The 107708-nt window shown below is 45.4% G+C and carries 89 protein-coding genes and 1 tRNA gene; 46 read left to right on the top strand and 44 right to left on the bottom strand.

Annotated elements, in window-relative coordinates:
• Positions 1-116: 116 nt before the first annotated feature.
• The gene (locus JFC06_RS08455; RefSeq protein ID WP_198334693.1) at positions 117-803 is read right to left on the bottom strand and encodes a macro domain-containing protein; all 687 of its coding nucleotides are present in this window, start codon (positions 801-803) and stop codon (positions 117-119) included.
• Positions 804-980: 177 nt separating this feature from the next.
• Here JFC06_RS08455 and JFC06_RS08450 point away from each other — a divergent pair, with 177 nt between their 5' ends.
• Positions 981-1490 carry a hypothetical protein gene (locus tag JFC06_RS08450; protein WP_198334692.1) on the top strand — a complete coding sequence of 170 codons (510 nt, stop codon included), beginning with the start codon at positions 981-983 and terminating at the stop codon, positions 1488-1490.
• Positions 1491-1610: 120 nt separating this feature from the next.
• Positions 1611-2321, top strand: coding sequence for a hypothetical protein (locus JFC06_RS08445; RefSeq protein WP_198334691.1), 711 nt, complete (start codon positions 1611-1613; stop codon positions 2319-2321).
• Positions 2322-2959: 638 nt separating this feature from the next.
• Here JFC06_RS08445 and JFC06_RS08440 read toward each other — a convergent pair.
• Positions 2960-4087: a M14 family metallopeptidase gene (locus JFC06_RS08440; RefSeq protein ID WP_198334690.1), complete on the bottom strand. Its 1128-nt coding sequence runs from the start codon at positions 4085-4087 to the stop codon at positions 2960-2962.
• Between the two features lie 446 nt (positions 4088-4533).
• Here JFC06_RS08440 and JFC06_RS08435 point away from each other — a divergent pair, with 446 nt between their 5' ends.
• The 4 genes from JFC06_RS08435 (at position 4534) to JFC06_RS08420 (ending at position 10995) form a co-directional block, all read left to right on the top strand.
• Positions 4534-5298: an ABC transporter ATP-binding protein gene (locus JFC06_RS08435; RefSeq protein ID WP_198334689.1), complete on the top strand. Its 765-nt coding sequence runs from the start codon at positions 4534-4536 to the stop codon at positions 5296-5298.
• Positions 5295-6272, top strand: a complete 978-nt coding sequence (locus JFC06_RS08430) for an ABC transporter substrate-binding protein (RefSeq protein ID WP_198334688.1) — start codon at positions 5295-5297, stop codon at positions 6270-6272. The genes JFC06_RS08435 and JFC06_RS08430 overlap by 4 nt, the downstream gene beginning before the upstream one ends.
• On the top strand, positions 6269-8242 hold the full coding sequence (gene fhuB / locus JFC06_RS08425; protein WP_198334687.1) for a Fe(3+)-hydroxamate ABC transporter permease FhuB: 1974 nt from the start codon (positions 6269-6271) through the stop codon (positions 8240-8242). Before JFC06_RS08430 ends, fhuB begins: the two co-directional genes overlap by 4 nt.
• Positions 8243-8832: 590 nt before the next feature.
• The gene (locus JFC06_RS08420; RefSeq protein ID WP_227685582.1) at positions 8833-10995 is read left to right on the top strand and encodes a TonB-dependent siderophore receptor; all 2163 of its coding nucleotides are present in this window, start codon (positions 8833-8835) and stop codon (positions 10993-10995) included.
• A 93-nt stretch (positions 10996-11088) separates the two neighbouring features.
• Here the strand turns inward: JFC06_RS08420 and JFC06_RS08415 are convergent, their stop codons facing one another.
• From JFC06_RS08415 to JFC06_RS08405, 3 genes are all read right to left on the bottom strand, one after another.
• The gene (locus JFC06_RS08415) at positions 11089-11955 is read right to left on the bottom strand and encodes a DODA-type extradiol aromatic ring-opening family dioxygenase (protein ID WP_230708385.1); all 867 of its coding nucleotides are present in this window, start codon (positions 11953-11955) and stop codon (positions 11089-11091) included.
• A gap of 97 nt (positions 11956-12052) precedes the next feature.
• Positions 12053-13003 carry a glutathione S-transferase family protein gene (locus JFC06_RS08410; protein WP_198334685.1) on the bottom strand — a complete coding sequence of 317 codons (951 nt, stop codon included), beginning with the start codon at positions 13001-13003 and terminating at the stop codon, positions 12053-12055.
• 50 nt (positions 13004-13053) lie between these two features.
• Positions 13054-13506, bottom strand: a complete 453-nt coding sequence (locus tag JFC06_RS08405; RefSeq protein ID WP_198334684.1) for a DoxX family protein — start codon at positions 13504-13506, stop codon at positions 13054-13056.
• 150 nt (positions 13507-13656) lie between these two features.
• Here JFC06_RS08405 and JFC06_RS08400 point away from each other — a divergent pair, with 150 nt between their 5' ends.
• On the top strand, positions 13657-14574 hold the full coding sequence (locus JFC06_RS08400) for a LysR family transcriptional regulator (protein WP_198334683.1): 918 nt from the start codon (positions 13657-13659) through the stop codon (positions 14572-14574).
• A gap of 208 nt (positions 14575-14782) precedes the next feature.
• Here JFC06_RS08400 and JFC06_RS08395 read toward each other — a convergent pair whose 3' ends face one another.
• A complete protein-coding gene (locus JFC06_RS08395; RefSeq protein WP_198334682.1) occupies positions 14783-15700 on the bottom strand; it encodes a LysR family transcriptional regulator in 918 nt (305 codons plus the stop codon).
• Positions 15701-15958: 258 nt separating this feature from the next.
• Here JFC06_RS08395 and JFC06_RS08390 point away from each other — a divergent pair, with 258 nt between their 5' ends.
• From JFC06_RS08390 to JFC06_RS08330, 13 genes are all read left to right on the top strand, one after another.
• On the top strand, positions 15959-17080 hold the full coding sequence (locus tag JFC06_RS08390) for a muconate/chloromuconate family cycloisomerase (protein WP_193006988.1): 1122 nt from the start codon (positions 15959-15961) through the stop codon (positions 17078-17080).
• A 165-nt stretch (positions 17081-17245) separates the two neighbouring features.
• Positions 17246-17536, top strand: a complete 291-nt coding sequence (gene catC, locus JFC06_RS08385) for a muconolactone Delta-isomerase (RefSeq protein ID WP_198334681.1) — start codon at positions 17246-17248, stop codon at positions 17534-17536.
• A 231-nt stretch (positions 17537-17767) separates the two neighbouring features.
• On the top strand, positions 17768-18691 hold the full coding sequence (catA, locus tag JFC06_RS08380; RefSeq protein ID WP_198334680.1) for a catechol 1,2-dioxygenase: 924 nt from the start codon (positions 17768-17770) through the stop codon (positions 18689-18691).
• A 128-nt stretch (positions 18692-18819) separates the two neighbouring features.
• Positions 18820-20199 carry a benzoate 1,2-dioxygenase large subunit gene (gene benA, locus JFC06_RS08375; RefSeq protein WP_193006991.1) on the top strand — a complete coding sequence of 460 codons (1380 nt, stop codon included), beginning with the start codon at positions 18820-18822 and terminating at the stop codon, positions 20197-20199.
• 84 nt (positions 20200-20283) lie between these two features.
• Positions 20284-20781: a benzoate 1,2-dioxygenase small subunit gene (gene benB, locus JFC06_RS08370; RefSeq protein ID WP_193006992.1), complete on the top strand. Its 498-nt coding sequence runs from the start codon at positions 20284-20286 to the stop codon at positions 20779-20781.
• A 65-nt stretch (positions 20782-20846) separates the two neighbouring features.
• Complete coding sequence (benC, locus tag JFC06_RS08365) at positions 20847-21863, top strand: benzoate 1,2-dioxygenase electron transfer component BenC (RefSeq protein ID WP_198334679.1); 1017 nt, start codon at positions 20847-20849, stop codon at positions 21861-21863.
• 47 nt (positions 21864-21910) lie between these two features.
• Positions 21911-22690, top strand: a complete 780-nt coding sequence (locus tag JFC06_RS08360; protein ID WP_198334678.1) for a 1,6-dihydroxycyclohexa-2,4-diene-1-carboxylate dehydrogenase — start codon at positions 21911-21913, stop codon at positions 22688-22690.
• A 78-nt stretch (positions 22691-22768) separates the two neighbouring features.
• Entirely contained in the window at positions 22769-23965 is a 1197-nt protein-coding gene (benE, locus tag JFC06_RS08355) for a benzoate/H(+) symporter BenE (protein ID WP_198334677.1), read from the top strand.
• A 140-nt stretch (positions 23966-24105) separates the two neighbouring features.
• Positions 24106-24798: a 3-oxoacid CoA-transferase subunit A gene (locus JFC06_RS08350; RefSeq protein WP_198334676.1), complete on the top strand. Its 693-nt coding sequence runs from the start codon at positions 24106-24108 to the stop codon at positions 24796-24798.
• A 37-nt stretch (positions 24799-24835) separates the two neighbouring features.
• Positions 24836-25489, top strand: a complete 654-nt coding sequence (locus tag JFC06_RS08345; RefSeq protein ID WP_198334675.1) for a 3-oxoacid CoA-transferase subunit B — start codon at positions 24836-24838, stop codon at positions 25487-25489.
• Positions 25490-25534: 45 nt separating this feature from the next.
• A complete protein-coding gene (gene pcaF, locus JFC06_RS08340; protein ID WP_198334674.1) occupies positions 25535-26773 on the top strand; it encodes a 3-oxoadipyl-CoA thiolase in 1239 nt (412 codons plus the stop codon).
• An 85-nt stretch (positions 26774-26858) separates the two neighbouring features.
• Positions 26859-27641, top strand: coding sequence for a 3-oxoadipate enol-lactonase (gene pcaD / locus JFC06_RS08335; RefSeq protein ID WP_198334673.1), 783 nt, complete (start codon positions 26859-26861; stop codon positions 27639-27641).
• 337 nt (positions 27642-27978) lie between these two features.
• The gene (locus JFC06_RS08330) at positions 27979-29343 is read left to right on the top strand and encodes an MFS transporter (RefSeq protein ID WP_198334672.1); all 1365 of its coding nucleotides are present in this window, start codon (positions 27979-27981) and stop codon (positions 29341-29343) included.
• Positions 29344-29503: 160 nt separating this feature from the next.
• Here JFC06_RS08330 and JFC06_RS08325 read toward each other — a convergent pair whose 3' ends face one another.
• From JFC06_RS08325 to JFC06_RS08305, 5 genes are all read right to left on the bottom strand, one after another.
• Entirely contained in the window at positions 29504-30151 is a 648-nt protein-coding gene (locus tag JFC06_RS08325) for a glutathione S-transferase (protein WP_198334671.1), read from the bottom strand.
• Positions 30152-30234: 83 nt separating this feature from the next.
• Positions 30235-31026 carry an SDR family oxidoreductase gene (locus JFC06_RS08320; RefSeq protein ID WP_198334670.1) on the bottom strand — a complete coding sequence of 264 codons (792 nt, stop codon included), beginning with the start codon at positions 31024-31026 and terminating at the stop codon, positions 30235-30237.
• A gap of 17 nt (positions 31027-31043) precedes the next feature.
• Positions 31044-31976 (bottom strand): SDR family oxidoreductase, encoded by a 933-nt coding sequence (locus JFC06_RS08315; RefSeq protein WP_198334669.1) that lies wholly within the window; start codon positions 31974-31976, stop codon positions 31044-31046.
• Positions 31969-32856, bottom strand: a complete 888-nt coding sequence (locus tag JFC06_RS08310; protein ID WP_198334668.1) for a bile acid:sodium symporter family protein — start codon at positions 32854-32856, stop codon at positions 31969-31971. The genes JFC06_RS08315 and JFC06_RS08310 overlap by 8 nt, the downstream gene beginning before the upstream one ends.
• Positions 32853-34169: a flavin-containing monooxygenase gene (locus tag JFC06_RS08305; RefSeq protein ID WP_198334667.1), complete on the bottom strand. Its 1317-nt coding sequence runs from the start codon at positions 34167-34169 to the stop codon at positions 32853-32855. Before JFC06_RS08305 ends, JFC06_RS08310 begins: the two co-directional genes overlap by 4 nt.
• Positions 34170-34661: 492 nt before the next feature.
• On the opposite strand from JFC06_RS08305, the gene JFC06_RS08300 reads away from it, so the two are divergent.
• The 3 genes from JFC06_RS08300 to JFC06_RS08290 all read left to right on the top strand — a co-directional run bounded on the left by JFC06_RS08300 (position 34662) and on the right by JFC06_RS08290 (position 40249).
• Positions 34662-35861, top strand: a complete 1200-nt coding sequence (locus JFC06_RS08300; RefSeq protein ID WP_198334666.1) for a siderophore-interacting protein — start codon at positions 34662-34664, stop codon at positions 35859-35861.
• A gap of 275 nt (positions 35862-36136) precedes the next feature.
• A complete protein-coding gene (locus JFC06_RS08295) occupies positions 36137-38425 on the top strand; it encodes a TonB-dependent receptor (RefSeq protein WP_198334665.1) in 2289 nt (762 codons plus the stop codon).
• A gap of 111 nt (positions 38426-38536) precedes the next feature.
• Positions 38537-40249, top strand: coding sequence for a multidrug ABC transporter permease/ATP-binding protein (locus tag JFC06_RS08290; RefSeq protein WP_198334664.1), 1713 nt, complete (start codon positions 38537-38539; stop codon positions 40247-40249).
• A 133-nt stretch (positions 40250-40382) separates the two neighbouring features.
• Here the strand turns inward: JFC06_RS08290 and JFC06_RS08285 are convergent, their stop codons facing one another.
• Positions 40383-41879, bottom strand: coding sequence for a PepSY-associated TM helix domain-containing protein (locus JFC06_RS08285; RefSeq protein ID WP_198334663.1), 1497 nt, complete (start codon positions 41877-41879; stop codon positions 40383-40385).
• A 393-nt stretch (positions 41880-42272) separates the two neighbouring features.
• Here JFC06_RS08285 and JFC06_RS08280 point away from each other — a divergent pair, with 393 nt between their 5' ends.
• Complete coding sequence (locus tag JFC06_RS08280; protein ID WP_227670160.1) at positions 42273-44447, top strand: TonB-dependent siderophore receptor; 2175 nt, start codon at positions 42273-42275, stop codon at positions 44445-44447.
• A gap of 50 nt (positions 44448-44497) precedes the next feature.
• The gene (locus JFC06_RS08275; RefSeq protein WP_198334662.1) at positions 44498-45241 is read left to right on the top strand and encodes a siderophore-interacting protein; all 744 of its coding nucleotides are present in this window, start codon (positions 44498-44500) and stop codon (positions 45239-45241) included.
• 195 nt (positions 45242-45436) lie between these two features.
• Here JFC06_RS08275 and JFC06_RS08270 read toward each other — a convergent pair whose 3' ends face one another.
• Positions 45437-46300 carry a universal stress protein gene (locus tag JFC06_RS08270; protein WP_198334661.1) on the bottom strand — a complete coding sequence of 288 codons (864 nt, stop codon included), beginning with the start codon at positions 46298-46300 and terminating at the stop codon, positions 45437-45439.
• A gap of 255 nt (positions 46301-46555) precedes the next feature.
• On the opposite strand from JFC06_RS08270, the gene JFC06_RS08265 reads away from it, so the two are divergent.
• Positions 46556-47089, top strand: coding sequence for a DUF2058 domain-containing protein (locus JFC06_RS08265; RefSeq protein ID WP_198334660.1), 534 nt, complete (start codon positions 46556-46558; stop codon positions 47087-47089).
• 181 nt (positions 47090-47270) lie between these two features.
• Here JFC06_RS08265 and JFC06_RS08260 read toward each other — a convergent pair whose 3' ends face one another.
• The 3 genes from JFC06_RS08260 to JFC06_RS08250 form a co-directional block, all read right to left on the bottom strand.
• Positions 47271-49061: a potassium/proton antiporter gene (locus tag JFC06_RS08260; protein WP_198334659.1), complete on the bottom strand. Its 1791-nt coding sequence runs from the start codon at positions 49059-49061 to the stop codon at positions 47271-47273.
• 79 nt (positions 49062-49140) lie between these two features.
• Positions 49141-49476 (bottom strand): GlpM family protein, encoded by a 336-nt coding sequence (locus JFC06_RS08255; protein WP_227670159.1) that lies wholly within the window; start codon positions 49474-49476, stop codon positions 49141-49143.
• A 190-nt stretch (positions 49477-49666) separates the two neighbouring features.
• Positions 49667-51337, bottom strand: a complete 1671-nt coding sequence (locus tag JFC06_RS08250) for an alpha-keto acid decarboxylase family protein (protein WP_198334658.1) — start codon at positions 51335-51337, stop codon at positions 49667-49669.
• A gap of 266 nt (positions 51338-51603) precedes the next feature.
• Between JFC06_RS08250 and JFC06_RS08245 the strand changes: the two genes are divergently transcribed.
• Positions 51604-51678, top strand: a tRNA-Gly gene (locus tag JFC06_RS08245).
• 302 nt (positions 51679-51980) lie between these two features.
• Here JFC06_RS08245 and JFC06_RS08240 read toward each other — a convergent pair.
• The 3 genes from JFC06_RS08240 to JFC06_RS08230 form a co-directional block, all read right to left on the bottom strand.
• Positions 51981-52685, bottom strand: a complete 705-nt coding sequence (locus JFC06_RS08240; RefSeq protein ID WP_198334657.1) for a hypothetical protein — start codon at positions 52683-52685, stop codon at positions 51981-51983.
• Between the two features lie 263 nt (positions 52686-52948).
• Positions 52949-53662, bottom strand: coding sequence for a DarT1-associated NADAR antitoxin family protein (locus JFC06_RS08235; protein WP_198334698.1), 714 nt, complete (start codon positions 53660-53662; stop codon positions 52949-52951).
• 351 nt (positions 53663-54013) lie between these two features.
• Positions 54014-55264 carry a YeeE/YedE family protein gene (locus tag JFC06_RS08230; protein ID WP_198334656.1) on the bottom strand — a complete coding sequence of 417 codons (1251 nt, stop codon included), beginning with the start codon at positions 55262-55264 and terminating at the stop codon, positions 54014-54016.
• A gap of 568 nt (positions 55265-55832) precedes the next feature.
• Here JFC06_RS08230 and otsB point away from each other — a divergent pair.
• The 6 genes from otsB to JFC06_RS08200 are packed head-to-tail and all read left to right on the top strand — an operon-like array spanning position 55833 to position 61890.
• Entirely contained in the window at positions 55833-56774 is a 942-nt protein-coding gene (gene otsB, locus JFC06_RS08225; RefSeq protein WP_198334655.1) for a trehalose-phosphatase, read from the top strand.
• On the top strand, positions 56771-58405 hold the full coding sequence (locus tag JFC06_RS08220) for an alpha,alpha-trehalose-phosphate synthase (UDP-forming) (RefSeq protein ID WP_198334654.1): 1635 nt from the start codon (positions 56771-56773) through the stop codon (positions 58403-58405). Before otsB ends, JFC06_RS08220 begins: the two co-directional genes overlap by 4 nt.
• A gap of 34 nt (positions 58406-58439) precedes the next feature.
• Positions 58440-59528, top strand: coding sequence for an acyl-CoA/acyl-ACP dehydrogenase (locus tag JFC06_RS08215; protein WP_198334653.1), 1089 nt, complete (start codon positions 58440-58442; stop codon positions 59526-59528).
• Positions 59516-60415, top strand: a complete 900-nt coding sequence (locus tag JFC06_RS08210; protein ID WP_198334652.1) for a PIG-L deacetylase family protein — start codon at positions 59516-59518, stop codon at positions 60413-60415. The genes JFC06_RS08215 and JFC06_RS08210 overlap by 13 nt, the downstream gene beginning before the upstream one ends.
• Before the next feature lie 13 nt (positions 60416-60428).
• Positions 60429-61169, top strand: coding sequence for a class I SAM-dependent DNA methyltransferase (locus JFC06_RS08205; RefSeq protein WP_198334697.1), 741 nt, complete (start codon positions 60429-60431; stop codon positions 61167-61169).
• A gap of 43 nt (positions 61170-61212) precedes the next feature.
• On the top strand, positions 61213-61890 hold the full coding sequence (locus tag JFC06_RS08200; protein WP_198334696.1) for a glycosyltransferase: 678 nt from the start codon (positions 61213-61215) through the stop codon (positions 61888-61890).
• A gap of 64 nt (positions 61891-61954) precedes the next feature.
• Here the strand turns inward: JFC06_RS08200 and JFC06_RS08195 are convergent, their stop codons facing one another.
• The 4 genes from JFC06_RS08195 to JFC06_RS08180 all read right to left on the bottom strand — a co-directional run bounded on the left by JFC06_RS08195 (position 61955) and on the right by JFC06_RS08180 (position 67816).
• Entirely contained in the window at positions 61955-63061 is a 1107-nt protein-coding gene (locus tag JFC06_RS08195) for a CaiB/BaiF CoA transferase family protein (RefSeq protein ID WP_227670158.1), read from the bottom strand.
• Positions 63054-65255 (bottom strand): 3-hydroxyacyl-CoA dehydrogenase NAD-binding domain-containing protein, encoded by a 2202-nt coding sequence (locus JFC06_RS08190; protein WP_198334651.1) that lies wholly within the window; start codon positions 65253-65255, stop codon positions 63054-63056. The genes JFC06_RS08195 and JFC06_RS08190 overlap by 8 nt, the downstream gene beginning before the upstream one ends.
• Before the next feature lie 96 nt (positions 65256-65351).
• The gene (locus JFC06_RS08185) at positions 65352-66560 is read right to left on the bottom strand and encodes an acetyl-CoA C-acetyltransferase (protein WP_198334650.1); all 1209 of its coding nucleotides are present in this window, start codon (positions 66558-66560) and stop codon (positions 65352-65354) included.
• Between the two features lie 104 nt (positions 66561-66664).
• Entirely contained in the window at positions 66665-67816 is a 1152-nt protein-coding gene (locus tag JFC06_RS08180; protein WP_198334649.1) for an acyl-CoA dehydrogenase family protein, read from the bottom strand.
• 287 nt (positions 67817-68103) lie between these two features.
• Here JFC06_RS08180 and JFC06_RS08175 point away from each other — a divergent pair, with 287 nt between their 5' ends.
• Positions 68104-68739, top strand: a complete 636-nt coding sequence (locus JFC06_RS08175) for a TetR/AcrR family transcriptional regulator (RefSeq protein ID WP_193005482.1) — start codon at positions 68104-68106, stop codon at positions 68737-68739.
• 183 nt (positions 68740-68922) lie between these two features.
• On the opposite strand, the gene JFC06_RS08170 is transcribed toward JFC06_RS08175, so the two are convergent.
• Positions 68923-69570 carry a hypothetical protein gene (locus tag JFC06_RS08170; RefSeq protein WP_198334648.1) on the bottom strand — a complete coding sequence of 216 codons (648 nt, stop codon included), beginning with the start codon at positions 69568-69570 and terminating at the stop codon, positions 68923-68925.
• Positions 69571-70139: 569 nt separating this feature from the next.
• Between JFC06_RS08170 and JFC06_RS08165 the strand changes: the two genes are divergently transcribed.
• Positions 70140-71339, top strand: coding sequence for a sugar transporter (locus JFC06_RS08165; RefSeq protein ID WP_198334647.1), 1200 nt, complete (start codon positions 70140-70142; stop codon positions 71337-71339).
• Between the two features lie 19 nt (positions 71340-71358).
• Here the strand turns inward: JFC06_RS08165 and arfB are convergent, their stop codons facing one another.
• From arfB to JFC06_RS08135, 6 genes are all read right to left on the bottom strand, one after another.
• Complete coding sequence (gene arfB, locus JFC06_RS08160; RefSeq protein ID WP_198334646.1) at positions 71359-71772, bottom strand: alternative ribosome rescue aminoacyl-tRNA hydrolase ArfB; 414 nt, start codon at positions 71770-71772, stop codon at positions 71359-71361.
• Positions 71773-71845: 73 nt separating this feature from the next.
• Complete coding sequence (locus JFC06_RS08155; RefSeq protein ID WP_198334645.1) at positions 71846-72706, bottom strand: HpcH/HpaI aldolase/citrate lyase family protein; 861 nt, start codon at positions 72704-72706, stop codon at positions 71846-71848.
• Positions 72707-72933: 227 nt separating this feature from the next.
• Positions 72934-73698 (bottom strand): SDR family oxidoreductase, encoded by a 765-nt coding sequence (locus JFC06_RS08150; RefSeq protein WP_265088190.1) that lies wholly within the window; start codon positions 73696-73698, stop codon positions 72934-72936.
• 63 nt (positions 73699-73761) lie between these two features.
• The gene (locus JFC06_RS08145; RefSeq protein WP_198334643.1) at positions 73762-74544 is read right to left on the bottom strand and encodes an SDR family NAD(P)-dependent oxidoreductase; all 783 of its coding nucleotides are present in this window, start codon (positions 74542-74544) and stop codon (positions 73762-73764) included.
• A 3-nt stretch (positions 74545-74547) separates the two neighbouring features.
• A complete protein-coding gene (locus tag JFC06_RS08140; RefSeq protein WP_198334642.1) occupies positions 74548-75555 on the bottom strand; it encodes an NADP-dependent oxidoreductase in 1008 nt (335 codons plus the stop codon).
• A 22-nt stretch (positions 75556-75577) separates the two neighbouring features.
• Entirely contained in the window at positions 75578-77383 is a 1806-nt protein-coding gene (locus JFC06_RS08135; protein WP_198334641.1) for an acyl-CoA dehydrogenase, read from the bottom strand.
• Between the two features lie 182 nt (positions 77384-77565).
• Here JFC06_RS08135 and JFC06_RS08130 point away from each other — a divergent pair, with 182 nt between their 5' ends.
• Positions 77566-78564 (top strand): GlxA family transcriptional regulator, encoded by a 999-nt coding sequence (locus tag JFC06_RS08130; protein ID WP_198334640.1) that lies wholly within the window; start codon positions 77566-77568, stop codon positions 78562-78564.
• 19 nt (positions 78565-78583) lie between these two features.
• On the opposite strand, the gene JFC06_RS08125 is transcribed toward JFC06_RS08130, so the two are convergent.
• Positions 78584-79870, bottom strand: coding sequence for an LD-carboxypeptidase (locus JFC06_RS08125; protein ID WP_198334639.1), 1287 nt, complete (start codon positions 79868-79870; stop codon positions 78584-78586).
• Between the two features lie 243 nt (positions 79871-80113).
• Here JFC06_RS08125 and JFC06_RS08120 point away from each other — a divergent pair, with 243 nt between their 5' ends.
• Positions 80114-80563 carry a YkvA family protein gene (locus tag JFC06_RS08120; RefSeq protein ID WP_198334638.1) on the top strand — a complete coding sequence of 150 codons (450 nt, stop codon included), beginning with the start codon at positions 80114-80116 and terminating at the stop codon, positions 80561-80563.
• Positions 80564-80664: 101 nt separating this feature from the next.
• Here the strand turns inward: JFC06_RS08120 and JFC06_RS08115 are convergent, their stop codons facing one another.
• Positions 80665-80970, bottom strand: coding sequence for a hypothetical protein (locus tag JFC06_RS08115; RefSeq protein ID WP_193005470.1), 306 nt, complete (start codon positions 80968-80970; stop codon positions 80665-80667).
• A gap of 67 nt (positions 80971-81037) precedes the next feature.
• A complete protein-coding gene (locus JFC06_RS08110; RefSeq protein ID WP_198334637.1) occupies positions 81038-81592 on the bottom strand; it encodes a hypothetical protein in 555 nt (184 codons plus the stop codon).
• Positions 81593-81984: 392 nt separating this feature from the next.
• On the opposite strand from JFC06_RS08110, the gene dnaQ reads away from it, so the two are divergent.
• The 8 genes from dnaQ (at position 81985) to JFC06_RS08070 (ending at position 91076) form a co-directional block, all read left to right on the top strand.
• The gene (gene dnaQ / locus JFC06_RS08105; protein ID WP_198334636.1) at positions 81985-83586 is read left to right on the top strand and encodes a DNA polymerase III subunit epsilon; all 1602 of its coding nucleotides are present in this window, start codon (positions 81985-81987) and stop codon (positions 83584-83586) included.
• Between the two features lie 146 nt (positions 83587-83732).
• Positions 83733-85415, top strand: coding sequence for a hypothetical protein (locus JFC06_RS08100; RefSeq protein ID WP_198334635.1), 1683 nt, complete (start codon positions 83733-83735; stop codon positions 85413-85415).
• A gap of 137 nt (positions 85416-85552) precedes the next feature.
• Complete coding sequence (nudC, locus tag JFC06_RS08095) at positions 85553-86503, top strand: NAD(+) diphosphatase (RefSeq protein WP_198334634.1); 951 nt, start codon at positions 85553-85555, stop codon at positions 86501-86503.
• A gap of 211 nt (positions 86504-86714) precedes the next feature.
• A complete protein-coding gene (locus JFC06_RS08090; protein ID WP_198334633.1) occupies positions 86715-87548 on the top strand; it encodes an RnfABCDGE type electron transport complex subunit B in 834 nt (277 codons plus the stop codon).
• Between the two features lie 102 nt (positions 87549-87650).
• Positions 87651-88346, top strand: a complete 696-nt coding sequence (nth, locus tag JFC06_RS08085) for an endonuclease III (protein ID WP_198334632.1) — start codon at positions 87651-87653, stop codon at positions 88344-88346.
• Positions 88347-88899: 553 nt separating this feature from the next.
• Complete coding sequence (metK, locus tag JFC06_RS08080) at positions 88900-90066, top strand: methionine adenosyltransferase (RefSeq protein WP_193005500.1); 1167 nt, start codon at positions 88900-88902, stop codon at positions 90064-90066.
• 72 nt (positions 90067-90138) lie between these two features.
• Complete coding sequence (locus tag JFC06_RS08075; protein WP_227670157.1) at positions 90139-90510, top strand: DUF3144 domain-containing protein; 372 nt, start codon at positions 90139-90141, stop codon at positions 90508-90510.
• A 248-nt stretch (positions 90511-90758) separates the two neighbouring features.
• Complete coding sequence (locus tag JFC06_RS08070; protein WP_198334631.1) at positions 90759-91076, top strand: hypothetical protein; 318 nt, start codon at positions 90759-90761, stop codon at positions 91074-91076.
• Between the two features lie 260 nt (positions 91077-91336).
• Here JFC06_RS08070 and JFC06_RS08065 read toward each other — a convergent pair whose 3' ends face one another.
• From JFC06_RS08065 to JFC06_RS08020, 10 genes are all read right to left on the bottom strand, one after another.
• Entirely contained in the window at positions 91337-92989 is a 1653-nt protein-coding gene (locus JFC06_RS08065; protein ID WP_193005461.1) for a BCCT family transporter, read from the bottom strand.
• Positions 92990-93219: 230 nt separating this feature from the next.
• Complete coding sequence (locus JFC06_RS08060) at positions 93220-94863, bottom strand: BCCT family transporter (protein WP_193005460.1); 1644 nt, start codon at positions 94861-94863, stop codon at positions 93220-93222.
• 215 nt (positions 94864-95078) lie between these two features.
• On the bottom strand, positions 95079-96332 hold the full coding sequence (locus tag JFC06_RS08055; protein WP_198334630.1) for a PQQ-dependent sugar dehydrogenase: 1254 nt from the start codon (positions 96330-96332) through the stop codon (positions 95079-95081).
• A 192-nt stretch (positions 96333-96524) separates the two neighbouring features.
• A complete protein-coding gene (gene clpB, locus JFC06_RS08050; protein ID WP_193005458.1) occupies positions 96525-99122 on the bottom strand; it encodes an ATP-dependent chaperone ClpB in 2598 nt (865 codons plus the stop codon).
• Positions 99123-99728: 606 nt separating this feature from the next.
• On the bottom strand, positions 99729-100520 hold the full coding sequence (locus tag JFC06_RS08045; protein WP_198334629.1) for an SDR family NAD(P)-dependent oxidoreductase: 792 nt from the start codon (positions 100518-100520) through the stop codon (positions 99729-99731).
• A gap of 37 nt (positions 100521-100557) precedes the next feature.
• A complete protein-coding gene (locus JFC06_RS08040) occupies positions 100558-102261 on the bottom strand; it encodes an AMP-binding protein (protein WP_198334628.1) in 1704 nt (567 codons plus the stop codon).
• Between the two features lie 250 nt (positions 102262-102511).
• A complete protein-coding gene (locus JFC06_RS08035) occupies positions 102512-103630 on the bottom strand; it encodes a DNA topoisomerase IB (RefSeq protein ID WP_198334627.1) in 1119 nt (372 codons plus the stop codon).
• 355 nt (positions 103631-103985) lie between these two features.
• A complete protein-coding gene (ppnP, locus tag JFC06_RS08030) occupies positions 103986-104270 on the bottom strand; it encodes a pyrimidine/purine nucleoside phosphorylase (RefSeq protein ID WP_198334626.1) in 285 nt (94 codons plus the stop codon).
• A gap of 41 nt (positions 104271-104311) precedes the next feature.
• Positions 104312-105407 (bottom strand): peptide chain release factor 2 gene (gene prfB, locus JFC06_RS08025; protein ID WP_193005453.1). Its coding sequence is split into 2 segments (ribosomal slippage): positions 104312-105334 and positions 105336-105407, totalling 1095 coding nucleotides; the frame shifts between segments, so codons are not numbered across the junction.
• 252 nt (positions 105408-105659) lie between these two features.
• The gene (locus tag JFC06_RS08020) at positions 105660-106361 is read right to left on the bottom strand and encodes an HAD family hydrolase (RefSeq protein ID WP_193005452.1); all 702 of its coding nucleotides are present in this window, start codon (positions 106359-106361) and stop codon (positions 105660-105662) included.
• A 200-nt stretch (positions 106362-106561) separates the two neighbouring features.
• Between JFC06_RS08020 and JFC06_RS08015 the strand changes: the two genes are divergently transcribed.
• Positions 106562-107011: a hypothetical protein gene (locus JFC06_RS08015; RefSeq protein WP_198334625.1), complete on the top strand. Its 450-nt coding sequence runs from the start codon at positions 106562-106564 to the stop codon at positions 107009-107011.
• 73 nt (positions 107012-107084) lie between these two features.
• Here JFC06_RS08015 and JFC06_RS08010 read toward each other — a convergent pair whose 3' ends face one another.
• Entirely contained in the window at positions 107085-107621 is a 537-nt protein-coding gene (locus JFC06_RS08010) for a gamma carbonic anhydrase family protein (protein WP_193005499.1), read from the bottom strand.
• Between the last annotated feature and the right edge of the window lie 87 nt (positions 107622-107708).

The raw sequence follows: 107708 nt of genomic DNA, 5'->3' as shown, positions 1-107708 counted from the left end.
TCGTTGAGTCGTTAGTTTACCAAGTTTACTTGTACGGTTTCTTCAGCATAGCTCAGTATTAGTAAAAAACTTAAAGGGTTGAAAAAAGACATATTATTTAGCCGTGAATTATTCTTTTAGAAAAGACTTTTTTGACTCTGCTCACTTCCATTAAACTTATATGATAGTAGCTTTTCAAGAGTTGATATGCCAACACCTTTTATACTCGAAATTTGCCCAATTTGAAATATCATATTACCATTCATAGCTTCTTCTATTAATGCCAGGTAGTTCACTTTAATCCCTGTAAGCTTACTTATATTAACCAAGTCTGTAGATAGAAACCATTCTTCAAGCTCTAAATATAATGTATCACTAGCACTAGGATCATATTCGTAAATTTCAATATCAATATCTAGGTCCGATAGATACTCCATTAAAATGGATCTTGAAACATTTTCATCTAAGCCTCCTTTATCAGCACCTAACAATGGAAATGCAATAGACATTATCTCTTTAGATTTGTAAGTATCACAGAATTTTTGTAGACCATCGCGTAAATAAGATTCTTTTGAAGGATAGCGCCAATGTTTTTTTGTTGGAAAATTTAAGATCCAAGGATTATTATCTTTATAAAGCCAGAGCTTTCCAGGCTCTAAAAGCCCTTTCTGACAAATCTTAACATACCTGTCAAACATGTCTGGGTAACGTAGTCTACATTCAAGAGCTAAACCAGCACCCATTACCCCTTCACAGTTAATGGTATTCACAATTACCTGTGCCTCAGAAGTAAAGATACTCCCTTTCAATTCTCGTACGGCCATAAAAAAACAACCTTAAATTTTATTTTGAACTAAAGTTTGTATTAAGCTGTGTTTATAGTGCAGAGGGTAGTAGATTTTAGTAAGATGGCAATAGAATTAAGTATAGTACTTTTAACTATATAATTCTAAATAACTTGTTCTAAGTAAAACTGCTCAAATAAAAATGGAGATAAAAAAATGGGTTTATTCGATCTTTTCATTAAAAAAGCACAACCAATACCCAATACTATAGATAAATCAATGGATATGCATCTCAAAGAGGCTGAAGTAGATGTTGTAGCTATCGTTAAAAATAGTCATGTCATGTACATTAATGAACATCTTGATCGTCTATTTAGGAACTCTAGCCGTGGTAAATTTGATGGAAGAGTCGTTAAATTTAACTTTAAGGGCATGGAAGACAGCAGCAGCATAGATATTTTCGTTGCTTTTGATGATCAAGATGCCTTTACAATGTTTACACTGAACATGGGTAGAGGTGAGAGGTTCAATTATGTAAGTCAGGCTTTAATGACATATTTTAATGAAATAGGTATCGCATCATCAATATTTGCAAGTAATACTCAATACGCAACTCAGCAAGAGTATGCTTATAAGTTATTTAAAGAAGAGTCTGGTTATTATATGATTAACAATGGTGGAGATAAGACCTACACAATTGATTGGAATGGTGTAACCGCAGGCTAAAAGCTGTTATATAACATTCAAATTATAGAACTTACTCACAGCTAAACTTTATATAATACCTATAGGATCAAATACCTTAGTCCTATACTATTTCAAAATTTATATCCTAGGTTTAATATTATGGGAATTGAGTCGTCACAAGCATTACAATATATGAAAAGAGTTGCTGAAGCTGTTGAAAAAGGTAATGAAGTGTTAGAAATTCTTGGCTATTTAGGAGGTATAACTGACTCAAACTCATTTATAAACCATGCTTTAAATGCTATTTTCTTTCAGCTATCTGAAAATAATAACTCGCCTTATTCGATAAATAAAGCACATGATAAGTGGGATTATGCAATTAATTATTGTGAGTCCCTAATTGAACAAGGTCTGACCAAGAATGATTGTGCAACCCTTAGCTCGGATGGTCTAGATTATCTGAGTAGACTATATCCTGATGTTTATCTATTAATTGAAGACAATGTTTATGATCAATTATCAGAAAATGTACATGAAGCTGTTTCTTCGAGAATAGAATCAAAGGAAGTTGCATATCAATTTATTATAGAGGAGCTTGAAGCTGCATCGATGGGTAATGAAGAAGCTCAAGCTTTTGTAGCTGAGAGTCATCTTTCTTTCGAAGAAATTCAAGGTTCGATGGCTAACTCTTCATCTTTGGTAGATGGCGCAGATGGACCTCAGCAAACCTTAACACGACTGATAATGAATCTTAATCTTGACATGACATATGCAACTCGGATCAGAATTCGAGTGGTTAAAAAAATTACGGCTGATTGGTTTCAGGATGATACAAATAGAAAGGACATAGATTGGGATGATATATTTTAGACCTAGTACAGTATAAGAAGTGGTCATGAATCGCGCTTATCCAATGTTTAGTATTGTGGATCGCTACTATATTAACTACATATATAATAAAGCTTAATTTAATGATTCATTAAAAGATTATTAATATGTACTTAGTTCAAAGCTTGAGATTCATACTGAGTGCTTTACCCAAATAACCAAACCTATAGAAAACTCATTAAAAAGTATAAAAAATAATTGATTGGGCGTACTTGTAACCGCAAGCTCGATATTTTCAATTACAAAAAATGACAATATCATTTTAGTCAAAAATCTATAGTCATATGAAAGAAAATAATAAAAGTATTGTTGGTATATTAGTTGGTATAAGATAAAAAACTATATATATTAACTTTTAATATCAATGCTTTAACTACTTAGTTAAGTTGATACTGGGCCCACCACATATTAAATCAGGCTTGATCGCAGCGATGCGGCAAGCCTTTTTTTATGGGTTTTAAAGAAGCAGAAAATAAGCAAATAGAGGATGAGTCGGCTTGGTATAACCCACCCTATAAAAAAACCCTAACAAACACTTCTTGCTAGGGTTTTAGACAGACTGATGACGTGCACTGCCGTCTTGAACAACAGGTCTATCACTCATTAACGCCAGTCATTAGCTAACGTAAATCATCAACGACCGCCAACATGGCAATTAACGACGCTTCCCCCAGTTTTGCAGAACGCTCTGGTGACCACCCCATCACCGAGTCGGGAACGTTGTCGTTATCTTTAAACGGCATCTCTAAGGTGTTGGCTAAGCAGTCAAAGCGTTCAGCGACCCAGTTGGTTGCAAGTGTCATATTCGCTTTACCCGGCGCATCAACGTCATAACCAAATTCAGACTGAAAGTCGGCACTGGCGAGTCTTAACACTTCTGAAAATCGATCCCGTAAACGGGCAAGGCGGTCATTATAACTTGGCGTACCTTGTGAACCGGCAAGGAATACGTATGGTAACGCTTCATCGCCATGTACGTCATAAAATAAATCAACCCCCGTCTCTTCCATTTTCTTGATCACGTAGAACACTTCAGGGCTTTTTTCTAGACTTGGATTTGACCATTCACGGTTTAAATTGGTCCCTGCTGCGTTTGTGCGTAGATGTCCGCGTACACTGCCATCAGGGTTCATGTTAGGCACAATGTAGAAGTTTGCTTTGTCTAACAATAACCTACTGTTGGCATTGTCGCTGTCTAGCAGAGTGTCTATTAATCCTTCAACCAACCATTCTGCCATCGTCTCACCAGGGTGCTGACGCGCTGTGATCCAAATATTGCGTTTATTGGTATTGCCATCACCAATTTTCACTAAGGTTAGGTCGCGCTTATCGAGGGTTTCTCCTAAATGCTCTAAGGTTACTAACGGATGCTCTTGAGCTGCTGCTAATAAATCTTGATGACGCTCATAGCTATAAGGCGCAAAATAAGCGATTTGAATGGTGTCACACGCTAAGTCTGCCTTGATGCTTAACTGTCCATCTTTATAAGAGGTTGGCAGTCGGAACCAGTGCTGACGATCGTATGATGCAACCGCTTGATAATCCTCCCACCCTTTAGGATATGATGCTTCCCCTGCATTGAGAATATTGAGTACGTACTGCTCTCCGATCTGACCTGATAGACGAAAGTTAAACCATTGAAAAAACGCGTCACCAACGTCTGGACGAATGGCCAGCTGAATGTCTTTTTTATTGTCTACATTAATAATGTCGATATTACCTGCATCGAAGTTGGCAGTGATGTGCATAAATCTTCCTTATTGAATTTGTTTTGTATGGTAGGGTTGCAAAAAATAGCAGTCAGGGCAATGGATAAATTGATCGCTATTTGTGCCTTTATAACCCCAAATATAACATTTTTTCTCTGACCGTAACTTCTTCTTTAACGCCTCGACGTACTTTTTAAAACACTAGCGATAGATGTTTAAAAAGTACTATTTTATTGGACCATCCATACCTATTGCACGCTGCCCTCTGGCATATTGATCTTCAAACCAACGATTGTTTTGTTCATACCTTTAATGGTGTAGAGGATGAGTCAAAATTCGATACCAAAAGCCACCACCAACCACACATTGCCGTTCGTCTCTCGGGGAATCTCTCACCTGTTTATCACATAAGTAAAAATGAAAATCATTTGCATTATTAAGCAGTTTTTATTTAGAATGCTTCATTTACTTTTAGACAGCTCACTATGATGTACATCAATAATTTAGCCTTAATACGTCAAAAGAAAGTATTGCTGCATCCAACTTCTTTTAAAATTGAGCCAAAAAAACTGTACGCCTTAATTGGTCACAACGGTTCAGGTAAGTCCAGCCTTATTAAAGCGATGGCAGGAGAGATGACGCCGACTCAAGGTGACATCCATATCAATGACCACAATTTACGAGAGTTTTCTGCCAAGGCATTAGCGCAAAATCTGGCGTATCTGCCGCAACATCTTCCTGACGCTGGTGCTTTCACTGTCTATGAGCTGGTGATGCTGGGAAGATATCCCCATCAAAAATGGCTGCAAAAACCCTCTGCGCAGGACCATGAGCAAGTGGATAAAGCCATCACACTCACTCAAGTCGATGCCTTTAGAGACCGTCAAGTGTCGACGCTATCTGGTGGTGAGCGCGCACGCGTGTGGCTGGCGATGTGTTTGGCACAGCATACAGAGTTTCTACTGTTAGATGAGCCATTGGCGGCGCTTGATGTGGTTTATCAAGTTGAAGTTCTAAAGTTGATTCGGCAATTGGTTGACCAACAAGGCTTGGGTGTGGTCATTATTTTGCATGACTTGAACCTAGCGGCAAGGTTTTGTGATGAATTTATTGCCTTAAAACAAGGCGAGCTTTGTCACATGGGTGATGTCCCAAGTACGATGCAAAAAGAGGTGTTACATTCAATATTTGGGGTGGACTTTACCTTGCTAACCCATCCTGCCACTGACCAAAAAGTAGCAGTTATATGAGAATTTATCGATCACAGCGTCACACTGCCTCCCCTTTGATCGGATTCTTTGTGGCTTTGTGCTGTAGCTTATTGTTAAGCAGTTGCCAGTCGCCTGATACCCCACCTACTCCCTTATCTAATCCAAACGATCAATCACTACCTAGTGTCATGACCCCCGACTGGGGAATTGCCGCGACGCTCATTGCCATGGGTTATCCACCAGTGGCTATGGGTGATAAACCCTTTTATAGAGAATGGGTCGGCAAACCCACCATACCCGATACGACACTCGATGTAGGCACACGCTATCAGCCCAATCCTGAAATGTTCTCTCAGTTAGACTTAGATATGGTGATAGACAACGCGTTTTATCAGCATTTGCATCCCATGTACGGCGATTTGCCCATCCATTCTATTGAATTGACCAGCCCTAATAAAGTCGCGACTTGGGAAGATTTTATAGAACCCACTTTAAAACTGGGAGAGTATGTTCACCACCCTCAAGCCGCGCAGGCATACCTAGACAGAAGTAAGCAAAAAATAGCTCAAGCGGGCCAGACTTTTCGGGCGCGCCACCCCCATATTAAAAAATTGGCCGTTGTACAATTTGCTGACAGCAACAATTTGCGGATGTTTTCATACAATAGTTTGTTTCATCCCGCTTTAGAGGTCATGGGCCTACAGCTCGTGGCATTGGCAGATGGCAATCAATGGGGGTTTGCACCCATCATGCTAGGAGAGTTGGCACAACTTGATGACGATACCTGCCTTGTGATCGTGGAACCTCTCAGTAACCTGCTTAAGCTGGAGTTACAAGACAGCTTAGTATGGCAACGACTGGGCTACTCCTTTGATGGAGACCGACAACCTGCTGGTAAAAGACGCTGCGTCACCTTACTGCCCGCAACATGGAATAACAGTGGTGTGGCTTCTATGAATGTCTTAGCCGATCGCTTAACGAATGTCACTTTTGTAGGCAATACCGATTTATGATGAGTAAAAATAATTTTTTGTCTGCGAACCGCATTTATATGATGGTTGTCCTATTAATAGTGATGGCACTGGTAAGCAGTTACGCGGTCATACGTCAACTATGGCACCTACCTTTTTTCGAACTGTTTACCCCCTCGTTTGAGCTGTCACTTGAGGACATGAGTGTTCAGCTGAAAATAGTACCGACGATGTTAGTGGCATCGACTGCCGGCGGTCTTTTAGGATTGGTCAGTGTGCTATTGCAACAGTTGGTTAAAAACACGCTTGCCTCGGACACGACACTGGCAGTCGGTAGTGGCGCCAACATGGCTTTGCTAATTGTCACTTTATTCCTGCCTAGTTTGGCGCTAGGAGGAAGCTTTTGGGTCGCTTTTATCGGGGCACTTAGCAGTATGGCGATTGTATTCATCCTAGCTGCTCCTAGTCGCATGAATCCTTTGGTACTGGTGTTAGGAGGGTTGGTCACCAACATTTTATTGGGGGCTATTGCGGCCTTATTACTGATTTATTACGCTGAAGAATCCTTAAACGTCATGGTGTGGGCGGCAGGTAGCCTCACTCAGAATAACTGGCAAGTATCTAGTGTATTAACCATTGCCAGCGTGGCTGCTTTTATCAGCTTACTACCCTTGTTAAAACCCCTAGAGATAATGAGCTTGGACGATAGGCAGGCAAAAAGCTTGGGCGTACCTATTAATCTTATTCGCGGATTGGTGGTGGGATTGGTGGCCTTACTGACCGCTCTTGTCGTTAGTCGTGTGGGCCCTATTGGTTTTATTGGTTTGGGTGCCGCCACCCTTGTTAATGTGTTTTCCGTTCGGCGTATTGGTTACCGCCTGTTATTAGGGTATGGGTTTGGGGCGCTTTTATTGTGGATTACCAGTAATGCCACGACACTACTACAACACTATCTGAGCCTAAATATTTCTGCTGATGCTATGACAGCCTTACTTGGCGCGCCATTGGTCATATGGCTGATAGTGACCCAAAGCCGCCAGCATACCGATGAGGTTATCCCAACTCTGGTGTCAGAGCGCCGCCCCACTCACTTAATTCGCTGGAGTGTGGCCTTAGTATTACTAGTAATAAGCGTGCTTATCTTCACCGCCACCGCAAACGGCTGGCAACTAAACGCTATATGGCACTTAATTATTGATTTTAGACTACCGCGCACCCTAAGTGCTGCCGCCACCGGCGTCATGTTAGCAACGGCAGGCGTGTTGCTACAAACCTTGACGCGCAATCCTATGGCTAGCCCTGAGGTATTGGGCATTAGCTCAGGCTCAGCGATAGGTGTGGTATTGGCCTTTATTTTCCTACCCAGTTTTGGCTACCTGGGTATCGTGTTATCAGGACTATTAGGCGCCTCTATCGTGCTTGGTCTAATCTTATGGCTCGCTCGTCGGATCAATCCAGCCTATTTATTATTGGTTGGTGTGGCTATTGCCGCATTGATGGGAGGGCTGTTAAGCCTAGTCAAAATATCTGGGGATCAGCGGCTACAAGCGGTCCTCAGCTGGCTGTCAGGCTCCACATATCTTGCCAGTCCCGAAACTGCGTGGCTGCTTGTGGCGTTTGCCTTATTACTCTTCTTATTGAGTTTTATGGTCATAAAACCATTAGAGATACTCAGTTTAGGTAGTGGGATAGCACGTGAACTCGGCGTGTCTTTGAGACTGTTTCAAAGTCTGATATTAATTCTCGTAGCAGCCCTTAGTACCGTATCGACTTTGGCAGTGGGTCCACTCAGTTTTGTCGGCCTGATGATTCCGCACCTCGCCAGCACACTAGGAGCCGTTCAGCTAAAGCGCCAGTTGCAACTGTCGGCTATTTTAGGAGCAGCCCTAATGGTCGTCGCTGACTGGCTGGGCCGCTATATCATCTTTCCTTACGAGATCCCAGCGGGCACGATTGCCGCCATTATTGGTGGGGCGTACTTCTTATACCTGATGCGTCGCATTAGAGCATAAACAGTAGCGTAAACACTATTAAACAAAAACTTGCCCAAAGTGACGATAACTGGCCGTGTCGTCATTCTGGACAAGCGAGATATTTAGACAATTAAAAGTCTTGCAAAAGCTATCGTTAGTGAACGATTACCATCACTTAGCCTACTCATAGCATTTAACAGTTTGCAGTGTGGTGGCGCCTCGTTTTTTAGCATCTATTCTTTCATTCCCAAATCGTCTATTCATACCCTTCGTTCTCTTCCGTCAAATCAATAAAACTACGGTGTAGGACATCAATCGATTCGTCGATGTTTCAAAAATATTTCGTACTGTATTGCTAATAGTAACAATTATCATTATCATTGTTCGGTATTCGACAGTGCCTATCTACCAGCCAATGGGCGTGTTATTTCTACAGCGTTTTATGAGCAAAAAACTTAACGCTGTATCAACATGATGTTGGACCGGCCTCCCTACTACTATAATTGAGATCTTATTTGATGTTTACAGTCACACAAAATATAAATCGGTATAAACCCAGTACTTTAAGTTGGTTTGTCAAACAAACCATGCACCTGTCAGCCATTGCTTCTTTAGCAGTAAGTTCATCGATGATTCACGCTGAACCATCACCGCTAACCACGACTACGGATGACAGTGGCGACATCAATCGCGCAAACAGCGAAGCCGAACCAAGTACCACGCTACCAACCATCGTGGTCACGGCAGATATAAACAAACAAGTCACTGAAAATACTGATAGCTACACTATCCCTGTCGCCCGTAGCGCCACAGGATTGGCGTTATCAGCCAGAGAAACCCCGCAGGCCGTCAGTGTGGTCACCCATCAGCAGATCAAAGATCAAAACTCAAACAATTTAACAGAGGTACTCAAACGCGCACCCGCTATTCAAGTGGGCAGTATTGATGGCGCTCGCAGCGGGTTTTCAGCAAGGGGTTTTGGCATTAATGGCTTCCAAATCGACGGGTTGGACACTGACTTTGTTCAGCAGGCCGCCATGGGCGAATATGGTATTAATACCGCTATGTTTGATCATGTTGAAATTGTACGCGGCGCCACCGGTTTGATGAGTGGCACAGGTGACCCTTCTGCCAATGTTAACTTAATACGTAAACGTGCGGATAGTAACGTACGTGCTACTGAACTCTCGGCTGACGTAGATCGTTATGGTTATTATGGCCTCAGTGTCGATCACAGCCAGCCATTGAGTGAGAGCGGTGCGGTACGGGGCCGAGTTGTGGCAAATTATCAAGATGGCGATACCTTTATCGACCGTCAAGAATTGGGACAAAATCTGCTTTATGCCACGGTTGATGCGGATGTGAGCGACAATACCACAGTCAGCATTGGTGCCAGCCGTCAGCACAATAAGTCAAAATCAACCATGTGGGGCGGTTTGCCCAGTTACTTAAGCGATGGCTCAAAAGCAGAATGGGACACCAGTAAGAATGGCAGTGCCAATTGGACAAACTGGGACTCTGACAACGTCTATTACTTTGCTGATATCGACCATGACTTCAATGAAGACTGGAACCTCACCACCAATGCCAGTTATAACGAGAGCGACAGTAGCCCAAAACTGCTGTACATGTATGCCAGCAGCGTTGATCCTGACGCTGGACTGATTTACAACTTAAATCCATTCCACGCCGATACCGAACGCAAGCAAGTCAATGTTAAAACCGAATTGACCGGTAATTTTGATGCCTTAGGCAAAACGCATCAAGTCATCGTCGGTGGCTCTTATAAAAAAAGCGATCTTGACACCTTTACTTATACAGCACCGCCCGACGGACTGTTGCCTGTGTCTGAATTTTCTGATTGGGATGGCAGTTATCCTGAAACAGTGTGGGGTGACAAAACCCAAAGCTCTGATGTCACTACTAAAGAAAAAGCCATTTTTGCAGCAGCTCAGCTTCAGTTAACCGATCCTTTATCGTTAATTTTGGGGTCACGTGTGTCTGATTATGAGCGCTCGGGTTTTCAGTATGGCAGTAATGTAAATACTGAATCCGAGCACATTTGGACGCCTTATGCGGGTATCACTTATGATGTCAACGACAATCACAGCCTCTACACCAGCTATAGCGCGATCTTTCAACCTCAGTCAGAACGTGATATCAATGGTCGTTATCTCGATCCTATCGAAGGCAAAAACTACGAGATTGGTCTAAAAAGTGAGTCGGATAATGGCGCACTACAAAGCCAAGTCAGTATCTTTAGAATCGAGCAAAACGACCTTGCACAACTCGATGGCGGTCAAACAATACCAGGTGCTGGTCTTGAAAAAGCCTATGTTGGCGCAGATGGCACCAGTCAGGGCGTCGAAGTAGAAGTCACCGGTCAGCTTAGTGACAAGCTACAAGCGACTATTGGCTACACGCACTTTAATGCTAAAGGCAAGAATGGCAAAGCCATCAACACTGGCTACGCTGACACCACGCTTAATCTGTTTGCCACCTACGATATGGACGATATCATTCCTAACTTGACCGTTGGTGGCGGTATTGATTGGTCAAACGGCTACTATGGTATTGTCACCAATCCTGTGACTGGACGCTCTGAAAAGTACGGCCAAGATGATGTGACACTGGCTAGCATCATGGCAAGATATGCTGTCAATGAAAATCTAGAAGCGCAGCTTAACGTCAATAATTTATTCAATCAAAAATATCTTGCTGGCGAAAACTTCTTTGGGTTAACGTATGGTGAACCTATAAATGTGGTAGGCAGACTGACCTATCGCTTTTAGTCTTCATACTGATCATGACTGTATTGGTTTCGACGCTTCTTCATCTTAGTACACGGGCAGTCAAGGAACTGATTGAATCCCCACTTAACGAGATTAGCCAAACTGAAAAGCTGATATCTGTGTGCTAAGGACTTGCTGAGAATAAACTTTGGTACCGTGATCGCTTTCTGCTGCGCCTGCTGCCACCATCAAAGGTATCAGGTGCTCTTCTGCACCCAGCAGATGAGATTCGAGCGCATGAGGCGCACTTGACCATTTAGATAGGGCTGCGAATCGCGCTTCTGGCTCCGCCTCCACAGCTTGAGTCAACCACTCGTCAAATATCTCTGACGGTGCGGTAAAACGTGGGTCTCCATAGCCACGCATATTATGAAAACTCATACCACTCCCCACAATCAACACCCCTTCCTTACGTAATGATGCAATGGCTCGACCTGCCAGCAAGTGCGCTTCAGGATTAAGGTCATTACGTAGTGACAACTGCACCACTGGAATGTCTGCCTCAGGAAACATCAACTTCAACGGCACAAACACGCCATGATCAAAGCCTCTAGAGATATCTTGTCTGTTGTCTAAACCTGCAGTGGTGAGCAACTTACTAATACGATCTGCCAATACTGGCGCACCAGGCGCTGGATAAGTGAGCTGATAAGTATGCTTAGGAAAACCAAAATAGTCATAAATCAGCTCGGGTTGCCTGCCAGCGGTAACACTAAACTCAGGCGTTTGCCAGTGGCCACTAACCATCAAAATAGCTGTGGGACGCTGTGGTAAACGATTTGAGATACTTTTTAGAAACACAGCCATTTTGTCCCAGGTATCAGCCGGTTGCCAATCCATAAAAAAACACGGCCCCGCACCATGAGGGATAAACAGTACTGGCTGCGTTACTGAGTCGGCCGATAATGGTACGGGCATGGTACTCTCCCCTATCTTATTACTTGTAAATTCATTACTCATTAACGTTACTCCAGTCTGTTCATTCAGGCGATAAATAATACGACGCAGCCTATAAACACTAAGGTTAGGTAAAAACTTTATGCATTTGCTGTCTGACTTACTGAATGCTTTTAGGTCCAACAGGAACGATTCCATTCAGATTTAACGCCTTTATGGAATAATATCCCGCCTTGATATGCTCTACACTCACCGTTGCTGCGATATCATCCAGTGCTAACATTCGTAGCATATAGACATGCAGTGCATTCATATCTTTAATCAAGTTACGATTGCATTTGAACAGTCCATAATACGCCGCATCAAAGCGTACAAGGGTGACAAATAAGCGAATATCGCTTTCGATCAGCTGAGTACCAAACAGATACTGGCGACCATCACTCAGACGCTTTTCCAGTAAATCTAGCATGTGAAATACTTGATGATAAGCTTCTTCATAGGCAGTCTGTGTCGTTGCAAAACCCGCTTGATAGACCCCATTATTCAGATTGTTATACATGGCTAAATTTAGTGACTCAATGTCATCAGCCAGCTCTTTTGGGCACAAATCAACATCGCTTGGCACTAGTTCTGCAAAGGCACTATTGAGCATCCGCAAAATGTCAGCGGACTCATTGTTGACGATAGTACCGCTTTTTTTGTCCCATAGCACGGGTACAGTCGCCCGTCCGGTAAAGTCAGGCGCGGCTTTGGTGTAGAGTTGATGGACATATTGGGCACCGTTGATAGTATCATTGTCAGCGCCATCGAACCCACCAAACTGCCAGCCTTGGTCACCAAGTTGTGGATTGACAACAGTGATATCAATCATTTCTTGCAGGCCTTTTAATTGCCGTACCATTAAGGTGCGTGATGCCCAAGGGCAAATCAATGCCACATATAAATGGTAGCGGCCTTTTTCTGCTTTAAAGCCACCAACGCCAGTCGGACCGGGCTCTCCATCCGGCGTAATCCAATGACGAAATGATGAGGTCTGACGGATAAACCGCCCTTGCTCGTCCTCAGCTTGTACCGGTTGCCAGTTTTCAGTCCACTTGCCATGAATCAACATAATCGCTTACTCCTAATGTCCTGATGCTGCTTTCGTTTTGATAGAAACGATTAAACACGCCCTAGTTTTTCTGATAAAGCCTTGTCCACACTGAGATACCCGCCACCTTGTACGGCTAAAGCAATCAAAGTAACAAACAAGGTCAACGCATACTCATAACCACCATCAGCGGCAAATAAACCATTACCAATATGTACAGAAAAGATAGCGACCAACATAGTGAAGGCGGCTACTAGAGCGGCAGGACGAGTTAGCAGCCCTATTACTAGTGCAAGACCGCCGAAGAACTCCGCGCCTCCTGCCAGCAAAGCCATTAGATATCCAGGTTCAATGCCCATACTGCTCAGCCACTGCGCGGTACCTGCCAAACCATTGCCCCAGAACCAACCAAACAGCTTTTGGGCACCATGTGCGGCCAAAATCAAGCCGACTGGTACGCGAAGGATGAAAGCGGCAGACCCAGCTTTGGTCTGCAAAGTTTTATTGAACAGGGATGTTTGCATTTTATTCTTACTCCATGATGTTTCATTAAAATAAATTGTCAGCCTTTAGGCATAAACACACTTTACTATCAACGTATTATCAGAGTAAGATAGATTATAGGGAATAATTAACAACATATCGTTGATAATAAAGGTAAGAGTAGATAACCCATGGATAGAATTGATGCGATGCGTGCCTTTGTCGCGGTCGTGACCGAAGGCAACTTTAGTAATGCGGCAAACGCTTTGCGCCTGTCACCGCAATTGGTCAGCAAGTATGTCTCTAAGTTGGAAGATCAGCTCAATACACGTCTGCTTAATCGTACTACTCGTAAAGTCAGCCTCACTGAGGCTGGTAGTCACTACTTTGGGCACGCACAGCAAATTTTATTAAGTATTGATGACATGGAGTCGCAATTAGGAGGCTTGCAGCAGAACCCTAAAGGTACCTTAAGAATAAGTGCGCCTGTGTCGTTTGCCCTAAAACACATGGCGAGATTAGTCACCGACTTTCAGCGACGCTATCCTTTGGTCAAGGTCGATCTACAACTGAGTGATCGTAAGGTAGATATCATTGAGGAAGGGTTCGATGTGGCATTGCGTATCGGGCAGCTAAAAAGCTCATCGCTTGTTGCCAAACCCGTCGCGCCCATACGTGTGGTTTTATGCGCTTCGCCTCAGTATCTTGCAACGCATGGTACGCCTACACAGCTTGCCGACCTTAATCATCATCGTTATTTGCACTATAGCTACATGAATATGAAAGGACGGGAAGACCTCTACCAGTGCTTAAAGACAAAATACATGCAACAAGGGAGTGAATTTCGTAGTAATAATGGCGACGTACTGGTTGACGCTGCAATAGCGGGGGCAGGATTGATATTGCAACCGACGTTTATTGCTAGTACCGCCCTTAGTAGTGGTAAGCTGGTGATAGTGTTGCCTGAGTTTGAACCAGAGCCTTTAGGCTTATACGTTGTCTACGCGCACAGGAAACTATTGCCTCATAAAGTCAGGTGTTTTATTGATTTTATTGAAGGGTACTATGGTTCGCCGCCCTACTGGGATGAGTCTATAACGACTGACTAACACTTATGATCCTACTTAATATCAAAATTTCAGCCTTTATGGGATAAGTCCTAATAAATTCATCAAACTTATAAACAACTATAGGGCAAATTGGCGCATCTCAGCAGTTTTTTTATTGTAAACCTTAACACTAACAACAAAGTGCTGGGGCCTAAATACCTAAAACCCTCGAGAGAATACTCCGTCTTTTTGTCTTTCTTTAAGGTCTTTAAATGTTTTCACGTTTGTAGTCAAAGCCTTCTGTGTCATATATTTGATAAGTGACGTCCAGCAATGTTTTTAAAAGCTCTGACTTGTCAAAGTGCCTGACACTCATCACAATCGGTGAGGTAATCAATCGATCTTCAAAGGGTATATAAGTCACTTCTTGACTACGCAAATGTTCAAGAGTTTTGGGGACAATTGTCAAACCCTCACCAGCGGCCACCAATCCTAATGCAATGTGCAACTCACGCACTTCCGTAAAATAGTTGGCTTTTAAATTACGCGCCTCAAACAACTCCAAGACGTAATCGATAAAACTGGGACGCGGCGCGGTTGGGTACAGTAATAGATTCTCATTGGTTAAATCCGTTAGTCTCAAACTGGTACGCCCTTCTTGCGCGAAAGGATGACCAATAGGAACTGCAACCACCAAGCTTTCCTCTCTGAGCAACAGCCGCCGAATAGAGGCATCTTCGAACAGCAGCCTACCAAAACCAACGTCTATTTTGCCGTCTACCAACCCTTGTGTTTGTTGCCAAGAATTCAGCTCGTACAGTTTAATCTCGATGTTTGGATATACTTCACGAAAATAGGCGATTACTTTTGGCAAGATGCCGTACAGTATCGATGAGACAAAACCGATAGACAAAGAGTTGTCAAAATTACCTTTACGAATGGTCATCGCCCGCAGATCATCCGATTTCTTTAGTATCTGCATCGCATGATCATAAAAAAACTCCCCTGCTTCAGTCAGTTTGAGCGGGCGATTTTCCCTATCAATTAACGTAACGCCTATCTCTTCCTCTAGCTGCTTGATTTGTCTACTAAGGGGCGGCTGTGAGATATACAGGCGAGCAGCAGCCTTGTTGAAACTTTTTTCTTCTGCGACTGCCACAAAGTAGCGTAAATGCCTCAGTTCCATTTTTCTCTTCCTTGATTAAGCCTTGGGCTTTTTTTAGTGTCATTTTTTCAGTGGTATTACTAGTGGCTATATCAACTGAGTGAACGCGATCATAGCAACCATCTTTATACCTAAAGAACATAACACGGCGCAGGTTGGTTATAAAAATACCTAAAAGGTATCAATAGTAGACTAAATAGGTCTTAGACATGCTGTTATCTAGCATTTATAGTTCTTATTAAGCATAAGGAAGCAACACTCATTCAATTAGGGACTGTCATGATTCGTTCAATTAATACCTTGCTGGTACCAATACCTACTATTCGAGCGCATAAGCTTGCTTGTACCGTCATGAACGAACAAGTACTCGTGCTCGTACACATTCAAACAGAAGACGGTTATGAAGGCTGGGGCGAAGCGACGACGATTGGCGGCCTAAGCTATGCTGAAGAGAGTCCTCATAGCATCAAAACCAATATCGACACCTACTTTACCCCGCTACTACTAAAAGAGCAGCCCGCCAGCGCAGCAAAAGCGATGCAACTGTTAAACCTTCACATCAACGGCAACCGTTTTGCAAAGTGTGCGATTGAAACAGCACTACTGGATATCGAAGGCAAACGTCTAAACCTGCCCGTGAGTGAGCTGATCGGTGGCCGGGTACGTGATCGTATCGAGGTGGCGTGGACGCTGGCCAGTGGTAATACAGCGACCGATATCAGTGAGGCCAAGCAAATGATGGCACAAAAACGCCATCGTATCTTTAAGTTAAAAATTGGTAGCAATCCGATTCTTGAAGATGTCGCCCACGTACTGGCTATCAAACAAGCGCTACCAGATTGCCGAATTACCGTCGATGTCAATCAGGCGTGGTCAGAGCTTGAGGCAATGAAAGGCATTAGTCTACTGCAAGCAGGCGACGTTGACCTAATAGAGCAGCCCATCTCAATGCGCAATAAAACGGCCCTAAAACGGTTAACAGAGCACTTTGATGTGCCTATTATGGCGGATGAAGTGGTTCAAGACCCACAAAATGCTTTTCAGCTAGCAGCCGATCACTGTGCCGATGTCTTTGCGGTAAAAATTAACCAAGCAGGTGGCTTAAAGGCAGCATGCTTGATCGGACACATGGCACATTTAGCGGGTGTCGAGCTTTACGGCGGTACGATGTTAGAGGGTCCTATCGGTACAGCGGCATCAGCACACGTGTTTGCCACTTATCCTAGTTTGAGATTTGACACAGAGCTTTTCGGTCCACTCTTACTGACCGAAGATATCTTAGCACAGCCGCTTGACTACCAAAATTTTGGCCTGAGCGTTCCTACTGGCGCAGGTCTTGGTATCGAAGTAGATAGCGACAAGGTATACCACTATGCCAAACAAGCCGCGGCCACATTATAAAAACCAACATTATTACAAGACTATACGAGTAACTCTGACACTAAGAGCGTATAGCAAGCCGCCAAAAAGCGTCAAAAATACAGGTAACCCTATATATGAACACTGAGTGCTGACAGGAAGCAGTTGTCAGCCACACTACCCTTCAACAGATACAAGGAAACAGTTATGTTATACCACGTCAGAATGGATGTTTTAATCCCAACGGATATGGATGCCGATAAGGTCAACGAGCTTAAAGCAACCGAAAAAGCCCTCTCACAAAAACTCCAAGAACAAGGTAAATGGCGTCACATTTGGCGTTTGGCTGGTGAGTACTCTAACTTTAGTATTTTCGATGTCGATAGTAATGAAGAGCTACACGACATCATGATGTCGCTCCCCCTGTACCCATACATGAAAGTTGAGGTCACGCCATTACTACGTCATCCCTCATCTGTCCGTGATGATGATAGCTAAACCCGTAGACAGCGCTATTGGTCAGCGCCATCAGAGTGACTTATAACCAATCACCAATAGCGTATCAGCAATCGTTTCCACACATTTTTCTCACTAGACTTCCATTGGTCTATCGCAGACCAAGGGTACTTTATGACCCAAAATTTAGTAGATCAGTCATTTAATCGACACAATTTGAGTAAGAAAGCTCAATATCAAAACCTTTAAATAGTCCTCAACAAGGAGAGAGACATGGAACGCAGCCAAATTGAAGCACTAGCCACGCAATTCATCAAAGGCAAAATTGACTTCCCTGAACAAGTCAATCCACGCGTACAAGAGATTGTATTACGTATCGTCACTGACCTCATGCAAACCATCAATGATCTAAAAATCACGGCCGATGAATACTGGACTGGGGTTGAATTTATTGGTGATTTGGGCAAAGAGGCCGGTTTATTATCACCCGGTCTTGGATTTGATCACTTCATGGATTTGATGATTGAAGAAGATTTAAAAGAAGCGGGCCTTGATGGCGGGACCATACGTACTATCGAAGGGCCACTCTATGTCGCTGGTGCGCCAGAAGAAAAGGGCTTTGCTCGTCTAGACGACGGTACGGATCTTGACAATGGCACCGTGCTGTTTATGCAAGGGACTGTTTATGACAACGATGGCAAACCACTGCCAAATGCCAAAGTTGAAGTATGGCATGCCAATAGCTTAGGCAACTACTCTTTCTTTGATGAATCACAGTCTGATTTTAACCTACGTCGTAGCATCATCACTGATGAAAACGGCAATTATGCCTTCCGCAGTATTGTACCGCTCGGTTACTCAGTACCACCAGACGGCATGACGCAAAAAGTACTGGGCCCGCTCGGCCGTCATGGTCATCGCCCAGCCCACATCCACTTTTTTGCCAGTGCAGATGGACATCGCAAATTGACCACGCAAATTAACATCGATGGCGATGAATACTTATGGGATGACTTTGCTTTTGCCAGTCGTGAAGGCTTGGTGCCAGAAGTGACAATGGTTGAAGACGCTGACAAGCTACAAGAAAAAGCGCTTGATAAACCCTATGCCAGTATTGATTTTGATTTTCATCTCGTAAAAGACATCGATAAACCGGTCCAAGGCAGTGAAGTTGAACGCCGCCGTGCCCAAGGTTAAGGCTCACTTGTTATTGAATATAAGTAGCTAATAAACAGTAGATTCTTGTGTTTGATACGTCCCAAGTGTCGTATCAAACCTCACTCCCTACCCTCATTTAACACCGTTATTATACAAGGAAGGCCACCATGAGCGAGCGTATCAACCTAATACCTGAAGGATCAGATATCACTATTGATGATTTTTTAGAAGAAAGTAAAGAACAAGGGATCTATCGTCTGCATCGTAGTGCCTTCACCAATGAAGAGCTATTTGAGCTTGAGATAAAACACATTTTTGAGAGCAATTGGGTGTATTTGGCTCATGAAACGCAAGTCCCTGACAATAACGACTACTACACGTCATACATTGGTCGTCAGCCAGTCATCCTTGCCCGTAATAAGGAAGGCGAGCTGCACTGCATGATTAACTCATGTTCACACCGCGGCGCTCAGTTATGCCGTCATAAAAAAGGCAACAAAGCCACTTATACCTGCCCATTCCACGGTTGGACCTTTAACAACTCAGGCAAACTACTCAAAGTAAAAGACCCAAGACACGCAGGATATCCTGAATGTTTTAATAAAGAAGGCTCGCATGACCTCAAACAAGTCAAACTTGCCAACTATAAAGGCTTCTTATTTGCCAGTCTAAATGATGATGTCGAACCTATCGAAGACTGGCTTGGTGGCTCCACCAAAATCCTTGACATGATTGTCAACCAATCACCAGAAGGGTTAGAAGTTCTACGTGGCACGTCAACTTATACCTTTGATGGTAACTGGAAACTGCAAGCTGAAAATGGGGCCGACGGCTATCACGTCTCAGCTGTGCACTGGAACTATGCTGCGACAACTGCGCGCCGTAAAGAAACCGAAGCGGTTAAAGAAGACAATATCAAGGCCATGAACGCTGGTAAATGGGGTCGTCAAGGCGGTGGTTTTTACTCCTTTGAAAATGGTCATATGCTGCTATGGACCCAGTGGGAAAACCCACAAGACCGTCCAAACTATGCGTATCGTGACGACTACGTGGCCAAGTATGGCGAGGCCATGGCGGATTGGATGATTGGACGTTCGCGTAACTTATGCTTATATCCGAACGTCTATATCATGGATCAGTTCAGCTCGCAAATTCGTATGCTACGTCCTATTGCTGTTGATAAAACAGAAGTGAGTATTTGGTGTATCGCCCCAAAAGGTGAAAGCGATGAAGCACGTGCTCGCCGTATCCGCCAGTACGAAGATTTCTTTAACGTCACCGGCATGGCAACACCCGATGACCTAGAGGAATTCCGTTCATGCCAAGAAGGCTATAACGGCATCAAGCTCGAATGGAATGATATGTGCCGAGGCTCAGAGCACTGGATAGAAGGTGCTGACGAAGGGGCAGCCGCCATCGATCTCAAACCTTTAATGAGTGGCGTTAAAACGGAAGACGAAGGCTTATATACCGTACAGCATCGCTACTGGCATCAAGAGATGAAAAAAGCCCTAGAGCAAGAAAAACAGCTACATGGTGAAGGGTAATATCAGCCACTAAGCCAAGCCAAATACGAAAGCCCGTCACTTGCTTGTTATGGCAGGACTCATAAATACATAAGGATATCGATAATGAAAAATGCAACCGTTAATATCGAAGAGGTTCGGCAGTTTTTATACCGTGAAGCGCGTTTACTTGATGAAAAAAACTGGGATGAATGGCTGACGTGCTATGACGAAGACTGTCCATTTTGGATGCCCAGCTGGGATGACGATGGCGAGCTCATCAGCGACCCACAAAGAGAGATCTCACTGATTTATTATCCTGATCGTCGTGGTCTTGAAGATCGTATTTTCCGTATCGAAACGGAGCGCTCTTCAGCGACCATCCCTGATACCCGCACCACCCACAACTTATCTAACATTGAGTTACTTGAAGATAATGACGGGATCGTGACTGTACGCTTTAACTGGATCAATAAATCTTATCGCTATCACGAGACCAATACCTATTGGGGATACTCTCAGTACAAGATAGATATGAATCAAGACAAACCAAAGATTTTAGATAAATACGTGGTCTTAAAAGACGACTATGTGCATCAAATTATGGATGTCTATCACATCTAGTTATCACTCACTCATTCTTCAGACACTACGTTTCATTTAACACGTGTTGAAAAGGGATATTTCTCATGGAATACAATATTGCTCTACAGTTCGAAGACGGCGTCACAGGTTTTATCAAGTGTGAAGCAGATGAAACGGTCGCCGAAGCCGCTTATCGTCAAAAATTCAATATCCCAGTGGATTGTCTTGATGGCGCTTGCGGCACCTGCCGTTGTCACTGTGAGTCAGGTAGCTACGATATGCACCCTGACATGTATATCGAAGACGCGCTGACAGAAGCGGAAGCTGCTGAGGGTTACGTGTTGACCTGTCAGATGATTCCAGAAAGCGACTGCGTCATCAAAGTACCAAGCTCCTCTGAAGCCTGTAAAGTGGGTAAATCTACTTTCAAAGGCAAGCTACAACAGCTCAATGTACTGTCAGAGTCCACCATTCATTTTGGCGTGGACATCGAAAACCCAGATGCATTGGTGTTTTTGCCGGGTCAATACGTCAATATTAGTATTCCTGATTCTGACGAAACACGCTCTTACTCGTTTAGCTCTGTGCCGAGCGCCAAGCAAGCTGAGTTTGTCGTCCGTAATATCCCTAACGGCAAGATGAGCACCTTCTTGTCTGATATCGCTCAGATTGGTCAGGACATCGACTTTGAAGGGCCATTTGGGAGTTTTTATCTACGTCCACTGGTGCGCCCGACATTATTTTTGGCAGGTGGGACAGGCATTGCCCCTTTCTTATCGATGCTAAAAAGCTTAGAGGTTGCTGGCGTCCATCACCCTGTCAATATGGTCTACGGCGTCACCAATGATACGGATTTGGTGGAAATTGCCAAACTTGAAGAAGTGAAACAAAACCATGCTTGGTTTGATTATCGTACCTGCGTGGCAAGCGAAGACAGTAGCCATGAGCGTAAAGGCTACGTCACAAGCCATGTTGAAGATGAGTGGTTAAATGGAGGTGACGTTGATGTTTATCTCTGTGGTCCTTTAGCCATGGTCGATGCGGTCAGTGACTGGCTAGACACTAGACAGCTAAAACCCAGCAATTTTTATTATGAGAAATTCACCCCAAGTGAAAAATAACATGGCTTAAACCATAGCGTGACAAGCAAGGTTTTTAGGAGACAGCAATGAGTAAGCGCTTTGAAAATAAAGTATGTATCGTCACTGGCGCCGCCCAAGGTATCGGGCGCGGCGTCGCCTTACGTCTAGCAAGTGAGGGTGCAAAAATAGTCATGGCCGACTTCTCACCGTTGGTGGAAGAAGTCTTGGCCGACATCACGGCAAACGGCGGTGATGCCACGACGATTCAAGCGGATCTTGAAACCTATCAAGGCGCACAAGCGGCTATCGATAAGGCTCTTGACACTTATGGTCGTATCGATGTACTCGTCAATAACGTTGGCGGGGCGATATGGATGAAGCCCTTTATCAACTTCTCAGAAGAAGAGGTGCAAAAAGAAATCAGTCGCTCATTATTTCCAACGCTCTGGTGTTGCCGTGCGGTATTGCCAGTCATGGTCGAACAGCAAGCGGGCACCATTGTCAATGTCTCCTCCATCGCCACACGTGGTATTAACCGTATCCCCTACTCAACCGCGAAAGGTGGTGTGAATGCCATGACAGCCTCACTCGCTTTTGAGTACGCCCGTGACGGTATTCGTGTCAACGCGGTCGCAACGGGTGGTACGGAAGCGCCGCCCAGAAAGATTCCACGTAATGCTAAGCCCTTAACAGACGATGAAAAGTTATGGATGCAGGCAGTCGTTGATCAAACCATTGATCGCACCTTTATGAAACGCTATGGCACGATTGATGAACAAGTCAATGCCATTGTGTTTTTAGCGTCAGATGAGTCCTCTTATATCACTGGCAGTACGATCCCTGTGGGAGGCGGTGACGCAGGCTAAAGGCGCCCAACAAGCTCGGAGTTTGACTCATTTAATCTCTCCTACTCTAGGATTACCGCTTATTTGCAAGGAAGCAATATGGCCACTGTCATCCAAACCTTAAAAGAAGATTGGTCACTCTCCGCGTCGGTGGCAGGATTTTTGGCGGTGCTCATCTCGTATGCTGGCCCCCTGATTATCTTTTTTCAGGCCGCACAAGCCGCGCAGGTCTCAGATGCAATGATGGCTTCTTGGATTTGGGGTATCTCCATTGGTGCTGCCGTATCTGGCATTTATCTCTCCATTAAGTACAAGACGCCAATCATCACCGCTTGGTCAGCGCCCGGTACAGCACTACTGGTAACCGTATTTCCTGAGATGAGTATCAATGAGGCCATATCTGCTTATATCCTCTCAGCAGTGGTGATATTTTTGGTGGGTGCTACAGGGTCTTTTGACAAGATTTTAAGGTGGATACCGAATGGTATTGCGGCCGGTATGATGGCCGGTATTTTGTTTCAGTTTGGCTTAGCGTTATTTGTGGCCACCAACACCATGCCGTTTATCGTGTTTAGCATGCTTGGTTGTTACTTATTGGCCAAACGTTTCTCACCGCGCTACACCATGATTTGGGTCTTGTTATGCGGGGTTATTTTAAGTCTCCTGCTCGGCAGGATGAATCCTGTTTCGATGAATTTGGCGATGACCATACCCACCGTTATCTGGCCTGAATGGACGTGGAACGCCACGTTTAACCTTGCCATTCCCTTAATCTTGGTCAGCTTAACAGGGCAGTTTTTACCGGGTATGGCCATCTTAAATCTCAGTGGCTACAACACACCAGCCAAACCCATCGTCAGTGTCGCAAGCCTTGCCTCATTAGTGGTCGCTTGTGTTGGTGGCATTACCATTGTACTCGCGGCGATTACTGCCGCGCTGTGTACAGGCAAAGATGCACATGAGCTCAAAGAAAAACGCTATATCGCAGGCGTCGCCAATGGGATTTTTTACTTATTAGGGGGATTGTTTGCCGGTAGCATTGTCATGGTGTTTAGTCTGTTGCCAAAAGAGCTGGTCGCAGCATTGGCAGGCCTTGCTCTTATTGGTGCTATTTCTGCCAACATCACGATTGCTATGAAAGATGACGGCCAACGAGACGCCGCCTTAATTACTTTTTTAGCGACCGCCTCTGGCATGAGTTTTCTTGGGTTAAGTTCTGTATTTTGGGGCATTGTTATCGGTATGGTGGCTCATTATGTTTTGACAAAAAAACGTTTATCACCACTTTCTACTTAATCGCAAACGCTATGAGTGATTGATCATACCACCTTCTGATACCACCCATTAACACTCAGCCTCCTTAATGAATGATTCAACGGTTTTAACGAAAATTCTGGCTAATAATCTCTAACACTACTGTCTTATAGGATATCAATATGATTAACAAAGCGGATAAAAGTCTCACAGATGTGCTCAGTCAAATCAAAGATGGCGCCACGATTATGATTGGTGGCTTCGGTACTGCAGGACAGCCTGCCGAACTGATTGACGGCCTCATCAGTTTGGGCGTTAAAGATTTGATTATCATCAATAATAATGCTGGTAACGGTGACCATGGTCTTGCCAAACTATTAAAATCTGGGGCGGTACGCAAAATCATTTGCTCGTTCCCGCGCCAATCAGACTCTTGGGTGTTTGATGAGCTGTATCATGCGGGCAAAATCGAGCTTGAACTGGTGCCACAAGGCAATCTCGCCTGTCGTATTCAAGCCGCCGGTATGGGACTTGGTGCGGTATACACGCCAACAGGTTTTGGTACTTTGCTCGCAGAAGGTAAAGAGACGCGCCATATCGATGGTAAAGACTATGTCCTAGAGTATCCAATTAAAGCAGATTTTGCCTTAATCAAAGCTGACAAGGGCGATCGCTGGGGTAACTTGGTCTATCGTAAGTCTGCCCGTAACTTTGGTCCAATCATGGCAATGGCGGCTGACGTGACCATCGCTCAAGTCTCTAGAACCGTTGAGCTGGGTGAGCTTGATCCCGAACACATCATCACGCCGGGTATCTTTGTGCAGCATGTGGTGCCAATCCAGCCAACTCATGCCAACGCCGCAGCTATCGCTTAGTCATCGCTTAACACTGCCATTTATAAGGAGCTTCACCATGAGCCATACGTTACTAACACGGGACCAAATCGCCAAGCGTGCTGCCCAAGATATCCCAGATGGTGCCTATGTCAATTTGGGCATTGGTCTACCCACCAAAATTGCGAAATATTTGCCTGCTGATAAGGATGTGTTTTTGCATTCAGAAAATGGCCTGCTGGCTTTTGGCCCTCCGCCCGCCAAAGGTGAGGAAGACCCCGAACTGATCAATGCCGGAAAAGAATACGTCACTATGTTAGAGGGTGGCAGCTTTTTTCATCACGGTGACTCGTTTGCCATGATGCGTGGTGGACACATCGATATTTGCGTGTTGGGTGCGTTTCAAGTGGCGGCCAATGGCGACTTAGCTAACTGGAGTACCGGTGCAGAAGACGCAATACCCGCTGTCGGCGGCGCCATGGATTTAGCGGTTGGTGCCAAAAAAGTCTTTGTCATGACCAATCACACAACGAAAACAGGCGATCCTAAGATTGTCAATGAACTGACCTACCCCGTGACTGGCAAACACTGCGTTGATCGTGTTTACACCGATCTGTGTGTCATTGATGTCACTGATAAAGGGTTAGCAGTCACAGAGATCATTGACGGTATGAGCTTTGCTGAGTTGCAAGCAGTGACTGGTGCTAGGCTCATTGATGCCACTCATTCATAAAAAAACTCACAATCCAAACCCAACTCTCAGGACAGGATACTCACCATGACTGATTTCATCACTGGTTTAAATGATGCTTATATTATAGACGCCATTCGCACACCTTTTGGGCGTTACGGTGGCGGCTTGGCACCAGTACGGGCAGATGACTTAGGCGCTATCCCTATCAAAGCACTAATGGAGCGTAATACCAACGTCGACTGGATGCAAGTAGATGATGTCATCTATGGCTGCGCCAATCAAAGCGGTGAGGATAACCGTAACGTTGGGCGTATGTCGTCACTGCTCGCAGGCCTTCCCTATCAGGTGCCTGCCACCACCGTCAACCGCTTATGTGGCTCATCAATGGATGCGCTAGCCATCGCCGCGCGCGCGATTAAAGCAGGAGAAGCCGATCTCATTATCGCAGGCGGCGTTGAGAGCATGAGCCGTGCACCGTTTGTGATGGGCAAATCAGATAAAGCGTTTGGGCGTGGCCAAACGCTTGAAGACACTACGATGGGCTGGCGTTTCATCAATCCAAAGCTCGACAAATTATATGGTACCGAGACCATGCCGCAAACGGCAGAAAACGTCGCCGAGCAGTTCAACATCAATCGCGCTGACCAAGATGCTTTTGCCCTACGTAGCCAACAACGTACCAAAGCTGCAGAAGCGGCAGGATTTTTCAAAGACGAGATTACCCCAGTCGTCATCCCGCAGCGCAGAGGCGATGCGGTCATTGTCGATAAAGATGAGCATCCTCGGGCTGATACCACGCTTGAGAAATTAGCCAAGCTGCGTGCCATCGTCAAAGAAAACGGCACCGTGACAGCCGGTAATGCCTCAGGGATTAATGATGGTGCGGCAGCTTTTTTAGTCGCTTCCAAGCAAGCGGTGAAGCAATTTAACTTAAAGCCGCGTGCCCGTGTTGTGGCGGCAACGACGGTCGGGGTTGAACCACGCATCATGGGGTTTGCCCCCGCACCAGCGATAAAAAAGCTATTGGCGCAAACAGGATTGTCACTCGATGAGATGGATGTCATTGAATTAAACGAAGCATTTGCGGCGCAATCGCTAGCCTGTACACGCGACTTAGGTTTGCCAGATGATAGCGCACGCGTCAATCCCAATGGTGGGGCGATTGCGCTTGGTCACCCCCTAGGTGCGTCGGGCGCAAGGCTGATCTTAACCGCACTCAATCAACTTGAAAAAACGGGCAAACGCTTTGCCATCTGCTCCATGTGTATTGGGGTAGGACAAGGCATCGCCATGATTATTGAACGTGTTGACCATTGCGCATAGAGCATATAAATAGTTAACCATCATAACCACAAGCCTATGCGTCACTGACACGATAATGACACCATTCCAAATAAGGACAATAGTTATGCCCGTATTTAACAATAAAGACGTTACTTTACACTATGCTACTTTTGGTGATAATCACCACCCTGCGCTTATATTCTCCAACTCCTTAGGGACAAGTTACCACATGTGGCAGCCGCAAATTGACGCCTTGCAAAACGATTACTTCATTATTTGTTATGACACTCGTGGTCATGGTAAATCTTCTGCGCCCAAAGGCCCTTATAGTCTTGATGAGCTTGGTCAAGACGTCATTGATTTGCTTGATCATCTGAATATTGATAAAGCATTTTTTTGTGGCATCTCAATGGGCGGCATGACTGGTCAATGGCTAGCCCTCAATTATGCTAACCGCTTCCACCACTTGATGCTATGCAATACCGCCGCGAAGATTGGGAACGAGGGAGCGTGGACAGATCGTGCGCAGTTGGTACGAGAGCAAGGTCTAGACCCTATTGCAGCTACAGCAGCATCGCGTTGGTTTACCGCAGGCTTTATCGACACTCATCCTGAGGTCGTACAAAACTTATCTGATACGCTTGCCGCTGGGAGTAGAGAGGGTTATGCTAGCTGCTGTGAGGCGCTGTCTGTCGCTGATACTCGCGAACAGTTAAAAGATATCGATGTCGCGATTACAGTGGTGGCAGGCTCTAAAGATCCTGTGACGACGGTTGCTGATGGTCAATATATGGTCGAGCGTCTCCCAAACGCCATGCTTGCCACGATCGACGCTTCACACATCTCAAATATTGAGCAGCCTGAGGTATTCAATCAACTTGTGCGACAACATTTGACCCATTCATAACGCCAAACTTATTGCGCATTTAAGTACCCATGTGAGAAGAGAGCAATAAGTAGCTCATATATCTTTTAGATATATGAGCTGTTTTTTGTCTGTGTTTTAAAAATGTGTTTCACGGTCAGTGAGTACCAGACTTTTGCACAACAGTCACAGCGCAGAAGTCACAGGTTTATAAATCATGACAACGTATTTTAGTGGCAGCCCTTATTTCCCCTCCACCACCCAAGCAACAACCATACCTTTTTGGTATAAATTTATACTTAGAGGGTTTTTGACTTGATCCTTAGAAAACCCTAACTTAATAAGTACTTATAGGGACATTACCCATGGAGAAAGACGAATGGAATCACCAACGTTAAACGTCAATAAAGTGATTGATGACGCCAAATTTGCGCCCTTTCATTGGAAAGTGCTGTTTTGGTGTTTATTAATTATTATCTTTGATGGCTACGATCTCATCATTTATGGTGTGGCACTACCACTGCTTATGGAAGAGTGGTCATTGACAGCTGTACAAGCAGGTTTTCTTGCCAGCGCGGCCTTATTTGGCATGATGTTTGGGGCGATGATCTTTGGTACTTTATCTGACAAAATCGGTCGCAAAAAAACCATCATGATTTGCGTGGGCCTGTTCAGTAGCTTTACCTTTTTAGGCGCGTTTGCTAGTGGTCCAATGCAATTTGCCGCCTTGCGCTTTATCGCCGGTTTGGGTATTGGTGGCGTGATGCCAATCTGTGTCGCACTGACTTCAGAGTATGCGCCAAAACGCATCCGCAGTACGTTGGTCGCGGTGATGTTCAGTGGCTATGCCATCGGTGGTATGGCATCCGCCCTACTGGGCTCGTTTTTGGTGGTGGACTTTGGCTGGGAGGTGATGTTTTATATTGCCGGCATACCGACCTTGCTGCTACCTATTATTTGGAAAATGCTGCCTGAGTCTTTGATGTATCTTGTCAAAGAAAAACGAGACACAGAGGCGAAAGTCATCGTGCAAAAACTGGCGCCACAGGCAACCGTCACCCCTTCTACCACTTTATTGTTAGACGAACCGACCAAAGGTGATGATGCTCCTATTAAAGCGCTTTTCCTAAAAAACCGCGGCTTTACGACCATTATGTTTTGGGTTGCTTTCTTTATGTGCCTACTGATGGTTTACGCCCTCGCCAGCTGGTTGCCCAAACTGATGATTCAAGCGGGTTATTCGCTAGGCGTTAGTATGCTGTTTTTATTTGCGCTCAACATTGGTGGCATGGTGGGTGCGATTGGTGGCGGTGTGCTGGCTGATAAATTCCACCTTAAGCCGGTCTTGACCACTATGTTTGCTCTTGGTGCGGTTTCATTAATACTGCTTGGTTATAACAGTCCTCAGGTGGTGTTATACACCCTCATCGCGATTGCTGGCGCCACGACGATCGGCTCACAGATATTGCTCTATACCTTTGTGGCTCAGTACTACCCTACCGCGGTTCGTACGACAGCGATGGGCTGGGCATCAGGTATCGGGCGCATTGGCGCGATTGTTGGACCCATTTTGACGGGGGCGTTACTGACACTTGAGCTCAGTCATCAAACCAACTTTTTGTTTATCGCCATACCAGGTATTATTGCCGCCATTGCCATTTTCTTAGTGAACCTCAGTGCTGCGGTTGACAGTAAAAAAAATCAGCCACCACAGATGGCTTTAGACACCCCAATCTCGACTTAAAATTCACTTAAGCGTGATATGCGGTTGCACACGCAGTTGCACACGATTATTTAACACTTATCAATTTTTAGCGTATTCACGATGTGAGTACGCTATTTCTTTATTGTCAACGTATGGTCAGGTCAACCGAAAAAGGCTACAGGGGGATGAAGTTGTCGTATTAAGACGGAAAAACCACCACCGCATCTCCCTCTTGCCATGGTTGAAATTTGGTCATGACTTGCAGAAATAACGGGTGCGCAAGCCAGTTCTGTAGCCACTGTTGCAGCTTAGGATATGGCAAGCTATAAAAAGTATCACGATCCACATGGGCGAATTGGCGAACAAAAGGCATGATGCCAATATCAGCAATAGTCACACGACTCCCCAGTAAGTAGGCATTTTTGGTCAGTAATTCCTCCAAAACCTGCAAAAACGCTTCTCCCCGCTGTCGATACGCTGTCTGCGTCATCTCTAAATGACGATCGGCGTATTTGTAGCGATCTAGCCAGTGTTTAAACTCATTGTCGTTTTGCTCAATTAAAGCATGGGCCTGAGATAAAACGTTTTCATCAAGCAGCCCTTGTGGGTCTTGCTGCTCCAATGCCCATACCATTATCTCTAGGCTCTCTTCAATCACCGTCCCATCCGCAAGCTGTAAAACCGGTACGGTGCCTTTCGGACTAATCGCTAGCATCTGTTCCGGTTTGTTTTTGAGCGTGATCTCCCGCAGCGCCACTGGCAATTGGGCAAATAAAAGGCCAAGACGAGCTCGCATGGCGTAGGGACAACGACGAAAAGAGTACAGACGGTGAAGCGGTGAAGTCATAGTTATTCCTGTAGTTGGATGAGCTCAAGGGGTCAGAGCTCCTGTTTTCAGTAGTTACCAAATATTAGTCTTAATCTATGTTATCACAGCTCGCTTTTAAAGCGTTTACGCACCTGACGCAAGTATAGAGCCGGTGCCACTCGCCACAGTAAACTGCCAAAGCGCGAAATAGGTTCAGGCAGTATCCAGCGTTTGCGCTGCTGCAACCCTTGATCGATCAAGTCAGCCATCCATTCAGCGCTGCGCATATTACCTACCATCGAGCGTGGGTGCCGGGCGATGCCACCATTATGCCCCAGCGCATGATTCTCAATAGGCGTATCCAGAAAGCTTGGGTACACCATGAGGATGTGAATACCCTCAGACTCTAGCTCCAAGCGTAGCACTTCAAAGAATTGTGTCAATGCCCCCTTAGCGGCGCAGTATGCTGCACGCCCCGGCACTGGCATCCACCCTGCCATCGAGCCAATACAGACAATCTGACCGCTGGATTCACGTAGCAGGGGTAGCGCAGCCATGGTCAACTCTACTGCCCCCTGCCAATCTACTGCCATGATTTTGCGGAACACCGCAGGATCAGTCTGATGCGCTGGTGAGCGGTGGGTAATTCCAGCATTATTAACCAGTAGATCAAGCCGACCAAAGCGTTCACGCACTTGCTCAATAAGAAAAGCAATATCATCGAGTTGAGTGATATCTGTGGTGACCGCCATGACTCTATCAGAGTCTCCCAACTCAGTAGCACGTGCGCTTAAAGCTGGCCCATCTATATCGGCCAGCACCAAACGATGTCCCGCTGCGTACCAGTGACGAGACATCGCCCAGCCCAGACCCGAGGCCGCACCAGTGATTAGAGTGACAGATGTTAATGACATTGATGACATTCTCTGTGTCAGGGTTTACGCAGACCATTGCGTTCGATGAAGTACTCAAACGTTTCGGCAGACGTCTTCGCTAAAGGATAACCAAACTCTTCTTTTAACCGCTGGTTGCTGAGAACGGGACGATACCGCAAAAAATTAACTTGCTCTGGCCCCGTTGGTTTGCCACGCCATTTTGCAACCTGCAACCCAGATTTAACCAACCATACTGGCAGCGTAAGTAGCGGTTTGTTGAGTCGATTAGCAATATCCTTCATCGTCAGCGCCCCATCACCCGCCATATTGTAGATACCAACTTTGTCCTCGCGTATCCCCATCTCCGTGGCCCCAATCACGTCTTGATCCCAAATAAACACAAAAGGCGAATCACTACCTTTAAGCGCAAGAACACGCGGCGCCATAAACAAACTGGTAATCTGGTTACGAGTATCGGCTCCCAATACGGTACCCGGCCGAAAAATGAGTTGCTGTAGTTGCGGATGCTGCTGGCGGAAGTCGGCCAGCATTTCCTCGACCTGTCTTTTATGGTCGGAGTAGGCAAACTCAGTATTACCGCGTAATGCATCTTGTTCGTCTATCCATTCAGGATTATCGGCGTGATACCCGTAGGCCGCTCCAGAACTGGTCAGCGTTAAGTGCTGTACACCTGCCTTAATGCAGCAGTCGAGCACATTGCGCGTGCCATTGACATCGATATCATAGTCACGAGCGCGATCTTTCGATGCTTGTAGGATGGAGGCTAGATGCACAACATGGGTAATCTTCTCTTTTTTTAGTAATGCAGTCAGACTCTGATCGCGTACATCCAGTACTGCAACTGAGAAGTCCAAATCGTCGCGGCGGCGTACATCTGTGCCGACTACATGATAATGAGCAGCCAGTCGATTACCCAGTTGATGGCCTATATAGCCAGCCGCGCCAGTGATTAGTATACGTTTATTCATAGGGAATCCGTGCCCAGATTTGTGAAAGTGTGAGGCCTGACACTAAGTGCCAGACGCCCCAGAATGCCGTGATCAGCATCATGCTGCCCGCCTCTGGGAAAAAGGTAAATAAAATGACCAAACCCAATCCTGAGTTTTGGATGCCCACCTCCAAGGTCACAGCGCGTCGATCAGCGACCGGTAACTTGAGCATTCGGCCTATCCCGTAACCCAACGAGAGTGCCAGCAGGTTGTGTGCCACGACCAACCAAAAAAAGCTGTGAAAACGCTCTATAAAAAGGGCGACATTACTTGAAAAAGCAATCGCGACAAAGCTCATTAACACCAGCAGCGAGATGATGCGCAGCGGTTTTTGAATGCGTACTACTAAATCCGGTAGCTTGCGCCCCGTCACCATACCGAGCACTAAAGGCACTGCCAGAACCAGCAAAACCAATATCAAAGTGCTGCTAGGCTCAATCGTGATTTGCGTCAAGTATTCGCGTGTATGCGGGTTAAGCCAACCGTAAAAGGCAAAATTCAATGGTGTTAATACGGTCGCAGCAAGACTCGATACAGCTGTCATGCTGACTGACACCGCAACATTGCCGCGTGCCAGCCAAGTCATGATATTAGAGAAGCTACCGCCAGGACAGGACGCCACCAAAATCATCCCTAGCGCCAGCTCTGGGTCGATGTTTAATGCCCAAGTAAGCAGACACGTCATCAAGGGCAACAACAAAAACTGAGCAAATAAACCGGCAATTGGTGCGATTGGAGACAAAATGACGCGCTTAAAATCTTCGAGACGCAGGCTCAGTGACACACCGAACATCATTAACGTCAAGATAAGATTAAGCAAAACCAGACTACTTGGTGAAAATACCACCGCCGCCATCATACTTCTGATGCCAGTATAGGTTGTTCTATCTTGAGCTCAGCTATGTGCTTGGACAGAGTATCTAAGTACTCATCTTTATTCACATAATACGCCATGCGTGCAAGCTTGATATAATTATAGCCACCATCGAGATTTGTGCCAGCACGCTGACGTTTCACCTCATTGAACTGTCTGGCGGCTTCTGTGTTCTGCTCGCGCTGCTGAATATAAAGCGCCACCAGCCGCGCTTGTTGATTGCGACCCTCCCAGCCCAAACCTGCGGCTTCAACCATACCCATCATAAATAAATTGTCATGGATAGGATGAAACACATTCATGTAGAGCTGCGGTGCATCTTGATTGACCGGCCAGTTGAGATGCTGTCGGTCAATGAATGGATAGTCAAGTAGGTAACCGGTCGCCATGAGAATCAAGTCATAATCATGACTTTCACCATCACTAAACGTCACAGTGTGATCATCTATGTGACGAATATCCCGACGCGCCTTAATATCGCCATGTCCCAAATGGTGTAACACCAGTGAGTTGACCACTGGATGGGACTCATACATACGATAATTTGGATTCGGTAATCCGTAATCAGAGGGTTTGCCAATGATCATCCGGATCATGGCAGCATCCATGCGCTGTTTCACCGGACGTGGCAGCTTTAGCTTGCCGCCGAGCGTATCACTTGGCTGACCTTTAATAAATTTGGGCAAAAAATAATAGCCTCGGCGCAAACTGATGTCTACGGACTTGGCATGATGTACTGCATCAACGGCAATATCCGCCCCAGAGTTACCGCAGCCAACGATCAGCACGCGTTTGTCTGTGAAAATGGAGGGGCTACGATACTCGGATGAGTGCATTAACTTGCCTGCAAACTCACCCGGCAAGCCTGGCATATTAGGGGTGTGCAAAGTGCCGTTAGCGATCAAGACACCATCGAATAAGCGTGATTGCGTTTGGCCATCACATTCACTAATCAGACGCCAACGATCACCTTCAGGCTCCACGCTAATCACTCGCGTGGCGAACTCGTAGTGTGATTTGAGATTGAAAGTGTCTGCAAAATCGCGGAAGTACTGACGTAGCTGCGTATGATGAGGGTAAGAAGCGGCCGAGTCATTCATAGGGAATTCGGCGAATTCGGTCATGCGCTTGGACGAAATTAAATGGGCGCTTTCGTACATAGTGCTGTGTGGATTGTCGATATCCCACAATCCGCCCACATCTGTGTGCAACTCAAAACCTGTGAAAGCAATATTCAGTTTTTGTAAATTTCGGGCTGCAGCCAACCCCATTGGACCTGCTCCAATCACTGCATACATGAGAATCACCTTAAAAATCCATTTCATTATATTAATCAGCCAGTTCCATCTGACTGCCCTACTGGCGGGCATTACCAGCGTCTTGCTTACCCTTAACACAGAAATAGCATACATTTAACCATTCGCCCGAGCAAACGAATAAAGCGACTCAGTAGATCTCTTACGCTGTTTGTGTGTTGCCGCTCCTCACACCCTGTATTATCACCTTTGGTGTCACAGCTATAAAATAACGTCCCGTCAAGCCTAAACACATTGACATCCACACCGATTAACGTAATAATAATTTAGATGTTAATGGTTATCAATAACCTACATCGCTTATCGATCCTCACTGTTTATTCGTTCATGTATTTTCTGTCTCTCTAGTCAGTTATAGATATCTTGTTGATCAACCTCAAGTTTCTGATTTTTTTATCTAACCTCTCCGCGACTTCGTATTTTTAGATATCAGTTAATTGACTGCTATTTGATTTTTAGCTTGGAATCATATTTATGGCTCAACCACTTGCCCAGCATGATATCAATAAAACACCGTTAGCCATTACCGATAAAGACCAATTCGTCAGTCACATCAATGAAGAACATCAAGATGAACTTGCCATGTTTATCAACGCTTTTACCAAAAAATCAATGCGCGAGTACGAGGTAGCGACGATAAAAGAGATCTATAGTGATGGTATATTGCTAGAGGTCATAACCCCTACTACTGACAACAACACAGCCGGCACACTTCAAGCTAAAAGGCCTGTCAGCGGCCACATTTTCGCAGCCGCCTCCGCTGTCACAAATCATCACTTCATCCATTTTACGTCCCCTATTAGCGACTCAGTGGCACTGCAAGAGCAATACATCACACTGTTGCAAAAGTCTGCCAGTCAGCTTGGCAAACGCACGATTAAACTTCAAGAGCAGCGTTTTACTGTGATGAATGGCTATTATGCCAGTCCTAATCTATACCGATTGGTGGTAACCGCACCTGCTAGCACGCCGCTTAATCATCCAGGCTATGCCTATTTATTTGAACTTGATTCCGATGGATTATTGGCGCCAAACAATGAATCAGTGGACAATATATCAGCAGACAACGAATCAGTAAATCAGGACAAGCCTTTGCAGCGTTATTACACTTTACGAAAAGCTTGGCAAGATTCAGACAACGGCGCTGTTCAAGCTTGGATAGATGTCTATGTTCATGGTGACACCCCAGGCGGTAACTGGGCGCGTTCTCTCACCCGTGACATGCAAATAAAAAGTGTGCGTGAGTATCCTGAAAAAACAGAACATCTCACTGAAGGCCAATGCTTACTCATCTGTGATGAAACCTCGCTGCCTACAGTAGCCAATCTATTAGAAAACTGGCAAAACCCATTGTCTCCCCTTGTCATTGTCATCACCAATGATCCAGAGGACGTGAATTACCTCCATACCCTAAAACTTAGCGACCATCTACGTCAGGACGAGTGTTTTTTGCAAAACAACTTACTGCCTATTGTCAATACACCTAAGACTGACCTTGCTGCACAAATAGTGATGTTATTACACACGCAGCTCACCACCATGCCGCGCAAGATTGACAAGGTATGGGGCGCGCTTGAAGCAACAGATATCAAGTCGTTACGACCAAAATTAAAAGCAAGCCTTGGCTTATCACGTCAGGATATGGTGATAAAGGTGTATTGGCGAATGCAATAAACCGTTCGCGCTTTATACATTCACACACAGTAGAGACTGAACGACTCATCGATTATCGATAAATATGAATCGCTCTAGCAAAGTAAGTAGCGCTTTTATCTGATGGCTTGCACTACATGAGTATGGCGCTTTAAACGCTTTATCGGGTACACCACCATAACGTTAAGGACACTCTCTATTCTTGACAGACAGGTTTACACTTAATGCGGTAATGTTATTGTAATGAAAACAATTATCATTATAATATGCGTTTAAATCACACGCTGGAAATATTCATGCAACTGTCTCGCTTATACTCTGCTATTTTTCGCCTTAATCCCATGAATGTGTCTGACGCCCCGCTCTCATTGAAGTCGTTGTGCTCCTCTTGTCTGTCCACTTCCGTGGTGTTATTGGGGGTGAGCCAAGCTGCATGGGCACAAACAGATATCAATACCGATACCCAGTCAGCCGATCCTAGCGTCGTACTGGACACCATTGTAGTGACCAGTAGCGCCGATGCCTCAGCAGACGGATTACCCCCTGCTTATGCAGGCGAGCAAGTTGCCACAGGCAGCCGCGTTGGGATCTTAGGGAATCAAGACATCATGGATACGCCGTTCTCTACGGTCTCATATACCAACGAATATATCACCAATCAGCAAGCACAAAGTGTGGGTGACCTGCTCAGAAAAGACCCGACTGTGCGTGTCGCCAGAGGCTACGGTAACTTCCAAGAAGCGTACTTTATGCGCGGCTTTGTCACAACCTCTGATGACACCATGTTCAATGGTTTATACGGTATATTGCCCAGACAATATATCGCAACTGAGTTATTCGAGCGTGTTGAAGTTCAGCGCGGAGCGTCTGCCATGTTAAATGGCGCAGCTCCCGGCGGAGGTAACGCTGGTGGTACGATTAACCTGCTACCAAAACGTGCGGGTAATGAGCCACTGCGTGAGGTGACGCTCGGCTATGGTCAAGGCGATCAAGGCAAAGTAGCGGTAGACGTGAGTGATCGCTTCGGTACAGAGGACGCTTTTGGCGTTCGCTTCAATGCCGCTTATCAAGATGGCGACAGCGCAATCGATGATGAGTCTTCAACCTTGGGTCTAGCCGCTTTTGGCCTAGACTATCAAGGCGATCAGTATCGACTATCAGCAGACTTAGGCTGGCAGGACAACAGGCTGAAAGAAACTCGCCCCAATGTCAATCTTGCAGGAGTGTCTAGCGTACCAAATGCACCAAAAGCATCAAAAAATTGGGCTCAGCCTTGGACTTACTCAAACGAAGAAGATGTGTTTGGTACCATTAGAGGCGAATATGACTTTAGTGACACCGTCACCGCTTACGGCGCTTATGGCATACGACATGGCGACGAAAACAACTCTTTATCAGACTTCACAGTAACCAATGCGAACGGCACTGGCTATGTTTATCGATTTGATAACACTCGAGAAGACAAAGTCCAAAGTGCTGAGCTTGGTCTCCGTGGTCAATGGCAAACCGGTAAAGTGGCTCATGATTGGGTACTAGCAGCCGATCTCTATGATCGAGAAGAAAAAGGCGCTTATGCTTTTGACTTTGGTAACCAACTTGCGACTAACTTATATAACCCTACTGACTATCGTGATAACAGCTGGTCAGATACCGCATTTTTCGGTGGCGATTTAGACAATCCAAAACTGACAAACGAAACAAAGCTGCAAAGTTTTGCGTTAGCAGACACCGTGTCTTTGTTCGATGACAAACTAAAAACCACCTTAGGCGTGCGTCATCAAAATATCAAAACAACCAGCTATGACCCTAATACTCAAGCTCAAACCTCTGATTACGATGAGAGCAAATGGACGCCAAGTATCGGTATCGTCTACCAACCGAGCATGGACTGGTCTGTTTATGGTAACTATATTGAAAGTCTCGCTAAAGGAAAACCCGCGCCACTCACTCAGAATGAAACTCCTGTCACCAATGGTGGTCAAGAACTCGCACCTTATATCAGCAAACAAACTGAAGTGGGTGTTAAATATGACAACGGCATGATTGGTAGTAGTCTCGCGATATTCCATACTGAGGAGCCGCGTGCTTATGTCGATGATACCAATACTTTTGTGGCAGCAGGTGAAAACCGTCACCAAGGGGCTGAGCTATCAGTCTTCGGTAGCCCAAGCGAAAATATGCGCATTATCGCGGGTGTCAGTTATTTAAGCGCCAAACAAAAAGACACGGGCGATACCACGTTAGATGGCAACCGTGTCATTGGTATACCCAAACTGCAAAGCAACGTCAACCTAGAGTATGATCTAGCAGCAGTTGAAGGACTAACATTGACGGGCGATATCATTCACACAGGCACACGTTATGCCGATGCGGCCAACACGTTAAAAGTAGATGGTTATACCACGTTAGACCTTGGTGCACGCTACCGTACGATGCTGGCAGGACAAGAGGTTACATTAAGAGGAATGGTGACCAATGTCACTGGTGAAGATTACTGGCAATCAGTGGGTGGTCTTCCAGGCTACGGTCATTTAAATGCAGGTGAGCCCACAGCATTAAAGGTATCAGCAACTTTCGACTTTTAAAAGACGCTGCTTAAGCCATATTAATAAATTTTCAATAAAAGGGATTAGGCGCGACCTACTCCCTTTTATGCCATCAAAAATACGTAAAATCCATCCTATTATTGAGTCACTATGTCCTCTCGTGCCACAGCTTCTTTATATCACATGATTTGGGCGCACTACCGCTTGCCCTTTTTCAAAGTCATCTTGCTTAATCTAGTGAATGCGGCCGTCAGTGTGGGTATCATTGCTTATATCAATCACACGTTTATCAGTCAGCCCGCGTTTGATACCTTATCGTGGGTGAGTTTGGGTTACTTTTCAGCGTTAGTGCTACTGCTGTTAGTCACTACTTTCTTATCGCAGTATGCTTTGACACGTTTGGGTCACAAGTTTGTTTATGAGCTTAGAACGACGCTGGTCAAACAAATCATCGATACCAAAGTCCCGCAAATAGATCATTTGGGTAGTGCGCGATTACTCGCCAGCCTATCCTCTGATATCCAGTCCATTACTGTGGCCTTTGTACGCATGCCAGAGTTGGTACAGGGGATTATCTTATCTGCGGGTGTCGCCCTTTATCTGGGTTGGCTATCATTGCCCCTACTGTTGATTGTCATGTTTTGGATTGTGATGACCATTTGGATCAGTACCATTTTAGTGAAACATGTCTATAAGCATTTGACAGAACTGCGAGACATTAACGATCTTTTATATCAAGACTATGAATCTATTATAGAAGGTCGTAAAGAGCTGGCGCTAAATCAACATCGCGCTAAAAAATTGTATAACACCGACTTTTTGTCCCATGCCAAATCTTATGAAAAAACAGTGGTTAAGTCTGACACGTTTCATTTATCGGCAGTGAATTGGTCAAACATCATGATGTTCGCAGCGATTGGTGTGGTGTTTGCAGTATCCAACTATCTTGATATACCGATGACTGTGGCCACTACCTTTTCTTTAACGATTTTATTTGTGCAATCGCCTCTCCTTCATGCAGTCGGTGCTTATCCGACGCTGCAAACGGCACAAGTTGCACTAGATAAAATAAAATCCTTAGAGCTGGCAGACTATCAATCAGCATTTGCCACCGACACCGCCGTCAAAGACTGGCAATCTATTACTTTGTCCGATATTCATTATCGTTATGAGAGCAGTCATTCTGATGCATCTGCTCTAATTACAAAAAATACGGCTCATTCAAATGATATATTAAAAAACGTCAATTTAACCTTAAAACGTGGCGATGTGGTCTTTTTGATCGGCGCTAATGGTAGTGGCAAATCTACCCTTGCCAAGATTATGACAGGGATTTTTACCCCTACTACCGGTTCTGTCCACATTGATGCTCAGCTCATTGACTCAAAAAACAATGCTGATTATCGACAGCTGTTTTCTGCCATTTTTAGTGACCAACATCTCTTTAAACAACTGATTGGCTGTGAGGGTAATGACCCTGATATGACGTTAGTAGACACCTGGCTGCATAAATTAAACCTGCAAGATAAAGTCAGTGTGACTGACCATCGACTGTCTACCGATAAACTATCACAGGGACAACGTAAACGATTGGCCATGCTCATCGCTGTCGCTGAACATAAGGACATCCTGTTACTTGATGAGTGGGCGGCTGACCAAGATCCTGCGTTTCGCCGCGTGTTCTATCAGACCCTGATTCCTGAACTAAAAGCGCTGGGTAAAACCTTATTTATTATCAGTCATGATGACAGCTACTTTGAGCATGCTGATCGATTGTTACTGATGAAAGAAGGCAGCTTAATTGAACTAAATGCTGAAGAACGACAGCTCGCCAGTGCCGATGCCATCTCCATGTTGAAGTAAATATGACTTTGAGTATAAAGCCATTGTAAATAAAGTCATTGAAAATAAATCCATAACGATAACGTAAAGGGGCGTCTTTTAGAAAGACGCCCCTTTACGTTATAGATGAGAACAAACCGTTTGAACCCCTGGTTTATTTTAATAATTTCTGTAAAAAACTAACCCGAGACAATAACAAAAAATCCAACAACCCGATAGCAACAATAGCGATGATAGCGGTCGGGAATATCATCGCCACAACCAGTAAAGGAATGGCAAATGGCCACCGTATAGCAAGGTTTAGACCACGTGCTGGTGGATTTAGTCCTGTCCTAACGCTATCACTACGCGGGCGGCGTTGCCACCACATGACATAACCACTCATACAAATAGCAATGACAGAGAGGCAAAATAACACATTGGCTAGCACACTCCACCATCCGAGTGTGCCCATATGAATCGCCGCACCTGCGGCCATAAATTTGCCAAAAGCATTGTAATGATCAAAGCGAATATCCGCTAATACGTTGCCCGAATAGCGATCAATGTGTACGGTACGATCAGCCGTGGGGCTGCTCATGTCGTAGCTCATGGAATCTTGACTAATGGTCCAAACCCCCGATGCGCCTTGTGGTAGATTCAATTGATAACGACCTACAAAGCCAATCTCACGGGCGTATCGATCTACCGTATCAATCATAAGAGGCAGATTGGGTGCGATACCCTCTGTACCTTTGGTCGTTCCTGATACTGGCATCGGCGTCAACTCAAGCACCCATGGCACCTCTTTGGTATTACCTGAATTTAGAATACTACCGTGTGTGGGTACGTCAGTGGACGCCGAACCATGGACGTGAGGTACTGGCATAGACTCATGCATAGCAGAGTGCGGTTGGCTATGATCAATAGAGACCGGCATAGGTGCAACGCCCCACTTGCCTGCCGGAAACTGACTCCACGACTGAACAACTCTTTCGCCCCACACGCCGGCCCACGCCATTCCTGAAATGCAAAAAAACAGCAATAAAATAGAGATCCAACTGCCTAAAGTCGCATGTATGGTCAGAAAAAATGACCGTTTTTGCTTACGATTAGTTTGGTTATCAGGAATCAGCATGGCCTTAATGGATTTGCGTTTTTGCCACCATAAATACCAACCGGTTAAAATCATTAAAATTGTCAATGATGCAGTGGTTTCTAGGAGGTAATCCCCGACTGTGCCTAAAAATAAGTCACTGTGAATGTGGTCAAAGGTACTGTACAGATTGCCGTTAGTCGTCGCACTTTTGATCACATCAGCCGTATAAGGATTGATCGCCACCATGGTGTCGTGGTCTGCTGATTTAACTTGAAACAAGGCAACGGTGGTCGCATCACGAGGCGCAATGTACTTTATCAGCGTACTATCAGGCTCGCTGTTAAGGGCACTTTTGGCTTGGGTAGAAACGGGTGCTAGAGCAGTCGATTCTGGAATCACAATGGTTAAACGCTCATTATCCCGACCTGCTGTATTGGCCATAAGTAGCATACCAAGTGCGGTACAAGCCAAAATGATCAAAAAGGGCGCAATAAACAGGCCTGCATAAAAGTGCCAACGCCATACCATAAAATAGCGTGGCGTGTTAATGGGTTGACGTGGCTGATCGTGCATAAATGTGACCTTTAACAGTCTATGGTTGTTTGATGAGCCACATAAGCCTATCAATAGTAGTAATAAGCGCTGTCTGCTTTTTGGCTTGGTCAGCTGGCCGGCTGCATCATACGAGAAAACTGATACAAACACCATCTTTTGCAGCCAGTAACTTATGTGAGAGTCACTATTTTTTATCTATCGTGAGCATTTAACCATTCAGCTAGACAAATTTTTTTCTTTGTCACTTCACTATAAAACCCACTATTCATGATTGCTAATCCTGCGACATCCTCTCAAAATGTAAGTTTTTAATGATAACGATAATCATTAATGTTATCATTAATCGCGTTGTTTAACGAAATCGAAATAAAGTCTGTCATAGTCAATGGTCATTATCTAAAAGGAAATATAATGCGGTCGCCTTTACCCTTCCAATCTATTCAAAAAAAACGCCTAACAGTGGCAATACAAGTTGGCTTATTAATGGGCATCAGTCATGCTGCTTATGCGAAGGATGTGCCGAACCTTAACGGAGACAACGAGGCGACTCCATCCACCACCTTAGATGCGGTTACCGTCTACGCCGACAGCTACCGCAGTACAGGCACAAAAACCGCATTAGATCCCAATGACGCACCAATGAGTTACACAAGAATCGATCAAGAGCTGCTACAAAAACGTCAAGCTGAGAGCGTCAACGCCGCCCTACGTTATGAGCCAGGGGTGACGACCGAGAGTCGCGGCACCGTGTCTATTTTTGATGAGTACAATATTCGCGGTTTTAAGACCTATTCTAATTTTTACGATGGGCTAAGACTGCCTTATGATGGTGCTTGGAACCTGATGCCACAAGTTGATATCTATGCCACGGAAGCGGTAGAAGTATTAAAAGGGCCCGCCTCTTCACTCTATGGCTACGCCGCCCCCGGTGGTATGGTCAACCAAGTCGCCAAGAGTCCAAAAAACACCCAAGCGTCTGAGGTGCAGCTTCGGCTTGGCAACCAAAATCTCAGAGAAGTAGCAATCGATACCACAGGCCCTCTTACAGACACACTGAATTATCGCTTGGTCGCGTTAAAGCGCAAAAAAGATGGACAGATGCAGACCACAGAAGAAGAACGCACCCTGATCAATCCATCACTTGAATGGCAAGCAACTGACGATGTTTCTGTCCTTGCCAATCTTTTTTATCAAGATGATCCAGAAATGGTACCCTCAACCCCATTGCCTGCTGTTGGTACTGTCTACAATGCCAGCTACGGCAAACTAGACAGTGATGCCTATGCAGGTGATAAATGGAATCGCTTTAGCAAAGAAGTATTCATGCCAAGCGTCACTGTCAACTGGGACATCAATGATCAGTTAACCTTTAAACATATCACGCGCTATACCGACGCCGAAGCGCAGCAACGTAATATATATAACCGTGGGTTTGTCGAGGGTAGTGACACGACTCTCAATCGCGTGGCATACACCACTGATGAGACTATGAACAACTGGACCACAGACAATCAGCTGGCTTATCAGCTAGATACTGCCAATACATCACATAACCTATTGTTTGGGGTCGAGTATCAAGAGACCGACAGCAACGCGACTTACTACGATGCTGGGCCAGCTGGCACACCAAATCTTGATTTATCGAGTCCAGACTTCTCACAGATAAATGCGGACAATTTGCCGTTAGATATTTATCGTCAGAAGCAAGACATCGAACAAAGCCAGCTGGGACTTTATGTACAAGATGAGATGCAGTGGCAAGATTTAACGGTAGTAGCAGGATTACGTCACGACAATTTTGACAGTAGCACCGAGCAAACCGAAGCCACTAAAGGGGCTATTTATAGTGACAAAACGATTAGTAATGATGCGTCAGAGACCAGTGGCCGTCTTGCTGCCATTTATGACTTTGATAACGGTCTATCTCCTTATGCCAGCTACTCACAATCGTTTCAGCCCGTTGTCGGTAGCAACTTCATTACCAATGAAGCATTTAAACCAACCACCGCTGACCAGTTAGAAGCGGGTATCAAATACCTGTCCTCAGATCGTGCCACCCAAGGGACGTTGGCTGTGTTTGATATTACGCAAAAAAATGTCATCGTAACGAACCCATCCAATTCTCAACAAAAAGTTCAAACTGGTGAGATTACTTCTAAAGGCGTTGAGATATCCGGCAGTCATATGCTGAATGACTGGGTAGACATCACTGCAAGCTACAGCTATACCGATGCTGAGATTACCGAGGATGAGTTCAATCCCGAGGTAGTCGGTAACACGCCGGCGCAAATCGCTAAGCACAAAGCCACGCTATGGGCCGATTACTATGCTACAGATAAGATCACCCTCAATGCAGGGGTTCGCTATGAGGGTGGTATGCAGGTTGATAAACAAAACTCAGACGAGCTGCCAAGTGTGACTTTGGTAGATATCGGTGGCAATTATCAAATTAATCCTATGCTTGCTGTCGGCGCTAGTATCAACAATCTCTTTGACAAAACCTATGTTGGCGCTTGCTATGACCTCGATAACTGCTGGATGGGACCTGAGCGTCAAGTGTCAGTCAGTCTAAAGGCAAGCTTTTAAGCACCAGAAAGCATTGAACAACAATCATAACAATAGAAGGAAAATATAATATGGCAAAACCCAATCCCAGAGTTCTTGAGGTTATTGGCACGACATACATCACGCCAAATATGTGCCGCGTCACGCTTGGCGGTGACGGATTGAGGGACTTTCCAGTCGATCAAGAGAGTGCTTACATCAAACTCATATTTCCTCAAAAAGAAGCGTCACGTCCACTGATGCGTACGTATACGATCAGCGGCCAACGTGACAATGAAATAGATGTTGATTTTGCTTTGCATGACGCTGAGGGGCCTGCCTCTACGTGGGCACGAAACGCCCAAGTTGGACAGCAAATCTTGGTGGGTGGTCCTGGACCAAAGAAGCTCATTAACAATGATGCGGATTGGTTTTTATTGGTTGGCGATATGACGGCCCTACCTGCGATCACTGTCAACCTCGCTCAGCTCCCTGATGACGCGCGCGGCTACGCTGTACTTGAGGTGACTACTGAGGCGGACCGACAAACACTCAAAAAGCCTGCAAATGTTGAAATCCATTGGATTATTAATGCCACACCTAATGCAGAAAACAGCCCTTTACTTGAGCGTATTAAAACACTTCCATGGTTTAGGGGACAACCTGCGGTTTGGGCGGCTTGTGAATTCCATAGTATGCGTACGCTACGCCAGTACTTCAAAGTAGAGCGCTTGATACTAAAAACGCACTTGTATGTCTCTAGCTATTGGAAAGTTAACAGCACAGAGGATCAACACAAAATTGAGAAGCGTAACGACGCAGAGAACGCCGCATAACACGCGAGAGACATGAATAGTCTTGATAGTCTTAGAGATCACTTACGCTATGCGATGATATTTCACTCATCATCCCATAGCCTTAAGGATTTTCTACTGACGGCTAAGCAAAAGAGACTCTACTTATCAAAACCTTTTAGAAGTTAACTCAAATTTTTTGACTACTACAATCGTAAAGCTTACAAAATACGAAAGTTAGCGCACCAAAATCACTGGTGATAACGTGCTGGCGATAATTTCTGTCGTGGTACTTCCCAAAAATAACTGCTGCCACTTAGAATGGCCATAGGCGCCCACCACCATAATATCAATGTGATTGTCTACTTGGAATTTTAACAGGCCATCAACGGCATCAGCCGCCGATAAATGATGCGCCTCTACGGCAAAACCTGCATCTTCGAGCTGCGCTGCGGCTGCACTCAAGCTTTGTTTGGCCGTGTCGTTATGGTTGCCTATCATGACGATATGACCCTGCAACCCTTTCAAGACAGGACTTCTCGCAACCATCCACGCCGCTTTAATAGCCGTTTTGCTGCCATCGAAGGCAATCATATATGAGCTTGGCTCTTTGAATTTCTCTGAGCAAATCAGTACCGGAACATCTGATGCTCGGGCAACTGTTTCAATTTGACTACCGATATTAATGCGACTGTTTTTATGGTCTTCTCCGCGCCGTCCCATGACGACGGCTCGGTTTTCTGTTTTAAAGTGCTCAATGGCTGGTAACAGCTTGCCGTGCCGTTGGTAGATACGGACACTGACACCATCAAAGCTACCTTGGATGTGACTTTTGGCATCTTGCACTAGGGCATCGCTATAACTGTTCACAACCTTTGCTCTTTGTTCATCCAGTTCGGTTAATTCTTCTAATAAAAACTGGCGACTATTAATACCGATCGCCCCTGACAAATCGCGTCTGGTCGACACAGGAATATCACTAACATGCAACAGACCGACTGGTAAGCTCAGCTTACTGGCATACCACGCTGCATAGTCACAAACCGATTCGGTCACTGCCGAGCCGTCAATACAAGCCAAAATGTGCTGTGATGTTGTCATAACTTATCCTTAAATGTAGTTATTTACTCCATGATTTGATCATAACCAATTTGGACCCTTTCATCCAGTGATGTAATTACAATTGTCCCAGACGGCTAGACCAAACCACACCATAATCAAAAACAATGTCTAATAGAGTCCGTTTGATTCATTCGTGAAGTCTTGTCCTCTCCTAACAGCATGCCCTAGTAAAGTTTGCTACAATATATTTTTTTTAATTTATGATTGAAGTAATCTTATTTAGGTGATGGAACTATGGCAAAAAATGCCCTACAGGCTCAATTGTTAAAAGCGGGATTGGTGGATAGCAAAAAAGCCAAAAAAATCAGCAAGCAGACTCAGCACGCTAAGCGGACTGGTGACTCAGAGAGTATGGAAGCCAAAAAAGCGTTGGCAGAAGCCCAAGCAAAAAAGCTGGAGAAAGATCAAAAGCTCAATCAGGAAAAACAACGTGCTTTAGAAGAGAAAATGCTAAAAGCCAATATTGTACAAATGATTAAGCAGCATCAGATTACCGATACAGAGGGTGATGTCAGCTATCAGTTTGTAGATAATTCTAAGGTGAAAAAAATTGCTATCACCCAAAAACTGTATGATCAAATTGTGGTCGGTCATGTGGTGATTGCACGACTAGAAGAAGGCTATGCCCTCCTCCCTCGACCATTGGCAGATCGTATAGATGCGAAAATGGAAGGCTTTATGGTGGTGTCTAACGATACGACAGAAGAAGTACTGGCAGAAGACGATCCTTATGCGGCTTATGTGATTCCAGATGATTTAATGTGGTAGTAGCTCACTTCTATAAAGATTGTTGAATTAAAACCCTTTATAGCATTTGATAGTCTACAAAGGGTTTTTGATAGTATTCGTTTACGACTATTTATTCTCAACCAGTCACATGCTTACTGCAACCACTAAAGTTTTAAGACGCTGAGCTACTGACCAGCATGATGACCCATAGTGACAAAGATTATACTGCTGTGTGTGATTCTTGGTTTTTTAGACCAATGGTTCTTAGCTTGCCTTTGTCATCCACTTCCTTAATGACCAATGACCACTCTTCACTGATTGCCACGGTATCGCCTGAGACGGGCGCGGTACCCAAGTGTGATTTTACGTACTCAGCAACCGTTTGCTCCCACATATTTTTGAAGCCCTCTTCATCTGTGGTTTTTAGCGTTTTTACTAACGTTTCAGATTCCATAATACCGGCAAAAAATGGTAAGTCTCCAAGTTTGACACTCGGTGATAGCAGCCAGTCACCATAAAAATCATCGATGGCTTTACGATCGAGTGTTGTATCATTAAAGATGTTGGCAATTTTACTGGCATGATTGCCGCGCATCGCGTACCAGACACTATCGCCAAATTTTAGCTTGGTGTCATTATCAACCACCACAATTTGCTGCCCGCGTACCAGTGCAAACACACTGATTTCGTCGGGGCTAATGCGTTTAGAGATGTCCATCGGGTGGCGGCCAATAGCAAACGCGCCCGATTGAACTTCAAACTCATACAAGGTTATGCTCGCTTTATCTGAGACCCAAACCTCGTGTTCTTCTTTTGGGTCTTTATTATTCGGAATACGTACTTTGAACAGAGTGGCCATAAAAGGAATGGTCGTCCCTTGCAAAATCAATGATAAAACCACCACACCAAACGCAATATCAAACAGCATAAAGGCGTTGTCTATCCCAGCCATCACGGGCAGCATGGCAAGAGTAATAGGTACCGCCCCACGTAAGCCGACCCAAGAGATAAAACCAATCTCTCTGTCTTTAAATCTAAAAGGTTTCACACTGGTATAAACGGCGATAGGACGGGCAACCAAAATCATAAAGGCCGCAATCGCTACTGAATAGTGCCAGACATTGATGACATTCGATGGAGTGACCAAAAGCCCCAATACCACAAACAGTACCGCTTGCGATAACCAAGCAAAGCTATCCATCACTCGCATGACATGCTCAGTTGAGCGCACCTTATGATTGCCAATCAACACGCCCGTCAGATACACCGCCAAAAAGCCACTACCGCCCAGTAGATTGGTCGCGGCAAAAACGGCCAAACCAGCAGAAAGTATCAAAATAGCATACATGCCTTCTGCCAAGTGCACCTTTGGCAACAGCCGAGATAGCAAGTAACCAAAGAGTAAGCCCATACCCAACCCAAAGCTCAGCTGCTGCAACAGCAAGCCTAAAAATCCAAGTACCGTCTGTCCGGCAGGATCAACGTTTAAGGCAATCAGACCAGTTACCAACAAAATAGCCAACGGGTCATTAGCACCGGACTCTAACTCAAGCGTGGCTTGAACGCGATCATTCAGTTTAACCCCACCATTGCGCAATAAAGAAAATACAGCTGCCGCATCGGTCGAACCAACAATAGCGGCCATTAACAAACCAAAGCGCCAGTCAACATCGAGCAGCCAAGTGACAAACACGCCTAACACCATCACCGTGACCAGCACACCCCACGTAGCTAAAGTAACTGCAGGCTTTAAACCGACTCGAAACGACTTAAAAGAGGTACGTAAACCACCATCTAACAAGATACAGGCTAAGGCTGCTTGCCCGACAAAATTGGCGAGCGCATATTGAGAAAACTCAATACCCAATATTCCCTGCTCGCCCGCCAGCATTCCTACTATCAAAAACAGCAATAACAATGGTACGCCTAAGCGCGCAGATAGTGTGCTCGCCATAATGCTGGCGAAAATGAGTACTGCGCCTACGAGATACAGGATATTTAAGGTATCCATCTTTTTAAGCCCTATTTTAATCGATTATGATGAGTTGGGTTCTTGCGACAGTGACGTAATAATGATGCTATACCCTTCATTAAGCCTGAATGTATTGCCATGCGACCACCAAGACAGCCGCTGCCACTGTCCAAGCAACGACCCCTAATAACAACGCCTTATACAAGCCAATATAGCTGATGCTAAAAAATACCACAAAAGTGTAAATCAGATGCGGTATGACCCCAAGCATACTAAATATGAGGGCCACTTTTAGGTCAGCGGAACTACGCTCGGTACCAACGATGAAATGACTGATCAAAGTAAAAGTGGGGAACAGGGGCGCAAGCGCAGCCAAATAGAAAAACCGAGTCTGTGCGAATAATTGAATCACCAATACCATCAACGCGCCAATAAGCATTTTTAGCCAAATCACGATGGGTTATCTCCTGTTGAATGCCAAGGGCTGAACATCGCCTAACCTGTCATGATACTAAAGTATGCAAACAGACATAAGGGCTATCTCTGTTTAGTTGGGCAACATTATAAAAACAGTCAAAAAAAACCCATTTAGTCACCAAACTAAATGGGCTTTTGCGTTTATCATCAAAACTTGGCCGATACTGTTAATCGGCTTTCGGCTTCAGGGCGGCGCTGATATCAGCTAACAGTGGCGGGATATCATGCTTGTCTGCCATCACCTCTAGCATGACTAACTTATCTGTGGTTGCCGCCGCTGTTTCGAGCGCAGATTTCAACTCACCAGCAGTTTTCACCTTGAGAATTAAACTGTTGTCTTCCGTGGCACCAAACGCTTGCGGCATCATCTGCCAATTACATTTAGGAATGTCATTATAACGCTGGTGTTCACCATGAATCGCCCGCTCAACCGTATAGCCATCATTGTTAACCAATACTATGACTGGGTTGATACGCTCTTGAATCATCACTGCGAGCTCTTGTACCGTCAATAACGCTGAACCATCACCGATCAGTAAGACACTACGCTTATTTGGCGAGGCAATAGCAGCGCCCAAGCTTGCTGGCAACGTATAGCCAATCGACCCCCACATTGGTTGCCCATAGGACGTAACGCCCTCTGGCAGACGCACATCACTAATACCAAAGTAGGCAGTCCCTTGGTCAGAAAACACCACGTTATTATGGTTTAAGTGGTCTGCAATGATGTGCCAAAGGTCATCCTGACGAATAGGCTCGTCATCTTTGCCATTTTGCTCGTGCGGCTTGACTGGCTCAGAAAAAGGTTTGGGCATAATATTGATACCAGATGTCATCACTTCATGTAGCGCTTGTAAAGAATCCTTTAACGCAATCGGAGCAAAATTCTGACCGCTAATAGACGCGCGTTCATAATGCAGATCGACCACCACCTCCTCATTGATATCTTGGCTAAAGCCTGCCGTGGTGGTATCCGTATATTGCACACCAATTTTTATCAAACATTCGCAGTTTTCTACCGCATCTTTAACCACTGGTCGTGATGCCACACCGGCATACGTCCCTGCCCAGCGATCGCTGTTTTCATCTAGCAATGTCTTGCCCCACGACAGCGTTGTATAGGGAATATCGGTATCGGCGATTAAGGCTTTGAGCTGCGGCTGTAGCCCCAAACGATGCACCATCAAGTCTGCCATAAGCGTCGTGGTTTTATTTGGCAAAAAATCTATTAGTGCTTGCTTAAAATTGGCTAGCGCGGCTTGGCTAGTGATGTCTTCTTGGCTGTCATCAAGCTTGGTCGTTGGCGGATAAATAGGTTGACGAGCAACATCAGGGGATAGCAACAGATAGCCTGGACGGTGCTTTTTTAGTATCAAGCGAATCACACGGTCGATCTCTGATGCCGCATTTTCAGGGGTAATCTGTGCCCGTGCTACCGTTACAGGCTCTACCATTTTGATAAAATGATTAAATGTGCCATCCCCAAGGGTGTGATGGATGCGACGTTTGGAATCTTGTAGTGCTGTACTTGGTGCCCCCACGATGTGTAACACTGGTGCATACTCAGCAAAAGAGCCCGCGGTTGCATTAATCGCGGACAACTCCCCCACACCAAAAGTTGTCACCATAGCCGCAAAGCCACGCTCGCGTGCGTAGCCATCAGCGGCGTAACCTGCGTTTAGCTCATTGGTGTTACCCACCCAGCGTAGTTTATCAGAGGCGATGATATTGTCTAAAAAAGTTAAATTAAAATCACCAGGCACGCCAAATATCTCAGAGGCACCCGCTTCTGCGACACGATCAAACAAATAATCGGCGATGGTATATTGTTGACTCATTTTTTATCCTTATGACTTATCTTGGTAAGTATTGATCATTGAAAATGTCAGTGAGTTAAATTATAAAGTGCGTCCCAGCCTATTTATGCAATACAAAGCTTTTGGAATACATAATATAATAAACTGTTATAACATATATTCATGACCAGATGACACGCCTGTTTTACTAACTTTACTTTTTTTCTTCATAGGTGTTGACAGACCAAAAAAACTGCGTATAATACCTCGTCATCATCTAGACAATAGATTGTTTATCAGATGATTTAGCGGGAATAGCTCAGTGGTAGAGCATAACCTTGCCAAGGTTGGGGTCGAGAGTTCGAATCTCTTTTCCCGCTCCAAATATGGCTCGCAAGAGCAAAAGCCTCACTACTCATAATAAGAGCAGTGAGGCTTTTTTTTGTTTAATTTTCAGGGCTTGTAGAGAAATTCTCGAAATATCTTTTGAATATAGTTAAGTCTAACTACTCAACCAAAAAGCTCATTTTCGGTGCGGTGCCCATTTGGTGCCCAAACCGTGCCCTGCCCTAAACTCTCAAAACTTAAGGGGCTGCCCTAGATCGTTTTACCTACCTAAGACAACCCTTTATTTTATCGTGCTTGGCGTCACAAACACCGCTCACCCAACCGCTTATTTTTTACGCTACTCTGCATCATCTAATAATTTATTCAGCTCGTCCACCATTGCGTCATCTATGATGTTGTCCTCTACATAGCTTACTATCTCGTCTATGGTCGTCAGATCCATTTTCCGAATACCTAAGCGGTCGAGCTGCTCATTAATAGACTCTAAACTCTCACCATCTTCAGAATCGTCTAATAGGTTCTCCTCGTACCTAACTCTGACGAACCAATACATTTTTTCTAGCACGGTTTGTTTTTTGGTTAAAGTAGAATACCCGTCACCATAAATAAACAAATTAAAATGATAAGGTATCTCTACATCGTTAATGAAAAAAGTACGCTGACACTCTAATGTATAGGCTTGAATTTCTTTGTCTTTAACGCCTTCGTCTTCTTTATTATCTTCATCATATTCGATCGCTTCCTCTATCAACCCACCTACTATTTGATAATCGCCTACTTTGATTTTATGATTGTAAATAATGCTAGAATCCGCGATTGCCTCAAAAATAACGGCACTGACGTCTAACGTATGATCATCAATGTCATAAAACTCTTTGAGCGCTGGCAAAAACTCTGTCAGCTTTTCTTCAGGCACTGAAATGAGAAATTGCTGCTCATATATTTTAATCATGTCTTCAGGCGCATAAGTGTTTGCAGTATCAGTCTCATTTCTACCTGTCGGCTGCAAAGGTAAAAAGTTGTATGGGTTATTGTCGGTCATTTGGAACTGCCTTTTTATTTGGGTTAGCTTTATTAAATGTCTAATATTATCAATTTGTACGCATCTCTAAGCACGTTTCTACTTTTCAAATCATAGCGGCTAAAAGCCTGTAGCGTATTATCTCTCATTCCAACGCTTTTAGATATATAGTCATAAAAACGCAAGCTCAATCACTACAGTTTATAAAAACTGACTGGTAAGTATGTTTCTGTGTCTCTATGCCTCTGTGTCATGGCATTCAAAAAAGAGTGCCAATCTAGCGATCAGACCCAACCCTTTTCCAAAAGCTGCTCGGTATTGCTCACTTTAAAGTCACTACATAAATCAAAAAATGCCATCGGATCTTCAACCTCATCGAGCAACTCTCGCTTATTGAGCGCCACAAACATCGCCAGCGCATAAGCCGCACAATGGATAGATTTTTTAGGATTAAACGTAATATCAGTAAAAGCTTGATACTGCATGACCGCCTCGTGCAGCGAAGGGTTTTGTTTTAGAGCATTCACATATAGCCAATCATAAAAGGTGGTCAATGGCTCGATACTCCACTCCATACCAAAATAGTTGTAGCCAATGAGTTCACCTGAGGCCGTTAATCGCTCGTCTTTTTTGGCTTGTCTTGGCGGGGCGTTCAGCAAGTCGATGTAAGGTCCACCATGTTCAAACACCTTACTGGCATAAAAAGCGTTTTCGACACTATATTCCCTACCATCATGCTCATTCGTTAGCTTCAAGCTCAGTGGGCTTAGCGGAAAGCTCAACTTATTACCCGATTTACTAGACAGCTCTAGGACGTGATTGAAACCATACTTTTTACGAATGACTTGATGCAGATCATTGATAGATTTTTTCTTCTGTCTACTCGCAAACCCCACATGCCGCTCAAACCTCACCATGTCCGTTTTTACCAGATTGTCACTGTTGACTCTAGGCATAAATACGGGTCTGTGTTCTACAGCATTTTGGCTTTGTTCCAGAGGATTCTGTTTTGTTTCCATAGCAATGTGCCTTATATATCAATGGTCTTGTATAAATGTTCTTTCATAGCGGATCAGACATAGTACTTATTCAATGTATGGAACCGCTCCGACTGTATCGAAGGCTGATTTAACCCTATCAGGCAATAATAGCGGTCAAGGTTAAACGACTATCATACCGTTTTTCAAACTCAAAAGCTGGCACATAACCCGTCACACGGTACAAACGAGCCTTATTAAACCTCAGAAGCGTCCCTCATTTTACGATGGAACACCCAGTAAAAAAGACTCACAACTAATTGCGAGCCTTTTCAGATAAGACACCCTCATCATAGGGATGAGTATTTTGTATTAGCACACAGAATCGTTAGATTTTGGCACTGACAGTCCAAACAGGGGACGCATGTACAATGCTAAAAAAGTGCCTGCCATGGCGAGTATGCCCCAAATATAGCCATGCAAGCTAAAAGAAGCAATACCACCAAAGTAAGCGCCAATATTACAGCCGAATGCAAGACGGGCACCATATCCCATCATCAGCCCACCAATTACTGAAGCCGCAAAATTGCCGACCGTAATCTGCGTGAATTTGAATAACCCACCGGCAGCCGAAGCAATAAATGCGCCAATGATGATACCGATATTGAGTACAGTCGTTGAATCTGCAAAAACAGACGTGTTAAGCGCGGCTGCATTCGCCCCTTGCCAATAGCCCCAACTGGCCACATCAACCCCTAAGCCACTAGCAATCTTCGAGCCCCACAATGTAAATGCGGACGTAATGCCCCAAGGCTGACCACGGGTTAGCAAGGTCAGTGCATTAAGCAGTGCTAAAACAATTGCTGCTGCAAACAGTGGCCAAGAACCGCGAAAAATACGTTTCCAGCCAGATTCTGAGGGCACAGGCGCCATCTTAGGGGCATTTTTCTTTTTTTCAACAACTAATGTCACCCACGCGATGATACCAAAGACAGCAAGAGATAGCAGCCAAGCACCTGTATAGCCAAAGCCTGTAGAAGTGGCCAAAGAATAAGGGGCGTAAGCGGGCATCTCTTCTGTCCAGAATGGCAGATGATAAGCACCAATCGTGGCGCCAACGATAAAGAAAATGAACGTTATAAACATAACAGAACGCCCACCCCCTACAGCATAGAGCGTGCCCGAAGCACAGCCGCCGCCAAGTTGCATACCAATACCAAATACGAACGCGCCCACGACTAAGCTGACACCTAACGGGGCTACGTAGCCTGCAACCGGACCACCAAAAAATGTCGTGCCATAAGCAAGGATTGGCGCAAACAATGTCACCGCGACAGCCAGCATCAGCATATGAGAACGCATCGCCTGCCCATTGCCTACCGCCATCATACGTCTAAACGCCGAGGTAAAACCAAAACGAGCATGAAAGAGGGTGTAGCCTAACAAAAGACCTATGCCCAGAAGCAGTGATTGAGAGATGTGCTGAGTATCAAGCAAGTAGATAAGCAAGATCAATCCTGCAATGGCGCCTCCTGCTATTAACATTTTCTGCGGCGCATTTAACGCCAGACTGTCTCTTAAAATAGGATCTTTTGTATCATTTACAGGTTGAACTCTCGTCATAGTATTCAAAGTAATGCCGTCCTTCTCCGATGCCTTTGATCGGATATCGTTATATAAAAATTTATAGTGAAATATTGGGGCGCATGAAGCTGTTGAGGATTCTCAACGAGCAACGCAGCGCTACATCATAATCTTATTGTCATTAAAGTAAATATAAGCACACTAAAATAATAGGAATTAATATATGAAAATATGGAATAAAAGAAAACAGCCAAATAATTTCATCGATACTAAAGCAAATTATGCTGTTATAAAACGTGCAAGACCCTTAATAAAAAACGGCTGAAACCTGTACTTATCAATCCAAGCAGTAGATGAGCCATTATTAATAAAAGCGCGTTCATTAAGGGCACATCTGGTAAGTTACAGAAATTATGCCAAATTAAACATACTCGCCACCAGAGTATAACTGGGTCTATGGCAAACTTATTATTAGGTTTGGAGATATACGGCTCGTTACTCTAGCCACCCAAACTGACAAACGCATGAGCTTTTAGCAGATAGCCTATCTCAAAGTCAGGTTACATTTAGTCAAAACCTAATATTGCCTCACTAAAAAGGAAAAAGTGTGACTGTTGCAATAAACCCCAGCATAAGTACGCCATCGTACATCCCGCCCAACACCTTTGCTGATTATTTATCTAATCAGTATCACTACTGTTTGTTCTTGGATATGGATGGCACGCTGGCGGATTTTACGCTTAATCCCAAAGACAGCGCCATTCCAAACGCAACCTTGACACTTTTACAAAAAATACAAAATCATGGCGTTAACGTCGCCATCGTCACAGGACGCAGTCTTGATGAAGCAAAAAAAATGCTGTCTCCTCTACAGTTACCGATTGCCGCCACTCATGGGCTAGAAATAGCCTTTGATAGCAAAGAAGACATTGATAATAGTAATGGCAATCATAGTGACCACATAAGCGTTGCGCATGTGGATGCTACCGAGCTTACCACTATCAGGCAGCGCATCATCCAAGCTTGTCTGCCTTATCGTGATTTCACGATAGAAAATAAGCCATATTCCATTGCCCTACACTATCGGTGTGATCCTACTTTAGCGGATGCAGCTTATACCATAATGTCAGCAGTATTAAACCATCATTCCAATTGGACATTGAAACAAGGGAAATATGTGTGGGAAATCATGCCAAAAGGGGCAGATAAAGGGACAGCGATTTTAACCTTATTAAAGAATATGCAAGTTAGCGAAGACTTGTGTCCTATCTTTATTGGTGATGACATTACCGATGAGGCAGGTTTTATAGCTGTGCAAGACAAAAATGGGGCTAAAACAGTAAAAACACTCCAAAAAACAGTAAAGGGCATGGGTATTAAAGTAGGCGATGAGCGAACGTGCGCCCATTACTATGTGCATAGTGTACACGAGGTACGGGTATTGCTTGAGAGCTTCTTAAGCTTTTGTCAAAGCCACCTTACTCTACTGTCTGACTTAGCAGACGCTAACACCTATTCTATCAAAAACCCAATGAGACACGTTATATGAGCCGTTTAATCGTTTTATCTAATCGGGTTAAAATGCCCGACAACAATCCGATGGCAGGCGGCCTTGCGGTAGCACTGCATGATGTATTAATAGAAAATCCAAGTATTTGGATGGGCTGGAATGGCAAGATTGTAGATCCTTGTGTCGATGTTTTTAACGACTGTGCGACCAATGCGTTTAGCAGTAGCAAACCACCTACTTTAGCAAGCGCTGACGCTGACGGGCAAAGAACAAACTCAAAAGTCACCTATATAACCACTGCTCTAACGACCAAACAGTACCAACATTTTTACTGCGGATTTGCCAATAATGTACTGTGGCCACTGTTGCACGAACAAGCCAATTTAATCAGCCAAGCCCCGCAAGATTATGCAGGTTATCAAGCGGTAAACCGTCTTTTTGCCAGGCAACTAAAAAAAGTGATTGAGCCGAATGACGTGATTTGGGTCCATGATTACCATTTTTTAAGCGTGGCGCATTACTGTCGACAATTAGGGATAAATAATCGTATTGGCTTTTTTTTGCACATTCCATTTGCCCCACTGGCATTTTGGCAGCAACTTGGCCAAAGCCCTGAATTGATTGAACACCTTGCTCATTATGATGTACTGGGTACGCAAACTCAGCAAGATAAAACCAACGCTATAGCCGTCTTTCAGCATTATTTAAACGGCCGCTTTTTACAACACAGCCCTTTAAACGAGTCATATAACAGTCAAGACTTTACCCCGTTTAACCGATTCTCTGGGGTACAGTTAACGCTCAATCTAGATTTATGCGCCACGCACTGTTTAGCAATTAACGCCTACCCAATCGGTGTGAATGTTGCAAAAATCCAGCAGCAGATCACTCGTTCATCTTCACGTCTACCCTCACAAACGGTAAAACACACACAGCAAAAAAACGTCATAAAGCCCGCCGCACAGCAGATAATTGCTGTCGATAGAATTGATTACTCCAAAGGTTTATTGGAGCGTTTTTCAGCATATCGCTATTTTTTACAACAATATCCGCTATATCAAAACCAGCTAAAACTACTGCAAATTGCCTGCCCTAGCCGCTTAGATCTACCTATTTATCGCCGGCTTTATGACAATGTCAAACAAACCGTCCATGGTATTAATCAGCAATTTTTGCCTAGTGGGGAGCAAACGCCTACGTTTAAAACCGATGGCTTTAGCGCCCACGACAAAGCTAACGATTTTATAAATAACTGGGAGGCGATTACGTATAGCGAAAAAGTATTAAATCACGACGCACTAATGAGGGCGTTTTGGCACAGCGATATCGGTTGGGTCAATTCGCTTAAAGATGGTATGAACCTAGTCGCCAAAGAATACATTGCCGCCCAAAACCCTGAGAATCCAGGTGTGTTAATGCTATCACGTTATGCAGGGGCGGCTGAACAAATGCAAGCGGCGGTCATTATCGATCCGCACCAGCCTAAAAGCATCATACACGGTTTAAAAACAGCTTTAGAGATGCCACTTGCCCAGCGAAAGGAGCGCTATCAGGCGTTGTTACAGGGGTTACAGCAAGACAATTTACACGCTTGGCAGCAAGATTTTTTAGATGATCTATACGATGTCAAAAGTCATCACACAACCAACGAGTGTCCAGCTACCGTCTAAAGGCCTGACCCACAATAATTATTAGGAAATCTCCATGGTAACGTTAGAGGCAAAAAATCCTTTATTACAAAATATTAAGATCGCTATAGACGACATTATCTCCGCTGATCGTCAGACGATTGACACGTTGGTTATCACCGATAAACTGCGGCACGACATCTTAAAGCGTTTAGTCACTTATAGCGACAAAATCCCCCACCCTGCCAGTGGTGGCAGGAAAAACCTACACACCTTAACGCGTTGGCAAGTTTTGGCATATGTGGCAGGCATTGATTTAACGATTGCTAAATGGTTTGAGTCACACTTAGACGCCCTAAGTATTTTACATGAAGTCGGCTATAGCGAGCGGGCACAAGGGCTATGGGCTATTTGGGCGGCAGAAGGTCATCCTGATCCCATACGTTATCAACAAGGCAAAATCAGCGGCTCAAAGTCATGGTGTTCAGGCGCCAATATCGTGGATCATGGTCTCATGACTTATCGAGATGAGAATGGACAATCGCAATTACTTGTTGTGGATATGCAGCAAGACGAGATCAAGATCGACAACGGAGCATGGCAAGCGGTCGGCATGCAAGCCACTGATACAGCTACCATACAGTTCAATCAAGCAGCAGCCAGTCATGTTGGCACGGCAAACGCGTATTTAGAACGCGTGGGCTTTTGGCATGGCGCGGCAGGGGTAGCTGCTTGCTGGTATGGCGCAACGACGGCCATAGCAGCCTACTTGATAAAAGGGTATCAGCATAAACCGCACGATTTTAAAGCCATGTATCTGGGACAGATTGGCACAGCACTGGCCATCACTCAGCAGTATTTTCGCCATGTGGCTCACTTGATAGACAGCCAACCAGAACACAGGCATGAACTTGCCATTCGCCAATTAAGAGTAAACGTCGAGCAGTTGGCGCGTGAAGTCATCGAAACCGTCGGACTGGCATTGGGCGCAGCACCCTTTTGTGATAATGCCCATTTCGCAAGGCTATCAGCGGATTTGCCTGTATTTATTCGCCAAAGTCACGGCGCGTTTGATTTACAAAAAATTGGCGAACTATCAAGTACTTTAGCCAGCGAAACACTCGATGACTTAACGGATGGACAGGAAAACATATGGCAACTGTAACCACCAATATGTCAGAACATCCTGCATGGTCTGACCTAACATTTAGCGTTAATGATGCAGCGGTCAGTACCGATACCGTAACCGATTATACGGCCACCTCTGAACACAATCATCCGATTGTCGGTGACCGTGTGATTGAGGGCGATGGCACCAGTCAAGACGCTTGGCAAAATTGGCAAGGACTGCAAGACTTACCTCGATTGAATATTGCACAAAACTTTTTGCCGCATCAGCGTGTGTGTGTCTTTGCCCCGCATCCCGATGATGAAACCTTGGGCTGCGGCGGTATGCTGCAACAACTGGTGGCTAATGGCAATCCTATCATCTTGATTCATGTGACCAATGGCACACAAAGCCATCCAGACTCGCAGATTTATCCGCCACAAAAACTTAATGTCATCCGTCCACAAGAAAGCCTTGCGGCATTAAAAGCATTGGGCATCGCTCAACAGGTCACGACTATGACTCTAGGTCTAACGGATGGTGATGTATTTGCTCAACAAGCCCCGTTTAACGAAAAATTAGCCGCTATTATTCAGCCTGACGATATTTTAGTGACACCCTTTGCTCACGATGGCCATCCTGATCACGAAGCCACAGGTCAGGTGGTATCTGCTTTTGCCAAGCAGCACAATCTGGCCTGTTATCAAGCACTCATTTGGGCATGGCATTGGGCAAAACCTGATGACAGCCGCATTCCTTGGCACTGTGCCCTCAGGCTTGATTTAACCCCTGAGCAATTACAGCGTAAAACGCAAGCCATTGCCTGTTTTAAAAGCCAAATCACCGTTGATGAAAGTACGGGTAACCCGCCCATTTTATCGGCGCAAGCCATCGCTAGAATTAGCCAGCTCTGGGAGGTTTATTTGTATGAACCACATGTCTGAATCGACAACGCCAATGACGCTTACTACTGATACTGACATTAACAACCAGTCTGACAGCTATTCAGCAACGTATTTTGATGCGTTATATAACGACAGTACCGACCCATGGCAATATCAGACCCGCTGGTATGAAAAACGCAAACGTGATATGTGTCTGGCGGTCCTGCCCCAAGCAAAATATGGCAATGGCATTGAATTGGGCTGCGGCAATGGCGTTTTTAGCGAATTACTTGCCCACCGCTGTCAGGCATTGGTCTGTATAGATGGTAATCATCATGCGGTACAACTTGCCAGTCAACGCTTGTCAGCGTCCTCTCATGTTAGGGTGATTCAAGGGACGATTCCTAACGCTCTATTCACTTTAAAAGAGGCGTTTTTAGGATCTGAGCCTTCATCAGACCATCCTCTTGTCAGTCAACCACCCTTTGATTTGGTTGTCATTAGCGAAATTTTATATTATTTATCCCCAAACGAGATTGATGCGGTGACCACTTGGATCGGTCAAAACCTTGCCATAGGCGGCACATTACTGTGCTGTCATTGGCGCTACCCCATTGATGGCTTTGTGATGACAGGCGACACGGTGCACCAACGCTTACACCAAGCGTTTAATTTAGCAAAGCGTGGGATAAACAATAAGAGCGCTCAGCAAGGGGCTTTTAGTCATCAAAGTGAGATTATCGATACCGATTTTTTACTAGACGTTTGGCAAAACACGTCAAATTCAGTCGCTATGCAAGAAAACTTAATATGAGGCGTACGACAGCTAGCAACACAATGGGTGGTACATGGATGAGATAAAAATCGGTATTGTGATTCCCGCTCATAATGAAGCGATGACAATGACCAATTGCCTCACGTCGGTTCAGACAGCCATGACGCAGCTGCCGCCGACCATTACGGCGTACCCACTTGTGGTGCTGGATAGTTGCACCGATGAGACGCTTGCATTAGTCAAAGCCGCAGGTGTGGATTACCTATGCTGTCATTATCACTGTGTGGGACGGGTGCGAGATATGGGTATTCGCCATGCCATCAAAAAAGGTGCAACGTGGATTGCCTGCACAGACGCAGATTCAATCGTAACGGTAGACTGGCTGATACAGCAAATCGTCCATATGACGCAGCAGCCTACGGATATGATTTGCGGTGTGGTGAGCGTGGATAGCTGGGCGCATTTAGCACCGCAAACGCGACAAGATTATATCAATCACTACCAAGACAGTATGGGACATCGCCACATTCACGGCGCAAATTTAATGTTTAGCAGTGAAGCATATCTTACGGTGGGTGGCTTTGCCCCATTGCCTTGTCATGAAGATGTGGATTTGGTCAAAAAATTTGAGGCCCAAGGCTATGCCATCACTTGGAGCAATCAGGTCCGTGTGATTACCAGCAGCCGTTTAGAAGCTCGGGCGGCAGAGGGTTTTGCCGCATTTTTGGCGAATTTAGAAAAAAGCCATTTATCTGAATGACCTCATCAAGGGTTGAGTTAAAAGGTATCCCGTGCTGCATCAGTAATGATGCTCAGCCATTTCTTTATACAATCTGCTGCCATCCGGATGTGGCGTCATGCTCATCTTGATGGGCAAACAAGGGATGCGCTTTGGCTTCATGTAAGCTCAGCACAGGGGTCACGCAGACATCAACCGAGGCAAAGACTTGTTGCCAATAGGCCAGCGTTTGACTGGCAAATTTTTCTGCGATTGTTTTGGTTGCCGACTGGCTCTCAATCATGTGCGGCATAACACCCCGTTGCCAGTGTACGTCTTTAAGCGCTGGCAACTCCAGCACATCGCACAGTCCTTGCCAGAACTTTAGCTCCAATGAGCCAACCGCCATATAACGATGGTCGGCAGTTTGGTATAAACGGTAGCAAGGCAGTGCCCCTCCCAAAAAGTCATGCTGCGGCGTGGGACGCTTACCTGTGAGACTCTCAACCAGTGCGCCGGTTGCCTTTGGCATGACCATGTGCTGATATAAGCTATGGGTCATACTGATCGCAATATGACGACCTTTTTTGGTACGCTGGGCGGCGAATACAGCAGCAAGTATAGCAATCACTGCCGTATCACTACCGCCCGCTAAATCAGCAAACTGGACATTCGGCATGGCCTGCTCACCTTGGGCGGTCTTTAATTGATCAAGGACACCGCTCATGGCCATAAAGTTAATATCATGGCCTGCTTTATTGGCCCAGTCATGATTGACGCGGCCCTCAGCTTCCATCGTGCTGTCTGTGACACCATACCCTGTGATTGAGGCGATCACCAGCTTTGGGTTGATGGCGTGCAGCGTTTGGGCGTCTAGGCCCATGCCTTTTAGGACACCAGGGCGAAAGCTATCTAACATGACATCCGCATCTTTAAGATGGGCTTTAATGGCCTCAATACCTTTAGCATCACGAAAATCATGTTTTTCGGTGGTCTTGCCATGATTTAAGGCGGTAAACAAGTCACCAAAAGCTCTGGCGGAGTCACCATTTGTGGGTTCGATTTTGATGATATCTGCCCCCAAATCAGCCAGCAGGCGCGTGGCAAAAGGTCCGGGTAGGTTACGAGTCAAATCAACCACTCGTAACCCTCGCAGACAGTCAGTCATTTGTTCATGCATCTGTCCGTGGTTTGGTAACTCTCTGTTAGCCATCTGAGAACACCTCGCCTTTGTCTGCCATTGCTAACAAAATCTGAGCAGGCTCGAAACGCTCCCCGTATGTCGCAGCAAGCTCACGACTACGCGCAATAAACGCGTCTATTCCCATGGCATTGATAAACTGTAGCGTACCACCCTGATGTGGCGCAAAGCCCCAACCAAAAATAGAACCAATATTGGCATCAGCGACAGAGCGTACGACGTTTTCTTCATAACACTTAGCGGATTCATTGGCTTGGATGAACATCAACCGATCGACCAAATCCTGCTGCGGTGGTTGCTCGGTTTTTGGTGGGTATAGTTTCGTCAATTCAGGCCATAAGTGTTTATCGCCATTGTCTGAGTACTCATAAAAGCCTTTGCCGCTCTTTTTGCCTGCGCGGTTGTACTCTTTTACCAGTGTTTTGAGAATCTCATACGATGGGCGTACAGGAATTGACTTTCCTTCTGCGGCCATATCCAATTGCTGCTGTTCACTAACGTGTAGCGCAAGACTCAATGACACCTCATCTTGTAACGCCAGTGGCGGCATCGGCATCCCTGCTTTCGTGCCAGCCACTTCGATACTGCGTGGATGAACGCCCTCGCCTAACATGGCGATACCTTCTGAGACATACGTGCCAAACACACGCGAGGTATAAAACCCACGACTGTCATTTACCACGATAGGCGTCTTGCCAATTTGCAGCACATAATCAAAGGCTTTGGCTAAAGTCGCATCATCGGTTTGCTCGCCCATGATAATCTCAACCAAAGGCATCTTATCAACGGGTGAAAAGAAATGCAGACCAATGAACTGGTTCGGGCGCGTACTGGCTTTTGCCAGTCCAGTGATCGGCAGTGTGGAAGTATTGGAGGCAAAAACCGCTGTTTTAGCAATGACGGCTTCGCTTTGCTGCGTACACTTGGCTTTGATGTCTCGATTTTCAAATACCGCTTCGATGATAAGGTCACAGTCTGCCAAATCGTCATAGGAAAAAGTTGGCTTAATACGATCTAATAGCGCTTGTTTTTGCTCTCTAGTGGCGCGCTGACGGCTGGTGGCTTTATCAAGAATCTTAGCAGAGTACGCTTTGCCTTTTTCCGCCCCTGCTATCTCGGTATCTAGTAGCACAACATCAATGCCCGCTTTGGCAGTGACATAAGCAATGCCCGCCCCCATCATACCAGCGCCCAAAATACCGACTTTTTTGGTTTGCGTGCGCTCAAACCCTTGAGGACGCGACTGACCTTTTTTAATATTGTTAAGCTGAGTCCATAGCGTGCTGATCATGTTTTTAGATTCAACAGAGAGCACACAAGCTGCAAAGTAACGCGATTCAATCTCAAGACCGGTGTCGATATCCACGAGGCACCCTTCAAACACGCAAGACATGATGTGCGTAATCGCTGGATAATTACCGTGCGATTTTTGATTGGCCATGGCTGGCGCCACTGAAAATACTGGCACTACCTGAGGATGCTTGCTATCGCCACCAGGGATTTTAAAGCCTTTTTTGTCCCATGGCTGCTGGGCATTTGGATTGGCCTTAATCCATTCTTTGGCCTGCTTTAGCATATCTACTTTGTCAGTGGCGATGGTATCAATCAGACCCATGTCTTTAGCAGTGGCTGGGCGCAGCTCTTTGCCTTGCGTCATCAGCTCAAGCGCCACTTGAATACCGACTAGGCGAGGTAAACGCTGAGTACCGCCGCCGCCTGGCAGCAAGCCCAATTTGACTTCAGGCAGTCCCAGTTTCATTTTAGGTGCATCGATTGCAATACGATAATGACACGCTAGGGCAAGCTCTAAACCACCGCCAAGTGCTGTCCCTGTCAACGCTGCAACGACTGGTTTTCCTGATGTCTCAAGTTTACGCAGACTACCTTTCAGATCTTCAGCCAACTCAAACGCTTGCTCAGCGGTTTTGATGGTAGACAGTTGGTCGATATCTGCACCGACCACAAACGTCTCTTTACCTGACGTCAAGATTAAGCCTGTCACAGACTCATCGTTAATAAAGCTGTCTGTCATCGCCGCAAACGCCTCGGTAAAACCCTCACCGATGACATTCATTTTGCGCGTACTTTGATCAATGATGACAGTCACGATGCCATCGTCATCACGTTGGGCAGAAAAACCTTCCAGCTTATTAATTAAATCCACACTGTCTTTCGCCCCATCTTTTACACTATTGTTTATAGTCATGTTTCGTCCTTTGAATAGTCCCTTAATTACAATGCTCTTCCAATCTGAACCAAATCAAGCTAATAAAAGCATATCAACCTGTTCGCGCTCAATGATCTAGACACGCTCAATGATCGTCGCAATACCCATACCGCCGCCCACACATAGAGTAATCATCGCCGTTTTTAGGTCACGGCGTTCTAACTCATCAAGGACAGTCGTCATAAGCATGGCACCTGTTGCCCCAAGCGGATGACCCATGGCGATCGCGCCGCCATTGACATTGACGATATCGAGCGAGAGTCCAAAATCATCAGCGGTATTCAGTGGTATCGCAGCGAACGCCTCATTGATCTCCCATAAGTCAATATCTGAAGCTTGCATACCCGCTTTTTTGAGGGCTTTTTGGCAAGCGGGCGTCGGGCCTGTCAGCATAATGGCAGGCTCTGAGCCAATCACTGATGCCATCGTGATCTTAGCGCGTGGTTTAAGGCCTGCTTTTTGACCGGCAGCGGCACTACCGACCAAACACAGAGCGGCCCCATCAACGATACCCGAAGAATTGCCAGCATGATGCACGTGGTCAACGTTCTCAATCGTGGTATATCTGTCCAAGATAACACTGTCAAAGCCCATTTTTCCTGGCACAATAAAAGAGGGTTTAAGTCCCGCTAACGTCTCAACATTGGTGTTAGGACGGATGGTTTCATCTTTGTCCAACAGCATCATGCCATTGATATCCGTCACAGGAACGACGGACTTATCGTAGTAGCCTTTCTCCCACGCATTAGCAGCACGGCGATGCGACTCGGTGGCAAAGGCATCAACGTCAGTACGGCTAAAGCCTTTGAGCGTCGCTATGGTATCTGCGCCAACCCCTTGCGGCACAAAATGCGTCGCTTCATTGACCCGAGGGTCCATATACCAAGCGCCACCATCAGAACCCATCGGTACGCGGCTCATGGACTCAACCCCACCTGCCACCACCATGTCCTCCATGCCTGACATGACCTTGGCGGCAGCCAAATTGATAGACTCAAGGCCTGATGCACAAAACCGAGACAAAGTGAGACCCGCGACACTTTGCGCCCAGCCAGCGTCGATAACCGCGATGCGTGCAATATCAGAACCCTGCTCACCAACTGGTGTCACACACCCAAGCACCACATCATCAACCAAACTGGTGTCCAAGTGGTGACGCTGCTGCATCTCTTTTAATAAGGTACGCGTCAACCAAGTCGGTGATGCCTGATACAAAGAACCATCCTTTTTTCCTTTGCCACGCGGGGTACGGATAGCCTCATAAATGTAAGCGGTCTCAGTCATAAAAAATCCCTTTTTTCTTTTATCAATCAACAATAACTAGCGCAATTTTATTTTCAACGAACCATAAAACGTACTAACTTTATCCAAAAAACGGCGGCAAACACTTACATAAAGCGTGACGCCAGCTCTTTCATAATCTCATTGGTGCCACCGTAGATTTTTTGTACTCGAGCATCGGCATACAAGCGAGCGATTGGATACTCTGTCATGTAGCCATAGCCCCCAAAGAGCTGGACGCACTCATCAATCACGTCACATTGTTTTTGCGTCACCCAGTACTTAACCAGTGAGGCATGAGGAACGGTTAATTTACCTTCTAACATAGCATCGATGGCGGCATCACACATACTGCTAGCAGCAAGATAATCGGCGTAACACTCTGCCATCTTAAAGCGCGTATTTTGGAATGACCAAACTGGCTTGCCAAAGGCTTCTCGGCCTTTAACGTAATCTAGTGTTAAATTGATCGCAAGCTTCATTGCACCAATCCCTGATATGGCAATGATCAAACGCTCACGGGGCAGCTCTTGCATCATCTGAATGAAACCCATACCTTCTACTGTACCCAAAAGGTTCTTTTGAGGCACACGTACATTACTGAAGAACAACTCCGAGGTGTCTTGTGAGGTCATACCGATCTTCTCGAGATTACGACCACGCTCAAAACCAGTCACTTTATCGGTTTCTACCACAATAAGTGAGACACCTTGAGCGCCTTTATCACGATCCGTCTTGCAAGCCAGCAAAATCAGATTGGCATGCTGACCATTGGTGATAAAGGTTTTTGAACCATTGATAATATAGTCCTCGCCATCTTTTACGGCGTAAGTCTTGATATTTTGTAGGTCTGAGCCAGTCCCAGGTTCAGTCATAGCAATCGCGGCCACATACTCGCCTGTTGCCATCTTAGGTAGCCATTCTTTTTTCTGCTCTTCTGTACCATGAGCCAAGATATAAGGGGCAACAATACCTGAATGCACCGTCCCACCAAAACCTGATTGATTGGCCTCTGCTTGAGCATAAAGAAGCGCCGCTTCATGACCAAAGTCACCGCCGCCGCCGCCATACGCTTCTGGTATTGATGCGCACAAAAACCCCATCGCCCCTGCCTCTTCCCAAGCCGTGCGATCAATCATGCCGTTTTTGCGCCACTGCTCATCCTTTGACTCCCAACTTTTAAACATTTTTAGCGCACTGTCATAAACCATTTGGTGCTCTTCGGTCATCCAGTTTGGGGTGAATTTTTCTATACTCATGTTGTCTCTCCTTGACGAGGGTGAATGGGTAGTGGGTAAGCCAAACTTATCTAAAGGAAAATCGCTCTATTCATGGTAATATATATTACCGTTAAAAATAGATAATGAACCCTTGTTGATTGCTCACACTAAGTACTTATACTAGGATAGTATCCGTACTCGCGCAACCACTTAAACAACAATGGTAATACTCATTACTCATTTTGTATGTGTAGTAAGTTGGTTGAGCGGCTTAGGGCTTGAGTAGAAAATGTCTAAAACACACCAGCACACAGGAAGCATAAGGTATGAAAACGACCAGTCAGGTTGATCGCGTCACTGAGGCCCGGCACCTATCCCCTTTATCCGCTATGCGCCCTGCCACGCTGGACAACATTGAAAAAGCAGTACGTAAGCTATTTGCAGGTTTTGATGCTAATGAAGTCACCATGGCGCAGATTGCAAAGACCGCTAATGTCTCATTGCAAACCCTTTACAAGTACTTTGGCGACAAACAAACCCTGTTTTATACCATTATGGACAGAGTATTGGGGCGACTAGCGTCACGAATGATAGACCATCTGCAAGGTATTGATAGCGTAGAGGAGCGGCTGCGTAAGACGTTATGGGTATGCTTTGACTTTGTCGACTCCCATCCCGACGCGGTGATGGTGTTGTATTCGGTGTCAGAGCTACACTTTCGTAATATCGCTATTTATGAGAACAAAGAGCTGATTGACGCGTTTTTGACGGTATTAGAAGATGGCCAAACTCGTGGTGTGTTAAATGACACCGTGCCACTTTATACACTTTTTGACGTGTTTATGGGGTTTATCAACCGCCTTGGACTGATGCATATCATTCGTCAGACAGAGACGCCCATTATTGCGGAGTTCGATGCGCTGTTTGTGATTTTATGGCGGGCAATCTCTAAACCTGAATGACCAATCAAAGCATAGATATAGAATATATCGCTTAAAACGTTGGCTTTGACAATAAAAAAAGCCTCACTATAAAGTGAAGCTTTATGTTGCTTAAAACGTCTGTATTTATGCTAACCCTCTTTATGGCTTATCTACAAAAATCTCTTCACTCAAGTTAATAGGCCTTTTATATAATCACAGCACTTACACACCACTAGATTTTGGTAGGCCGTACGTCACTCTATCCACCACTGTATTATTTTGTTCAGTAGTCAGTCGATAGCCTTTGATTCTCCCGTCATACGGCAAATGCCCTTCATACTGCTGATAGTGCTCACAAATACCTTCTTGTACTATCGACTCCCGCTCTGCCTCATCCAGTTTGGCAAAACCACGAGGTAGATGGACCTGAGCGAAACGTGATGCGGCGGCGCGAGACATCCAGTTTGCCCCGCTAGTAAAGTGAAAATCCACATCCGCTCGTAAGTTATATTGGGGCAAAGGATTGGGGGCATGGGCTAATTTGTATTTGATCTGCTCGATGTCTTCTGCAAATGGGGCATAAGGTATTTCTAGCACCACAAACAGCTTCGCTAAAAAATCATCGGCTGTAAAGTATTTGTCTATGTAGCTGCCATCCAGTCCAAGATGCTTGTTCGACAATACGTGCCGCAGGCGATCACAGGCGGGTATGGTATGCTTTAGAGGATAACCCATGGCTTTGACAATGTCTTGCGAACACAGCTTAAGTGCCTCTATTTGATTGACTGCATATTGCGCCAGAGGATGACACGGACGATAACGACGGGTATATTTGGATTGGTTGGCCGTGTGGCTCTTGGTATTGAACACCTTAGACTCCTGTAACTCCGACAAAAAAGTATGAAATAAGCCCAAACAGGCAAATAAAATCAGGCACAAATGAGGATGTCGGAGTACAGGCTCATGCGCTTTACCAGAGTTATTTTATATCGTGCTGGAAGTTGCAAGGTTTGTCCGTCGCCATTAGATTGCCATAACGGCTAGCGGTACAAAACTGTTAAACCCACGATAGGTGATTCACTGATGATAGCATACCAGATGATAGAAAATAAATACTGTTACTCGTGTTGTTACTGTTAACCAATACTATTATTAATCTTACTTTTAAAGCGTGTTAACAATACCAGACCCTATCAAGCGTCTGGTTATAAAACAGCCTTCTTGATCTCCAATAGGTGAACAGGGATTATCCATGACACCCCAACACTCCTTTTATATTGTGTTACTTCTTGCTTGAAAACCGATGCTCATTAGCAAAAAACTACTTTAACTTATCCCTTTGAATTGGTATCTTTCCCTCCTTTCTTGACCCCCTTATATGTCTTATCCCACTTTTCAGCTAATTTTGCTGTATTAGCCTCTTCTTTGTACTGGATTTTATGAAACACAACCTTGAGGTGAGCTCAGACGCTCGCCGAACTCAGTATTTTCAAGTTTTTTTGATGGGTGTGAGCGCATTCATTATGAACACGACCGAATTTGTCCCTGTGGCCTTATTAAGTGACATTGCTCAAGATTTTTCTATCACCACGGCAGAGACAGGTTGGATGCTGACGCTTTATGCTTGGATTGTCGCTGCGATGTCATTGCCGCTGATGCTGCTGACCAGTCGCTTTGAGCGCAAGCGTTTGCTCTTAGGTCTTTTTGCCGTCTTTATTGCAAGCCATGTCCTGTCAGTGTTTGCATGGAGTTTTGATGTGCTGCTTATCAGTCGCGTTGGGATTGCACTGTCCCATGCGATATTTTGGTCAATCACGGCGGCGATTGCCATACGTGTGGCACCTAAAGGTAAAAAAGCGTTGGCGCTTAGTGTGCTGGCGACGGGTACGTCGCTTGCGATGGTACTAGGTGTGCCCTTAGGACGATTGATTGGTCAATGGTTTGGCTGGCGCGCGACCTTTGGCGGTATTGGCGTCATTGCCCTCATTGTCTTTATCCTCCAAGCGAAGCTCTTGCCAACCCTGCCTAGTATGTTTGAAGGCTCTTTTCGAAAGATCCCAGAATTGCTCAAAAATCCATTGTTGGTCTGTTTGTATTTACTGATTTTGCTCGTCTTTACCGCACACTACACTGCTTACTCTTATATCGAGCCTTTCATGCGGCAGGTTGGCTCAATCAGTGAAAACCTAGCGACTTTTGTATTGCTACTTTTTGGTGCCGCAGGTATTTTGGGTAGTGTGATATTTAGCCGCTGGGGTGACAGTTTTAACACTAGGCTGATGCTGATATCGACGATACTGATGCTGGTCTCTATGCTCGCGCTACTCTTTGCTGTGACCTCGATATGGGCACTTAGCTTGATTGCCTTACTTTGGGGGGCCGCGCTCATGCTACTGATTATCTCTATGCAAGCCAAAGTCATCATGGTGGATGTGAGTGCGCAAGACATGCTGATGTCAATGTTCTCAGGCATTATTAATTTAGGAATTGGGACAGGCGCGTTGTTCGGCGGTTATGCAGTGACGCATATCTCTTTATCCAGTGTGGGCTACGTTGGGGCTGCTATCGCGAGTGCCGCGCTGCTACTGATGTTATTTATGATAAAGCGCTTCCCTGAGCTGGGCAGCAGACTCGGCTAAGCAGTAAGGAGCGCTGGTTTTAATAGTCCACTTTACCGCGTAAGGCTTTGGTCTTGCCGCGCTGGGTTTTTTGATCAACACGTTTACGCTTGGCGTTTCTACTCGGTTTGGTAGGCTTGCGGGTCTTATTGACATACGTGGCTTTTATGATGAAGCTGCGCAGACGTTCAAACGCATCGATTTTGTTTCTTTCTTGCGTGCGAAACTGCTGGGCTTTAATGATGAGCACACCTTCTTTGGTGATTCGGCTATCTTTACTATCCAGCAGGCGCTGCTTATGAATATCACTCAAACTTGAGGCATGGATATCAAACCGCAGATGAATCGCAGAGGAGACTTTATTGACATTTTGCCCGCCTGCTCCCTGCGCGCGTATGGCACTGATCTCCACTTCATTGTCACTGAGGCTAATATTATTGCTGATAAAAATCATAGGGTTTTTTGATAGAGTCTTAGTATGTATGGTTTATGATAAAGCATTATTTCACCGCTCGCCACTTTGCCAATCACTGCGACTTCACCAATAATTGACGGCAGCGCTCAATCACGGGCGCATCGACCATCTCGCCCTCTATTTTAAACACCGCCTGCCCGCTTTGTTCATACTCTGCAACCACACGCTGCGCAAACTCAAGCTCACTATCTGTCGGTTGTAGGGCTTGTGGGACAGTGGCTACTTGCTTGGGATGAATACACAGCATCCCTAACATACCCATTTGCGACCACAACTGTACGCGAGCGCGCAATCCTGCCCCGTCGTTGAAATCAGGATAAATGGTGTCGATGGGCGGCGCTAACTGATGTATTTTCGATATTAAAATTAATTGATAGCGGATCTGATTGGCAATGATATCCGCTGAGGGCGTGCCTGCTTGCACGCGCAGATCATTGCACAAGTCTAAAAACCCATAACTGAACGCGATCAATCCAGTCGTTTTTGCCATGTTATCTATGTGATATAAACCAGCGGCACTTTCTATTAGTGCGATGACAGGTAGACCAGTGTGCTGATGCACGTATTCAATATCTGCTGCTTTTTCCGCTTTGGCCAGTAGCACACCCGCTATTTTAGGCATTTGCTGGCATAGCGCTACGTCTTCAAAAAATGCTTGACTGCCTGCTTGATTAATCCGTAGCCAAATCGGCTGATGATTTTGCGTGTCATTTTGATCATCATAGTATTTTTTCAACGCCTCTCGAGCTTGTGCCTTATCCTCTTGGGCGACGGCATCCTCCAAATCAATAATCACTGCATCTGCATCACTGGCAAACGCTTTTGCCACTCGATCGATCCGAGTCGCTGGGACAAATAACCACGTTTTGTTTTTAGAGATGTCGGCTGCTATATTGTCGTTCACTGAATCCATGGTTGACTCCCTTGTTTTATGTCCGTCTCTGCCAGTTTGGTTCTTTGTGTTTATTATGCCATTACCGAGCTGGTTTGCGTATAGGAAGGGTCGCAAACGCGATACGATAGTAGAAGTCTAAAGAAGTTTTTTATTCAATTCAGGCGTTAAACCAAAAACCGCACAGAAATGACTCTTATGCGGTTTTTTTTAAAAACGGTTTCTGTGCTTCTATCAGCAACACGAAGCTAGGCGAGCATGCCGCCATCTACCACCACGGTCGCGCCTGTAGTATAGCTCGATGCGTCAGACACTAGATATAATACTGTGCCAGCCATCTCATCGGGATCAGCCACGCGCCCTAAAGGGATGGCATGCAGCGCCATTTTTAAGACTTTATCATTGGTGGTCAAGGCAGAGGCAAACTTTGTATCGGTCAAGCCTGGCAATAACGCATTCACACGAATATTTAACGGGCCACACTCTTTTGCAAAGGCTTTGGTCATACTAATGACAGCCGCCTTAGTGATTGAGTAAATACCTTGCTTGTCACCTGCGACCAAACCATTCACGGATGCGGTATTTAAAATGACGCCGCCGCCCTGCTCGCGCATCATCTTGCCCGCAGCGGTCGACATAAAGAAGTAGCCGCGAATGTTAACTTCAACGGTCTTATCAAAAGCCGCTAAATCGGTGTCTAAGATATGCCCGTAATAAGGGTTGGCGGCGGCGTTATTGACCAAAATATCAATCTGACCAAATTCACTTTTGATATGCTCAAAAATCGCATCAATCTGCTCCATATCTCCCACATGACAAGCAAAAGCACTGGCTTTATGGCCATCAGCAATAATGCTATCAGCCACCGCTTGGCAAGCGTCGATTTTGCGGCTAGAGACAATCACGTGAGCCCCTCTTGAGGCAAGCAGACGTGCAATAGACTCGCCAATACCGCGGCTGGCACCCGTCACCAAGGCAATCTTACCAGTTAAATCAAATAAATCTTTCATCATTATTCCTTATATTTTAAATATTTGAATAAAAGCCCTATCAAAAATTCTTTTGATATTAAGCCATTAAGCCAACATACCGCCATCAAGGGTAAAGGCATGACCATTCATAAAGCTGCTCTCATCACTGGCCAGCCATGCAATCGCACCAGACACCTCATCAACTTCTCCCAAACGGCGCAGTGGGCTGGCCTTGATGGTGGCTTGCTGCGCGCGCTCGTCCATATTTGCCATGGTATTACGCACCATTGGTGTATCGATAAAACTGGGACACACCGCATTAAAGCGAATATTGACACGGGCGTATTCATGGGCCGCAGACTTGGTAAGCCCCATGACGCCATGTTTAGCGGCACTATAAATAGACAACATGGGCGCAGATCGCAAGCCTGCAATAGATGCCACATTAATCACATGACCACCGCCATTGGGTGCCATACAAGTAACCGCAGCACGCATACAGTGCCAGACGCCTTTTAGGTTCACTGCGATATTACGGTCAAAATCTTCCTCGGTTAGCTCATGCATGGGGGCAGGTTTATGGTCGATACCAGCGTTGTTTACCACGACATCGAGGCCACCAAGCGCTTGCACAGCAAAAGCAAATAACGCTCGTACTTCATCGCCACTGGTGACATCTACCTTTTTAAAGGTAATGCTATTGCCAGCATCTTGACCTTGCTTGGCTATGGCAGCGCCTAGTTCTTCTGCCCTGTCGCCAATCACAACTTTTGCGCCGCGACTGGCCAGTAGTAACGCACTGGCTGCACCGATACCAGAAGCACCGCCCGTAATCAAAATGCGCTTACCAGCAACATTACTTGCTACTCCATTTATATTTGGTGTCATGATTTATCCCTCTACCTTAAGTACCAACTTGCCAAAATTTTTCCCTTTAAAAAGCATCATTAAGGTATCAGGGAAGGTCTCGATACCTTCAACGATATGATCTTTTACTTTGATATCACCTGACTGAATCCAGCCCGCAATCTCTTTCATCGCGATTGGGTATTCCTTGATATTATCAAACACCACAATACCCTCCATACGCGCGCGATTGACCAATAATGACAAGTAATTTGATGGGCCTTTGACCGCTGTGGTGTTGTTATATTGGCTAATCGCACCGCAAATAACGATACGCGCGCGCAGATTAATCTGGGTGAGTACGTCATTTAAAATATCGCCACCAACATTGTCAAAATACACATCAACGCCATCTGGGCAGGTTTTCTTCAGTGCTTTTTTTACATCTTCATTTTTATAATCGATCGTCGCATCAAATCCAAGCTCATCAATCAAGAACTGACATTTTTCGCTACCGCCTGCGATACCGACGACTCGGCAGCCCTTAATTTTGGCAATTTGACCGACCAAACTACCAACCGCACCTGCCGCGCCAGATACGACAACGGTCTCGCCTGCTTTTGGCTCCCCTGTTTTTAACAAACCAAAATAGCCAGTCATGCCCGGCATACCCAATACGCCCAAGTAATAAGACAATGGTGCGAGATTTGGATCGACTTTGTGCAGGCCCGTACCGTCACTGACGGCATACGACTGCATACCATTGTGACCAGCCACATAATCACCAACGGCAAACTTCTCATGCTTGCTTGCAATAACTTCACCCACCGTACCAGCACGCATGACATCGCCAATCTGTACCGGCTCGATGTAAGACTTTGCGTCATTGAGCCACCCACGCATCGCCGGATCCATAGAGATATACTCAATTTTTATCAGCAACTGCCCGTCTTTGATGGTCGGCAGCTCTGTCTCGGTATACTCCCAAGTATCAGCGCTCGGTTCGCCAACCGGTCTTGCTTTTAGTCGCCACTGCTTGTTGATTGTTGTCATTACTCTTTCCTTAGAGAGGTCTTTAGAACCAGTCGGCTTGCATGTCCGTGCAAACAGAATTGTTGTGGGTTAAAATTGCGATATCGCGTTTGATTAATGGTAATTCCCAATCGATAAAGTATTTTGCCGCCTGTATTTTTCCCTGATAGAAATTTTGTTTTTCAGCGTCGCTTGTCTCACTTAACAGTTGCTCAGCTTTACTCGCTTGGCGAATCCAAATCCAGCTCAGCACAATTGAGGCAAAAACATTCATGAGCGCTTGGGCGTTGCCAGTAAGCGTTAACGCCTCTTCAGTCTGTAAAACTTTGCTTAAATGCACCAGCACGTCATGCAGATGACCCATATAAGGCGTTAATTTACCCGCAAGCGCTGCGCTCTCAGGCGTGGTGATGCTGGTTAGATCTTGCGTGATTTCACGCTTTAGAATCTGAATACCAAGCCCACCTTTTTGCCATAACTTGCGAAATGACAAATCTAAGGCTTGCACGCCATTTGTGCCTTCGTGGATGGGGTTGAGACGGTTGTCACGCCAAAACTGCTCGGCATGATATTCGCGCGTATAACCGGCACCGCCCAATACTTGAATGCCCAAGTCATTGGCTTTAGGGCCATACTCAGACGGCCATGCTTTTAACACTGGTGTGAGTAAGTCTAATAGTTCTGACAGCTCATTTTTTAGCGTTTCGTCTTCGCAAGTATTGATACGGTCTATCAGGTTTGAGCCGTATAGGCATAAGGAAATACCACCCTCAGAGTAGGCTTTTTGCGCGAGTAGCATACGCTTTACATCGCCATGCTGGATGATTGCCGTGGCGGCATCTTCAGGCTTGTTGTTCGGTGCGATTCGACCTTGCGTTCGGTCTTTGGCGTAATCTAGCGAGTACTGATAACCCCGATAGCCAATCATAGAGGCCCCAAAACCAACCGCGATACGTGCCTCATTCATCATTTTGAACATATAACGCAGACCAAAGTGCGCTTCGCCAATCAGATAACCATGACAGTCGCCTTCATCACCAAAGCTCAATGCCGTCGAGGTAGCCCCTCGATAACCAAGCTTATGAATGAGTCCAGTCAAATGCACGTCATTGCGCTCGCCAACCGACAAGTCATCGTTTAAGCGATATTTTGGCACGGCAAACAAAGAAATCCCTTTGACGCCACTAGGACCGCCTGGAATTTTGGCCAATACCAAATGAACAATATTGTCAGACAGTTCGTGATCGCCTGCTGAGATATAAATCTTACTGCCTTTTATTCGGTATGAGCCATCGTTTTGTTTTACCGCGGTGGTTTTGATGTCAGCCAGCGATGACCCCGCATGTGGCTCCGTCAGTGCCATCGTTCCAGTAAAGTCCCCCGTCAGCATACGCGGCATAAAGGCCGCTTTGATATCGTCATTGGCAAAGTGTGAGATCACGTTGATTGCCGCTGTGGTCAAAAACGGATACGCAGTCGTTGAGGGGTTGGCCGCCATAAAATAGCCTGCCACTGCTGTCATCACTGTTTCAGGCAGCTGCATCCCACCATCTTCGAAGCTATAACGACCCGCGATAAAACCCGAGTCCCGAAACGCATCAAAGGCGACTTTCACATCATCTATCATGCTAACTTTTTTACCATCAAACTGCGGCTCGTTTTTATCGGCAACGTGGTTGTGCGGCAAAAACAAATCGGTTGCTATTTTGTTTGCGGTGTCTAGTACCGCAACGAATGTCTCGCGGCTGTGCTCTGAGAATTTGGGATGTTCGGTCAGCGTTTCAGTGTCCAAAACATCGTATAATTGGAAGGGTAATTCAAAATCATTGATAAGCGTTTCTGCTGCCATAATGTTCTCGTTAGTATTGTCGTTAACAAAAAAATTGGTTATCAATAGATACTAAGCTAATTTCGCGCCTTGCCGTATTGTCATTTATGACATAATTATGGTCAAATAAGACATACAATAAGAAATTTGTAGCTAAAAAACTGTCTATTTGGGTAATAGCTATCAAGGGAAAGCCGACACAGATGCCTAACTACAAACCGTTTAAAGTCATTATTTTGGGATTCGATGGGGTGCTCGGTAGTGTGCTTGCTGGCGCATTGGACTTGTTTTCATTCACTGGTGTCAGCTGGCAGCGATTTTTGGATGAGGCAGTTGAGCCTAGATTTAATGTGCAAATAGCGAGCCTAGGCGGTGTGGATATCAGATGTAGCAATCGCTTACTCATGCAAGCGCATTGCGACATTCAAGACGTCACGGCATGCGATTTATTATTAATACCCACCATTGGTGATTCAATCGATAAAGTATTAAGACAAAACAGTGAGCTGCTACCGCACCTACAACGACTGGCTAAGACCAAGGCTGATATTGCCAGCAATTGTAGCGGAGCGTTTTTTTTGGCAAAGGCAGGACTGCTAGACGATAAGATAGCCACGACTCATTGGGGTTATGCGAGTAAATTTAAAGCAGATTTTCCACTCGTTGATTTACAGGAGAATCAGTTCGTCACCCAATCGGGTAACATATTCTGTGCCGCGGGTGGTAGTGCCTTTTATGATTTGGGATTATTATTGATAGAGCGCTACTGCGGACGTGAGATTTCTACGCAAGTGGCAAGAACTCAGATTATCGACAGTAAAAGAGGCAATCAAAACAGTTACACAAACGTGACGCTGCACAAACCGCATTCAGATCCGCTCGTCAAGCAAGTACAAGAGTTTATCGAAGCAAACTTCCATCGGCCTATTCAAGTCAGTCGTTTGGCGGCGATGGTCAATATCACCCCGCGTACCTTGAACAGACGCTTTCAGTCTTGTGTCGCCATGCGGCCGATTGAGTACATTCAAGCCGTCAGAATTGAGCAGGCAAAACGCTTGTTAGAATCAGGCGATGTGACGATTAAATCGCTGGTCGATCACGTTGGTTATGATGATATCTCATCCTTTACGCGTCTGTTTAAGCGTGCCACGGAACTAACGCCTAAAGAGTATCAGGATAAGTTTTCGCGGCTGCCCATTTAGCAATGATAGCATTGAACGCTTAAACCGCTTGCCACAAGCCTGCAACGTGCATGGCATCTGCCTTGATGGTTGGGTAGTTGGTAAAAGCTAGCTGATAGCCATGGCTTGTGTTTGGACTAATTTGGCAAATTGCCCCAAGTGGGAAGCTGTGTTTTTGTCCAATATGGCCAAAACGCATGCCACTATAAATCGGTAAGCCTGTGAGCTTATGCAATTGGCGAACCACGGTGGCAACGTCATAACGTTTGTCGTAACTGTCCTCCCCTGCCCCAGATAGCGCACCAAACACGATCGCTTGCTGACCCTTAAACACGCCTGCCAAATACAAATCATAGAGCATACGCTCAATACGATACGCCTGCTCGCCCACATCTTCTAAAAATACAATACCACCTTCGATCCGCGGTAGATAATCACTACCTGCCAGCGCCGATACCACGCTCAGGTTGCCACCCCAAATGGTGCCCCTCAATACTTGTGGCTTACCCGTTGTCAGCATACTGGGTAACTGCTGACTGGTTAAAGACGCATCTTGTACCGTGATGGTTAAATTGGGGTTACTCAGGGCCTCCGCAAACTGTAGGCAAGTCACTTGATCGGGTTTGATTTTGCCAAACTCACTATAAAGCATCGGTGCTGCGAGTGAGCTCATCGCCCCTTTTGCCAGTAGCGCACACTGGATAGCCGTCACATCACTAAAGCCTGCCAGTATCGTACCGCGCTCCGCCATAATGCGCCCAAGCGTGGACCAATCCACCATGGGTAGTAAACGCATCGCACCATATCCACCGCGTACGCCCAGCAGCAGCTTAGGCGCCGCTATCGCACCAGTCGCGATATTTTGTAGGTCGCCGGCTCGCTGTACATCAGTGCCTGCAAAGCGCAAATACTGCCGAGTGGTAATCGCGGGGTTGTTCACCTTAAAACCGGCACAAGCCAGCCGATCCAACGCCAGCTGATTGCGCTCCTCACTACCGCCAACATTGGAGCTGGCAAAAATTCGCGTCTCAATCGTTGGTATGATACAGCTTGTTTGTGAAAATGATGTCTGCGATGGTAAGCGCTCATCCAATAACGCCGTGGGCAAATCGTCCTTAGTAATCTGCAAACGACCATTATGCTCACGAGGACTGGCTGCAAAAACCTGAGAAATACCTTGGGCTGCTAAGGCTGCAGTACCGGCACCAATGCCTATTCGACGCAAAAACTGCCGGCGATTTAATCCAGTACTTATTTCGGTCGCTGTCTTTGGCTGCGTGTGTGTTGCACGACTTGATGGCTGTATAGACGGTATTTTTGAACCCATGCTTTGCTACTACCTGTATGCTTTTATATTGATTATTCATCCGCTTTAATGCCGTGTTTATGGCGCGAGTACGTGCAGGATACGCATGTTATCACGCTCGCCTATGGTAGCGTATTTGCCCATACGCCAAGTTGCCCAACCTTTACCCATCTTTACTTTTTCGCTACCGACACACACAATATAGGGCGATTAAATTTGTTACTGTAAATACAAATTCATCGCAAATAAGTAAGGATAATAATTATGTTTAATAAAAAAACTGATAAACACGACGCACTTGTCTCCAATTTGAAACACCTGATAGGCCAAGAAGACAAGCTCAAAGAAAAACTAGAAGATAACAGCTATCTTGAACCTTTTAGCGATGATTTGATGCTATTTATGAGTCTTATCAAAGACTATTACAAAGGTGACTATCGTAAGATTCCTTTTAAAACCATCTCAGCTGGTGTGATTGGTGCGATTTATACACTAAATCCTATTGACCTTATTCCAGACTCCATTCCGTTCATCGGTTATGTCGATGACGCACTGGTACTCAGATTTTTCTTAAAGCAGGCTAAAAAAGATCTACATAAATATAAAGCATGGAAACAAGAACAATCGACTTCTAAGAAAGAAGAACAATCGACCTCTAAGAAAGAAGAACAATCAAACACTAAGAATAGTACCGATATTCAAAAAAAATCATAACCGCCAAACGCTTAAAGCCGTAGACAATTACGTGACTAAAAAAGCCATGGTCATTGATGTGGTCATGGCTTTTTCTTGTTTATTGAATCTATCGGCTCTCTTTAATTAGGGACATCATAACGAGATTTTTCGGGATTAAGTCCGAACGAATAGACAAAGGTCGCCACGATACTATTAATAATAATAAAAGGTAAATCAATGGCAACGTGCCCGAGTAAATAACGACCAATTAACCAAGAGACAATCAGCATAATAATAAAGAAACCACCCAAATACGCTAAGATAGCAGGATGTTTGAGGTTGTAAGGTTGCTCGGTTTCAGGCTTTTTATCCAATATATACGTCCTTACCGCCCAACCAGCCGCATAAGAAAACCCACCCAAAACCACATAACTAAAAAAATTCATATTGCCTGACTCTAATGACTGAACTGTTGATAACAAATGACGCTGTACTCACGCCGGTAGTACTTATCTAAATACGCTCATCCACATCCTCAATAACAATATCGGCATGCGGGTTGGCTAAAATATCCGTATTGACGTCATCACACTCCACGCGATAGATGGTATTGGCACCGCGATAAATATAGGACAAATACTCACTGTCTAAGAGTGGGTCGATATTGGCGTAAACGGGTTTGACATGAGCCAGTACCAGTACTCGATCAGGCCGACCGATAACGGCGTCGACATGCTCTGGGTCAATAGAGAAAAATTGCGGCACCGCACTATTTTCAATCACCTCTAATGGCTCAGGATTGTCCCAAACACGTTTGGCACTTGCAGGCTCCTTCATTTGCATCACCCACGAGCCCTCCTGTTGACTGACTTTTATTTGGGCAGGCTCATCTTGACTTACCGTATAACACCCTTCAAAGACAGATAAGTCTGACGCCACCTCAACCACTTCTGCTTCAGGTTGCGTGTGACTCTCACTACAAGCAGTCAAAAACAGCGCGCTGCTTATCGCCATACTGACCATTAAGCGGGTCTGCCTTTTAGAAAAAACGTTTGAGCGTAAGGACATAATAGGGTTATCCTGCATGCATTAAAACTTTTGTGAAGGAAATTATCATTAAACAGTGGTGACAAAAACATGACGAGTAGCGTGACCGTTAGAGTGGTGTCAGTACAGTAAATGGCTACTGACTCGTTCAGCCAGACGACAGACCCACCTTGTTCGCAACCTAACCTATTTTAACAGAAAACCAAACAGTTACTATTATCATATAAGATGTGATGAGTGGTTTTGCGATTTTGCGCCCTGAGACGGCCGATATTCACGATAGCACTGTCCATATTAACAATAGATTTGTTATACTCAGGCCCAGCATATTAAGGGATGACTATCTTGAAAATAACGCTAAAGAATCTCTTTGCGCCACCCTCATTTATCATTTATTAGGTCAATAATTTGTTATGTCAGATAATCGCACCTCAGCGCAGCAGTTTAGCAAAAATAACGCGATGAATCCGTTGGCCGCCAAAGCAAATACGACGGTTGCTTATACAGATGGAGCCTGTAAAGGTAATCCTGGTGCGGGCGGCTGGGGCGCACATCTCATATTTAGTGACGGCAGTACGCAAGATTTATATGGCGGTGACAAAGAGACGACCAACAACCGTATGGAGCTGATGGGTGCGATAAAAGCACTGACGCATAGCCCACTTGCACAAAGACTTGAGATTTGGACCGACTCCAGTTATGTCAAAAAAGGCATTACCGAATGGATTGACGGGTGGAAAAAAAGAGGCTGGAAAACTGCCAGTAAAAAACCCGTGGCCAACCAAGACCTTTGGCAACAATTAGATGAGCTTTGTCGACAGCGTGATGTTGACTGGCATTGGGTAAAAGGACATGCTGGACACGCAGGCAATGAAAAAGCAGACGAGTTGGCCAATCTAGGCGTGACCTCTAACAGTGAGGACGCCTCAACTGCAGTATTGTCAGATGTTTCTAAAAAAAAAGCGCAAATAACGACTGATAAAGCCCCCACGGCTTCTAGCGATTCTAACGATGACTGGTTAAATTTTGACCCCTTAGGCTTTGATGTGGTGGACGATGAGCATGATGAAGAACCGTTAGAAAATCAGCACGATAATGTGCTAAGTCCAGCCACTACTATCAAAATCAATCGCTCTCAAAATGATGCGATAAAACCCATGTCAATGAGTACCACAGATATGCCAGAGACCCACGCACCAATGCCTGATACCACCCTAGATACCCCCACGCCAGACATGGCGACTGGTGCCACAAAGTTCGATGGTGATACTAGCCGTGCTAACCCACACTTTACCCCACTACTACCCAAGCCCATACACCGCCATGAAGCTGACCGCCAACTCATTATGGATACTGAGACCACGGGGCTTGATGCGCTAAAAGGCGATCGTATCATTGAAGTTGGTATTGTCGAGATGGTGGGACGCAAATTCACTGGCGAGAAACTACACGTTTATATCAATCCGCAGCGCGGTATGGATGATGAGGTTATTCGCATTCATGGCATCTCTGAGGCTTTTTTAGCAGATAAGCCCACCTTCGATCAAGTCGCGCAATCGCTGTATGACTTTATGGACGGCGCAGAAATCATCGCCCATAATGCCTCATTTGATATGAACTTCTTAAATATGGAGTTTGCCAAAGTCGGTATGCACGACTTCTCCGAGCGCGTACAAGTGACTGACTCGCTGGTGATGGCAAAGCAGCAGTACCCTGGGCAGAAGAACACGCTAGATGCCTTAGTACGCCGCCTAGACGTTGGTAAACAAGATCGTACCTTCCACGGGGCGTTACTTGACTCAGAGATCTTGGCTGAAGTTTATTTAGCGATGACGGGTGGACAAGTCACGCTTGCTATTGAAGAAGACACACAGACAGACGGCGGACAGACAGCGCATGCAAGCTTTGCCAATCTAGCGTCTCTATTACTAGAATCAACCACAGATGAGAGTGCCAACCAACACTGGTATAACGCCCTTGCAGAAGAGTATCCTGAGCTTAAAGCCAATATATAACCGTCATTTAAATAATTTACGACGTTGGTGTTTATACTATCGCCTTGATTATTGTTATATTAAGCGTTAAAACATCACTAATAAACGCTTTTTATGCCTCATTTAAACCATCGCTATTCGCATCAGTACCTTATGGAAAAACAACTATGGACCAGTCTGCGCAAATGAAGTTCACCGTCCCAACACTTAGTGTTACTGATTTTAATCTACCCTCACTACATTTGTTGCATGATGAGATCATCGTCACCCTGAAAGACACCGAGATTCACTTAAGTGAGTTTACTGATGATAGTAGTCAGGCACCTTTATTACTAGATTCTATTACGGTATTAAAGCAGCTGTCTTATATCTTTGAGCTGATCTCTTTGGTCGGTGCAAAAGTGTTAAATACCGCTATTGTGAAAGGACTACAACGCCTTTATGATAGTGGCGATAATAACGATGTCAACTTAATCATGGACTTATCAGAAGCCATCATGACGCTGGATCGTTATGTCGAGTTTGTGCTGTTGACAGAGTCGATAGAACCAACCTTGTTATTACCAGTTATTAATAAGCTCAATGCTCACGGGCAAGAGACTCCTATCACAGCAGACAATTTTTCTGCTTTTGGCAGCAGCAGCGTGGTTATTGCCAATCCTGAACAAAACTTCCAACCACTTAAAGCGCTCAACCTTGATAGTGAGTTGTTAACCGATGCTTACCGTAGTGGTCTTGGCGTCGCTCTGCGTCATCAGCAAGGTGACATCAGCCCAGATGATCAGCAAAAACTTGATGCTATGAGTGCAGCCTGTGCGTTGATAGCATCAAACACCAGCAGCCTGTTCTGGCAAGCGGCCAATGCGGCCGTCACAGATATCGCGGCTATGTTGCCGCTGAATCTGAGCCAAAAACATACTCTCATCTATTTAGAGCAGCAGTTCCAAAGCTACTTACCCATCATGGATAGGCGTTTTGCTGATTTGGTCAGCTTTGCCTGCCAGCGTGACCATGAAGAGGCACAGCGACTGCGTGAGCAATATGCCAATAATCATCTAGAAGGCCCTCAGCTCGAGCAAATGAAGCGTTTTTTGTTTGGTCCTAATCGTGTGCTTACCGATACGTTAAATACCATCATTCAAACCCAAATCAACACAATCAAGGAGCATGTAGACAGCTACGCGCGTGGTGATTCAATCAATCCAATCGATATGCAGACGACACAAATTATTGAAGAACTCACGGCATTGAGCTCCGCACTCCACTTGCTTGGTCTAACAAATGCCGCGAACAGCCTGAGCACCGCAGCAGACGCTGTCAGATATTGGCGAGCGCCCTCTTCTGATGAGTTTGACCACTTGTTACTGGCATTGATGCATGCAGAGAACGCGACCATCGCTATGGCCGAAATGCATACACCAGGGGCGATTTATTTGCCTTTAAACAATCCGCATATCTCATTGCATCAGCTCAATACTGCAAGCGACACCTTGATACAAGAAAGTCGTACCGCTATTGCCAGTGCCGAACAAGCCGTCAATGATTATTTGGCTGAGCCAGAGCGAGACATGCTCAATATCCAGAATATTCCTGAGATGATGCGCCAAGTTGCAGGGGCGGTACGCTTCTTACAACTGCCAACCGCTGCTAGTATGCTTAGCCAATTGGCCAACTATATTGAGCAACGTATCGAAGGCGGACGACGTATAGAAGATGACACGCTAGCCTACATCGCCGATGTCATGATGGCCGTCGACTATCATTTAGATGGTTTTGAGCACAATCGTCCTGTTAGCAAGCAGGCGCTTGATGTCGGTCAGCAGAGCTTAAGTCAGCTACTTGCTGCCTAATCACAGCGCCCTTCAGTGGCTATGACCACGGTGTTATGGTCAATTTTTTGCTGCCATAAATATTAATTTATCTTACTGTAAGCAAGTCTGTTTTTTATACGATACAGACTTGCCTTCAACGTTTTGGAACTTTGGGTATGGCCAGTGCTTTTGTGTTTAGTGATGACACCGTTTTATGCCAACAAACGCCAGACGGCTGGTGGCCACTGCAGGTTCAATTACCACAGACCCGTCCAAAACCAGATCATAGCGGACACCCGCAAGCTTATCAGGTGGGTCATGTCACCCTCCTCGAAAGCCTAGCGCCAAATCATTGGCTCTCTGATGGCTTGCCAGATGATTCAATAGACATTAAGCGTAAAATCAGTGTTATTAATACGTTCACAGCACAAGCTGCTAATGCCATTACGTATGACTATGCAGTTGCTCATAACGTGGCGCTCCCTCTTGTCGCTGAAAGCAGCGGAAATGTGTTTCTTCCTTATCGCCAGCTGATCACTCAGCTTCCTGTGGCTTTGACCACTCAGATTAGCCAAGCCATACAGTTATTGCGTTGGCAGACAGACACACGGTTTTGTAGTCGCTGTGCAGCCGCCGTCGTTCATGCAGACCGAGGTGAGCGTGCCATGGTTTGTCCAGTGTGTCGATTACGCCAATACCCTCGTGTCCAGCCTTGTGTCATCACTGCCATTACTCGTCCCAATCCACAGACGGGAGAAATGCAAGTATTGCTGGCACACCATCATCGCTATGGGGAGCAAACACTGCCACGACTATACGGTCTCATTGCAGGTTTCGTAGAAGTGGGTGAAAGCCTAGAGCATGCCGTAGTACGTGAAGTAGCAGAAGAGGTAAATATTAGCGTCACAGACATTCGCTATGTGAGCAGTCAGCCATGGCCATTTCCGTCTAATTTGATGCTTGGCTTCCGAGCCTCTTATGCAGGCGGTGACATTGTCATCCAAGAAGATGAGCTGTCACACGCTGATTTTTTTGACGTCTCAAACCTGCCCAAAATACCGTCAAAAGGTAGCATTGCTTATGAGCTGATTGCGCAGATTGCTCATGAACAAGGCATAACACTGTAATAAATAACACTTTAATCAACAGCAGCGCTTTAACGTTGTGGTTTGAACGTTATGTCTTTAAAATTACTGTTTTAGTTAAAATCGTTTTGCTGATTGAACATGCCTTTTGGCAACACGTTTCTGATACAAAACTCTGGTATCTCAGCCCTTTATTTTTATACTTATCATACTAATACCATCCTCTATTACTGGTATTAAGGTTATTAATGACATGCAAAATAGCACCAATATCCGCTTAGTCAATCTGCCAATATTGTTCGATACATTGAGCATTGAAACACTGCCCGCTGATACACAGGCAAAGATTTCACTCATTGATGCTTGCTTGCCGCAGACGCAGTGCGGGCTTTGTGAGCATCCAGATGGGTGCCTACCGTATGCCGCTGCCATCGTGCTCGATGACGAACCGTACAATAAGTGTGTCCCTGGCGGTCAGCCAGTGACCAATGCCATCGCTCAAATTGTTGCTCCTGATAGCGATAAAACGACGCTCAAAGCGGCGCCTTCGCAGTGGCCAATAGACGCGACATCTGAACGTCCTACCGAGGTACGCGCCGTTATCCGAGAAGATGATTGTATCGGCTGCACCAAGTGTATTCCTGCCTGCCCTGTTGATGCTATCGTCGGTACTGGCAAGCATATGCACACTATCTTTACGGATTTATGTACTGGCTGTGAGCTGTGTATCGCTCCTTGTCCTGTTGATTGCATTGATTTGGTCACGATAGAGCGTGAGCTTTCTACCTCTGAACGCGCAACCGAGCAAGAAGACTTAAGACAGCGCTATCACACGCATCTAAGACGCGTGACCGACCAGCTTACTGATAGTAGCAACAGTAGACCTGTGGTCAGTATGGTAGAAGCCAAACTGAATAATGCCGCCAGTCAATCTTTCAACATCAGTGAAGCGCAAGCAAAAAACACCATTGCAGCGGCCAAATTACGCACTAAGATTAAAAAACTAGAAAAACAGCTAAGTGTCCGAGCCAATGATAAAAAACAAGCGGAGCTTGACGCACTACAAGCAGAGCTCGAAAGTCTATAAGTAGCGCCTTCATTACGAGATTGATACTTTAATAAATCACACAGATAGTACATCTCGCCTATAATTTTGTATCACCACTCACTAACATAACAGCCAAACGCCATGAGTAAAACGGTCAAACATAAAACAGCCGACACACCGCCATCCAGACGCATGCCCAACCGTGATGTGCGTCCATTCTTTGAAAAGCTGGCAGAGACAATTAAGGAGCCTGTCACTGAGCTCAATTATGACAGTAATTTTGAGTTGCTTGTGGCGGTTATACTATCTGCACAGGCAACGGATGTGAGCGTCAATATTGCCACCCAGCAGTTGTACCCCGTGGCCAATACGCCTGAGGCGATACTGGCACTGGGTGAAGACGGATTAAAATCCTATATCAAAAATATTGGCTTATACAACGCCAAAGCCAAAAACGTCATCAAGACCTGCCGTGATTTGATCGAAAAGTTTGATAGTACAGTCCCCGATAATCGCAAAGATTTAGAATCACTGGCAGGCGTTGGACGAAAAACAGCCAATGTGGTCTTAAATACCGCCTTTGGTCAACCAACCATGGCGGTCGACACGCACATCTTTCGAGTAGGGAATCGCACTGGCCTTGCTACTGGGAAAAACGTACTCGTCGTTGAAAAAAATCTGGTCGAGCGTATTCCAGAAGACTTTATGGTTGATGCCCATCATTATCTTATTTTACACGGGCGCTATACCTGTCAAGCACGCACGCCCAAATGCGGCGCCTGCCCTGTCTATGGCGAATGTATGTTTAAAGATAAAGCGTCTTTTTTAGAGTTATAATGTGCCAACAGTCTTAACCCAACCATGAATCTCAGTAAGCCTTCATTAAATGCCAATGTTTGCCGATAGCAAATGCCTTGTTGAGCATTTCTTATAGTAAAGCAAGTGCTGCTCACTAGAGTTTTATGGTATTTCAAGGTAGAATAACCCTATTTTATGTCCAGACATTGTGACAATCACCATGATTATAATAAGGTGATGAGCACAACAGTGACGGTATTTTAGGGTTAATTTTGGCTTAACGCTCTACAATTAAAGCTAATTAGTAACGTTTCTATGCGCCTACTGGTTGACTAATCGCGAGAGTCCGTCTTAGTCAAATTTATCACTATAAAAAAGCATTCTTTAAATTTGTATCATTGCCAAAAATTTGAATAGCAAGCTAAACGAGTTTGAGACAGCTAGTCATATTTTTTGGGATTGGTTCTATTACCAAAATCTAGCAACACCAATTATCTGCCGAGCAACTGATTGCACGGCCAATATTAATCAAAGCGGCGCGCAGGCGTCATGCTTTTTCCTACCCTTATTGATTCAATTAAGCGATCCCATTATGCGTGAATACAACTTATTTACCTCCGAATCTGTGAGCGAAGGCCATCCTGATAAAATGGCTGACCAAATCTCAGACGCCATCCTTGACGCTATCTTACGTGAAGACCTACATGCACGCGTGGCATGCGAAACCTTGGTTAAGACGGGTGCGGTGATACTAGCAGGTGAAGTCACCACGACGGCAAATATCGATGTTGAGCGTATTGTGCGTGATACGGTGAATGGTATTGGCTATCATCATTCCGACTTAGGCTTTGATGGCGAGACTTGCGCAGTGATTAACATGCTTGGCAAGCAATCTCCTGAAATTGCTCAAGGGGTCGATCGCAGTGATCCTGAAGAGCAAGGTGCAGGCGATCAAGGTCTTATGTTTGGTTATGCCAGCAATGAAACTGAAGTACTAATGCCCGCCCCTATTGAATTCGCTCATCGCTTGATGGAGCGTCAATCTGAGCTGCGCCGCGCAGGTGAGCTACCTTGGTTACGTCCGGATGCAAAGGCGCAAGTGACGCTAAAATATGATGGTAATAAACCAGTGGCGATTGATGCCGTTGTGTTATCGACACAACATGATCCAAGCATCTCGCAAACGGATCTGCAAGAAGCCGTTATGGAGTCTATCATCAAGCAAGTACTGCCAGCGGATCTACTGCATGCTGGTACACGCTATCATATCAATCCAACGGGTAAATTCGTCATTGGCGGCCCTGTTGGTGATGCAGGATTGACGGGCCGTAAAATCATCGTTGATACTTATGGCGGTATGGCGCGTCATGGTGGCGGTGCATTTAGTGGCAAAGACCCTTCAAAAGTGGATCGCAGTGCCGCTTATGCCGTACGTTACGTTGCAAAAAATATCGTCGCAGCAGGACTGGCTGAGCGCTGTGAAGTACAAGTCAGTTATGCCATTGGGGTCGCTGAGCCAACCTCTATCTCTGTTAACACGTTTGGAACCAGCAAAATCAGTAATGATGAGATTATTCGTCTGATTCGCACGCATTTTGATCTGCGCCCTTATGGCATTACCCGCATGCTAAACTTACTGCAGCCAATGTATCAGCAAACGGCCACTTTCGGTCATTTTGGTCGCCCAGGCTCAGAAACTGCCTTTACATGGGAAAAAACAGACAAAGCTGAGGTCTTAAAAGCAGACGCTGGTTTATAACATAATCGTTTAAAACCATATGCAAATCGTCTTTATAAACTCAAAATCCCCGACACTTATTAGGAGTCGCTTATGTCTCAAGACAATATTCAAGACAGCAACACTCAAGACAACAATGTTGATACAAACATTGAGATCACCCCTGAAATGCAGGCATTTTATCAACGCGCTGATGCCATCATCGGTGTCGCCAACAGTCAGCTAGGACCAGAAGCACATTCAGGACAAGTAGGCGCTTCGCTATTGTACGCAGCAGCACGTTACAGTGCATCAGTCGCTTCTATCGGTTTTGTCAAAGGCGATGATTTTGCCAAAGAAAAAGACGATATCGTTGAGTTTTATGTCAAACAATATCGCCAAATGCTAAGCGACAACCTGACTGATTATGCGCAAAACTTTGATAAATATGTACAAATCAATCAAGACGATAAGTCAGCTGAATAAAACGTTCTAACGCGTTTGATACCTTACCGTTAAATCAGTGTTGCTATAATCGTAACATTAAAACCCAAGCTCTATACTGAGCTTGGGTTTTTTGGTTATCGTTTAAGATTTATTGACTTACTGTGCCTGACTATAGATAGCCATCTACAAATACGCTACTATAAATGCGAAATGGCACTTTATCAAAATATGAAAACTGCCTATCGACTATAGGATATTATTACACTCATTTATAAGGACATATCATTATGATCAACCTGCTCAAATCTTCATTGTTTGGCTTAACCCTGACAATGGCATTAGCAAGCTGTAGCTACCTGCCCAGCTCAGTGACGCCTGACACTACTCCTACCCAACCGACCAATACCCAAAATTCGCTACCTGACGGCCCTTTTACTCAGTGCCCCCCAGCTAGCTCTGCAGATACCATGTGTACCATGCAGTATGATCCAGTCTGCGTAAAAACTCAGGTTGGCTCAGTCATCAGCTATCGTACAGCAGGGAATGCCTGTTCAGCCTGCGGTAAACCTGAAGCAGTAGGCTATGTAAAAGGTGAATGTAACTAGTCTATAGCTGGTTCAATTTAAAAGTAATAAAGTAAATCTGGGATAAATCTTGCGTAGCCTCTGTCACGCCTGTGAACAGCAAACAAGAAAAATCTATTCCATTAGCACGGACATATTCACGTATCGATTGTATTTTTAACTGACGATATCTTAAATTGTCTAACCAGCCTTACTTTTTCGTTGGCTATCAAACGCCCATAAAAATACCCAGCTGATCATAAGCTGGGTATCTTATAGACATCAGATACAACGGCTAGCGTTTAGACGTCTTTTTCAAGCACAGGTGGCCCTTTTAACAAGTTTTCATCAGGAAACTCATTCGCTGAATTGTGTTCCGCCGATTCTTCAGTCGTGTACCACTGCTGGTTACGATACAAAATCAAGCGGTCTCGGCTCAGACCACGCAACAAAGAATACATCATAATCACAATAACAACAGCAAACGGAAATCCTGAAACGATAGACGCTGCCTGTAATGCGCCTAGACCGCCAGCTGCCAGTAATACCGCTGCAATCACCCCTTCCGTACCTGCCCAAAATAAACGCTGAATTTTTGGCGGATTGGTATCGCCCCCTGAAGTCAACATATCAATGACAAAACTAGCTGAATCTGAAGAAGTCACAAACCACAGTACAATCATCACAATAATCAATAATGATATCGCGTCTGTGAAAGGGTATAGCTCCATCAACTTAAAGATAGCACTACCCGTATCCGCTTTTACGGCTTCAACAAGACCTGGACTTGCCATGTCCGGAGTGATTGCTGCCATTAGCTCCATGTTGACTGCCGAGCCGCCAAAGGCAGTAAACCATATAAATAGGATCGTCACAGGGATCAGTAACACACCCAATATAAACTCACGAATAGTACGGCCACGCGAGATACGCGCGACAAACACACCAACAAATGGTGACCAGCTGATCCACCACGCCCAATAGAATATGGTCCAATATGACTGCCAGTTATCTTCACCCTCATACGACTCAGTCCACGTACCTAATGGAATGACTTGGTGCAGATAATTACCGACATTTTCAATAAAACTATTCAGTATGAACTGGGTAGGTCCTAAGATAATGACAAAGCTTAGGAGTACGACCGTCAAAAAGATATTGATATCACTTAAACGCTTGATTCCTTTATCCAGTCCCATCATCAAGGATAAAGCCGCAAGACCTGTAATGAGAGCAATCAAAACAATCTGAGTCGTAATACTATTAGGAATACCAAACAACGTATCAAGACCAGAATTGATCTGTAGTACGCCAAGACCCAGTGTCGTCACTACCCCAAACATCGTCCCAAAGACTGCTAGCGTATCGACGGTATGACCCATAGGTCCGTAGATTTTTTTACCGATTAAAGGATAAAGGGTTGAGCGGATGGCCAATGGCAAACCAACACGGTAGTGAAAATAAGCCAATGCCAAAGCGACGATGCCATAGATTGCCCACACATGAAAACCATAATGCAAGAATGAAATATTCATCGCAAGTTTGGCCGCTTCTATGGTCTGTGCCTCGCCCAGCGGCGGGGCCATAAAGTGATACAACGGCTCTGCTGTTCCCCAATATAGCAAGCCAATACCGATACCTGCCGAAAACAACATACCAATCCAAGACACTAAATTGTACTCAGGCCTCTCTGTCTGATGACCGAGCCTAATATCGCCGTAGCGACTAAATATCAAATACACACTCATCAGTAGGGCTAAATTAACCACCACAATAAAGAACCAACCAAAGCGTAAAGAAACAAATGCTTTTGCTTGGTTAAAGACGATCTCTGCTTGTTCGTTAAATAACGCACCAAAGATAATGAATACCACAATCAAAAGCGCTGACGTTAAAAATACAGGTTTGTTTACCCGCGGAAAAGGGCCTAAGCGGCCAACTTTTACATGATCCATAGGTATTTTCCCAAAAAAGTGCGCCACCATAACAAGGTCTGAGCCAATTATCAAATGTAACACCTTCAAAACAGAGTTTAATACCTAGAAATGATAAAGACTTATTGAATCTTATGTTAGCCAAAGCATCTTGATTTTCTGTAAAATCGTCTCAATCATTGCAATAAATAAGCCCCAATTTACGAATAAATTGGGGCTTATAGGAACGGCTTGACAGGCTGTTTTACTTATTAGTCACCTTTAACGATCTTAGGCGGCCCTTTTAGTAAATGCTCGTCAACGAACTCATTGGCCGAATTGTGATCCGCTGACTCATCCGTAATAAAGCTCTGCTGAGCGCGATACAAAATCAGACGATCACGACTAAGACCCCGTAATAACGCGTACATCATCACAAACACCACCAACGCAAATGGCAGTCCTGCTACGATGGCAGCCGCCTGTAGTGCCCCCAGTCCACCAGCCGCAAGTAAAATAGCAGCAATAACTCCTTCTGTCGTGGCCCAAAACAAACGCTGGATCTTTGGTGGATTGGTATCGCCACCAGCGGTCAACATATCAATGACAAAACTTGCCGAGTCTGACGACGTCACAAACCAAAGCATGATCATAACCACCACCAGTAACGTAATCGGTTTCGCCAACGGATAGTACTCGACCAATTTAAAGATGGCACTACCGGTATCTGCTTGTACCGCTTCAACCAGTCCTGGACTAATGCCCGTCACAGCAGAAGCAAGCTCCATATGAATCGCAACGCCACCAAAGGTCGTGAACCAAAAGAATAAAATCAGCATAGGGATCAGCAGCACCCCAAGTGTAAACTCACGAATAGTACGACCACGAGAGATACGGGCAATAAATATACCGACGAATGGGGCCCAACTGACCCACCATGCCCAATAAAATATCGTCCAACCACTCTGCCAATCCGTCCCACTATAAGACTCACCCCACGTACCTAGCGATACAACCGATGTGAGATAATTTCCAATATTTTCGATAAAGCTATCAAAGATAAAGAGTGTCGGTCCCAAAATGACCATGAATGCCAATAAAATGACCGTAAACCCAATATTAATGTCACTAAGACGCTTAATACCTTTGTCTAAACCCATCATGACAGAAGCCGCTGCAAGCGCTGTGATAAAAGCAATCAAAGCAAACTGCACAGTGATACTGTTAGGCAGACCAAACAGCTTCTCGAGTCCAGCATTGATCTGCATCACCCCAAGCCCAAGTGAGGTAACCACACCAAACATCGTCCCAAACACTGCCAAGATATCGACCGTGTGCCCCCATCGACCATAAATCCTTTTGCCAAGCAAAGGATATAGTGTCGATCGAATCGATAAAGGTAAGCCACGGCGGAAATGAAAATACGCTAAGGATAACGCCACAACCGTATAAACGGCCCAAGCGTGTAAACCCCAGTGCACAAATGAGATGTTCATCGCTTGCTTTGCTGCCGCCACTGTTTCTGCTTCACCCATTGGCGGTGCCATGAAATGGTACAGTGGCTCTGCGGTACCCCAGTAGACCAAACCAATACCAATACCGGCGGAAAACAACATGCCAATCCATGAAAACAGATTGTACTGTGGTCGCTCGGTTTGATTGCCTAACCGAATGTCACCATAACGGCTCATGGCTAAGTAAATACAGAGTACAAGCGCCACATTGACTAAGATAATAAAAAGCCAACCGAATTTATCGGTAATAAAATTTTGTAAGAAACTAAAGAGTGCCCCTGCTGTTTCGGTAAAAAATGCTCCGAAAATAATAAATCCAATAATCAACAGTGACGATGTAATAAACACAGGTTTACTCACCCGTGGAAAAGGGCCTAAGCGGCCAACTTTTACATGGTCCATTTTTTTATTAGCCTTAATTTTTTAGGAGACTAACCTTAACAAGGTAACTGACAACTATCAAATTTAATTCGAGTATTCACGAGTTCTCTATCGAGAGAACCCGCTTATATTATCCTTGCTATCTCAGACCATACATTACAAAAATAGAGTATCTGGGGAGGAGTACATCCGTAGCAGTCCACCTATCGAATTTTTAGCGGCAAATATAGCGTTGTCTATTTCGGTGACAGTCGTAACAGATTACTGTCGCTACCATCTTCTAACATCCACACCTGCCCATCTACTGCCAGTACACTACGAATACGCTCGCCCATATCATAGCGATAGCGCTCAGAAGCGGTGTTGTCATCATTCACATCAACCACAATAAGGGCTTTCGATGACAATCCACCCATCAGAAAATCACCGCGCCACGCTGGAAAGTCATTGTGCGTGCCAGCCGTATACTTGCTCATGGATGACGGGGAAATCACAGGCGTCCACGAAATCTTTGGCGCGGCAAATTTAGGATGCGTATCATGATCTGGGATTGGCGTACCTGAGTAATTGCGACCATTTGACACCACGGGCCAGCCATAATTATTACCGGACTCAATGAGGTTAAACTCATCGCCGCCCCTTGGACCCATTTCGTGCGCCCATAATCTGCCACTATCATCGAACGCCATGCCCAGTACATTACGGTGACCGATGCTCCAAAATTGAGCAACCACCTCATTGGAATTGTCTACAAATGGATTGTCTGCGGGCACCGAACCATCAGGATACAACCGAATGATTTTACCCAAATTCATGGACATATCTTGTGCTGGTTCTTTTTTTTGGCGTTCACCTGAGCTGATATATAAGTACTGACCATCAGGTGAAAAGAGTAAGCGGTGACTATAATGAGCTTGCCCTTTCACTTTTGGCTTCTGCTGCCAAATCGATGTAATCTCCTGCAAGCTTGGCGAACTGGTGTTTAATCCCGTCAATCTGGCTTTTATTACCTTGGCACCAAACTTATTGCGCTCGCCGCCTTTGCCCGCTTCTGCATAGCTTATATATAGGTTATTAGAAGTCGCAAAGTCAGGGGCAAGGATAATGTCTCCGAGACCGCCCTGCCCGCCATAGGCCACGTTCGGTACACCAGTGATGGCTGTCTTAACGCCTGTTGCGGTGTTGACCACAAACAACTCACCCGACTTTTGCGTCACAAGCAGTTTTAGCGGTTCATTGTCAAGCTTAGGGAGCGCCGTCATGGCCCAAGGCTCAGAAAAAGTAGCAACGGCTTTCGTGGTAAAGGCGGGTTTTTCAGAACTCATTGGTGAGTCTGTAGCAGAGGTTTTTACTTCTTTGTACTCTGTCGATTCTGCATTGGTGCTGACTGCCGATTGATTGGAGCAAGCGGCGTTACTAAACAAGAGCCCTGCTATGATGATCGGCAAGGTTAATGGCGCGCTTATATATTTTTTGGTAGATACCGTCATTTTTTCTTCTCCCTTTATTTTAAATTTGTCCCATTCATTTTACATTTGTACTGTTAAAGCCTATCTTATTTATAGCATAGTAACCGTGTCTAAACGGTAAAAATAATAGTACATCACACAAAAACCCCTTACCTGCGATAGCAAGTAAGGGGTTGATTTTCCTATTTAAAAACAGCCTTGTAGCGTTTAGTATTAGCTCATTCTAAGTTTGTCAAAAACCAGCTTATCATCCGCCCCAACATCGACTTTGATAATGTCACCGGCGACAAAATCACCCGCCAGCAATTTGAGTGACAATGGGTTTTCGATCTCTTGCTGAATGGCACGTTTGAGTGGACGCGCACCATATACAGGATCGTAGCCGACCGCCACCAGCTTGTTCATCGCATCGGCTGATAGTTCGATATCCATCTCACGCTCATGCAAGCGCTTGCGCAATCGATCCAACTGAATGTCAGCGATGCCTGCCATCTGTGACATACCAAGCGGATGGAACACCACAATCTCGTCAATCCGGTTGACGAACTCTGGGCGGAAATGCTGCCCCACCGACTCCATCACCTCAGCTTTGATATCATCATAGCTTTCACCAACCATCTCTTGGATTTTATGCGAACCCAAATTACTGGTCATGATGATAACCGTATTTTTGAAGTCCACCACGCGACCCTGTGAGTCCGTTAAGCGGCCATCATCCAATACTTGTAGCAAGATATTGAACACATCAGGGTGCGCTTTTTCAACTTCATCAAACAAAATCACACTATAAGGCTTACGGCGTACGGCCTCGGTTAATGCGCCACCTTCTTCATAGCCGACGTACCCTGGAGGCGCACCCACCAAGCGGCTGACGCTATGCTTCTCCATGTATTCACTCATGTCGATACGTACGATCGCATCTTCACTATCAAACAAGAAGTTCGCAAGCGACTTGGTCAACTCCGTTTTACCGACACCAGTAGGGCCTAAGAATAAGAACGAGCCTGACGGGCGATTGGGATCAGACAATCCTGCCCGACTACGGCGTACCGCATTGGCTACCGCTTCGACCGCCTCATCTTGACCAATCACACGCTCATGGAGTTTTTCTTCCATTGCGAGCATCTTGTCACGTTCGCCTTGCATCATTTTACTCACAGGGATGCCAGTCGCTGCGGCAACCACTTCAGCAATTTCATTGTCCGTGACTTTATTACGTAGCAGTTTCACAGAGCTGTCTTCACCTGTCTGCTCTTTTTGTTCCGCCAGATCAGACTCCGTAATACGGCGCTCTAACTGCGGAATGGTCTCGTACTGTAGCTTACTCATGGTCTCATAGTCGCCTTCACGACTGGCTTTATCATAAGCAATACGCGCTTTATCCAGCTCGTCTTTTAGCTGCTGACTGCCTTTGACGAGTGCTTTCTCTGCTTGCCAAATCTCGTTGAGATCAGCGTATTCTTTTTCTAGCTCTTCAATTTGCGCATCGAGCACTTTACGCTCTGCTTGTGCGCCCGCGTCTTCTTCATTTTTCAAGACTTCGCGCTGCATTTTCAGCTGAATCAAACGACTGTCCAGCTTACCCAATGCTTCAGGCTTGCTATCCATCTCCATACGTAAGCGGCTGGCTGCCTCATCAATCAAATCAATCGCTTTATCCGGTAGCTTACGATCGGTAATATAACGATGACTCATACGAGCGGCCGCAATAATCGCGCTGTCCTGAATATCAACCCCATGATGCAGCTCATAACGCTCTTTGAGACCACGTAAAATCGCAATAGTGTCTTCAACTGTTGGCTCATCGACCATGACTTTTTGAAAACGACGTTCAAGCGCCGCATCTTTTTCGATATATTGGCGATATTCGTCCAATGTCGTGGCACCAACGCAATGCAGCTCACCACGAGCAAGCGCTGGTTTTAGCATATTGCCCGCATCCATCGCGCCATCTGACTTGCCAGCCCCAACCATCGTGTGCAGCTCATCAATGAACAAGATGACATTGCCTTCTTGCTTGGCCAAGTCGCTGAGCACTGCTTTGAGACGCTCTTCAAACTCACCGCGGAATTTTGCGCCCGCAATCAATGCCCCTAAGTCAAGCGACAGCACTTCTTTACGGCGTAAACCTTCGGGTACATCGCCATTGATGATTTTTTGTGCCAAGCCTTCAACGATAGCCGTTTTACCAACGCCTGGCTCCCCAATCAGCACAGGATTGTTTTTGGTACGACGGGAGAGTACTTGAATGGTACGGCGAATCTCTTCGTCACGGCCAATCACGGGGTCAAGCTTTCCCTGCTCCGCCTGCTCAGTCAGGTTGATCGTATATTTATTCAACGCATCTCGCTGATCTTCAGCATTTTGATTGTTCACTGTCTCATCACCACGCAATTGCTCAATGACCGCTTTTAATTTGCTCGCCGTCACGCCAGCACTTTCAAATATTTTTTTGGTTTCGCCTTGCTCAGCGAGTGCCAACATCACCCACTCAGTAGCAATAAAATCATCACCTTCTTTTTGTGCTTGGCGATCTGCTAAGTTTAGAATTTTTACTGAGTTTGGGTTTAAATTAACGTCGCCTGTCGGCTCGCTAATCGTTGCTTGATTGTCCAATGCCTTTGCCACGCCATTCTTTAACGCTGGGATAGAGGCGCCCGCTTGTTGGCAAATAGACAAGTTGGATTCATCTTGTAGCAATACAGCCAGCAGGTGCACAGGATCTATGCCGGTATGATCGCGGCCTAACGCTAGGCTTTGTGCTTCTTGAATGGCAGATTGCAGTTTTTGGGTAAACTTTTCGAACCTCATTATGGTGTCCTTTTATAATTAGTATTTTTAGTCAGTTGATATGAAATAAGATACTGGAAATACGGTATTTATCACCAATTTTCACAAGTATCCATCACTATTAGCTGTTATCTATATAGGGGGTAACGTGCCAGATTTCAACTCATCTATATAAGCTGTCAACCATAAACAATGACTTATTAGTAAGTAGCAAAAAAACCATTGCTTCGTGGTCTTGTTGCATAGCCTTGTTTCATGGCACATAAACCCCTACTAATTGTGATGATATCATCATAGAACATTAATAGGCACATTAAGCAGGTATTTCAAGAGTATAAATTAAAAACAGTGAGAAGAAGGTTTACTCAATACTATAGAGAAAATAAAGCGTTGATTTAAGAGAAGATCTACCAAAAACTTTGGATAGCAGTTTGGCGCTTATAGGTAAAAAACTGTGTGTATAGGTAAGAAGCTGCGTATAAAAAATGACACAGGCTTGGAGCTTTATCATTAACCCGTGCGGCAGTTAATCATAATATCTCAAAGCGCTATGTCAGTCTTTGTACAAAAGTGTTGAATAAGACAAGAAAGATAAACTCAAAGGGAGTTGGCAGTGCTTAAAAAGCACTACACCATACGAATCGCTCCGTCTAGACGAATAACCTCACCGTTTAGATAAGCATTGTCAATGATGTGGGTGACCAATTTGGCAAATTCATTTGGATTACCTAAACGCTTAGGATAAGGCACACCTGCCTCTAATTGCTCACGCGCTTTTTCAGGGATACTTTGCATCATCGGAGTAGCAAAGACACCTGGTGCGATGGTCATGACACGGATACCATGACGCGCAAGCTCACGAGCAAGCGGTAAGGTCAAACCAACCACGCCCGCTTTGGACGAAGCATAACTGGCTTGACCCACTTGACCATCAAAGGCTGCGATAGAAGCTGTGTTAATAATGACACCCTGATCGATATTATTTTCTACAGTGGCTCCTGCATGACTATCATGAGCCACACGCTTCGCAATACTGGCCGCGACCAAACGCGCGACGTTAAAAGAACCCACAAGGTTGATATTCACCCCGCGACTAAAGGACTCAAGATCCGCTGGATTATTGTCACGATCCAGCAGCTTTTGCACGACGGCGATACCAGCGCAATTAACCGACCCTTGCAGGCCGCCAAACGCTTTTTCAGCCATCTCAATTGCCGCTTGCACCTCATCGCCACGGGTCACATCACAACGGACAAAACGCGCTCTATCACCCAGCTCATCGACCAATGCTTGCCCAGCAGAGTCATTGAGATCAGCGATAACGACGTTGCCGCCTTGAGCAATGATGGCACGTACCACTGACTCGCCAAGACCCGATGCGCCACCTGTCACCAAAAAGCTGTGTTGTTCAATTTGCATGATTGTTCCTTACTTTTTTATTTTGAGTTGATTGTGTCTACGCCGCAGACAAACTGCGCAGTAAAAAGCGCTGAATTTTGCCACTGGGTGTCTTTGGTAACTCTGCCACAAACTCAACCTCACGCGGATAAGCATGAGTCGACAAACGTTTGCGTACGAGATCTTGAATTTGCTGAGCAATCTCGTCACTACCCACGATGCCCTCTTTTAGTACCACATAAGCCTTGATGGTATGCCCACGCACCTCATCTGGCACACCCACCGCAGCTGACTCTGCGACTGCCTCATGCTCTAACACGGTGTTTTCGACATCGGTGGGACCCACGCGGTAGCCTGCTGTAATGATAATATCGTCATCGCGCCCTGAGAACCAGTAGCTGCCATCACTATGACGCTCGACCACATCACCCGTTAGGTAGTAGTCACCAGCAAACGCCTGCTTTTCATTCCAGCTATAACCACGGAAATAAAACGCGGGCGATTGACTGACCACAACGGCCAACTGCCCTTGCTCCCCATCAGGCAACACATTCAAATCATCATCTAGTACCACGAGTGTATGCCCAGGTAGCGCCATACCCATCGAACCCACTGGACAGTCATGTGCCAGTGCATGATGCTCACAGCACGTCATGCCAGTTTCTGTTTGACCGTACTGATCACACACCTTGCAGTTTAAGTAGGTTTCAACCCAATTAACTACCTCGGTATTTAAAGTCTCTCCTGCTGAGTTGGCGCAGCGTAGCGACAGCTTGGCATTGGCCTCGTCATGAACGTTCTCAAATACGCCACTAGACTTCATCATGCGAAACGCGGTTGGTGAAGAGGCCAAGTTGGTAATCTGATGACGCGCCATAAAGTCACGAGTATTGGTCGCATCAAACCCAGCTTCATTGAAATAAGTAGTGACGCCCAATAATAACGGCCCTGTGATGGCATAGTACAACCCATATGCCCAGCCTGGATCTGCCATGTTCCAATAGTGATCCTCTTCGCGTAAGTCAATGGCATAACGCATATACAAATAAAAGGCAGGTAACGCTGCCAATGGGACGCTGACGCCTTTAGATTTCCCCACCGTACCCGAGGTAAACATCTGCAAAAATGGTGCATCAGTATCGAGCAATACAGGCTCTATAGTCTGCGACTGTGCAGCCACTGACTGGCTATAGTGATCATCGCCCCATGTTTGCGCGTCTGCTGCCTCGCCTACCAATACCATTTTGGTTTGCTCAGCCAAGTCTTCAAATTTGCCGCGATTATCGACATTGGTAAAGACGACTTTGGTATCGGCCTTGTCCATCCGGTACTTGATAGAGTCGTAGCCAAAAGCGGTAAATAGTGGCTGATACACGGCGCCGATACGCCATATTGCTAGTACGACGGTCAACAGCTCAGGCGTACGTGGTAGCATGGTCGCCACCTTATCGCCCGCTTTTACGCCATAAGACTGTAATAAGTTGGCAACTTGCGCACTTGCCTGATCCAGCTCAGCAAAGCTCATGCGCGTCACATTGCCCGCTGTATCTTCATGTACCAGCGCGATACTATCAGCGCGGCCATCGCGTACATGACGGCCACAACAAGCCATATAGGCATTTAGGCGATCGTCTAAGTGCTCACCAAAGATTTCCATCAACAGTGTATTCATGTCGAAATTATTATAATAATCGGTATAATTTTTTGGTGTGACTGAAGACTCTGCATCGGTAACAGTAGAGGTTTGAGAGGTGGTGTTCATAAGCTAATCCTTTAGCAATAGCAGGTAACGGTTAAGATGGGGTGATGATGGTAAGACGGTCACATCCTATGCCCGTTTGATAGATTCGTATTTAACGTGCTCTATTAGTAACGCATTTCTATAATTATTTCAATACATAACGTATCATTTTTATTTTGTCATCCTATGTGGTTGATAAAACTTATTCATGGATAGGTAAAAGAATATGTCTAAACGCGCAAATCTGGTGCTTTAACACCCTACGCATGCCTTAAACGTCAGCAAGCAAAAACCCAAGCAGCGCTTTCTCTTCGCAGTTTTGGTATTGATTGGTATGGCCACGGCGTGCCTGTTTATAAGGCTCGAAAAATTGCCCTGCTAAAAATCGCTCAATAATCCTAGGATTAATATAAGAGGCGCGGCAGACAGCTGGCGTATTGCCTAGCGCTTCTGCCACACTTTTCACCATATCAGTGATCAGTTGTTGGCGCTCATTGCTGTTGGGCGCGCTGGCTAATATGGCTTTGCCTGCGGACGTTTGCAGTTCATCATACAAGTGACTGGCCGCCAAAACACTGGCCATCCACGTACGAAAATCCTTTGCACTGTACATCTCGCCACTGCTGTCATTGGTGCAAATGTGTGTCCGTAGATACTCATTGATGTCGGCGCTATCGACGACTTGCTTGTGACCATGCTCATCCAAATACTTAAAAACCTGATAGCCTGGCAAATCAGAGCACGCTTGTACAATCTCAATCAAACGCTCATCTTGCAATTCAACGTGATGCTCCTTGGCACTTTTACCAACGAAATCAAACGCCAGACCCGTGTCCGTTTCACTCACATGCTTACTCCGTAAGGTACTAAGACCGTAGCTTTTATTCAGCTTGGCATAACGGCTATTGCCGATACGTATCAAGGTGGTCTCTAATAATTTGACCACCGCCGCGAGGACGTTTTCTCGTGACAGCGACGTCGCCTCCAAGTCTTTTTCAACTTGAGCACGCAAGTTTGGCAATGCCTCTGCAAAACCTATCATTGCATCAAACTTGGCTTGGTCGCGTACGCGATCCCACTCTGGATGATACAGATACTGTTTACGTGCTTTCTCATCGCGTCCCGTCGATTGCAGGTGACCTTTTTCGTCTTGGCATATCCAAACCTCTGTCCACATGGGCGGTATTACCAGCGCCTCAAATCGCTGACGCAGTGCTTTGTCTTTCACTGTTTTGCCAGTCGCGTCACGATAGGTAAAACCGCGCCCCCAACGCCTGCGCTCGTAGCCTGGCTCATCATCACTAACATAGCGTAAATTTGCTAGCCGAGCCAAGTGTTCATAATCATGGCGCACATCTTGCTTGCCCGTTTGCTCATTTGCTTTGGTCATAAAAACACTCGTTTGAGACATTAGACGTTTTAGCTTAATAAACGACGGTTTTTTTTGCTGTTTATTTGCCACGGATAAAGTGTAATTCTCTGTAAAAACCTATTTTAACAATTGGCGCTAATCTTTGGAGGCTTTCACATTAGTATTAAAAAAAACGCCAAGCGATAAACACTTGGCGTTGATTGTATTAAGTACAGCTTTAACCTAAAAACGCTACCGTCAGCACAAATAGCGTGGATACGCTAATATTGACGCGCTGCTGGAATACATTTTGCGCAGCCTCTGTCAGCGTAGACAAAGTAAGCAAGTAACCTTTATTTCAGCAGCTATGTATCATTTTTATAGTGAATTAACGTTATTTACCATAAACGCATAAGTAAGCCGTTTCTACGTCGACTTTGACGTTGAAGGTTTTGTTGGCATCAACGGTAAACTGCTCGCCAGCATTAAACGTTTGCCACTCGTCACTTTCCGGTAGCTTGACGGTCAAGGCTCCGCTGACCACACTCATGGTCTCAAATTCACTGGTGCCAAATTCGTACTCACCAATTTCCATCACCCCAACGGTAGCCGGTTTGGTCGCTGTTTGAAAGGCGATAGACGTTACTTTATTGTCAAAATAATTGTTCACGCTTAGCATAATGTGTCCTTAATGAGATTTTAAATGTTTCAAAGTTATTTTTACAGACCTGCTTTTAAACTCGCTTCAATAAATTGATCAAGGTCACCATCTAACACGGCACCCGTGTTAAAGGTTTCAACGCCCGTACGCAAGTCTTTGATACGCGAGTCATCCAGTACATAAGAGCGTATTTGACTGCCCCAGCCTACGTCAGATTTATTGTCTTCGACCGCTTGCTGTTTTTCCATGCGTTTTTGCATCTCAAGCTCATAGAGCTTAGCACGTAGCATCTTCATCGCGGTGGCTTTGTTGCCGTGTTGGCTACGCTCGTTTTGGCAGGTCACTACCACGCCTGAAGGCTCATGGGTGATACGAACAGCAGAGTCAGTGGTGTTCACGTGCTGACCACCGGCACCTGATGAGCGATAAGTATCGATGCGTAAATCCGCTGGATTGATATCAATCTCGACATTATCATCAATTTCAGGAGACACAAAAACCGCAGCAAATGACGTATGACGACCATTGTTACTATCAAACGGTGACTTACGGACGAGACGATGCACGCCAATCTCGGTACGAAGCCAACCAAAGGCATAGTCGCCCTTAATCTCAATCGTCGCTGATTTAATCCCAGCAACACTGCCTGCCGATACTTCTATCACATCCACCTTAAAGCCATGTGCTTCGGCCCAGCGTGTATACATCCGCAGCAGCATCTCTGCCCAGTCTTGCGCTTCGGTGCCGCCACTGCCCGACTGAATGTCCAAATAGCAATTGTTCGGATCCATCTCACCGCTAAACATACGGCGAAACTCTAAATCAGCCACGCGCGTCTCAGCGTGATCCAGCTCCGCTTGCACATCGGCAAGTAGCGATTCATCTTCAGCTTCTACCGCCAGCTCAAGCATGGCAGACGCATCTTCTAGCGTGGTTTCAAGAGAGACCACCACATCGATGACCCCATCAAGATGACTTTTTTCTTTATTAATCTTGGTCGCACGCTCTGGATCATTCCAAAGCTCAGGGTTTTCTAATTCTAAATTGACTTCTTCTAGGCGTTCTTGCTTACCATCGAAGTCAAAGATACCTCCGCAAGTCCTGTCCGCGCTCAGACAAGTCTTTGATTTTTTCTTGATACGGGTTGATTTCCATAAATAGTCCTGTGCTTTTTTAATAAAAATAAATAACTATAGTCGGTACAAAATAAAATTGATACGTAAATAGTGACGCGCTGCTGACATAAATGTTGCGCAGCCTCTGTCAGCGTAGACACAGCACGCAAGTAACATTTATATCAGCAGCTATGTTGTATCCTGTTGATAGTGAATGAACGCTAGGGCGCTAGTTTAAATTAGATTGACGCTAAATAGTTGGCTAATTGTGACTCTCCCCACATTAAACACCCTATAGTGACCAATCCTCCACTGCCCAGCGATGCGCTAAGGCATGCGCATGTAGTGCCTCATCAGGTGACACACAGACCGCCACATCGGCCCATTCCAATAATGGAATGTCATTTTTAGAGTCTGAATACGCATAAGTCTTCTCAAACGTTATGCCAGCCACTTGCTGCTTATTTAGCCACTTATCTAAATGATATATCTTACCTGCTTGAAAATTTGGTTTATCGGTGAGCTTACCCGTATAACGCTCATTTTTTATTTCCAGCGGCGTTGCCAATACATTGGCTTTTGCAATACCAAACCGTTTGGCAATCGCAGACACCACAAAATCATTGGTGGCAGAAATAATCACCACATCGTGCCCTTGCTCGATGTGCTGACAGAGCACCTCCATCGCTTTTGGGCGGATATGCGGCTCAATCTCAGACTTGATATAGTCTTCTCTTAGCTCATCAAGCCGATCCAACGGCAAGCTACTCAAAAACTGCGCGACAAATTCGTTGTATTCTGTCGCATCCAGTGTGCCTTCGATATAGTCTTGGTAAAACTTCTGGTTGGCCGTGCGATATTCGGCTTCGTCGACGAGGTTATGCTTGACGATATATTCGCCCCACAGATAGTCGCTATCGACATCGAGCAACGTATGGTCTAAGTCAAAAAGTGCCAGTTCTTTTTGCGCATTTTGGAATTGTGTCGCCTGCATAGAGGTGCCTTAATTTTGTTTATTAAAGAGTGGTATTTTTAATACAAACCATGTTTGTTATAAACGGTTTGGAAAACAGAAACGGTGGTTTTATGAATAAAAAATTTGATGAGTAAGCTTTCAAAACGCTACTGCTTGCCAAGCAACATTATGGTAGCTTACTGTATCTAGCATATTGAATAAAAAGCTCAGAGAACCCTATGCCATCGCCTAATAATAAAACCGATTTGCCGAATAAACCACGTCGACCTGCTCGCTCAATCAGAGAAATCAGACAGCGGCAGTTAGGTAACCGTTATCAGTCACCCTTAGACCGTATGCTTTATGCACTCTTGAACGGAGTCATGTATGGCTTTGGCGGTTTGCTGATCGATCTGGCCATTGTGGTCATTCGCTCAATAGTTGGTATTGGTAACGGCGAGATTTTTTGGTTGTTCACGCCTTTTATGTTGCTACTTGGCGCTTTAATGGGGTTCATCGTTGGCAAATCCGCTGGGGCAGAAAGCATTAACGCACTAAATATCGATGAAACAGCCAATAACAATAATTATCTCAACAACTACTCTGTACGCCATGATATTTTTCGCGGACTTATCATTGGCATTATCATTTTTGCCATTATTTGGCTGGTGATGATGCTGATGACTTAACGCCTAAAAAATATAAAAAGATCGCCCAATATCACCCACTCACTTTTTATACGACTCCGCTATTGGCTAACGCTTAGCTTGGCATGGCGATTTCTTTTAGGCCCGTTTTGAACTTCTGGCAGCGCTCAGCATAGTGCTCCGCTGACATTCTCAACATAGCAGCTTGCTCATCGGTCAGTGTTTTGACGACTTTGGCAGGCGAGCCCATGACAAGAGAATTATCGGGAATCTCTTTACCTTCGGTGACCAAAGCATTGGCACCAATGATACAGTTTTTGCCAATTTTGGCATGGTTTAGCACGATCGCCCCAATACCGATCAAACTATTATCGCCGATTTCGCAGCCATGGAGCATCGCTAAATGACCAATGGTGACATAGTTGCCAACTTTTACCTCAATACCCGCATCGGTATGGATAACGCTGTTTTCCTGCACGTTGCTATAGTCACCAATGTGGACGCGTTCGTTATCACCGCGAATCACTGCGCCAAACCAAACACTGGCTTGATGACCCAAATATACATCACCCATCACTTGAGCTGAGTCTGCCACCCAACCGTTAAATGGCACGGCAAATTCAGGCACTTTGTCTAAATACTGATAAATCATAGTTTTTTCCTCATTAAGGATAATGGGCTTTTTTGACATACTCCCACCACTTTCGCCGCGCTCAAATGGGGGATTCTAAAAGCGTTA

The sequence above is a fragment of the Psychrobacter namhaensis genome (genome assembly GCF_016107545.1).
Classification (GTDB): domain Bacteria; phylum Pseudomonadota; class Gammaproteobacteria; order Pseudomonadales; family Moraxellaceae; genus Psychrobacter; species Psychrobacter namhaensis.
The sequence above is the reverse complement of the archived record's forward strand: the minus strand, read 5'-3'. Positions and strand labels throughout refer to the sequence as shown.

Coding starts and splice junctions, on each gene's coding strand:
- JFC06_RS08455 (WP_198334693.1), bottom strand. CDS start 803: ATGGCCGTACGAGAATTGAAAGGGAGTATCTTTACTTCTGAGGCACAG.
- JFC06_RS08450 (WP_198334692.1), top strand. CDS start 981: ATGGGTTTATTCGATCTTTTCATTAAAAAAGCACAACCAATACCCAAT.
- JFC06_RS08445 (WP_198334691.1), top strand. CDS start 1,611: ATGGGAATTGAGTCGTCACAAGCATTACAATATATGAAAAGAGTTGCT.
- JFC06_RS08440 (WP_198334690.1), bottom strand. CDS start 4,087: ATGCACATCACTGCCAACTTCGATGCAGGTAATATCGACATTATTAAT.
- JFC06_RS08435 (WP_198334689.1), top strand. CDS start 4,534: ATGATGTACATCAATAATTTAGCCTTAATACGTCAAAAGAAAGTATTG.
- JFC06_RS08430 (WP_198334688.1), top strand. CDS start 5,295: ATGAGAATTTATCGATCACAGCGTCACACTGCCTCCCCTTTGATCGGA.
- fhuB (WP_198334687.1), top strand. CDS start 6,269: ATGATGAGTAAAAATAATTTTTTGTCTGCGAACCGCATTTATATGATG.
- JFC06_RS08420 (WP_227685582.1), top strand. CDS start 8,833: ATGATTCACGCTGAACCATCACCGCTAACCACGACTACGGATGACAGT.
- JFC06_RS08415 (WP_230708385.1), bottom strand. CDS start 11,955: ATGAGTAATGAATTTACAAGTAATAAGATAGGGGAGAGTACCATGCCC.
- JFC06_RS08410 (WP_198334685.1), bottom strand. CDS start 13,003: ATGTTGATTCATGGCAAGTGGACTGAAAACTGGCAACCGGTACAAGCT.
- JFC06_RS08405 (WP_198334684.1), bottom strand. CDS start 13,506: ATGCAAACATCCCTGTTCAATAAAACTTTGCAGACCAAAGCTGGGTCT.
- JFC06_RS08400 (WP_198334683.1), top strand. CDS start 13,657: ATGGATAGAATTGATGCGATGCGTGCCTTTGTCGCGGTCGTGACCGAA.
- JFC06_RS08395 (WP_198334682.1), bottom strand. CDS start 15,700: ATGGAACTGAGGCATTTACGCTACTTTGTGGCAGTCGCAGAAGAAAAA.
- JFC06_RS08390 (WP_193006988.1), top strand. CDS start 15,959: ATGATTCGTTCAATTAATACCTTGCTGGTACCAATACCTACTATTCGA.
- catC (WP_198334681.1), top strand. CDS start 17,246: ATGTTATACCACGTCAGAATGGATGTTTTAATCCCAACGGATATGGAT.
- catA (WP_198334680.1), top strand. CDS start 17,768: ATGGAACGCAGCCAAATTGAAGCACTAGCCACGCAATTCATCAAAGGC.
- benA (WP_193006991.1), top strand. CDS start 18,820: ATGAGCGAGCGTATCAACCTAATACCTGAAGGATCAGATATCACTATT.
- benB (WP_193006992.1), top strand. CDS start 20,284: ATGAAAAATGCAACCGTTAATATCGAAGAGGTTCGGCAGTTTTTATAC.
- benC (WP_198334679.1), top strand. CDS start 20,847: ATGGAATACAATATTGCTCTACAGTTCGAAGACGGCGTCACAGGTTTT.
- JFC06_RS08360 (WP_198334678.1), top strand. CDS start 21,911: ATGAGTAAGCGCTTTGAAAATAAAGTATGTATCGTCACTGGCGCCGCC.
- benE (WP_198334677.1), top strand. CDS start 22,769: ATGGCCACTGTCATCCAAACCTTAAAAGAAGATTGGTCACTCTCCGCG.
- JFC06_RS08350 (WP_198334676.1), top strand. CDS start 24,106: ATGATTAACAAAGCGGATAAAAGTCTCACAGATGTGCTCAGTCAAATC.
- JFC06_RS08345 (WP_198334675.1), top strand. CDS start 24,836: ATGAGCCATACGTTACTAACACGGGACCAAATCGCCAAGCGTGCTGCC.
- pcaF (WP_198334674.1), top strand. CDS start 25,535: ATGACTGATTTCATCACTGGTTTAAATGATGCTTATATTATAGACGCC.
- pcaD (WP_198334673.1), top strand. CDS start 26,859: ATGCCCGTATTTAACAATAAAGACGTTACTTTACACTATGCTACTTTT.
- JFC06_RS08330 (WP_198334672.1), top strand. CDS start 27,979: ATGGAATCACCAACGTTAAACGTCAATAAAGTGATTGATGACGCCAAA.
- JFC06_RS08325 (WP_198334671.1), bottom strand. CDS start 30,151: ATGACTTCACCGCTTCACCGTCTGTACTCTTTTCGTCGTTGTCCCTAC.
- JFC06_RS08320 (WP_198334670.1), bottom strand. CDS start 31,026: ATGTCATTAACATCTGTCACTCTAATCACTGGTGCGGCCTCGGGTCTG.
- JFC06_RS08315 (WP_198334669.1), bottom strand. CDS start 31,976: ATGAATAAACGTATACTAATCACTGGCGCGGCTGGCTATATAGGCCAT.
- JFC06_RS08310 (WP_198334668.1), bottom strand. CDS start 32,856: ATGATGGCGGCGGTGGTATTTTCACCAAGTAGTCTGGTTTTGCTTAAT.
- JFC06_RS08305 (WP_198334667.1), bottom strand. CDS start 34,169: ATGTATGCAGTGATTGGAGCAGGTCCAATGGGGTTGGCTGCAGCCCGA.
- JFC06_RS08300 (WP_198334666.1), top strand. CDS start 34,662: ATGGCTCAACCACTTGCCCAGCATGATATCAATAAAACACCGTTAGCC.
- JFC06_RS08295 (WP_198334665.1), top strand. CDS start 36,137: ATGCAACTGTCTCGCTTATACTCTGCTATTTTTCGCCTTAATCCCATG.
- JFC06_RS08290 (WP_198334664.1), top strand. CDS start 38,537: ATGTCCTCTCGTGCCACAGCTTCTTTATATCACATGATTTGGGCGCAC.
- JFC06_RS08285 (WP_198334663.1), bottom strand. CDS start 41,879: ATGCACGATCAGCCACGTCAACCCATTAACACGCCACGCTATTTTATG.
- JFC06_RS08280 (WP_227670160.1), top strand. CDS start 42,273: ATGCGGTCGCCTTTACCCTTCCAATCTATTCAAAAAAAACGCCTAACA.
- JFC06_RS08275 (WP_198334662.1), top strand. CDS start 44,498: ATGGCAAAACCCAATCCCAGAGTTCTTGAGGTTATTGGCACGACATAC.
- JFC06_RS08270 (WP_198334661.1), bottom strand. CDS start 46,300: ATGACAACATCACAGCACATTTTGGCTTGTATTGACGGCTCGGCAGTG.
- JFC06_RS08265 (WP_198334660.1), top strand. CDS start 46,556: ATGGCAAAAAATGCCCTACAGGCTCAATTGTTAAAAGCGGGATTGGTG.
- JFC06_RS08260 (WP_198334659.1), bottom strand. CDS start 49,061: ATGGATACCTTAAATATCCTGTATCTCGTAGGCGCAGTACTCATTTTC.
- JFC06_RS08250 (WP_198334658.1), bottom strand. CDS start 51,337: ATGAGTCAACAATATACCATCGCCGATTATTTGTTTGATCGTGTCGCA.
- JFC06_RS08240 (WP_198334657.1), bottom strand. CDS start 52,685: ATGACCGACAATAACCCATACAACTTTTTACCTTTGCAGCCGACAGGT.
- JFC06_RS08230 (WP_198334656.1), bottom strand. CDS start 55,264: ATGACGAGAGTTCAACCTGTAAATGATACAAAAGATCCTATTTTAAGA.
- JFC06_RS08220 (WP_198334654.1), top strand. CDS start 56,771: ATGAGCCGTTTAATCGTTTTATCTAATCGGGTTAAAATGCCCGACAAC.
- JFC06_RS08215 (WP_198334653.1), top strand. CDS start 58,440: ATGGTAACGTTAGAGGCAAAAAATCCTTTATTACAAAATATTAAGATC.
- JFC06_RS08210 (WP_198334652.1), top strand. CDS start 59,516: ATGGCAACTGTAACCACCAATATGTCAGAACATCCTGCATGGTCTGAC.
- JFC06_RS08205 (WP_198334697.1), top strand. CDS start 60,429: ATGACGCTTACTACTGATACTGACATTAACAACCAGTCTGACAGCTAT.
- JFC06_RS08195 (WP_227670158.1), bottom strand. CDS start 63,061: ATGGCTAACAGAGAGTTACCAAACCACGGACAGATGCATGAACAAATG.
- JFC06_RS08190 (WP_198334651.1), bottom strand. CDS start 65,255: ATGACTATAAACAATAGTGTAAAAGATGGGGCGAAAGACAGTGTGGAT.
- JFC06_RS08185 (WP_198334650.1), bottom strand. CDS start 66,560: ATGACTGAGACCGCTTACATTTATGAGGCTATCCGTACCCCGCGTGGC.
- JFC06_RS08180 (WP_198334649.1), bottom strand. CDS start 67,816: ATGAGTATAGAAAAATTCACCCCAAACTGGATGACCGAAGAGCACCAA.
- JFC06_RS08175 (WP_193005482.1), top strand. CDS start 68,104: ATGAAAACGACCAGTCAGGTTGATCGCGTCACTGAGGCCCGGCACCTA.
- JFC06_RS08165 (WP_198334647.1), top strand. CDS start 70,140: ATGAAACACAACCTTGAGGTGAGCTCAGACGCTCGCCGAACTCAGTAT.
- arfB (WP_198334646.1), bottom strand. CDS start 71,772: ATGATTTTTATCAGCAATAATATTAGCCTCAGTGACAATGAAGTGGAG.
- JFC06_RS08155 (WP_198334645.1), bottom strand. CDS start 72,706: ATGGATTCAGTGAACGACAATATAGCAGCCGACATCTCTAAAAACAAA.
- JFC06_RS08150 (WP_265088190.1), bottom strand. CDS start 73,698: ATGATGAAAGATTTATTTGATTTAACTGGTAAGATTGCCTTGGTGACG.
- JFC06_RS08145 (WP_198334643.1), bottom strand. CDS start 74,544: ATGACACCAAATATAAATGGAGTAGCAAGTAATGTTGCTGGTAAGCGC.
- JFC06_RS08140 (WP_198334642.1), bottom strand. CDS start 75,555: ATGACAACAATCAACAAGCAGTGGCGACTAAAAGCAAGACCGGTTGGC.
- JFC06_RS08135 (WP_198334641.1), bottom strand. CDS start 77,383: ATGGCAGCAGAAACGCTTATCAATGATTTTGAATTACCCTTCCAATTA.
- JFC06_RS08130 (WP_198334640.1), top strand. CDS start 77,566: ATGCCTAACTACAAACCGTTTAAAGTCATTATTTTGGGATTCGATGGG.
- JFC06_RS08125 (WP_198334639.1), bottom strand. CDS start 79,870: ATGGGTTCAAAAATACCGTCTATACAGCCATCAAGTCGTGCAACACAC.
- JFC06_RS08120 (WP_198334638.1), top strand. CDS start 80,114: ATGTTTAATAAAAAAACTGATAAACACGACGCACTTGTCTCCAATTTG.
- JFC06_RS08115 (WP_193005470.1), bottom strand. CDS start 80,970: ATGAATTTTTTTAGTTATGTGGTTTTGGGTGGGTTTTCTTATGCGGCT.
- JFC06_RS08110 (WP_198334637.1), bottom strand. CDS start 81,592: ATGTCCTTACGCTCAAACGTTTTTTCTAAAAGGCAGACCCGCTTAATG.
- dnaQ (WP_198334636.1), top strand. CDS start 81,985: ATGTCAGATAATCGCACCTCAGCGCAGCAGTTTAGCAAAAATAACGCG.
- JFC06_RS08100 (WP_198334635.1), top strand. CDS start 83,733: ATGGACCAGTCTGCGCAAATGAAGTTCACCGTCCCAACACTTAGTGTT.
- nudC (WP_198334634.1), top strand. CDS start 85,553: ATGGCCAGTGCTTTTGTGTTTAGTGATGACACCGTTTTATGCCAACAA.
- JFC06_RS08090 (WP_198334633.1), top strand. CDS start 86,715: ATGCAAAATAGCACCAATATCCGCTTAGTCAATCTGCCAATATTGTTC.
- nth (WP_198334632.1), top strand. CDS start 87,651: ATGAGTAAAACGGTCAAACATAAAACAGCCGACACACCGCCATCCAGA.
- metK (WP_193005500.1), top strand. CDS start 88,900: ATGCGTGAATACAACTTATTTACCTCCGAATCTGTGAGCGAAGGCCAT.
- JFC06_RS08075 (WP_227670157.1), top strand. CDS start 90,139: ATGTCTCAAGACAATATTCAAGACAGCAACACTCAAGACAACAATGTT.
- JFC06_RS08070 (WP_198334631.1), top strand. CDS start 90,759: ATGATCAACCTGCTCAAATCTTCATTGTTTGGCTTAACCCTGACAATG.
- JFC06_RS08065 (WP_193005461.1), bottom strand. CDS start 92,989: ATGGATCATGTAAAAGTTGGCCGCTTAGGCCCTTTTCCGCGGGTAAAC.
- JFC06_RS08060 (WP_193005460.1), bottom strand. CDS start 94,863: ATGGACCATGTAAAAGTTGGCCGCTTAGGCCCTTTTCCACGGGTGAGT.
- JFC06_RS08055 (WP_198334630.1), bottom strand. CDS start 96,332: ATGACGGTATCTACCAAAAAATATATAAGCGCGCCATTAACCTTGCCG.
- clpB (WP_193005458.1), bottom strand. CDS start 99,122: ATGAGGTTCGAAAAGTTTACCCAAAAACTGCAATCTGCCATTCAAGAA.
- JFC06_RS08045 (WP_198334629.1), bottom strand. CDS start 100,520: ATGCAAATTGAACAACACAGCTTTTTGGTGACAGGTGGCGCATCGGGT.
- JFC06_RS08040 (WP_198334628.1), bottom strand. CDS start 102,261: ATGAACACCACCTCTCAAACCTCTACTGTTACCGATGCAGAGTCTTCA.
- JFC06_RS08035 (WP_198334627.1), bottom strand. CDS start 103,630: ATGACCAAAGCAAATGAGCAAACGGGCAAGCAAGATGTGCGCCATGAT.
- ppnP (WP_198334626.1), bottom strand. CDS start 104,270: ATGCTAAGCGTGAACAATTATTTTGACAATAAAGTAACGTCTATCGCC.
- JFC06_RS08020 (WP_193005452.1), bottom strand. CDS start 106,361: ATGCAGGCGACACAATTCCAAAATGCGCAAAAAGAACTGGCACTTTTT.
- JFC06_RS08015 (WP_198334625.1), top strand. CDS start 106,562: ATGCCATCGCCTAATAATAAAACCGATTTGCCGAATAAACCACGTCGA.
- JFC06_RS08010 (WP_193005499.1), bottom strand. CDS start 107,621: ATGATTTATCAGTATTTAGACAAAGTGCCTGAATTTGCCGTGCCATTT.